Annotated in this window: 108 protein-coding genes, 1 tRNA gene and 1 pseudogene (1 of these 110 cut by a window edge); 53 read left to right on the top strand and 57 right to left on the bottom strand. The window is 57.6% G+C overall.

The annotated features are described in order from the left end of the window. The 8 genes from mdtH to HMPREF1144_RS31670 all read left to right on the top strand — a co-directional run. On the top strand, positions 1-473 hold the 3' portion of the coding sequence (gene mdtH, locus HMPREF1144_RS16675; protein WP_004849878.1) for a multidrug efflux MFS transporter MdtH. The gene continues 736 nt to the left of window position 1, outside the view; the window shows 473 of its 1209 coding nt (coding positions 737-1209); the start codon falls outside the window, past its left edge; the stop codon is at positions 471-473. A gap of 65 nt (positions 474-538) precedes the next feature. Further along, positions 539-1186 carry a glutaredoxin 2 gene (gene grxB, locus HMPREF1144_RS16670; protein WP_004849875.1) on the top strand — a complete coding sequence of 216 codons (648 nt, stop codon included), beginning with the start codon at positions 539-541 and terminating at the stop codon, positions 1184-1186. Between the two features lie 135 nt (positions 1187-1321). Then, on the top strand, positions 1322-1882 hold the full coding sequence (locus HMPREF1144_RS16665; protein WP_009653390.1) for a lipoprotein: 561 nt from the start codon (positions 1322-1324) through the stop codon (positions 1880-1882). Positions 1883-2004: 122 nt separating this feature from the next. Then, entirely contained in the window at positions 2005-3051 is a 1047-nt protein-coding gene (gene pyrC, locus HMPREF1144_RS16660) for a dihydroorotase (protein WP_009653538.1), read from the top strand. Positions 3052-3123: 72 nt separating this feature from the next. Beyond that, on the top strand, positions 3124-3369 hold the full coding sequence (gene dinI, locus HMPREF1144_RS16655; protein ID WP_004101040.1) for a DNA damage-inducible protein I: 246 nt from the start codon (positions 3124-3126) through the stop codon (positions 3367-3369). 285 nt (positions 3370-3654) lie between these two features. Then, the gene (gene bssS / locus HMPREF1144_RS16650; protein ID WP_004101039.1) at positions 3655-3909 is read left to right on the top strand and encodes a biofilm formation regulator BssS; all 255 of its coding nucleotides are present in this window, start codon (positions 3655-3657) and stop codon (positions 3907-3909) included. Between the two features lie 124 nt (positions 3910-4033). Next, complete coding sequence (gene solA, locus HMPREF1144_RS16645) at positions 4034-5152, top strand: N-methyl-L-tryptophan oxidase (protein WP_009653506.1); 1119 nt, start codon at positions 4034-4036, stop codon at positions 5150-5152. A 73-nt stretch (positions 5153-5225) separates the two neighbouring features. Then, positions 5226-5339: a YceO family protein gene (locus HMPREF1144_RS31670; protein WP_004101037.1), complete on the top strand. Its 114-nt coding sequence runs from the start codon at positions 5226-5228 to the stop codon at positions 5337-5339. On the opposite strand, the gene HMPREF1144_RS16640 is transcribed toward HMPREF1144_RS31670, so the two are convergent. After that, positions 5325-6389, bottom strand: coding sequence for a rhodanese-related sulfurtransferase (locus HMPREF1144_RS16640; protein WP_009653543.1), 1065 nt, complete (start codon positions 6387-6389; stop codon positions 5325-5327). The two genes, HMPREF1144_RS31670 and HMPREF1144_RS16640, sit on opposite strands and share 15 nt — an antisense overlap. A gap of 209 nt (positions 6390-6598) precedes the next feature. Here HMPREF1144_RS16640 and HMPREF1144_RS16635 point away from each other — a divergent pair, with 209 nt between their 5' ends. From HMPREF1144_RS16635 to HMPREF1144_RS16625, 3 genes are all read left to right on the top strand, one after another. Beyond that, complete coding sequence (locus HMPREF1144_RS16635; RefSeq protein ID WP_004849864.1) at positions 6599-7519, top strand: Kdo(2)-lipid IV(A) acyltransferase; 921 nt, start codon at positions 6599-6601, stop codon at positions 7517-7519. Positions 7520-7705: 186 nt separating this feature from the next. Further along, positions 7706-8947, top strand: coding sequence for a multidrug efflux MFS transporter MdtG (mdtG, locus tag HMPREF1144_RS16630; protein ID WP_009653471.1), 1242 nt, complete (start codon positions 7706-7708; stop codon positions 8945-8947). A 91-nt stretch (positions 8948-9038) separates the two neighbouring features. Next, positions 9039-9425 (top strand): MysB family protein, encoded by a 387-nt coding sequence (locus tag HMPREF1144_RS16625; protein ID WP_004137236.1) that lies wholly within the window; start codon positions 9039-9041, stop codon positions 9423-9425. Here the strand turns inward: HMPREF1144_RS16625 and HMPREF1144_RS16620 are convergent, their stop codons facing one another. From HMPREF1144_RS16620 to mdoG, 3 genes are all read right to left on the bottom strand, one after another. Further along, positions 9426-9653, bottom strand: a complete 228-nt coding sequence (locus HMPREF1144_RS16620) for a YceK/YidQ family lipoprotein (RefSeq protein ID WP_004849859.1) — start codon at positions 9651-9653, stop codon at positions 9426-9428. Between the two features lie 66 nt (positions 9654-9719). Beyond that, positions 9720-12248 carry a glucans biosynthesis glucosyltransferase MdoH gene (mdoH, locus tag HMPREF1144_RS16615; RefSeq protein WP_009653409.1) on the bottom strand — a complete coding sequence of 843 codons (2529 nt, stop codon included), beginning with the start codon at positions 12246-12248 and terminating at the stop codon, positions 9720-9722. Continuing rightward, complete coding sequence (gene mdoG / locus HMPREF1144_RS16610; RefSeq protein ID WP_004101027.1) at positions 12241-13794, bottom strand: glucans biosynthesis protein MdoG; 1554 nt, start codon at positions 13792-13794, stop codon at positions 12241-12243. The genes mdoH and mdoG overlap by 8 nt, the downstream gene beginning before the upstream one ends. A 251-nt stretch (positions 13795-14045) precedes the next feature. Between mdoG and mdoC the strand changes: the two genes are divergently transcribed. Next, positions 14046-15206 (top strand): glucans biosynthesis protein MdoC, encoded by a 1161-nt coding sequence (mdoC, locus tag HMPREF1144_RS16605; protein ID WP_004849851.1) that lies wholly within the window; start codon positions 14046-14048, stop codon positions 15204-15206. A gap of 36 nt (positions 15207-15242) precedes the next feature. Here mdoC and HMPREF1144_RS16600 read toward each other — a convergent pair whose 3' ends face one another. From HMPREF1144_RS16600 to ghrA, 7 genes are all read right to left on the bottom strand, one after another. Further along, positions 15243-15833, bottom strand: coding sequence for a TetR/AcrR family transcriptional regulator (locus HMPREF1144_RS16600; RefSeq protein ID WP_042927933.1), 591 nt, complete (start codon positions 15831-15833; stop codon positions 15243-15245). Between the two features lie 46 nt (positions 15834-15879). Further along, positions 15880-16434, bottom strand: coding sequence for an O-acetyl-ADP-ribose deacetylase (ymdB, locus tag HMPREF1144_RS16595; RefSeq protein ID WP_009653502.1), 555 nt, complete (start codon positions 16432-16434; stop codon positions 15880-15882). 89 nt (positions 16435-16523) lie between these two features. Next, entirely contained in the window at positions 16524-16829 is a 306-nt protein-coding gene (locus HMPREF1144_RS16590) for a hypothetical protein (RefSeq protein ID WP_004849844.1), read from the bottom strand. 289 nt (positions 16830-17118) lie between these two features. Next, positions 17119-17610 (bottom strand): DUF1097 domain-containing protein, encoded by a 492-nt coding sequence (locus tag HMPREF1144_RS16585; protein ID WP_032721786.1) that lies wholly within the window; start codon positions 17608-17610, stop codon positions 17119-17121. A gap of 103 nt (positions 17611-17713) precedes the next feature. Beyond that, complete coding sequence (locus HMPREF1144_RS16580; RefSeq protein ID WP_004849839.1) at positions 17714-18268, bottom strand: molecular chaperone; 555 nt, start codon at positions 18266-18268, stop codon at positions 17714-17716. Between the two features lie 22 nt (positions 18269-18290). Further along, positions 18291-19028, bottom strand: a complete 738-nt coding sequence (locus tag HMPREF1144_RS16575) for a phosphatase (protein ID WP_009653417.1) — start codon at positions 19026-19028, stop codon at positions 18291-18293. Positions 19029-19113: 85 nt separating this feature from the next. After that, positions 19114-20052, bottom strand: a complete 939-nt coding sequence (ghrA, locus tag HMPREF1144_RS16570) for a glyoxylate/hydroxypyruvate reductase GhrA (RefSeq protein ID WP_004849836.1) — start codon at positions 20050-20052, stop codon at positions 19114-19116. Positions 20053-20320: 268 nt separating this feature from the next. Here ghrA and HMPREF1144_RS16565 point away from each other — a divergent pair. After that, positions 20321-20408 (top strand) — tRNA-Ser (locus tag HMPREF1144_RS16565). Positions 20409-21342: 934 nt separating this feature from the next. Here the strand turns inward: HMPREF1144_RS16565 and HMPREF1144_RS16555 are convergent. From HMPREF1144_RS16555 to tssB, 7 genes are all read right to left on the bottom strand, one after another. Beyond that, entirely contained in the window at positions 21343-21831 is a 489-nt protein-coding gene (locus tag HMPREF1144_RS16555) for a hypothetical protein (RefSeq protein ID WP_042927931.1), read from the bottom strand. A gap of 55 nt (positions 21832-21886) precedes the next feature. Continuing rightward, a complete protein-coding gene (locus tag HMPREF1144_RS16550) occupies positions 21887-23251 on the bottom strand; it encodes a VasL domain-containing protein (RefSeq protein WP_009653413.1) in 1365 nt (454 codons plus the stop codon). Between the two features lie 29 nt (positions 23252-23280). Then, complete coding sequence (gene tssE, locus HMPREF1144_RS16545) at positions 23281-23709, bottom strand: type VI secretion system baseplate subunit TssE (protein WP_052544850.1); 429 nt, start codon at positions 23707-23709, stop codon at positions 23281-23283. A gap of 695 nt (positions 23710-24404) precedes the next feature. Beyond that, positions 24405-25073: a type VI secretion system protein TssL, short form gene (gene tssL, locus HMPREF1144_RS16535; RefSeq protein ID WP_009653499.1), complete on the bottom strand. Its 669-nt coding sequence runs from the start codon at positions 25071-25073 to the stop codon at positions 24405-24407. Next, a complete protein-coding gene (gene tssK / locus HMPREF1144_RS16530) occupies positions 25070-26407 on the bottom strand; it encodes a type VI secretion system baseplate subunit TssK (protein ID WP_042927929.1) in 1338 nt (445 codons plus the stop codon). Before tssK ends, tssL begins: the two co-directional genes overlap by 4 nt. Before the next feature lie 12 nt (positions 26408-26419). After that, complete coding sequence (gene tssC / locus HMPREF1144_RS16525) at positions 26420-27964, bottom strand: type VI secretion system contractile sheath large subunit (RefSeq protein WP_009653396.1); 1545 nt, start codon at positions 27962-27964, stop codon at positions 26420-26422. A 23-nt stretch (positions 27965-27987) separates the two neighbouring features. Further along, entirely contained in the window at positions 27988-28482 is a 495-nt protein-coding gene (gene tssB / locus HMPREF1144_RS16520; protein WP_042927926.1) for a type VI secretion system contractile sheath small subunit, read from the bottom strand. A 710-nt stretch (positions 28483-29192) separates the two neighbouring features. Here tssB and HMPREF1144_RS16515 point away from each other — a divergent pair. Further along, positions 29193-29876 (top strand): MipA/OmpV family protein, encoded by a 684-nt coding sequence (locus HMPREF1144_RS16515; RefSeq protein ID WP_009653494.1) that lies wholly within the window; start codon positions 29193-29195, stop codon positions 29874-29876. Positions 29877-30030: 154 nt separating this feature from the next. After that, positions 30031-30324 (top strand): YciI family protein, encoded by a 294-nt coding sequence (locus HMPREF1144_RS16510; RefSeq protein WP_009653462.1) that lies wholly within the window; start codon positions 30031-30033, stop codon positions 30322-30324. A 50-nt stretch (positions 30325-30374) separates the two neighbouring features. Here HMPREF1144_RS16510 and phoH read toward each other — a convergent pair whose 3' ends face one another. The 4 genes from phoH to efeU all read right to left on the bottom strand — a co-directional run bounded on the left by phoH (position 30375) and on the right by efeU (position 34971). Further along, positions 30375-31163 (bottom strand): phosphate starvation-inducible protein PhoH, encoded by a 789-nt coding sequence (gene phoH, locus HMPREF1144_RS16505; protein ID WP_004871266.1) that lies wholly within the window; start codon positions 31161-31163, stop codon positions 30375-30377. Positions 31164-31675: 512 nt separating this feature from the next. Then, positions 31676-32956, bottom strand: coding sequence for an iron uptake transporter deferrochelatase/peroxidase subunit (gene efeB, locus HMPREF1144_RS16500; RefSeq protein WP_009653523.1), 1281 nt, complete (start codon positions 32954-32956; stop codon positions 31676-31678). Positions 32957-32960: 4 nt separating this feature from the next. Beyond that, positions 32961-34088: an iron uptake system protein EfeO gene (gene efeO, locus HMPREF1144_RS16495; protein WP_004849821.1), complete on the bottom strand. Its 1128-nt coding sequence runs from the start codon at positions 34086-34088 to the stop codon at positions 32961-32963. A 52-nt stretch (positions 34089-34140) separates the two neighbouring features. Continuing rightward, entirely contained in the window at positions 34141-34971 is an 831-nt protein-coding gene (efeU, locus tag HMPREF1144_RS16490; protein ID WP_009653546.1) for an iron uptake transporter permease EfeU, read from the bottom strand. A gap of 273 nt (positions 34972-35244) precedes the next feature. Here efeU and HMPREF1144_RS16485 point away from each other — a divergent pair, with 273 nt between their 5' ends. After that, positions 35245-36429 (top strand): NupC/NupG family nucleoside CNT transporter, encoded by a 1185-nt coding sequence (locus HMPREF1144_RS16485; RefSeq protein ID WP_014228804.1) that lies wholly within the window; start codon positions 35245-35247, stop codon positions 36427-36429. Positions 36430-36530: 101 nt separating this feature from the next. On the opposite strand, the gene HMPREF1144_RS16480 is transcribed toward HMPREF1144_RS16485, so the two are convergent. Both HMPREF1144_RS16480 and putP read right to left on the bottom strand, forming a co-directional pair. Beyond that, a complete protein-coding gene (locus HMPREF1144_RS16480; protein WP_042927925.1) occupies positions 36531-36965 on the bottom strand; it encodes a DUF3574 domain-containing protein in 435 nt (144 codons plus the stop codon). Between the two features lie 112 nt (positions 36966-37077). After that, a complete protein-coding gene (gene putP / locus HMPREF1144_RS16475) occupies positions 37078-38586 on the bottom strand; it encodes a sodium/proline symporter PutP (RefSeq protein ID WP_009653486.1) in 1509 nt (502 codons plus the stop codon). 426 nt (positions 38587-39012) lie between these two features. Here putP and putA point away from each other — a divergent pair, with 426 nt between their 5' ends. Together putA and HMPREF1144_RS16465 are read left to right on the top strand one after the other, a co-directional pair. Further along, positions 39013-42975 carry a trifunctional transcriptional regulator/proline dehydrogenase/L-glutamate gamma-semialdehyde dehydrogenase gene (gene putA / locus HMPREF1144_RS16470; protein ID WP_004849816.1) on the top strand — a complete coding sequence of 1321 codons (3963 nt, stop codon included), beginning with the start codon at positions 39013-39015 and terminating at the stop codon, positions 42973-42975. Positions 42976-43167: 192 nt separating this feature from the next. Continuing rightward, positions 43168-43563: a lysozyme inhibitor LprI family protein gene (locus HMPREF1144_RS16465; RefSeq protein ID WP_004849815.1), complete on the top strand. Its 396-nt coding sequence runs from the start codon at positions 43168-43170 to the stop codon at positions 43561-43563. On the opposite strand, the gene rutR is transcribed toward HMPREF1144_RS16465, so the two are convergent. After that, positions 43560-44198, bottom strand: a complete 639-nt coding sequence (gene rutR, locus HMPREF1144_RS16460; RefSeq protein WP_004849813.1) for an HTH-type transcriptional regulator RutR — start codon at positions 44196-44198, stop codon at positions 43560-43562. The two genes, HMPREF1144_RS16465 and rutR, sit on opposite strands and share 4 nt — an antisense overlap. Positions 44199-44482: 284 nt before the next feature. Between rutR and rutA the strand changes: the two genes are divergently transcribed. Genes rutA through rutG form a run of 7 tightly spaced genes read left to right on the top strand, consistent with a single transcriptional unit; the run spans position 44483 to position 49904 of the window. After that, positions 44483-45574: a pyrimidine utilization protein A gene (rutA, locus tag HMPREF1144_RS16455; RefSeq protein ID WP_009653496.1), complete on the top strand. Its 1092-nt coding sequence runs from the start codon at positions 44483-44485 to the stop codon at positions 45572-45574. After that, positions 45574-46284, top strand: a complete 711-nt coding sequence (gene rutB, locus HMPREF1144_RS16450) for a pyrimidine utilization protein B (RefSeq protein ID WP_004849808.1) — start codon at positions 45574-45576, stop codon at positions 46282-46284. The genes rutA and rutB overlap by 1 nt, the downstream gene beginning before the upstream one ends. Next, positions 46277-46669 carry a pyrimidine utilization protein C gene (rutC, locus tag HMPREF1144_RS16445; protein ID WP_004131297.1) on the top strand — a complete coding sequence of 131 codons (393 nt, stop codon included), beginning with the start codon at positions 46277-46279 and terminating at the stop codon, positions 46667-46669. The genes rutB and rutC overlap by 8 nt, the downstream gene beginning before the upstream one ends. Then, entirely contained in the window at positions 46666-47469 is an 804-nt protein-coding gene (gene rutD / locus HMPREF1144_RS16440) for a pyrimidine utilization protein D (RefSeq protein WP_009653448.1), read from the top strand. The genes rutC and rutD overlap by 4 nt, the downstream gene beginning before the upstream one ends. Continuing rightward, on the top strand, positions 47466-48056 hold the full coding sequence (locus tag HMPREF1144_RS16435; protein ID WP_004849803.1) for a malonic semialdehyde reductase: 591 nt from the start codon (positions 47466-47468) through the stop codon (positions 48054-48056). Before rutD ends, HMPREF1144_RS16435 begins: the two co-directional genes overlap by 4 nt. Before the next feature lie 9 nt (positions 48057-48065). Continuing rightward, entirely contained in the window at positions 48066-48560 is a 495-nt protein-coding gene (gene rutF, locus HMPREF1144_RS16430; protein ID WP_004849801.1) for an NADH-dependent FMN reductase RutF, read from the top strand. A 21-nt stretch (positions 48561-48581) separates the two neighbouring features. After that, a complete protein-coding gene (rutG, locus tag HMPREF1144_RS16425; protein ID WP_009653397.1) occupies positions 48582-49904 on the top strand; it encodes a pyrimidine utilization transport protein G in 1323 nt (440 codons plus the stop codon). 235 nt (positions 49905-50139) lie between these two features. Here rutG and HMPREF1144_RS16420 read toward each other — a convergent pair whose 3' ends face one another. Continuing rightward, positions 50140-50313 (bottom strand): general stress protein, encoded by a 174-nt coding sequence (locus HMPREF1144_RS16420; protein ID WP_004131287.1) that lies wholly within the window; start codon positions 50311-50313, stop codon positions 50140-50142. 374 nt (positions 50314-50687) lie between these two features. Here HMPREF1144_RS16420 and wrbA point away from each other — a divergent pair, with 374 nt between their 5' ends. Together wrbA and HMPREF1144_RS16410 are read left to right on the top strand one after the other, a co-directional pair. After that, positions 50688-51284 carry an NAD(P)H:quinone oxidoreductase gene (wrbA, locus tag HMPREF1144_RS16415; protein ID WP_004100968.1) on the top strand — a complete coding sequence of 199 codons (597 nt, stop codon included), beginning with the start codon at positions 50688-50690 and terminating at the stop codon, positions 51282-51284. Positions 51285-51304: 20 nt separating this feature from the next. Further along, positions 51305-51532, top strand: a complete 228-nt coding sequence (locus tag HMPREF1144_RS16410; RefSeq protein WP_004849783.1) for a YccJ family protein — start codon at positions 51305-51307, stop codon at positions 51530-51532. A 139-nt stretch (positions 51533-51671) separates the two neighbouring features. Here HMPREF1144_RS16410 and agp read toward each other — a convergent pair whose 3' ends face one another. Both agp and HMPREF1144_RS16400 read right to left on the bottom strand, forming a co-directional pair. Continuing rightward, positions 51672-52919 carry a bifunctional glucose-1-phosphatase/inositol phosphatase gene (agp, locus tag HMPREF1144_RS16405; protein WP_009653412.1) on the bottom strand — a complete coding sequence of 416 codons (1248 nt, stop codon included), beginning with the start codon at positions 52917-52919 and terminating at the stop codon, positions 51672-51674. A 139-nt stretch (positions 52920-53058) separates the two neighbouring features. Then, positions 53059-53283, bottom strand: coding sequence for a hypothetical protein (locus HMPREF1144_RS16400; protein ID WP_009653459.1), 225 nt, complete (start codon positions 53281-53283; stop codon positions 53059-53061). A 271-nt stretch (positions 53284-53554) separates the two neighbouring features. On the opposite strand from HMPREF1144_RS16400, the gene HMPREF1144_RS32665 reads away from it, so the two are divergent. Then, positions 53555-53677: a small membrane protein gene (locus HMPREF1144_RS32665; protein ID WP_004849777.1), complete on the top strand. Its 123-nt coding sequence runs from the start codon at positions 53555-53557 to the stop codon at positions 53675-53677. 120 nt (positions 53678-53797) lie between these two features. On the opposite strand, the gene HMPREF1144_RS16390 is transcribed toward HMPREF1144_RS32665, so the two are convergent. Next, positions 53798-55189 carry an APC family permease gene (locus tag HMPREF1144_RS16390; protein ID WP_004849774.1) on the bottom strand — a complete coding sequence of 464 codons (1392 nt, stop codon included), beginning with the start codon at positions 55187-55189 and terminating at the stop codon, positions 53798-53800. A 352-nt stretch (positions 55190-55541) separates the two neighbouring features. Continuing rightward, positions 55542-56960, bottom strand: a complete 1419-nt coding sequence (puuA, locus tag HMPREF1144_RS16385) for a glutamate-putrescine ligase (protein ID WP_004849770.1) — start codon at positions 56958-56960, stop codon at positions 55542-55544. Between the two features lie 224 nt (positions 56961-57184). Between puuA and puuD the strand changes: the two genes are divergently transcribed. The 4 genes from puuD (at position 57185) to HMPREF1144_RS16365 (ending at position 61534) form a co-directional block, all read left to right on the top strand. Continuing rightward, complete coding sequence (gene puuD, locus HMPREF1144_RS16380) at positions 57185-57937, top strand: gamma-glutamyl-gamma-aminobutyrate hydrolase (protein WP_009653405.1); 753 nt, start codon at positions 57185-57187, stop codon at positions 57935-57937. A 25-nt stretch (positions 57938-57962) separates the two neighbouring features. Next, on the top strand, positions 57963-58520 hold the full coding sequence (puuR, locus tag HMPREF1144_RS16375) for an HTH-type transcriptional regulator PuuR (protein ID WP_004849766.1): 558 nt from the start codon (positions 57963-57965) through the stop codon (positions 58518-58520). 243 nt (positions 58521-58763) lie between these two features. Further along, the gene (puuC, locus tag HMPREF1144_RS16370) at positions 58764-60251 is read left to right on the top strand and encodes an aldehyde dehydrogenase PuuC (protein ID WP_009653443.1); all 1488 of its coding nucleotides are present in this window, start codon (positions 58764-58766) and stop codon (positions 60249-60251) included. A gap of 2 nt (positions 60252-60253) precedes the next feature. Then, the gene (locus HMPREF1144_RS16365; protein WP_009653394.1) at positions 60254-61534 is read left to right on the top strand and encodes an NAD(P)/FAD-dependent oxidoreductase; all 1281 of its coding nucleotides are present in this window, start codon (positions 60254-60256) and stop codon (positions 61532-61534) included. 29 nt (positions 61535-61563) lie between these two features. Here HMPREF1144_RS16365 and HMPREF1144_RS16360 read toward each other — a convergent pair whose 3' ends face one another. Beyond that, positions 61564-62508, bottom strand: a complete 945-nt coding sequence (locus HMPREF1144_RS16360; RefSeq protein ID WP_161505705.1) for a LysR substrate-binding domain-containing protein — start codon at positions 62506-62508, stop codon at positions 61564-61566. 82 nt (positions 62509-62590) lie between these two features. On the opposite strand from HMPREF1144_RS16360, the gene HMPREF1144_RS16355 reads away from it, so the two are divergent. Continuing rightward, a complete protein-coding gene (locus tag HMPREF1144_RS16355) occupies positions 62591-63679 on the top strand; it encodes a tartrate dehydrogenase (RefSeq protein WP_009653512.1) in 1089 nt (362 codons plus the stop codon). A gap of 547 nt (positions 63680-64226) precedes the next feature. Here the strand turns inward: HMPREF1144_RS16355 and ptsP are convergent. After that, on the bottom strand, positions 64227-66731 hold the full coding sequence (gene ptsP, locus HMPREF1144_RS16350; protein ID WP_009653414.1) for a phosphoenolpyruvate--protein phosphotransferase: 2505 nt from the start codon (positions 66729-66731) through the stop codon (positions 64227-64229). Positions 66732-67040: 309 nt separating this feature from the next. Between ptsP and HMPREF1144_RS16345 the strand changes: the two genes are divergently transcribed. From HMPREF1144_RS16345 to HMPREF1144_RS16325, 5 genes are read left to right on the top strand one after another with little or no spacing between them, the layout of a single operon-like run. Then, entirely contained in the window at positions 67041-68117 is a 1077-nt protein-coding gene (locus tag HMPREF1144_RS16345; RefSeq protein WP_004849752.1) for a PTS fructose transporter subunit EIIC, read from the top strand. A 20-nt stretch (positions 68118-68137) separates the two neighbouring features. Then, a complete protein-coding gene (locus tag HMPREF1144_RS16340; RefSeq protein ID WP_004100938.1) occupies positions 68138-68458 on the top strand; it encodes a PTS fructose-like transporter subunit IIB in 321 nt (106 codons plus the stop codon). A 51-nt stretch (positions 68459-68509) separates the two neighbouring features. Next, positions 68510-70807, top strand: a complete 2298-nt coding sequence (locus HMPREF1144_RS16335; protein WP_009653503.1) for a formate C-acetyltransferase — start codon at positions 68510-68512, stop codon at positions 70805-70807. After that, entirely contained in the window at positions 70773-71648 is an 876-nt protein-coding gene (locus HMPREF1144_RS16330; protein WP_009653385.1) for a [formate-C-acetyltransferase]-activating enzyme, read from the top strand. Before HMPREF1144_RS16335 ends, HMPREF1144_RS16330 begins: the two co-directional genes overlap by 35 nt. A 15-nt stretch (positions 71649-71663) precedes the next feature. Beyond that, entirely contained in the window at positions 71664-72005 is a 342-nt protein-coding gene (locus HMPREF1144_RS16325; RefSeq protein WP_009653507.1) for a PTS fructose-like transporter subunit IIB, read from the top strand. A gap of 124 nt (positions 72006-72129) precedes the next feature. On the opposite strand, the gene HMPREF1144_RS16320 is transcribed toward HMPREF1144_RS16325, so the two are convergent. Next, positions 72130-72897, bottom strand: coding sequence for a phytanoyl-CoA dioxygenase family protein (locus HMPREF1144_RS16320; protein ID WP_004849740.1), 768 nt, complete (start codon positions 72895-72897; stop codon positions 72130-72132). 251 nt (positions 72898-73148) lie between these two features. Between HMPREF1144_RS16320 and HMPREF1144_RS16315 the strand changes: the two genes are divergently transcribed. Further along, the gene (locus HMPREF1144_RS16315; RefSeq protein ID WP_004849737.1) at positions 73149-73982 is read left to right on the top strand and encodes a helix-turn-helix transcriptional regulator; all 834 of its coding nucleotides are present in this window, start codon (positions 73149-73151) and stop codon (positions 73980-73982) included. Position 73983: 1 nt separating this feature from the next. Here HMPREF1144_RS16315 and HMPREF1144_RS16310 read toward each other — a convergent pair whose 3' ends face one another. The 3 genes from HMPREF1144_RS16310 to HMPREF1144_RS16300 all read right to left on the bottom strand — a co-directional run bounded on the left by HMPREF1144_RS16310 (position 73984) and on the right by HMPREF1144_RS16300 (position 76000). After that, a complete protein-coding gene (locus tag HMPREF1144_RS16310) occupies positions 73984-74886 on the bottom strand; it encodes a GGDEF domain-containing protein (RefSeq protein ID WP_009653388.1) in 903 nt (300 codons plus the stop codon). A gap of 367 nt (positions 74887-75253) precedes the next feature. Beyond that, on the bottom strand, positions 75254-75568 hold the full coding sequence (locus tag HMPREF1144_RS16305) for a hypothetical protein (RefSeq protein ID WP_042927921.1): 315 nt from the start codon (positions 75566-75568) through the stop codon (positions 75254-75256). 33 nt (positions 75569-75601) lie between these two features. Continuing rightward, a complete protein-coding gene (locus tag HMPREF1144_RS16300) occupies positions 75602-76000 on the bottom strand; it encodes a MerR family transcriptional regulator (protein WP_009653520.1) in 399 nt (132 codons plus the stop codon). An 83-nt stretch (positions 76001-76083) separates the two neighbouring features. On the opposite strand from HMPREF1144_RS16300, the gene HMPREF1144_RS16295 reads away from it, so the two are divergent. Then, a complete protein-coding gene (locus HMPREF1144_RS16295; protein WP_009653491.1) occupies positions 76084-76557 on the top strand; it encodes a DUF2938 family protein in 474 nt (157 codons plus the stop codon). Between the two features lie 19 nt (positions 76558-76576). Here HMPREF1144_RS16295 and HMPREF1144_RS16290 read toward each other — a convergent pair whose 3' ends face one another. Continuing rightward, on the bottom strand, positions 76577-77350 hold the full coding sequence (locus HMPREF1144_RS16290; RefSeq protein WP_009653378.1) for a nucleotidyltransferase domain-containing protein: 774 nt from the start codon (positions 77348-77350) through the stop codon (positions 76577-76579). A 119-nt stretch (positions 77351-77469) separates the two neighbouring features. Then, complete coding sequence (locus HMPREF1144_RS16285; protein ID WP_009653497.1) at positions 77470-78045, bottom strand: helix-turn-helix transcriptional regulator; 576 nt, start codon at positions 78043-78045, stop codon at positions 77470-77472. 690 nt (positions 78046-78735) lie between these two features. Between HMPREF1144_RS16285 and HMPREF1144_RS16280 the strand changes: the two genes are divergently transcribed. Both HMPREF1144_RS16280 and HMPREF1144_RS16275 read left to right on the top strand, forming a co-directional pair. Then, on the top strand, positions 78736-79437 hold the full coding sequence (locus HMPREF1144_RS16280) for an oligogalacturonate-specific porin KdgM family protein (protein WP_004849723.1): 702 nt from the start codon (positions 78736-78738) through the stop codon (positions 79435-79437). Between the two features lie 68 nt (positions 79438-79505). Next, positions 79506-81215, top strand: coding sequence for a pectate lyase (locus HMPREF1144_RS16275; RefSeq protein ID WP_009653381.1), 1710 nt, complete (start codon positions 79506-79508; stop codon positions 81213-81215). An 82-nt stretch (positions 81216-81297) separates the two neighbouring features. Here HMPREF1144_RS16275 and hpxK read toward each other — a convergent pair whose 3' ends face one another. From hpxK to hpxU, 7 genes are all read right to left on the bottom strand, one after another. Beyond that, a complete protein-coding gene (hpxK, locus tag HMPREF1144_RS16270; protein WP_042927919.1) occupies positions 81298-82560 on the bottom strand; it encodes an allantoate amidohydrolase in 1263 nt (420 codons plus the stop codon). Then, positions 82557-83798: a pyridoxal-phosphate-dependent aminotransferase family protein gene (locus tag HMPREF1144_RS16265; protein WP_009653535.1), complete on the bottom strand. Its 1242-nt coding sequence runs from the start codon at positions 83796-83798 to the stop codon at positions 82557-82559. The genes hpxK and HMPREF1144_RS16265 overlap by 4 nt, the downstream gene beginning before the upstream one ends. Positions 83799-83808: 10 nt before the next feature. After that, positions 83809-84549 carry an amino acid ABC transporter ATP-binding protein gene (locus HMPREF1144_RS16260; protein WP_004131222.1) on the bottom strand — a complete coding sequence of 247 codons (741 nt, stop codon included), beginning with the start codon at positions 84547-84549 and terminating at the stop codon, positions 83809-83811. Then, a complete protein-coding gene (locus HMPREF1144_RS16255; RefSeq protein ID WP_009653463.1) occupies positions 84530-85186 on the bottom strand; it encodes an amino acid ABC transporter permease in 657 nt (218 codons plus the stop codon). Before HMPREF1144_RS16255 ends, HMPREF1144_RS16260 begins: the two co-directional genes overlap by 20 nt. Continuing rightward, a complete protein-coding gene (locus tag HMPREF1144_RS16250) occupies positions 85186-85851 on the bottom strand; it encodes an amino acid ABC transporter permease (protein WP_004871413.1) in 666 nt (221 codons plus the stop codon). Before HMPREF1144_RS16250 ends, HMPREF1144_RS16255 begins: the two co-directional genes overlap by 1 nt. Before the next feature lie 9 nt (positions 85852-85860). Further along, positions 85861-86646: a transporter substrate-binding domain-containing protein gene (locus HMPREF1144_RS16245; RefSeq protein ID WP_004849710.1), complete on the bottom strand. Its 786-nt coding sequence runs from the start codon at positions 86644-86646 to the stop codon at positions 85861-85863. Between the two features lie 214 nt (positions 86647-86860). Next, entirely contained in the window at positions 86861-87700 is an 840-nt protein-coding gene (gene hpxU, locus HMPREF1144_RS16240) for a MurR/RpiR family transcriptional regulator HpxU (protein ID WP_004131213.1), read from the bottom strand. Between the two features lie 168 nt (positions 87701-87868). On the opposite strand from hpxU, the gene hpxW reads away from it, so the two are divergent. Genes hpxW through hpxZ form a run of 4 tightly spaced genes read left to right on the top strand, consistent with a single transcriptional unit; the run spans position 87869 to position 91427 of the window. Continuing rightward, on the top strand, positions 87869-89452 hold the full coding sequence (hpxW, locus tag HMPREF1144_RS16235; RefSeq protein WP_009653489.1) for an oxamate amidohydrolase: 1584 nt from the start codon (positions 87869-87871) through the stop codon (positions 89450-89452). Positions 89453-89461: 9 nt separating this feature from the next. Beyond that, entirely contained in the window at positions 89462-89650 is a 189-nt protein-coding gene (gene hpxX / locus HMPREF1144_RS16230) for an oxalurate catabolism protein HpxX (RefSeq protein WP_042927956.1), read from the top strand. Then, positions 89647-91044 carry an AtzE family amidohydrolase gene (locus HMPREF1144_RS16225; RefSeq protein ID WP_009653384.1) on the top strand — a complete coding sequence of 466 codons (1398 nt, stop codon included), beginning with the start codon at positions 89647-89649 and terminating at the stop codon, positions 91042-91044. The genes hpxX and HMPREF1144_RS16225 overlap by 4 nt, the downstream gene beginning before the upstream one ends. After that, positions 91041-91427, top strand: a complete 387-nt coding sequence (gene hpxZ, locus HMPREF1144_RS16220) for an oxalurate catabolism protein HpxZ (RefSeq protein ID WP_009653539.1) — start codon at positions 91041-91043, stop codon at positions 91425-91427. Before HMPREF1144_RS16225 ends, hpxZ begins: the two co-directional genes overlap by 4 nt. A 105-nt stretch (positions 91428-91532) precedes the next feature. Here hpxZ and puuE read toward each other — a convergent pair whose 3' ends face one another. From puuE to HMPREF1144_RS16205, 3 genes and pseudogenes are all read right to left on the bottom strand, one after another. Then, positions 91533-92432: an allantoinase PuuE gene (gene puuE, locus HMPREF1144_RS16215; RefSeq protein ID WP_227500445.1), complete on the bottom strand. Its 900-nt coding sequence runs from the start codon at positions 92430-92432 to the stop codon at positions 91533-91535. Next, a pseudogene (hpxA, locus tag HMPREF1144_RS16210) lies at positions 92317-93225 on the bottom strand (allantoin racemase). Before hpxA ends, puuE begins: the two are co-directional and overlap by 116 nt. Beyond that, entirely contained in the window at positions 93225-93941 is a 717-nt protein-coding gene (locus tag HMPREF1144_RS16205; RefSeq protein WP_009653425.1) for a GntR family transcriptional regulator, read from the bottom strand. Before HMPREF1144_RS16205 ends, hpxA begins: the two are co-directional and overlap by 1 nt. A 144-nt stretch (positions 93942-94085) precedes the next feature. Here HMPREF1144_RS16205 and HMPREF1144_RS16200 point away from each other — a divergent pair, with 144 nt between their 5' ends. After that, positions 94086-95573 (top strand): NCS1 family nucleobase:cation symporter-1, encoded by a 1488-nt coding sequence (locus HMPREF1144_RS16200; protein ID WP_009653427.1) that lies wholly within the window; start codon positions 94086-94088, stop codon positions 95571-95573. A 109-nt stretch (positions 95574-95682) separates the two neighbouring features. After that, entirely contained in the window at positions 95683-97002 is a 1320-nt protein-coding gene (gene guaD / locus HMPREF1144_RS16195) for a guanine deaminase (RefSeq protein WP_042927915.1), read from the top strand. 40 nt (positions 97003-97042) lie between these two features. Here the strand turns inward: guaD and uraH are convergent, their stop codons facing one another. Genes uraH through HMPREF1144_RS16180 form a run of 3 tightly spaced genes read right to left on the bottom strand, consistent with a single transcriptional unit; the run spans position 97043 to position 99226 of the window. After that, the gene (uraH, locus tag HMPREF1144_RS16190; protein WP_009653544.1) at positions 97043-97369 is read right to left on the bottom strand and encodes a hydroxyisourate hydrolase; all 327 of its coding nucleotides are present in this window, start codon (positions 97367-97369) and stop codon (positions 97043-97045) included. Continuing rightward, positions 97366-97866, bottom strand: coding sequence for a 2-oxo-4-hydroxy-4-carboxy-5-ureidoimidazoline decarboxylase (gene uraD, locus HMPREF1144_RS16185; RefSeq protein ID WP_009653527.1), 501 nt, complete (start codon positions 97864-97866; stop codon positions 97366-97368). The genes uraH and uraD overlap by 4 nt, the downstream gene beginning before the upstream one ends. Continuing rightward, positions 97844-99226: a nucleobase:cation symporter-2 family protein gene (locus HMPREF1144_RS16180; RefSeq protein ID WP_009653493.1), complete on the bottom strand. Its 1383-nt coding sequence runs from the start codon at positions 99224-99226 to the stop codon at positions 97844-97846. The genes uraD and HMPREF1144_RS16180 overlap by 23 nt, the downstream gene beginning before the upstream one ends. A 346-nt stretch (positions 99227-99572) precedes the next feature. Here HMPREF1144_RS16180 and hpxO point away from each other — a divergent pair, with 346 nt between their 5' ends. After that, positions 99573-100727: an FAD-dependent urate hydroxylase HpxO gene (gene hpxO / locus HMPREF1144_RS16175; RefSeq protein WP_009653455.1), complete on the top strand. Its 1155-nt coding sequence runs from the start codon at positions 99573-99575 to the stop codon at positions 100725-100727. 282 nt (positions 100728-101009) lie between these two features. Here hpxO and hpxR read toward each other — a convergent pair whose 3' ends face one another. Further along, positions 101010-101942, bottom strand: coding sequence for a LysR family hpxDE operon transcriptional regulator HpxR (gene hpxR / locus HMPREF1144_RS16170; protein WP_004849681.1), 933 nt, complete (start codon positions 101940-101942; stop codon positions 101010-101012). Between the two features lie 125 nt (positions 101943-102067). Here hpxR and hpxD point away from each other — a divergent pair, with 125 nt between their 5' ends. Together hpxD and HMPREF1144_RS16160 are read left to right on the top strand one after the other, a co-directional pair. Then, positions 102068-103105: a molybdenum cofactor-independent xanthine hydroxylase subunit HpxD gene (gene hpxD / locus HMPREF1144_RS16165; protein WP_004849679.1), complete on the top strand. Its 1038-nt coding sequence runs from the start codon at positions 102068-102070 to the stop codon at positions 103103-103105. Between the two features lie 13 nt (positions 103106-103118). Continuing rightward, on the top strand, positions 103119-104087 hold the full coding sequence (locus HMPREF1144_RS16160) for a PDR/VanB family oxidoreductase (RefSeq protein WP_004849678.1): 969 nt from the start codon (positions 103119-103121) through the stop codon (positions 104085-104087). Between the two features lie 10 nt (positions 104088-104097). Here the strand turns inward: HMPREF1144_RS16160 and HMPREF1144_RS16155 are convergent, their stop codons facing one another. The 5 genes from HMPREF1144_RS16155 to leuO form a co-directional block, all read right to left on the bottom strand. Then, entirely contained in the window at positions 104098-105126 is a 1029-nt protein-coding gene (locus HMPREF1144_RS16155) for an ABC transporter ATP-binding protein (protein ID WP_009653458.1), read from the bottom strand. After that, positions 105127-106701, bottom strand: coding sequence for an ABC transporter permease (locus HMPREF1144_RS16150; RefSeq protein WP_009653434.1), 1575 nt, complete (start codon positions 106699-106701; stop codon positions 105127-105129). Positions 106702-106724: 23 nt separating this feature from the next. Continuing rightward, entirely contained in the window at positions 106725-107741 is a 1017-nt protein-coding gene (locus HMPREF1144_RS16145) for an iron ABC transporter substrate-binding protein (RefSeq protein WP_009653521.1), read from the bottom strand. A gap of 261 nt (positions 107742-108002) precedes the next feature. After that, positions 108003-108482: a hypothetical protein gene (locus HMPREF1144_RS16140; protein ID WP_160743073.1), complete on the bottom strand. Its 480-nt coding sequence runs from the start codon at positions 108480-108482 to the stop codon at positions 108003-108005. Positions 108483-108993: 511 nt separating this feature from the next. Beyond that, the gene (gene leuO, locus HMPREF1144_RS16135) at positions 108994-109941 is read right to left on the bottom strand and encodes a transcriptional regulator LeuO (RefSeq protein ID WP_009653505.1); all 948 of its coding nucleotides are present in this window, start codon (positions 109939-109941) and stop codon (positions 108994-108996) included. A 908-nt stretch (positions 109942-110849) separates the two neighbouring features. Between leuO and HMPREF1144_RS16120 the strand changes: the two genes are divergently transcribed. Next, complete coding sequence (locus HMPREF1144_RS16120; protein WP_009653475.1) at positions 110850-111230, top strand: hypothetical protein; 381 nt, start codon at positions 110850-110852, stop codon at positions 111228-111230. Between the two features lie 46 nt (positions 111231-111276). Then, positions 111277-111799: protein-disulfide reductase DsbD domain-containing protein (locus tag HMPREF1144_RS16115; protein WP_009653441.1), on the top strand; the 523-nt coding region annotated here is incomplete at its 3' end.

Genomic DNA, 111799 nt, shown 5'->3' with positions numbered 1-111799 from the left:
AATGGATGTACGCCATTGAAGCGACCATTTCGCTAACGCTGCTATATCCGATTGCCCGCTGGAGCGAAAAGCGTTTTCGCCTGGAGCAGCGCCTGATGGCCGGCCTGCTGATCATGACGCTCGCGATGATGCCAATTGGCCTGAGCAGCAATTTGCAGCAGCTGTTTACGCTGATCTGCGTATTTTATATGGGGTCAATTATCGCTGAACCCGCGCGTGAAACGCTGGGGGCGTCGCTGGCGGATGCCAGAGCGCGCGGCAGCTATATGGGCTTTAGCCGGTTAGGCCTGGCCTTCGGCGGCGCTTTCGGCTACGCAGGCGGCGGCTGGTTGTTTGATGCCGGTAAGGCCGTCGGTCAGCCTGAGCTGCCGTGGCTGATGCTGGGCATTATCGGCCTCGCGACGTTTATTGCGCTGTGGTGGCAGTTCAGTCCAAAACGTTCGGCCTCCGGAATGCTGGAGCCGCGAACCTGATTTGCCGGGCCTTCGTTTCTCCTCCATACTGAATCGAGGATGTTCAGCAACAATGGAGGAGAAACGTGAAGTTATATATCTACGATCACTGCCCGTTCTGCCTTAAAGCCCGCATGATTTTCGGCCTGAAAAATATCCCCGTCGAACTGATTGTGCTCCTGAACGATGATGAATTAACCCCCACCCGAATGATCGGCCAGAAAATGGCGCCAATCCTGCAAAAAGATGATAGCCGCTATATGCCGGAAAGCATGGATATCGTGCACTATGTTGATAAGCTGGACGGCAAACCGCTGCTTACCGGCCCGCGTAATCCGGCGGTGGAAACCTGGCTGCGGAAGGTCAACGGCTACGCGAATCGCCTGTTGATCCCCCGCTTTGCCAAATCCGCGTTTGATGAATTCGCCACGCCAGAAGCGCGCGCCTATTTTGTGAAAAAGAAAGAGGCGGCTATCGGCAGCTTTGCCGACCATCTCGCCCATTCCCCCGGTCTGGTGAAGAACATCAGCGACGATCTGCGGGCGCTGGATAAACTGATTGTCCAGCCCAACGCCGTCAACGGAGAACTCTCTGAAGATGATATTCAGCTCTTTCCTCTGCTGAGGAATCTGACGCTGGTTGCCGGCGTGAACTGGCCGAGTCGGGTGGCCGCCTATCGTGACAACATGGCCAAACAGACGCAGATCAACCTGCTTTCCTCAATGGCTATTTAATCTCAAGGCAGCGGATGGTTTGACCCTTCGCTGCCGAACGCCTCTTTTTCAGTCTTTTCCGCTAGCACCTGCTGCGCTGGCGGGCCATGCTGCTTTGTGTCAGGATGAACCCATGGCATGACATTAAGGAATCCAATGAAAAAGATGTTTATCGCGGCCGCGCTTATCGTTAGCGGCCTGCTTAGCGCCTGTAATCAGCTCACGCAATATTCCGTGAGCGAGCAGGAAATCAATCAGGCGCTGCAGAAACGTAACCACTTCGCTAAGGATATTGGCCTGCCAGGCGTAGCGGATGCCCATATTGAACTGCAAAAGCTTACCAGCGCTATTGGCCGTGAAGAACCAAACAAAGTCACGTTAAGCGGCGTGGCCAATTTAGATCTGAATTCACTTTTCGGGAACCAGAAAGCGACCATCGATCTGAAGCTCAAAGCGCTGCCGGCTTTCAATAAAGAAAAGGGGGCCATTTTCCTGCAGGAGATGGAAGTCGTCGATGCTAAAGTTCAGCCGGAAAAGCTCCAGTCTGTCGTTCAGACGCTGATCCCTTACCTGAATCAGTCCCTGCGTAGCTACTTCAATCAGCAGCCTGCCTACGTCCTGCGCGAGGATGCCAGCACCGGTGAAGCGCTGGCGAAAAAGTATGCTAAAGGGATTGAAGTGAAGCCCGGCGAGATTATTATCCCGTTCACCAACTGATAGCTCGGGCGCTGAAGCGCCCGATTTTTTACGGAAGTTGATGCAAAGGAAAACGTTTACGCTTATCCTTAGTGCCCGGCAAAAACAGCCCTGATGACTGAACCTATTAGCCGGAGCCTTCCATGACAGCACAATCCCAGGTATTGAAAATCCGCCGCCCTGACGACTGGCATATCCATCTGCGCGATGACGATATGTTAAAAACCGTCGTGCCTTATACCAGTGAATTTTATGGCCGGGCGATCGTGATGCCGAACCTGGTACCACCTGTCACTACCGTCGAAGCCGCCCTCGCCTATCGCCAGCGTATCGTTGATGCGATCCCTGCGGGCCATGATTTTACGCCGCTGATGACCTGCTATCTGACGGATACGCTCGACCCGGCGGAGCTGGAGCGCGGATTTAACGAAGGCGTATTCACTGCCGCCAAGCTCTATCCGGCCAACGCCACCACCAACTCCAGCCACGGCGTTACCAGTACGGATGCCATTATGCCGGTGCTGGAACGCATGGAAAAGTTGGGGATGCCTCTGCTGGTTCACGGTGAGGTCACCCATCCTGATATCGATATTTTTGACCGGGAAGCACGCTTTATTGAAACGGTCATGGAGCCGCTGCGTCAGCGCCTGCCCGGCCTGAAGGTGGTCTTCGAACACATCACGACCAAAGATGCCGCTGAATACGTACGCGACGGTAACGAGCTGCTGGCGGCCACCATCACCCCGCAGCACCTGATGTTCAACCGCAACCATATGCTGGTTGGCGGCGTGCGTCCCCACCTTTATTGTCTGCCTATCCTGAAACGCAATATTCACCAGCAGGCGCTGCGCGAACTGGTTGCCAGCGGTTTTGACCGCGCTTTCCTCGGCACGGATTCCGCTCCCCATGCCCGCCATCGTAAGGAAGCCAGCTGCGGATGCGCAGGCTGTTTTAACGCGCCGACCGCGCTGGGCAGCTACGCCACGGTGTTTGAGGAGATGAACGCCCTGCAGCACTTCGAAGCTTTCTGCTCGCTTAACGGCCCCCGCTTCTATGGCTTGCCGGTCAATGAGGGCTACGTGGAGCTGGTGCGCGAAGAGAGCCAGGTGGTCGAGAGTATCGCCCTGCCAGGCGACGCGCTGGTGCCGTTCCTTGCCGGGGAAACCGTGCGCTGGACGATGAAAAAATAAATAGCCTGCCCCCTGTTGTAAATCTTCAGAGCGTACTGTATAAATAAACAGTACATTATCCAGGGGGCAATTATGCGTATTGAAGTCTCTATCGCCAAATCAACAGCCTTACCCAACGGCGCCTTAGATGCGCTGAACAATGAACTCTCGCGTCGTATCGAACAGCAGTTTCCCTCTACCTCAAGTCAGGTAACGGTTCGGTACGCGGCTAATAACAATCTGTCGGTTATTGGCGGCCTGAAAGAAGACAAAGACCGGATTAGCGAAATCCTGCAAGAAACCTGGGAAAGCGCTGACGACTGGTTTGTCCGCGACTAGTCAATTAAATTTGCTCCCTCATTGTGCAATTTTTGCCGGGTCGCCCCGGCTTTTTTATTTTTTTCATACTCAGACTCTCCCCTATTGCTTTTCCTTAGCACCTTCATAAATAACAAGTAACCCTCCCTGATTTGCCTAAAAAATCAGCGAATGGGCGCGTATGTATCTCTATTTCATTTAATTTCTCGAGTTTATTCTTGACTACTGATATAATTAACTTGCTTCAAAAAACACGCATTAAACCTCGAGAACTGTTGTCTTTTAACATATGAATAAGGGGTTATGATGGAAAAGAATAATGAAGTCATCCAGACCCATCCCCTCGTCGGATGGGACATCAGCACCGTTGATAGTTACGATGCGCTGATGTTGCGCCTGCACTACCAAAACCCCGCTCAAGAAAGCAGTAGAGACGCAGAGATTGGCCAGACGCTATGGCTAACGACGGACGTCGCACGTCAGTTTATTTCGATTCTGGAAGCAGGTATTGCGAAGATTGAATCTGGCGAATACCAGGAAAATGAGTATCGAAGGCATTAAAATTTAGCGCTAATGTCAGAATATTCACTTAACAGGCACCCTCGGGTGCCTGAATTATTTTCGGGCTTGTATAACAGCAGGTTGTTAATTACCCTGCTAATAAAGCAATAACCTGGAACTCACCATGCAATACGATCTTATCATTATCGGTAGCGGCTCGGTCGGCGCTGCCGCAGGCTATTATGCACGGCAGGCAGGGATCAACGTACTGATGATTGATGCCCATCAGCCGCCGCATCAGGAAGGCAGCCATCACGGCAGCACCCGCCTCATTCGTCACGCCTATGGCGAAGGCGAAAGATATGTCCCCCTGGTACTGCGCGCACAACAGCTATGGGATGAGTTTGCCGCCGCCAGCGGTGAAGCCGTCTTTGAACGTACAGGAGTGATTAACCTCGGGCCTGCCGGCTCCGGCTTTCTGCGCAATGTTGCCAGCAGCGCGCGCGAGTTCCAGCTCAATATCGAAGAAATGGATGCGCAGACGGTGATGACTCGCTGGCCGGAAATTCGTATTCCTGATGATTATCGGGCGATATTTGAACCCGCATCCGGCATACTGCGCTGCGAACTGGCCGTTGAAAGCTGGATCCGTCTGGCACGCGAAGCCGGCGCCGCACAGCTCTTCAACTGCCCGGTATCGGCCATTCACCACACGCCGAACGGCGTAACCGTCGAGACGATTGATGGTGAGTACAGCGGCAAAAAACTGCTGGTTAGCGCCGGTACCTGGGTTACCCGGCTGATGCCAGAACTCCCTGTCCAGCCGGTACGTAAAATTTTCGCCTGGTTTCAGGCGGATGGCCGCTACAGCAGCAAAAATAACTTCCCGGCGTTTACCGGTGAGTTAGCGAATGGCGATCAGTTTTACGGTTTCCCGGCAGAAGATAACGAATTGAAAATCGGCAAGCATAACGGCGGGCAGCCTATTTCCACGCCGGAAGAGCGTAAGCCGTTTGGTACCGTTGCAACGGACGGCTCTGAAGCTTTTAGCTTCTTGCGTAATGTGCTGCCCGGTATCGGCGGCTGCCTGCATGGCGCATCCTGTACCTATGACAACACCGCCGACGAGGACTTTATCATTGATACGCTGCCCGGCCAGCCGGATACGCTATTGATTACCGGCCTGAGCGGGCACGGCTTTAAGTTCGCACCGGTGCTCGGTGAACTGGCCACACGGTTCGCGCTTGAAGAACCCTTTGGGTTTGATCTATCCCCGTTTTCACTGGCGCGGTTTAAGAAATAATCGTCCGCCGTACAACCTGATAACCACGCTAAAGAAACGGCCTCGCTTGAGGCCGTGAATAATGAGAGAGATGATGCGTCGCCTGTTCGAATTACTGGTTAACAACGTCCGCGAACATTTTATGATTTATCTGGCGCTGTGGCTTCTGCTGGCGTTTATCGATCTTATCTGGCTATGGTTTTTCTGAAGGCTCAGGATCCGGGATCCCCAGCTTCGTATTCAACCGACCGCGAGATTTATTAAAGATCTTATTGCCATTCTCGCGGCCGGCGCGCAGTTTTCGCTGCTCCTCTTCCGGCAGCTTATGCTCTTCCATGCAGGCTTCGCTACAGCAGCCGGCAAATTTCTCCGCGCAGGCAGGACACTGAATAAACAGCAGATGGCAACCATCGTTCAGGCAGTTGGTATGGCTGTCGCAGGGAGCGCCACACTGATGGCAATGGGCGATAACATCATCTGAAATACGCTCGCCCATACGTTCATCGAATACAAAGTTCTTACCGACAAAGCGAACCGGCAGCCCCTGTTCGCGCGCGCGTCGCGCGTACTCGATAATCCCGCCCTCAATATGCGAGACCTTAGTGAATCCATTGTGCTTCATCCACGCGCTGGCTTTTTCGCAGCGGATACCGCCGGTGCAGTACATCACGATATTTTTATCTTTATGTTCCTGCATCATCTCAACGGCCTTCGGCATCTGGTCGCGAAACGTATCCGCCGGGATCTCCAGCGCGTTCTCGAAATGGCCGACCTCATACTCGTAATGGTTACGCATATCAATAAAGACTGCATCCGGGTCGTCCAGCATCGCGTTGACTTCCGCAGCCTTTAAATAATCGCCCACGTCCGATGCATCAAACGTCGGATCGTCAATCCCATCCGCGACGATCCGATCGCGTACCTTGAGACGCAGAACCCAGAAGGATTTACCGTCATCATCGAGGGCGATATTCAGGCGCAGACCATTCAGGGCGGGATCAAAAGCGTATAAGAATTCGCGGAGCGCATCGACCCGGCTTTGCGGAACGCTAATTTGCGCGTTAATACCTTCGTGAGCCAGATAAATTCGGCCAAAGACGTTCAGCTTAGTCAACGCAATCCACAGCGCATCGCGCGTGGCTTTTGGATCGATAATAGTGAAATATTTATAAAACGAGATCGTCGTGCGCGGCTCGGTCTCAGCCAACATTTGCGCCTTTAACGTCTCATTTGAAATGCGGTTATGTAACACTGGCATGGTGTACCTGCTCGGCATAGTCAATGAGTAAAATAAACGGCGGGCATCATATAGCAAACACGCTTAATTTACATCCCCACATTTTGCGCTACATTTTCCTCACCCATATTTGCTTGCGTTAACATTAAATGCCATCTGCGGCCGGTATTTTGGCTGAGGCATAAAAAAATGCGATAATAGAACACGTTGCTTAATTAAACAGGTATGAGATGACCCATTTACCTAAATTTTCCGCAGCGTTGCTGCACCCGCGTTACTGGTTGCTTTGGCTCGGGATCGGCCTGCTCTGGTTGGTTGTCCAGCTGCCTTATCCGCTGATTTATCGCCTCGGAACCGGTCTTGGCCGCCTCGCCATGCGACTAATGAAGCGCCGGGCCAAAATAGCCAACCGGAATCTGGAGCTCTGTTTTCCCGATAAGAGCGAGCAAGAGCGTCACCGCATGGTCGTGGCAAACTTTGAATCCGTCGGCATGGGGTTAATGGAAACCGGCATGGCCTGGTTCTGGCCGACGAAACGTATTGCGCGCTGGACTGACTCCATCGGCGTCGAGCATATCCGTGATGTACAGGCGCAAAAGCGCGGCATTTTGCTGATTGGCATTCATTTCCTCACGCTGGAGATGGGCGCGCGCATGTTCGGTATCAACGAGCCGGGCATTGGCGTTTATCGTCCAAACGATAACCCGGTTATCGACTGGCTGCAGACCTGGGGACGCCTGCGCTCCAACAAAGACATGATCGATCGTAAGGATCTGAAAGGCATGATCCGCGCGCTGAAAAAGGGTGAAGTGATCTGGTATGCGCCGGATCACGACTATGGCCCGGCCGCCAGCGTATTTGTGCCGTTTTTCGCCGTTGACCAGGCCGCGACCACCTCGGGCACCTGGATGCTGGCAAAGATGTCTAAAGCCTGCGTTGTGCCGTTCGTGCCGCGCCGTAAACCGGACGGTAAAGGCTATGAGTTGATTATCCTGCCGCCGGAGTGCGATCCGCCGCTGGACGATGCGGAGACTACCGCCGTCTGGATGAACAAAGTGGTAGAGAAGTGCATATTGATGGCGCCGGAACAGTATATGTGGATGCATCGCCGCTTTAAAACGCGTCCTGAAGGCGTTCCTTCTCGTTACTAGCGCCTCCCGGCGCGCGCTCGCGCAATGACTCCGCATCTGAATCCGGATGCGGGGTAAGCCCCACTCTTCAGGGCCCTCCTTTAGCTTTAAAAGCTCTCCTCCATTGCGGCAACCATTTCTCAGGCGCATAATTAGCAGGCTCATATTTTCAATTATTTGACCTGCGCGGCAGGCCAGTGGAATCCTATGCCCTCTGCTGATACCCCCATTAACTGGAAACGTAATCTCACCGTCACCTGGCTCGGCTGCTTTTTAACCGGCGCCGCCTTTAGCCTGGTGATGCCGTTCCTCCCCCTCTACGTCGAACAACTCGGCGTAACCGGCCATAGCGCCCTCAATATGTGGTCCGGGCTGGTTTTCAGCATTACCTTTTTATTTTCCGCCGTGGCCTCCCCCTTCTGGGGCGGTCTCGCGGACCGCAAAGGGCGCAAAATTATGCTGCTGCGCTCGGCCCTCGGTATGGCAATCGTTATGCTGCTGATGGGCCTGGCGCAGAATATCTGGCAGTTTCTGATCCTGCGCGCGCTGTTAGGTCTGCTCGGCGGATTTATTCCTAACGCCAATGCGCTGATAGCGACACAAATTCCCCGTCATAAGAGCGGCTGGGCGCTGGGGACCCTCTCCACCGGGGCGGTCAGCGGCGCGCTGCTGGGGCCGCTGGCCGGCGGTTTCCTGGCCGATCACTGGGGATTGCGTACCGTCTTCTTTATGACGGCAGGCGTGCTGTTTATTTGTTTCTTATTTACCCTTTTTCTCATCCGCGAAAATTTTGTCGCCGTCAGTAAAAAAGAGATGCTCAGCGCGAAAGACGTTTTCACGTCGCTTAAAAATCCGAAGCTGGTGCTGAGTCTGTTTGTGACCTCGCTGATTATCCAGGTGGCTACCGGTTCTATCGCGCCGATTTTGACGCTTTACGTGCGCGATCTCGCCGGCAACGTCAGTAATATTGCGTTTATCAGCGGCATGATAGCTTCAGTCCCCGGTATTGCCGCCCTGCTTAGCGCCCCTCGCCTCGGTAAACTCGGCGACCGTATCGGTCCGGAAAAGATCCTGATCGTTGCGCTGGTGATTTCTGTCCTGCTCCTGATTCCCATGTCGTTCGTCCAGACGCCGCTGCAGCTGGGGATCCTGCGCTTCCTGTTAGGCGCCGCCGACGGCGCGCTGCTGCCGGCAGTGCAAACGCTGCTGGTGTACAACTCCACCAGCCAAATCTCGGGCAGAATATTCAGCTATAACCAGTCGTTCCGCGATATCGGCAACGTCACGGGCCCGCTCATCGGCGCATCGGTTTCCGCCAACTACGGCTTCCGGGCGGTCTTTTTAGTCACCGCCGGTGTGGTGCTGTTCAATGCGGTCTACTCGACCCTGACCCTCGGCCGCTCCCGGGCAACGGACAATCCGGGTTCCGGCACGCATTCGGTAAATTAATGTCCGTGTGGCGTTCACCTCCTTGACGCATTGCCAACCGCCTTCTATAGATTGAATCGTGTTCATTTCTATTCATCTTAGGAGGTTAGCCATGCCAAAGGATTCGATGTTCTATGCCACGCTTGAAGAAGCAATCGATGCAGCCCGCGAGGAGTTTCTGGCTAATAATCCCGATAGCGACGAGGAAAGCGCCAGCATTGAGCAGCTAAATATCCAGAAGTACGTACTCCAGGACGGTGATATTGCCTGGCAGGCCGAATTTTTCGCCGATGAGGATGAACAGGGCGAATGTCTGCCGGTCCTCAGCGGTCAGGCTGCACAGAGCGTCTTTGACGGCGATTATGATGAGATTGAGCTTCGCCAGGAGTGGCTGGAAGAAAACACGCTGCATGAATGGGATGAAGGCGAGTTTCAGCTTGAACCCTCTCTTGATACCGAGGAGGGCCAGGCAGCCGCCGATGAATGGGATGAACGCTAATTAGTTATAGGGGCCATGGCTGGCGTCAAGCGGCAGCAGTAGCGTATCAAACACCAGCGAAAAGGGCAGATCGAGAATAGTGATATAGCGCCATGCTGAATCACGAACATCCCACTGAACGCCGGGATAGTACTGGTTTCCATGGCCCTGGCCTGGCACTGTGCGGCTGATAATACTCCCGCAGCCGCTGAGAAACAGCGTCATTGCGATAACCAGTAAAACTCTCATCAACAACCTCGATTTTCAGGTAAAAAAATACCGGCGCCATTGCCGGTATTTTCCTTAACGTACGGCTTACTTCGTTTTTAACGCCAGCGGATTCAACGTCAGCTGCTGATAGGCGCCGACCCACGAAGAGTATTTCTCCGGCGCGGCCCACACGCGATAGTGCAAGCGTGACATCGTGACCGGGTCGCTCAGCAATACCAGACGACGATCGCGGTTAAGTTTATCCGGCGTCTCATTCAGCGCCTGCTCAACGTGACGCTCGCGGGCGATATCCAGAATATGCCCGTGACGGTGGCGCGCGGTGGCCATCGCCGTTGCCAGCGCATTAAACGACGGGTTAAATACTGCATGCATAAAGCCGTCGTCCAGCGAACGCTGACGGTTGAGCGTCAGGTAAGCGTCAGTATCTTTGAGCACCTGCGGCGGGGAGTACTCTTCCGGGATCAGGAACAGCTTCCAGCGTTTAGTGCGCAGGCCGATGGTGGCGCGGCTGGAAATGGCCGACACGAACGGCGACAGAATCAGCGACACCACAATCGGCGCCAGCCAGAACAGGAAGCGCAGATCCAGCCATGCCATGCCCACCGCCCAGACCAGACCCAACAGCATCTGCGAGCCGTGACGCATAAACGCTTCGCCCCACGGGGTAGAGTCGTCATCACGCTGCGGCGAGTTCCACACCACTTCCCAGCCGAGGAACGCGCTGACCACAAACACGGTATGGAACAGCATACGCACCGGCGCCAGCAGCACCGAAAAGAGCACCTCCAGCAGCAGAGAAAGGGTCACGCGGATAAATCCGCCGTACTCTTTTGGCCCTTTACACCACACCAGGATAATACTCAGCAGCTTCGGCAGAAACAGCAGCACCATGGTGGAAGCAAACAGGGCAATGGCCAGCTCCGGACGCCACTGCGGCCAGACCGGGAACAGCTGCCGCGGCTGCAGAAAGTACTGCGGTTCGGTCAACGCATGCACCACCTGCAGGGCAGTTGAGAGCGCAAGGAACATAAACCACAGCGGCGCCGACAGGTACGACATCACGCCGGTCAGGAACACCGCGCGGTGAACCGGGTGCATCCCTTTAACCAGGAACAGGCGGAAGTTCATCAGGTTCCCCTGACACCAGCGGCGATCGCGCTTCAGCTCGTCCAGCAGGTTCGGCGGCAGCTCTTCATAAGATCCGGGGAGATCGTAAGCAATCCAGACCCCCCATCCGGCGCGACGCATCAATGCGGCTTCGACGAAGTCGTGCGACAGAATGGAACCCGCGAAGTTACCCTCACCCGGCAGCGGCGCGAGGGCACAGTGCTCAATAAACGGTTTCACCCGGATAATGGCATTGTGTCCCCAGTAGTGCGATTCGCCCAGCTGCCAGAAGTGCAGCCCGGCGGTAAACAGCGGGCCGTAGACGCGGGTGGCAAATTGCTGACAGCGAGCATACAGCGTATCCATGCCCGACGCGCGAGGCGATGACTGGATGATACCGGCATTCGGATTTGCTTCCATCAGGCGCACCAGGCCGCTCAGGCACTCACCGCTCATGACGGAGTCGGCATCCAGCACCACCATGTAGCTATACTGGCTACCCCAACGGCGGCAGAAGTCATCAATGTTACCGCTTTTGCGCTTCACGCGGCGGCGGCGGCGGCGATAGAAGATCTGCCCTTCGCCCTGCACTTCGGCAATGAGCTCCATCCACGCCTTTTGCTCTGCCACGCAGATATCCGGGTTGTAGCTATCGCTCAGGATATAGACATCAAAGTGCTCAGCGTTGCCGCTGGCCTTTACCGACTCCCAGGTCGCACGCAGGCCGGCGAATACGCGGTCAACGTCTTCGTTGCAGATCGGCATGATCAGCGCCGTGCGATGCTCCGGGTTCAACGGCTCATTCCCGACGGTCGAGGCGGAGATACTGTACTTATCACGCCCGATGAGCAGCTGCAGGAAGCCCATCAGCGCGGTCCAGAACCCCGCTGAGACCCAGCAAAAAAGCACGGCGAACAGGATCAGGATCCCCGACTGCAGCACATAGGGCAGCAGTTGCATAAAGGAGATCCACAGGTTCTGCCCCACCATATCCGCCGGGTTAATCAGCGCCCAGCCCTGGTAGGGCAAAATGGTTTTCATGTACCACGTCGCCACCACGGTCTGCGCCAGCGTCAGCAGCAGAAGAATGTAGCGGCGGATAGAGCCGACGGTACGCCATTTCTGCTCGCTCTCCTGCTCTTCCTGGCTCAGGCGAGAAAGATAGCGCGGCGTCACGTCGCGTCCGCGCAGCCGATCCCAGAAGCGCCCGACCGGGTTAGTCCGCCAGGGGTCCGGAAACATGGAGGAGCGTTTTGCTTTCGGCATGGCGTTGAGCTGAGTGCGCCCTTCGTCATCCTTAATCAACTGGTTACCAGCCAGTGAATCTGGCCAGCTGTGCTCCAGCCGCGATTTTACCGACCCCAGCGGGGAGTCGTCTTCGCGGTGGTAAACGTGATGTTCAGCGTCCAGTGCTTCATGTACGGCCTGCAGACTTGCGTCAGGTAACGCGCGTTTTTCTGCATCCGACAGCGGCAATGCGTCGATGTACTTCGTTATCTTATTCATTGGCAGGCAGCTGATAGCTCCAGGTTTCGCTCAGCGTCTGGTCGGTATTGACCAGGGCTGCGCGCATATCCGTGGTTTTCTTAGGATCTTTCACTTTGACGCGCAGGATCATACGCCAGCCTTTCGTTACTGGGTTGTAGCGCACGGTATTTTCGACGATTTCAGCGTTATCGCCGATGCTGGCCTGGGCAGTCACTGGCGTATCTGCGGGCAGCTTTTTCATCTCGGCGCCGGTGAAATCGACAATAAAGGCAATGGTGCCATCAGGCTGGCGGATCAGGTTCGATTGCTTGACGTCGCCGGTAGAACGGCGGGTCTGCATAACGTAAGCGTTATCCGGCGCATGCAGTTTGTCTTCGTCACGGCTGAAAGTGATGGTGTATTTGAAGTTCATCTCTTTGCCGGGTTCCGGCAGCTGATCCGGCGTCCAGTAGGTGACGATATTATCGTTGGTTTCATCGTTGGTCGGGATCTCGACCAGTTCGATTTTCCCTTTGCCCCAATCACCTTTCGGCGTAATCCACGCGCTTGGGCGCAGATCGTAGCGGTCGTCGAGGTCTTCAAAACGCGAGAACTGACGGCCGCGCTGCAGCAGGCCAAACCCCTGCGGGTTCTCCATTGCGTAGCTGCTGACGGCCAGGTGTTTCGGGTTATTGAGCGGACGCCAGATCCACTCACCGTTACCGGCAAGAATGGACAGCCCGTTGGAGTCGTGCAGCGCCGGGCGGTAGTTGGTAGTCGGAGACGGCTGATGCGGCCCGAACAGGAACATGCTGGTCAACGGCGCCACGCCCAGTTTACCGACTTTATCACGCAGATAGACCTTAGACTGCACGTCCACCACGGTATCGCGACCGGGCATGATTACAAAGCGATAGGCGCCGGTTGCGCGCGGGGAATCAAGCAGCGCATAAATCGTCAGGCGTTTATCGGTGGCTTTAGGACGCTCAATCCAGAACTCACGGAAGCGCGGGAACTCTTCTCCGGACGGCAGCGCGGTATCGATAGCCAGTCCGCGGGCAGAAAGCCCATATACCTGGCCCTGACCGAGCACGCGGAAATAGCTGGCTCCGAGCATGCTGACGATCTCATCGTTCTTGTCTTTGCTGTTGATCGGATACAGAACCTTAAAGCCCGCAAAACCGAGGTCTTTAACCGTGTCTTTATCGTGCTGAACGTTGCCAAAATTAAAATAGTCCGGACTATATTTAATTTTACGTACGCTGGTTGCCGTCACTTCATTAATGGTGACCGGCGTATCGAAATACATTCCCTGGTGATAAAACTCGAGCTTGAACGGGCTTTTCAGATTATTCCAATAGGCTTTGTCGTGATTAAACTGAATTTGCTGATAGTCCGCATACTTCATGTCGCGGAAGGCAGAGGGCAGGTTACTTTTAGGCGCTTCAAAGCCTTTGCCGGCTAACGTTTGTGCCTCTTTTGCGACGTCATCAATGCTGAATGCCCATGCAGATGAAGTACACAGGGACAACATTACGGCTGCGCTTAACCAACGCATTTTCATCATCTGTGGTTTATGTTTCATATAAGTAAGCACTTCCCCCTTTGTGTGCTTAAATCGATCCGATCTATTTTAATGGAAACTCAGGCATTCCGACAACATAATCCCTGCATTGTTCGGCATCGCGGCACAGGGAATACACAGTTACTGCCCCGTTTGCACTTTGCGTGCTTATCCTGGAGACAGTTAACCAGAGTTCATGTAGGGTTGCAGAGAATTTAAACGTTATCACGTTGAGTGATAAGACGAATTGTCTGAGAATGTAGTGATATTGTATGAATAATACTCCGGTACAGCGTGAATATTTTTTCGATAGCATCCGCGCCTGGCTGATGCTATTGGGCATCCCTTTTCACATTTCGCTCATTTACTCCAGCCACAGCTGGCATGTTAACAGCGCCGAGCCATCGTGGTGGCTGACGTTATTTAACGACTTCATCCATGCCTTTCGCATGCAGGTCTTCTTTGTGATTTCCGGCTATTTTTCCTACATGCTTTTTCTGCGCTATCCGCTTAAAAAATGGTGGAAAGTACGCGTTGAGCGCGTCGGCATTCCCATGTTAACGGCGATCCCGCTCCTGACCCTGCCGCAGTTTATTATGCTGCAGTACGTCAACGGTAAAGCGGATAACTGGCATACGCTGTCAGGCTATGACAAGTTCAACACCCTCGCCTGGGAGCTGATCTCTCATCTGTGGTTTTTGTTGGTGCTGGTGGTCCTGACGTCGCTGGGCGTGGTGATGTTCAAATGGCTGACGCGACCGCGTTCTGCCGCTGCGCCCACCTTTGGTGACACCGTCACATTAGGTCAGCTGTCGATGATTTTTCTCGCTCTTGGCGTACTGTACGCGGTCATCCGCCGCACTATTTTCATTCTCTATCCGCCTATTCTCAGCAACGGTCTGTTCAACTTTATCGTGATGCAGACGTTGTTCTATCTGCCTTTCTTTATCCTGGGTGCCCAGACGTTTATTAACGCGCGGCTGAAGACGATGTTCACGACCCCCTCGCCGTGGTGCTTTGTGGCGGCTTTACTGGGATTTATCGCCTACCGACTGAATCAGCAGTACGGCTCGGGCGATGGCTGGATGTACGAAACGGAGTACGTGATTACGATGGTGCTTGGGCTATGGATGGTCAACGTGGTCTTTTCGCTTGGCCACCGTTTGTTGAATTTCCAGTCCGCGCGGGTGACCTACTTCGTCAACGCATCGCTATTTATCTACCTGGTGCACCACCCTCTAACTCTGCTCTACGGGGCATGGATAACCCCGGTCATTCAATCAAATACCCTTGGATTTATCACCGGGCTGGTTTTTGTTGTCGGGATTGCACTGGTGCTGTATGAAATTCATCTGCGGATACCGCTGTTGCGCTTTCTTTTTTCCGGAAAATTCCAGCAAAAGACAGCTAAGCCGCAAATTTCCGCCAGTTAAAACAGGGCGCTGCTATGTGGAACGCACATAGCAGCGCTATTTTTGCGCAAACAACAGCTGAAAGACATCGCGGTACAGGCTCTCCATCGCCGCTTTATCTACCGTCGGAGCCGTCGCCAGGTCGCAACGGTATGCCGCCCCTTCCGTTAATATCGCGATAAATTCGCAGGCGACGCTAATTTGCTCCGCGGTCATCTCAGGATGGTAGTGGCGGGTAAGCCGTCCACCCTCCTCTTTCAGGCGACGATCGGCCTGGATCATAATTTCACGCAGGCGCGGATTTCGGGACGCCTCGGCGTTAATTTCCATCAGCAGATAATTATCGCTTTTCGTAGACTCGGTCGCGGGGAGCACGCCGGCTAAAACTGAAGCCATGCGGGCTAAATCATGATTCCCGGCAACCATTTCGCCCACTCTGGCATTCACGATCTCGCTGACGATAACTTCGATTATCTCTTCTTTGCTGGCGAAAACGCGATATAGCTGGCCTACGCTAAGGCCAGCCTGACGCGCAATATCCGCTACGGAGGCGCCATGCAGGCCCTTTTCCGCGAAACATTTTTGTGCCGCGGCAACAATTTCCATCCGGCGAAGCCGTTGTTTTTGTAGAACCTTCCCTTCAGTCACCGATGACTCTCCCGTTATGATAGTTTCCCGCCTTCGCAGGAAACTATCATATCTTATTCTGATGGCCGAGTTGCGCGCGACTCGCCTCGAGTAATTGGGTATAGATGCCGGCGGCTTCGCTATCAAAACAAACGAAATAAACGCGCTCCAGCGGATTGTAACGAGTGAGAAAGGCAGTTACCGTCCGCACGGCTATCTCCGCGGCAACCTGTTTAGGGTAACCATATACGCCGGTGCTGATAGCAGGAAATGCGATGGATCGGTAATTATTTGCCGAGGCCAGCAGCAGGCTATTTTTGTAAACGTCAGCCAGTAATTCCGCCTCCTGCCTGTCACCGCCGTGCCAGACCGGCCCTACGGCGTGAATCACCGCGCTGGCGGGCAGATTTCCTGCCGCCGTAATCACCGCATGGCCCGGCGGACACTCTCCCTGCTGTTGCCGCACAACTTTACAGGCAGCCAGCAGTTCCGGCCCTGCTGCGCGGTGAATCGCCCCGTCCACCCCGCCGCCGCCAAGCAGCGACGGGTTAGCCGCGTTGACGATAACATCGACCTCAAGCCTGGTAATATCGCCGAGAACCACTTCAGGTTGAACAGCCATTTCTCCTCCTGTCGGCATACGTCTTGAAAGGAATACAGGAGGATAATATGGCACGATAGCCCCCGGGGCGAAAGCCCGGGGGCAGAGGGTTACCGATAATCAACATCCAGAATGGCGAGGGTCCGTTGCGGATTAATATAACGTAATTGCGCAGAACGGATATTTTCGTTGCGTATTTTCCCTTTCTCAAGCTGCTGAGCGGAAATTTTAATTGTCTCCGCCCGCGGGCAATCCATAATAACCTGATTATTGATTGCATCGAGCTGGCAGGGTGCTTCCACCACCCATCCGTAGAAATGGACGATGCCAGCCACGGTCTGTTCGGCGATCGCAGGGCTAATAAACGAGGGTAATATAAACAGTGCTGCAAGCGAAGCATATCTAATTGTTTTCATTATAAAACTCCTCTGCATATCGGTATAGCTACTGAAGAGCGCCAACCATCCATGAGTACGACGAGTTATATTTTTTTACTTCACTTTAATTATATTAACAATTTAAAAACAAAAAATATCATTTGTTTAAATGTGCTAACAAAATCGATTCACTAACTACCGGTACAGTTAAAGTTGCGGATATATAAGGAAAAACAAAATGGCGGGAAGATTTATGATGAGGTAATACCTGGCAGCAAAAACAGCCAAAGAGCCCGACGGGCTCTTTGGTGATGAAAAGTGGGATAGGTTAAAAAGATTCGCGACTGTGATTAGCCAGAGATTTATTTTTCTCCGCCCGGGTCGCCAGCCACAGGCCGCTATTTTTCATGGCATAGCCAAATACCAGGCCCAGCGCGAGTGAAGGCACAACTAAACGCCAGTCGCCGCCGGCGGCAAACGTCGCACACGCGCCGATAAAAGTACCCGGCACAAAAGAGAGAATCAGCTGGCGCGCCTGGATACACATCAAAAACGCCACGACGCCGGTCATGATATAGCTAACCACTTCCAGCTGCGGCGCCAGCGCGCTACCGTGAATAATCACCAGCGCCCACACCACGCCGCTCATGACCGTACAGGTCGAAATAAGCAGCCCTTTTAACCCACCTTGCGGACAGGCAAAGTAAGCCGTACAGCCGAGGAAACCTGCCCAGCTCAGCAGACCCAATGCGACCGCCACCCATCCCCAGATACCGGAGAGAATGCCCGTCGTTAATGCGATTGCGAAGAGTATGTTCATGGCGCGTATCATAGCAGAAACGCGCCCGTCAAATGCGACACGGAACACACTAAATGAAATTAAGAATGCTTTGTTGCAACTAAAATGTGACTTTAATCACAACTTATTGCTCATTTTCTTCCTGCAGCTCATCCCACATAGCGGAGAGGGCTTCACGAGTCAGCGGAGCCATAGCGCGCCAGAACGGCGTGGTTGCATGGGCTTCAACTTTACCCAGGAACTCGCCGCACCACGGCAGAATATACTCAGCGAAAAGGGTTTCCAGAACGTCGCTTTCATCTTCCGGCGCGTGATCTTCCAGCCACGAAGCGGCCAGCAGCAAGGAGCCTAAATGATCCGCCGCGCCCTCACCCGTGGGGACACCATGCGCGCTGAAGAAAGTACGAACGTCAGCTTCCGTAGCGCCTTCTACCCATGCGCTACGGTATGGCGCCACGCGGCACTCTTCACCGACAAACAGCGCGTTGTATTCGGCGGACAGAGACGGCATATCGCAGCTTTTTTGCAGACGCTCCAGCAGTTCATCCTGCTCCAGCGGCCAGCTTGCTGCCAGCTTTCCTTCGCGAATAAGGGTAAACAACGGCACCAGCAGCGGGTCCTGCGGCTGACGATAATAGAGAGAGCCCAGCACGCGGCAGAGGATTGAAAACTCGTTCATTCATTTATTCCAGTTATTCAAATTAAAGTTCAGCAAACTCAGGAATCGCAGGCATCCCACGCGATTCAAGAAAATTAAGCAGACGCCGCGGCGTCACGTTAAGAATTCGCTCTTCCGGAAAATCAACAGCATCAAGGATTTTGCGACATTCGCTAAATTCACCAAGCGTGAATGCCGTATGGGAATCCGAGCCCAGCGCAACCCAGCCGCCGGCATCGCGTACGGCCGCGGCAACGGCGCGGCAGTTATCTTCGCTGCCAATGCGCGACGAAATAAAGGATGAGTTATTGATTTCCAGCGCCACGTGGTGCTTCGCCGCTGCCGCGGCAATGGCAGGGATATCAACGGGAAACTTAGGATTACCCGGATGGCTAATGATATGCACCGCGCCGCTCGCTATTGTGGCGATCATCGCTTCGGTATGCGTTGCTTTATCCTTTGGAGGGAACACCGGCTCGTGAAAACCGGCAATAATCAGGTCCAGCGAGTTGAGCATCGGGCCGGTACAGTCAATTTCGCCGTGGGTATTTTTGATATTGGCTTCGATACCGCGCAGGATACCAACGCCCTCCACCAGCCGCGGCCAGATACGCATATTAATAAAATGCCAGTAGTGAGGCGCATCGGCCATATCGGGCCCGTGGTCGGTAATGGCAAAGAGTTTGATCCCCTTGCGCTTTGCTTCTGCAATATAATCGTGCAGGGTACTGTAGGCGTGGGTGCTGGCGACGGTATGCATGTGCAGGTCAACAGGATACATCACAATCTCCTTCTCTGTTTGTGGCAAGAATAGCAGGAATCTGCGCCTGTGATCAGCAAAAACCCCGCTCACGCGGGGCTGTCGCTTAGTATCCCAGCTGGCGATCGACCTGCCCGCTGACCGTTTCACCTCGTTCTAACTGACCGATGGTTTTGGCGATATAAGCCATGGCTTCCAGAGGCCGGGTGACGGCGGCAACATGCGGCGTCATCGCCACTCGCGGATGCCGCCAAAGCGGGCTCGCTTCAGGCAGCGGTTCGCGGCTGTACACATCCAGCATCGCGCCTTTCAACTTGCCGCTATTCAGCGCGTCCAGCAGATCGTCTTCCACCACATGAACACCGCGAGCCAGATTCAGCACGTAGCTGTTATCCGGCAGCTGCGCCAGGCGCGCACTATTAATGATTCCAACGGTTTCCGCCGTGTTGGGGAGCAGGTTTATCAGCACTCGTGTTCCGTTGAGGAACGCATTCAGCTCCTCTTCTCCGGCAAAGCTGGTGACCTGCGGCCAGGATTTGCGGCTGCGGCTCCAGATGCGTAACGGAAAGCCCCAGCTTTGCAGGGCTTCGGCCACTTTCGCGCCAAGCACGCCCGCGCCCATAATGCCGATGGTGAAATCTTCACGCTGATACTCCTCCAGCGGCTGCCACCGCGCCTCTTGTTTTAATGCCTGATAGTCATCAAAACGACGGAACCAGTGCAACACCTGGCTCACCGCGTATTCTTGCATCTGCAGCCCCATGCCGGTGTCTTCCAGACGGAACAGCGGAGTCGACAGCGGCAGCATTTCCGGGTGTTCCCGCAGTTTGCTGAGGATTGAATCGACGCCGGCGCCAAGGGCAAAGACGGCTTTAAGCTGGCGGCCCTGGAGCATTTCTACCGGCGGATGCCAGACCAGCGCATAGTCAGCGGGTTGATTATCACCGCGTTTCCACTCGCGGACGCGCGAGCCGGGCAGCTGTTTTTCCAGTTCCGTAATCCAGAAAGGGGTGTCGAACGTGGGGTGGTAAAAGATGATATCCATAAAGGCTCCTGATAGCCGACGCTGCTGGCAGGTTAGGTTAGCGTCGCGTTTTACTCGTTGTTTTCTATTGGATTGCCAGCATAGCAAATTTCATTCGCCGAGCGTGCGAAAAAGGGAATGGCGATAAAAAAATCTATTTTCGCCCATTTAGGGAGCAAGTTGCTTGAAGTTTGGCTAAACGCGCGATTTTTTAAAAAAGTTGATTGACGGGAGATACGTATTTCCCTAAATTAGCGCCCGTTCCCGGCAACAACGGGAAAGACAATATGGTGAGGTGTCCGAGTGGCTGAAGGAGCACGCCTGGAAAGTGTGTATACGGCAACGTATCGGGGGTTCGAATCCCCCCCTCACCGCCATATTTTAAGAAGAGCTCGTACGCAAGTACGGGCTTTTTTTTCGCATATAGCACCCGCCGGGGGGGTGAGAAGCCCCGACCGGGGTTCGACAACTGGCGACAGCCAGTTGGACAGATGACGAGCCTGCGAGGAATCTGCCCCGACAAAATTGCCGGGAGCAATTTTGAACAGCGCTTGCGCTGGCCCCGCAGGGGCGAGGCCCAGGGACGGGCCGAGTAACGGCGAGCGCAGCGAGTCAATCCCCCCTCACCGCCATATTTTAAGAAGAGCTCGTATGAAAGTACGGGCTTTTTTTTGCCTGTTGCACCCCACCGGGGGGATGAGTTGCTAAGTTTGATAATGATGTGACAAATTGCGCGGCGTTTAATGTGTTTAGAGCAACGATAAAAATACGGAGAGATCTTTGTTGTCGGTACGGATATTATTTTTATGCGTATAGTAAAACAGATTCTTCATAAACTGCGGACTGTAATTGATTCCGTATGCCTGCATCTGGCTCTGAATCGAACACTCATCCAGAAATCCGCCGCTGCTCTTATGTAGCAGGGAAAATAGCCGAGTCTTGTCAGCAATGGATAGCCGACTAAAGATAGTAAAAAGCTGGAATTTAGGCAGATATTTAAGCAGATAGCTCAGAAAGGCTACGCACACTGAGATAATTATCTTCACTGTGGAATCGGAAAGTGTCTTAACTGTCACCTTTATAATTTGTTATTCGTCATTTCTCTGCATCGCAGGTCCAACAGCGCTAACCGAATCGCGTAAAAATTAGGCTCTGTGTTTCTACGCATCGAGGCAGCGCGACTGGCATGGTCCTGATACTGACCACGCCACCTTCAGCATCCGTTACCGGGACAAAGCTACCTGTCAATTCTGATCGTCACTGAATAGCAAAGGAACCGGACTCTGTGTCAGTCAGCGTGCAAGGTTACATTCAGGCCAGATTCTCAATGGCCCGGAAAAATACATCTTCGGTCAACAGAACGTTGCCCAGCGCCCCTTGATTTTCATTGCGGATCAACCAGCCACTATTCGGTGCCATGCACAAATAAAATGTCTGCCTTCCAGGAGCAGTGTCAGGCGCGTCAACGTTCATGGTGACACAACCTCTGTCCCCCGCCCGGCAAAGCTGCTCCGGAATAATACTGACGCTGCGGTTCCCGTTCTGTAATCTGATAGTAGTAATTTCATAGCGACATACGCCACTGTTAAGGCTAAGTCCTACGGTACTCAGGTCATGGAGATATTTTTTCGCTATGATGACCTCGATCCCCGAATCCTCAAACCACATATTAATCTGCTGTGCCAGCTCATCCATTCGCTGGCAGAATGCCTGTACTTCTGCCTCAGCCGATTTATTACTGCCCAGTGCGCGATTGTTCTTCTGCTGCACCTTCTTAAAAAAACGTTCTCTGACTGACACAATATTTCCCTTACTCACTGATAACCTGATTAACCATGGTTCACAAATTGCGGTATCACTCGGGTGTTTTCTGCTTAAGCAACGCATAGCGGGCCGTGAGTTGTTCCAGATGCATTTCGGTCAGACGTTGCAGATCCGGCGATGTTTGATCAGGTTGCGCCATCAGGCGTAGCTGCTCCTCCACCGGGACCGCGCTGCTGAACGCCTGCGTCATGGAAAAGACCACCGACTTGAGTTCACTCACTGTCATATACTTACCGCGCTTTTCGTCCAGCGCATTCAGCTGGTTCGCAAGGTGTTGTAGCTGTGCCATCCCCTGATGCCAGCCATTGAGATTATCAGCAGGTAGCGCGGCGGCGGAGACTCGCTGCTGCCACTGCGTCGCCAGCGGTCCGGCCTGTTCCGGCCATAGCGTGAGCGCCTGCTGAACAACCTGATTGCCATAATCAATATTCCAGTCCGGTGGAAGGCGGGCAAGTCTGGCGAGTTGCTGCTGTGTCTCGCTGATCCCCGCGTCAGGTGACATGGCTCTGCCTCGCAGAGACTGTAGCTGCATGTGAGTCACCGTCACCGGCAAGGGCATCAGTGAAGCCATCAACTGAACTTCCGCCGGATCGGGCTGATTCAGTGCCAGCCAGTCCCATACAGTGCTCCCGCCGACCAGCAACATGGTGAACATCCCCACTATAAACGGTTTCCAGCGTCTGGCTGGCGGGAGTGCCCTTACCACTTCCACGTTCTGCTGCGGCTCTGGTTGTGCCACATAGATCCACCGCACGTTCCCGGCAGGTTTACCCGACGGCTCCACAGACGGCATCCGTACCGGTTCCGCCTCCCCTACTTGCGACATCTTCCCAGTCAGGGTATCGCTGTCGCTGTTAAACGGCGCGACGCTGTCGGCGCTCTCCAGTCGCACGGCAGCGTTATGTATCAGCGTCTGCAACGGCTCAAACTGGCTGACCTGTTTTAATTCCAGCCGTTGCAGCACCTCACCCAGCGTCTTCAGATATTGTTCTGCCCGGTATAATGCACCGAGATCGGCACAGGCAAAGAGTTGTGTACGCATGGCCTGTTGCAGGCGTTTACTGAGGGTGCTGAGGATTTCCATCCGCACGGCGACCGGTTGCGGCCACAACGTGTTCCACTGGCAGGCTATCAGTGCTTCCAGCAACGCCAGCCCTTCGTTCAGCCCGTACACTCCGGCGATCTGCGTGCGGGCAAACGTATACCAGGCGGCGGTCTGTAGCTCCACGCCGTTGTGCTCAAACAACGACAGGCAGAGTTTTTCCACGTGCGGCCAGTTGACGTCCGGGCGCGCCGGGTGGATCAGCTTGTTCATTTCATCACGTAACGCGGTGTAGTCCGCTAACGTGCGCGGATCGCCACCTGTTTTAAGGTAACGTTCAGAGAATGTTGTCATGATAGTGGATTCGGTCAGAGGGAGAGAAGCTAGATTGCCGCGCGGGCGTCCAGGTAATGCTGCTGTTTCATGTGCCGGATTAAGATTTTACCCTCCGGCATAAACTCGGTGCCGTAGCGCACCAGCCCGACGCCTTTCAGCTCCGCGTCAATGGCGTAGCGCAATTCGCCCGGCTGCGTTTGTTCCAGTAATACCACCGTCAGACGTTGCAGGCGCGGCTCGTATTTCAGCAGCACCGTGGAGAGCTTCCCCATCAGTTCATGGGCGGTACCCGGCATTCCCTGAAGTATCTTCGTCATATCCGGCAGACCGTAGTCCGGCAGATGGGCTAGCGTTCCCGCCCGGCAGTTGAGGATACGCTGCATATTGTCCAGCACCGACAGAATCACCTGGTTTTCCTCGCTGACCTGATGCAGGTCGAGGCTATCCGGGTTATCGCCGGTCAGTACCGGCAGGATCTCTTCGCTGACGAAACGGGCATGGGCGCTGAACAGGATCTGCGTGCGCAGACGGGCCGGGGGGGCGTCCTGCAGGAGCCAGACACCGGCGCTTTGCGGAGCCTCGCCGTCCTGCCAGACCTGAATGGCCTCACCCGGCAGCGCAGACTGCCACACCGGTGCGGTCACCGCCCGTCCGGCAAGGGTGCCGGACAGCAGCAGAGGCACCTGACGCCGGGCATCACGCCGTACCCGCGTCAGTTGCCAGCGCAGTTCGTGCAACCGGGCAGTGAGTAAGGCCCCGTCGTCATGCTGCTGCGGACAGACGCAAACCATCACCGCCAGCTGTGACACCAGCTCCGGACGCCGCCAGAGCAGATGGCGTACCGTCTGTTGCAGTTGTACCGTGGAAACCTTCAGCCAGCACCCCTGCGCCGTGCGGTGAACCGTACTTTCTCCCGGCCAGTCTCCGGTATCGCCGCAGACCAGCACCACCGGCAGGCGGTACGGCGTGTCCGGCAGGTCGTTCAGCCCGTACTCTCCCTCCGCTGATTCGCCCGGACGGCGACCGGCAACAACCAGACCGGCAGTCACAGCGGCGGCGACCAGCAGAATGGCAAAACCGCGCTCACCACCGGTCAGTGGCAAAAACAGCAGGCACAGTAATGCCGCGAGCAACCCGCCCCACAGCCAGAGCAGCCGGTGATGCGCCGCACTCATTTTCCGGCTCCTGGCAGCAGCGTGGTCACCAGAACGTCAAGCCAGTGGTTCAGCCCCAGCCACAGCACTGCCATCACGATGGCGGACAGGCCGATGCATACCGGCCAGTGCCGCAGCCATTCACGCAACCCGCTGCCCGCCGGAACGTCTGCCAGCAGCGGATGGCTTTGTTCCACGTCAAATGCCGGGACACGCCCGGCCAGTTCCTGAAACAGCCGTTCGCGCACCGGGTCATTCAGGGAGGCGACACTGCCCTTAAAGCCCAGCATCAGCACCCGGTGAAAGCAGGTCAGTACCAGCGGATCCGGCGCAGGCTCACGCAGCACCTGGCGCATCCGCTCATACAGCATGTCCCCGGCGGTCATGGTGCCGAAGTATTTCACCTCCAGCGGACGGTCATACCAGACGATACAGGCGTCGTCCTCGCCGTCGCGCCCTTTGGCGGTTTCATCCAGCAGGGCGCAGACCGCATACAGAATATGCTGACGGCTGGCTTCGCTGACGTCCGCCTTTTCCAGGCGCGTCATCACCAGGTCCGTGGTGTCCACGCAGTGCTGCCAGAGCGCCTCCCCTTCACCGTCGGCAAGCCTTGCCCCCTGTCGCAGCGCTGTTACCGTCAGCCACAGATCCGCCAGCAGGGCGTCAGTATTGATATCCGTTTTCATGAGCGCAGCACCGCATACAGTTCAAGCTCCGGTTCGCCCAGCCCGCCCGGCACGTAGAACACGCAGTGTCCTTCCGCCAGCATCGCCTGCGCAGCCGGGTGGGTCATATCGAGGGTGAAATACTGGTTTTCCAGGCGCAGCGGGATGGCCGCCGGAACGTGGGTCATGGCCTTCAGCGGCACGCCGCGCTCTGAGCCGTTAACAATACGGTCAACCTCATCCGGACAACCGGTCCGGCACTGCGCCGGGAACTGCTCCAGCAGTTGTGCCGAAGGCAACGCGGAGCGTACCGACAGATAAAAATCGGCCTCCTCACGCAGTCTCGGGTCATGCAGACGGGCGTGCCAGCGCTTACGCCGGTCGTCGCGCTCAAGATCTATCGCCACCACCCTTGACGGCAGGCTGGCTTCCAGCAGCACTTCCACCAGGGCAAACAATGGCGGGAAGACTTCCGTCAGGCGCTCATGGCGGTAAGCCGGTATATCGGCGGTGGTATGTTCCAGCGAGAAGGTCAGCAGGCTCCCCGCCAGCCCCGCCAGCGCCTGGTACAGACGTTCCGGATGGACCTGCGGGTGGCGCTGAAAATGCCCCAGCACCGGCTCTGCGCTGTTCAGCGCATTCAGCAACCAGAACAGCGACACGTCGGCCACCGCAAAATCCGCCATCCGCTCGTTGCTCTCCCGGCGCATCGCCATCAGCCGTTGCAGACGGAGACGCAACTGGCTCAGTAACTGTTCCAGTTGTTCCGCCAGCCAGGGACTGGCCTGCACGTTCAGCAGCGGCGGGATAAAGCCAGCGTCCTGCGACCAGTTGCCCTGGCTGTCACGCGACAGGCGGGCGACCGACACCGTCTGGTAATTACCGTTATCCTCATCCGCCGATCGCAGGGTCAGCTCCGGCTGCATCACCGCCATCTGGCGGCTGTCATCACCATAACGGTTACGCACTTCCCGCCAGCCGAGACGCCAGCGCACCGGACGTTCCGCTTTTTCCTCCGGTTGCAGGCAGTTGCCGCCATTTTCATGTTCATGGGGCAGTGCCAGCACCACCGTCAGTTCACTAACCGGTGGCAGCGTCATCACCGACGGCAACGCATCGGTATTACCGGTATCAATGAACGTGCCGTCGACAAAACGCACGCACAGATGGCTGGCCTTCAGTTTCCCCTGTTTCAGCAGCGCAGTATCAAATTCCGCATTCTGTATTCCCCAGGGATTCATTGCCCCCATCCGCGCAATACTCTCGGCAGACCAGGCGGCAAGCGCCGCCTGTTGCTGAAAATGCTGTGGCGAGACCATCTGGCCCCGCCCCCACAGTGGTCGTACTGTCTTCATCGCGCCTCCGCCTTACGCTTTCGCCTTCGGCATCTGCGACACCAGTGACAGATTCACGTCCATCCCTTCCACCTGGAAGTGCGGCACTGCGTATAGTTTCACGCGGAAGAAGCCCGGGTTGTCCTCGATATCCTCAACCACCACTTTCGCATCGCGCAGCGGATGGGATGCCTGCAGCTCGTCGCCCGGATCGGTCATCTCGGTCACCAGACTGCGCACCCAGGTGTTGAGTTCCAGTTCCAGCAGACGACGGTCCTTGGTGGTACCGATGTTTTCGCGCTGAATAAGCTTCAGGTAGTGGGCAATACGCGACAGCAGGAAGATATACGGCAGACGCGCGTTAATACGGCTGTTGGCGGTCGCGTTCGCCGTGTCATAGAGCGCCGGTTTCTGGGTGGAGTTCGCCGAGAAGAAGCAGGCGTAGTCGCGGTTTTTGTAGTACGACAGCGGAATAAAGCCAAGATTAGCGAATTCAAACTCGCGGGTTTCCGGGATCATCACCTCAGAGGGGATTTTCACCTGATTGCCGGTGCCCAAATCGTAAAGATGGATCGGCAGATCCTTCACGGCACCACCGGCCTGCGGGCCACGGATTTGCACGCACCAGCCGTTATTAATAAAGCTCTTCACCATATTGGCGGCAAAGGCAAACGACGCGCTGGTCCACAGGTATTTCTCGTGATCCGGGCCTTTCACCTGTTCAATATAATTAAAGCTGCGTACCGGTACGGTATCCGGGCCATACGGCAGACGGCCCAGCACCCGCGGCATCACCAGGCCGATATAGCGGGAGTCATCGGTGTCGCGGAAGGACTTCCACTTGATGTACTCGGCACGGTCAAAGTAGTTGCCGATATCTTTGATGGCAGCCACTTCTTCCATTGAGGACTTCATAAAGAACGCCGGACCGGCAGAGCCGATAAACGGCATATGCGCTGCGGCGGACACTTTCGAAATGTTACGCAGTAACGCCACATCCTGCGGACTGGCATCAAACTCATATGCCGAAATCACCGCCGCAACCGGCTCACCGCCCGGAGTATCGTACTCAGAAATATACGTATGCCAGTATAATCCACTTTGAATCAGCTCTGGCGAATCTTCAAAATCCTGACGCAGGTCGTCTTTTGACACATCCAGAATTTCCGTTTTCACGTTCTGGCGATAGTCGGTGTTGTCCACCAGGTGCTTCAGACCTCGCCACTGGCGCTCTAACGCCTGGAAATCCGGATGATGAAGCACCTCATCAAGCTGGCGGCTTATCTGATAATCCAGTTCGGCAATATGGTGATCGATTAAGGTTTTGTCGAGCTTCTCAACCTGCTGGCCCGATTTGCGGATGCAGTCCATAAAAACCTGCACCCCGGCGGTGATACGCTCGTTCGCATCTGCTTCCGCCATCGCTGCTTCATCCTGCCAGGTATTGATATCACTCAGGTGAGAGGCCGGTTTCAGGTTGATTTTTTCAAATAAAGAAGCGTAAACGCCTCCTGCTTCCGGACGTTCCAGCACAACGGTTTCGCCTGCAGACGAGGCATTTTCATTCTGTACAGACATCAGCATCTTCCTTATTTTATCCGTCAGTCTTTTGGCGCAAGCGCGGCGATTTCGTCACGCAGTTCATTACTCAACGCCGGGTCACGTAGAATCGTCTGCAGCTCTTTGCGGAACGTGGAATTATCCAGGAGGTTAGATTTGAGATCGCGCAACAGGCTGCGCATGGCGAGAAGTGCCTTCATTTGTGGGATCTGTCTGGCTACCTGCTCCGGTTCAAAATCTTTTATATCTTTAAAAGTAAGCCGGATATTTTCTTCGCTGCTATCCCCGGCCAGGGTGTTCCGGACAGCGATATTGACCGACGGATTAAATTTCCCTAACACACTGTTGAAGTTATTCTTGTTAATATCTACCTTTTCCCGCTCAGACAACGGACGCTGTTCCAGGCCATTACTGAAATCCCCCGTAACCAGTAATTTCAGCGGCAGTTCCACTTTCTTCTGCCCATTACCTGTATGCAGGTCCAGTTTGATGTTAACGCGTGCTTTCGGTATCTCATTCTGAAACGAATTTGCCATATCCACCCTCTTCCTGTCAGATGTTCAGTTGTCATCACTGACACGCCTTTACAAATCGCATTGTGGAACAAATGACTATTAAAAATCGGTGATTCAGATCAATGATCTGAAAAAATATACTATACAGAATTTTAGTCCAAAAAAGGACAGTGACAGGCGCAACTAACAGAACAAGGCCAGGGATGCAGACAACATGCGATTTCAGCTAAAAGGCTGTCTGTGCACAGAACGGAAGCTGAACTTACGGAAGAGAATATTCCTCACAAGAAATATTTCAATGTCGAAAAAAGTAATAAAAGTGATCATACCTGAACAAATGTGACGCAAAGCCGCGCTATATCTGAATAGACACAGCACAGTCCAAAATAAGACAAACTAAATTTTAAGAATAAGCCCCGAAAATATTCACAATACAAATTAATTATTTGAATACAGCTCCCCTCTGCAACAAAACTCTTTCCCGGAAAATGAACCATTCCGAAAACACGATGAAAATGCATTTTTCATTCACACAATGAATTAAAATCACACCAGACGTTACCATGTCTTTCATTGCTGATTTTCAGCAATGAAAACATTCACCCAGAAAATACAAAATTAAATATGCAGCACCTCACTTTAATTCCCATACTGGAAATTCATTTATTTCTTTTTTCAACGCTGACTGACGAGTAATAAAGCTCTCCCATCCGACTGAACCGGAGAGACTGATGGCACCGTACCATTTACTGCGCATAAAACAGGTTGAGGCCAGAACCGGACTCCATCGCTCACAAATCTACGCATGGATGAAAGAAGACCATTTTCCGCAGTCAATTAAAAAAGGCATAGGCTATGACCTGGCTGGCGACAGCGGCCTCTACTTCGAGCACACGCTCGGTTATGACCTCGGGCGAGCGGAAAAAAACTCAGACTGGCGCGATGGGGCGAATACGCTGAAGGGGATGGGTAATATTAAAGCCACCATGAATACCGCCTTCGCCGTCGGCTGGTCGGTCACGCCGTGGCTCACCGTTGAAGGCAAGGCTACACTTCCGCTCACCGACGCCCAGGGCGTGCATTATCAGACGTCCGCAACCCTCCTGCTGCTCCAGAACTCGCAGGATATCGTTGCCCTACAGTCCGCCGCGCTGTTTGGCGACAGCCGGTACGCCAATACCTTTTACGGGGTCGATCAACGGCAGAGCGCCCGTTCCGGCTATCGTCTCTATCGCGCAGCCGGCGGATTTTACGGCATCGATAACGCGCTGACCTGGAGCCATCAATATGACGACCATTGGGGTTCCACGCTCAGCGCCGGCTATACCTGGCTCGGAGAACACGCCGCTGACAGCCCGCTCGTCTCACGGCGCAATGAAGGTACCGTGACGGCGGCAATCACCTGGACATTTTGAGCTACAGGTCAGCGACAATGATTCCCTTTATAGCAGTAAACTACCGTTATTTTCGTTTATAGCGGCCTGGATAAAGTGATGAAAAAAGCCAGAAACCCCCGCCACGCTAATGATAAACTTCTGCAGCGTTACCTTTAAATGTTAAGGAAGGAAAATGAGCACCATTGCCGTTGTTGTTCTGACTTACGTTAAACCGCTTGAGGAAGTAGACGCCCAGCTTGCTGCGCACGTGGAGTGGCTGAAGCAAGGGTACGCTGACGGAATATTTCTCGCTTCGGGGCGTAAAATCCCCAGGTCCGGCGGCGTGATTCTGGCTAAAGGCGATGATCTGGATGCGCTGCAAAACCTGCTGAGCCAGGATCCATTTCAGCAATCGGGCGTAGCAAAAGTCGAGATCGTTCCTTTTGAAGCAACGATGGCCAGCCCCTCACTGCAGGCTCTTCTGTAGTGCGCTAAAAACAAAGCCCGGTCGCCCGGGCTTTGCAGACTCAAAAGGACTCAATAGTAGGCTTTCAGCGCGCGCTGGCAAAGCGTTGAGCGCACGCAATCATCGGTCGTAAAGCGCACAATACCGACCATCTCATCCTCCTCAAAACGCGCCAGCGCATCGCTCAGGCCCGAGCGGACTCCAGAAGGCAGGTCGCACTGGGTAATGTCGCCGTTGACGATAACCGTCACGTTCTCCCCGAGGCGGGTCAAAAACATCTTCATTTGCGCAGCGGTCACGTTCTGGGCCTCGTCCAGAATCACCACCGCATTTTCAAATGTACGTCCGCGCATATAGGCGAACGGCGCGATTTCCACCTTGCCGATTTCCGGACGCAGGCAGTACTGCATAAAGGAAGCCCCTAGCCTTCTCACCAGCACGTCATAGACCGGTCGGAAATAGGGAGCAAACTTCTCGGCGATATCTCCCGGTAAGAAGCCGAGATCTTCGTCGGCCTGCAGAACGGGACGGGTAACAATAATTCTGTCCACATCCTTATGGATCAGGGCTTCAGCTGCTTTTGCCGCGCTAATCCAGGTCTTACCGCACCCGGCCTCGCCCGTGGCGAAGATCAGCTGTTTATTGTCGATGGCATTCAAATAATGCGCCTGAGCGTCATTGCGCGCTTCGATTGGCGATGCATCGCGGCTATCCCGCGCCATGCCAATGGCTTCTACGCCACTCATTTGCACAAGCGATGTGACCGATTCTTCTTCGCGCTGCTTATGGCTTCGCGAATCCTGTCTCAGCACACGTTTGGCCTCACGACGAGCTCTGGTCACTGCTTTTTGTCTTCCCATGGATAGCACCTTGCGTTGTTGGTTTACATCACACGCGCCACGATCGACGCGATTATGCGCACTAACGATTGAGGTTTGGCTTCCTTGTAAGCCATTGCTTGCCTGACGAATTGGCAGAGGGTCACGGCTACGCGCACCGGTAACCTTGCCTGGGTTCTGGTTTTCTTTGATAGAGGAGGAGGAGGATTTTGCGGTGTGAAAATCGCGGCCGGAAGTTGGGCTCCCGTGCTGATGAGTACGGTCTGGGGTTTGACATTTTCCGTTACAGCAATCGGGCATTCGCGATCTCCATAATGAAACGAGACTACTGCCGAGAACTACCGCGCTTGTAATAAGTACATCAGAAATAATTCTAAGCGCAACTTATTTTTCACATACAGACAACAAATAATTCTCATCGCAGCTGAGGAGAGTTTCCGACTATAAGATTACAGAAAAATGAAACAAGGCAGGAAATACAAAAAATGAATGGAAAAACAGCAGAAAACGCCCTGCCCTTGCGGGCAGGTACGTCAGGCTTCGAGCAGCGATTGCCCGAGATAATGCCGATCGTCGATAACCCCCGGCAGAACAAAGAAATAGCCGCCGCCAATGGGCTTCACGTACTCCTCCAGCGCTTCGCCATTCAGGCGCTTTTGCACCGTCAGGAAGCCTTTTTCCAGATCGTGCTGGTAGCAAACAAACAGCAGCCCCATGTCCAGCTGACCGGAATTGGTCACCCCCAGCGAATAGCTATAGCCCCGGCGCATCATCAGGCTGGATTGCGTTTCTGGGGTGCGCGGATTGGCCAGACGAATATGGCTATCGAGCGCAATGGTTTCGCCGTCAGGGTCTTTACTGTAATCCGGCACGTCGTGCTCGTGCTGCATTCCAAGCGGCGCGCCGCTCAGCTTATCGCGGCCAAAAATAGTCTGTTGCTCTTTCAGCGGCGTGCGATCCCAGAACTCAACGTGGAACTGAATAATCCTCGCCGCCTGATAGCTGCCGCCCGTCGCCCACGCGGGCTCTCCCTGGTCGGCGGTGACCCACACCACTTTATCCATTAGCGCCTTATCGGTGCTGACCGGATTCGCGGTGCCGTCTTTGAAGCCCAGCAGATTCACCGGCGTCTCTTTACCCTTGCTGCGCGCGGCGCTGTCGGAGATAAACCCTTCCCGCTTCCAGCGCACGCTGAGCAGATCCGGAGTGTGCTTAATCACGTCGCGCAGGGCGTGAATCACCGTATCCTGGGTGTTGGCGCAAATTTGCAGCAGCAGATCGCCGTGGCACAGCGCCGCATCCAGCGAATCGTTCGGAAAACGCGTCATCTTCTGCAGCGTCTTCGGCGCATGATTAGCCAGGCCGAAACGCTCGTCAAACAACGAATGCCCCACCGAGACGGTGATCGTCAGATTATCAGGGGCGATCCACGGCCCGAGAATGCCTGAGTCCATCGGCGGCAGCCGCGGGTTCGGCGTCTCCGGCGCGGGACCACCTTTGGTCAGAAAGGCAATACGCCGGGTCAGCAGGCGAAACAGCCGCTCAAGGTCCGCTTTATCGCTGGCCAGCACATCAAAGGCGACAAGCATCATCGACGCCTGCTGCGGCGTCAGCACGCCGGCCTGATGGGGACCATAAAACGGCTGCGCTTCCATACGCGCGTTTGGCGACAGCGTGCCCGGAGAGCTGTTGTCTTTTGCCGCGTGCGCCACCGGACAGCCGCCGGTTATCGCCAGCGCGCCGCCAAGCGCGCCGATCCCTTTTAACAACCGCCGCCGGGACGGTTCATTAACATCATATTTTTGCTCAGCCATCGACTTAGTCCAGACCCAGGATCCCGCGCAGCTGGGCCAAATCTTCCGCCAGCGTGGTGATCGGGCCTTTCAGCGCGTTACGATCGGCATCCGTCAGCTTGTCATAGGTCTCGAAGCCGTCTTTGGTGCGGTATTTGCTGAGAATGGTATCCACTTTTTTGAAGTTGGCGTCCACCTTCGCCAGCAGCGCGCTGTTCTCTTTCTGCAGCTGCGGACGCAGCAGGTCGACGATTTTCTGCGCGCCGTCAATGTTGGCCTGGAAATCCCACAGGTCGGTATGGCTGTAGCGATCTTCTTCGCCGCTGATTTTGCTGGCGGCCACTTCTTCAATCAGCCCGGCAGCGCCGCCGACCACTTTTGACGGCGGGAACGCCAGTTCGCTAATGCGTTTTTGCAGCTCGAGAACGTCGGCGTTCAATTGATCGGCATAGTTATCCATTCCCTTGACGCTGTTATCGCCAAACAGCGCTTTTTCCAGCCGGTGGAAACCGGTGAATTTCGGATCTTCGGCTTTTTTCTCGTAGTCATCCTCGCGGGCGTCAATGCTGCCATCGAGATCGGAGAACAGCTCGGCGATCGGTTCAATACGTTCATAGTGCTGGCGCGTCGGCGCGTACAGCGCTTTCGCCTTCTCGATATCGCCCGCTTTCACCGCATCGGTAAAGGCTTTGGTGCCGCTAACCAGCTCCGCGGTCTCGGCGGTAACCCAGGCTTTATAGGCGGTAATGGCTTCACCCAAGCTGAGCAGCGCATCGGCTTTGGCGGCATCTTTGGTCGCCTCGCCGGTCACCGTCAGTTTGCCTTTCGGGTTGGTCAGCAGACCGCAGGTCATATCATATTCGCCCGGCTGCAGGTTGGCCGTCAGCTTTTGCGTAAAGCCGGGAGCGATATTCTCCCGCTCCTCCACCACCATCACCCCTTTCAGAATTTCCCACTCCAGCGCTTTCTGGCTGTGATTCTGAATGATGAACTGGGTTTTACCCGCCTTCACGGTGACGTTCATCGGCTCGCACTGTTTGTCGGTGACGGTCACTTTGACCTGCGGAATATCGGCCGCCTGGGCGTAAAAAGCCGAGCTGAACAGCGCAGCGAGCGTAAGCTGCAGCGCATTACGACGAAAATGATTCATCATGACCATCCCTTTCGATAAGTATGTTGTCACTATTGCAATCCGCGATGCCCGACTACGCTGCCCGGGATGCGGTGGTTTTTTTACCCGGCGGCGAGACGTACAGCACCAGCGCCGGGATCAAATAGATAAAGTAGACCGCCACTTCGCTGACGGTCGGCGTTTCCTGATAGCCGAAGATCCCTTCCAGCAGCGTGCCGAATAGGGTGTGCGTCGAAATGACGTTGCTCAGGTCGAAGGCGACCGCCTGGAAATGGTTCCACAGTCCGGCCTCATGGAAGGCGCGGATAGCCCCCGCGGCGAGGCCTGCGGCCACCAGTAAAATAAACAGGCTGGTCCATTTGAAAAAGACGGCGAGATTCATACGGATGCCGCCCCAGTAGATCAGGAACCCTAAAACGATGGCCGTCGCCAGGCCGAGCATCGCGCCGATGGGCGGCCAGATTCCGACATCCTGCTGGAAAGCGGCGAGCAGGAAAAAGACCGATTCCAGGCCTTCACGCGCAACGGCGAAAAAGACCATCATCACCAGCGCCCAGCCGTGGTTATTTCCGCGCTGGAGGGCATTATCGACCGCCTGCTCAAGCTGCTGTTTGACGTTGCGCGACACTTTACGCATCCAGAACACCATCCAGGTCAGAATGCACACCGCCACCACCGCCACGATGCCTTCGAACAGCTCCTGCTCGCGCTGCGGAAACTCGCCGGTGGTTTCGTTGATAAAAATTCCGAGGCCCAGGCACAGCGCCGCCGCAAGCAGCACCCCAATCCACATGACGCCAATCCAGCTACCGCGCTGGGTGCGTTTCAGATAGCTGGCAATCAGGCTGACAATCAGCGCAGCTTCCAGGCCTTCACGTAACATGATGAGAAATGGGACAAACATGCCAACACCCTTAAATGTGAACCGCAGTCAACTGATGCAAAGATAGGTAAATATTTATGATAGTGATTATCATTACAATAATCAGAAACACAAGTGAAATGTGGAGTGAATGATGACGATTTGTAAATCAGTCGCGAACAAATAATGACTTGCGCGATTATCTCGCAGCCCAGGCTCCACTGGGCAGGAGGACAGGATTTTTTGCGCCAGATATTTACCCGGCTGCCCGGCTGTGGCTAAATGGCGGCCTTATTGACCTGCGAAATAAACGACATGACTCAATTCTTGCACTTCCTGCTGGCGCTGGTGGTTATACTCGCCCTTGCCTGGCTTGCCAGCTACGACCGTAAAAAAATCCGCATTCGCTATATTATCCAGTTAATTATTATTGAAGTTGCCCTGGCTTTCTTTTTTCTCCACGCCGAAAGCGGCCTGTGGCTAGTGAAAAATATCGCATCCTTTTTTGAATCACTGCTCGGCTTTGCCGCCGAAGGCACCAACTTTGTATTTGGCGGTATGAGTGAAAAAGGGCTGGCGTTTATTTTCCTTGGCGTGCTGTGCCCCATTGTTTTTATCTCCGCGCTCATCGGTATTCTTCAGCACTGGCGTATTCTGCCCATTTTCATTCGTCTGATTGGCACCCTGCTGTCAAAGGTCAACGGTATGGGTAAGCTGGAGTCCTTCAACGCGGTCAGTTCGCTGATCCTCGGTCAATCAGAGAACTTTATTGCCTATAAAGGCGTGCTCGGCGACCTCTCTTCACGCCGCCTGTTCACCATGTCGGCCACCGCGATGTCGACGGTGTCGCTCTCCATCGTCGGCGCTTATATGAGTATGCTCGACGCGAAATACGTCGTCGCCGCGCTGATCCTGAATATGTTCAGCACCTTTATTGTGCTGTCGATCATTAACCCGACGCGTCCGGGCAGCGAGGAGGAGATCAAGCTTGAAAAACTGCATGAGTCGCAGAGCTTCTTTGAAATGCTCGGTGAATATATTCTGGCCGGTTTTAAAGTCGCGATGATTATTCTGGCGATGCTGATTGGTTTTATCGCCTTAATTAGCGCCATAAATGCCCTGTTCGCCACGATATTTGGCCTGAGCTTCCAGCAGATCCTCGGCTACGTCTTTTATCCGCTGGCGTGGCTGATTGGCATTCCGCTTAGCGATGCGTTGAACGCCGGGAGTATTATGGCGACGAAACTGGTGGCCAATGAATTTGTCGCCATGATTGAGCTGCAAAAAATAGCCGCCAGCATGACGCCGCGCGGGCTGGGAATTTTATCCGTGTTCCTGGTTTCCTTCGCCAACTTTGCCTCTATCGGCATTATCGCCGGGGCGATTAAAGGCCTGAACGAGCAGCAGGGAAATATCGTTTCCCGCTTCGGCCTGCGCCTGGTGTATGGCGCAACGCTGGTCAGCCTGCTCTCCGCCAGCTTTGCGGGGCTGGTGCTGTAACCGAAGCGCGTTTGGCCTGTTATCCCGGGGTAACAGGCCCGCGTAGCTAAGTAGCCCGGGTAAGGCGTTAGCCGCAACCCGGGAATTTCACCTGATGCAAATTAAAAGTGCACGCAGACCGGCTGGTCAACGCGCATCACCGACTCCTGCGCAAAGCGTGATTTATAGGTCGTGCGCAGCGCCTCAATCCCCTCTTCGCTCTTCGCATCTTTGCCGTGAATCAGCATCAGCGCCTTGCTCTGCTCTCGCGCCACGGTACCGTCATTGCCAAGCCACTGCCCGCGCGCGTCAAAGACCGTCAGGCCATCGCGAAAGCGCGGCGTCACGTCGCGGTCAACGAACTGCTGCCACTCCTGCGCGGTAATATCCTTCCCGGCCGGACGGCTTAAGCCAAAATAAAGCGTGGTTTGCACCATGGCATTATCCGCCGGGCAGGCGTTAGCGTCCGCCGCCGGAGCCCTCTTCGCGGCGGGCGCTACGCAGCCGCTTAATATCCCTGCCAGTACCAGCGCCATTGCACCCTGTCTGAAACTCATTTCGCTACCCTCATTGTTATTTGTGCTGAGATATCAGCGTATTTTCAAACGATTAGCAAGAGGCATAAATAACAAAGCCCGCAGAGCGCGGGCTTGATGGGGTTGCAGAGGCTTACTCGGCGGTCGCGCGCACCGGCGGCGCGGAGTGATAATGGGCGTCCGCTTCGGCGAAGCGTCGCTGCATCTCGGCGGAAGGCGCTTTACCCAGCAGGCTGAAGACCACAATCCCCAGGCTACCAAAGATAAAGCCAGGGATGATTTCATACAGGCCCAGCCAGCCGAACTGCTTCCAGACGATGACCGTGACCGCGCCGATGACCATCCCGGCCAGCGCGCCGTTACGGGTCATTCGCGACCACATCACCGAGAACAGCACTACCGGGCCAAACGCCGCGCCAAAGCCTGCCCATGCGTAGCTTACCAGGCCCAGTACGCGGTTCTCCGGGTTGGCCGCCAGGGCGATCGCAATTAACGCGACGAGCAGCACCATAAAGCGTCCTACCCATACCAGCTCTTTCTGCCCGGCATTTTTACGCAAAAACGCTTTATACAGATCTTCAGTAATGGCGCTTGAGCACACCAGCAGCTGGCAGCTCAGGGTCGACATCACCGCCGCCAGAATCGCCGACAGCAGGATCCCGGCAATCCACGGGTTGAACAGAATCTGCGCCAGTTCGATAAAGACGCGTTCGGCGTTCTGATTAACCGCACCGGCAAGGGCCGGGTTGTTATTGAAGTACGCAATACCAAAAAAGCCGACGGAACAGGCACCCGCCAGGCAGAGGATCATCCAGGTCATGCTGATGCGACGGGCGTGAACGATGCTGTGGTGCGAATCCGCCGCCATAAAGCGCGCCAGAATATGCGGCTGACCAAAATAGCCCAGGCCCCAGCCCATCAGCGAAATAATCGCCACGAAGTTCAGGCCCTTGAGCATATCAACGTTCTCAATGCTCTTTTGCTTAATCACTTCCAGGGAATCGCCAAAACCGCCGACGGAAATCACCACCATCACCGGCGTCAGGATCAGGGCGAATATCATCAGGCTGGCCTGGACGGTATCGGTCCAGCTTACCGCGAGGAAGCCGCCGACAAAGGTATAAATAATGGTTGCCGCCGCCCCGGCCCACAGCGCGGTTTCGTAGCTCATGCCAAAGGTGCTTTCAAACAGACGCGCGCCGGCCACAATACCGGAAGCGCAATAGATGGTGAAAAATAACAAAATGACCAGCGCCGAGATAATTCGCAGCACGCGGCTTTTATCTTCAAAACGGCCGGTGAAATAATCCGGCAGCGTCAGGGCGTTATTATTCGCCTCGGTATGCACCCGCAAACGCCCCGCCACCAGCTTCCAGTTAATCCATGCGCCCAACGTCAGGCCAATGGCAATCCAGCTTTCGGAAATACCGGAAATAAATATCGCCCCCGGCAGCCCCATCAGCAACCAGCCGCTCATATCGGAGGCTCCGGCGGAGAGCGCGGTGACGAATGGGCCCAGGCTGCGGCCGCCGAGAATATAATCATCAAAGTTCTTTGTCGAGCGCCAGGCAATAAAGCCGATGAGTACCATGCCAAAAATATAAACAATAAAAGTCACCAACATGGGTGTGCTAATAGCCATGTAAAAATCTCCAGAATTTTGTCGACAGCGTCCAAATTTGTCGTTTTATCCACTACCGGAACGGGGCAATGGCCTATTGGTTGTATTGGGCGACCGTATCCTGACGGAAGCTTTGTTTTTTCACAAACGATTTAACACAGCATTTACACGAAATGCTTCCGGGACCAAACTTCATTTTGTTATAGGTTGCACTCTCTCACGTTTTTAGCGGTTGCACCACGCAAAAGTGTTAAGTGACGCATAGAAATACCTTATTAGACAGGGGATAAATACCTGCTATTTTCATCATCATTTTTAACATTCCCGGCGTTTTTCTACCTGCCACACAATTCTCAATTAACAAGGTTGCACAAAGTTGCAACATGGTAGATATTTCTACGCAACCTCATCTTGGCACGAAGACGTTCTATTACAGGAGTTCCTGACATGGGCACCACCACCATGGGTGTAAAACTTGACGACGCGACGCGTGAACGCATTAAATCCGCGGCGAGCCGTATTGACCGCACGCCGCACTGGCTGATTAAACAGGCCATTTTCAACTATCTGGAAAAGCTGGAAAACGACGAGACGCTGCCGGAGCTGCCGGCGCTGCTGTCCGGCGCGGCGAACGAAAGCGATGAGGCCGGTCATCCGGCTGACGAACCTTATCAGCCCTTCCTCGATTTCGCCGAGCAGATCCTGCCGCAGTCCGTTTCCCGCGCGTCGATCACCGCCGCCTGGCGCTGGGCCGAAACCGACGCCGTGCCGATGCTGCTGGAGCAGGCTCGCCTGCCGCAGACTCTCGGCGAACAGGCGCACAAGCTCGCCTATCAGCTGGCGGAGAAGCTGCGCAATCAGAAAACCGCCAGCGGCCGCGCCGGAATGGTGCAGAGCCTGCTGCAGGAGTTCTCGCTCTCCTCGCAGGAAGGCGTGGCCCTGATGTGCCTGGCAGAAGCGCTGCTGCGCATTCCCGACAAAGCCACCCGCGATGCCCTGATCCGCGACAAAATCAGCAACGGCAACTGGCAGTCGCATATCGGCCGCAGCCCGTCGCTGTTCGTCAACGCCGCCACCTGGGGGCTGCTGTTTACCGGCAAGCTGGTCTCGACCCACAACGAAACCAGCCTGTCGCGCTCGCTGAACCGTATTATCGGCAAAAGCGGCGAACCGCTGATTCGTAAAGGCGTCGATATGGCGATGCGCCTGATGGGCGAGCAGTTCGTCACCGGCGAAACCATCGCCGAAGCGCTGGCCAACGCCCGCAAGCTGGAAGACAAAGGCTTCCGCTACTCCTACGATATGCTGGGCGAAGCGGCGCTGACCGCCGACGATGCCCAGGCCTATATGGTCTCCTACCAGCAGGCGATCCACGCCATCGGCAAAGCCTCCAACGGACGGGGCATTTATGAAGGACCGGGCATTTCGATTAAGCTCTCCGCGCTGCACCCGCGCTACAGCCGCGCCCAGTACGACCGCGCGATGGAAGAGCTTTACCCGCGCCTGAAATCGCTGACCCTGCTGGCGCGCCAGTACGATATCGGTATCAACATTGACGCCGAAGAGGCCGATCGCCTGGAGATCTCTCTCGATCTGCTGGAAAAACTCTGCTTTGAACCGGAGCTGGCGGGCTGGAACGGGATTGGCTTTGTGATCCAGGCCTATCAAAAACGCTGCCCGTTCGTGATTGACTACCTGATCGACCTCGCGACCCGCAGCCGTCGTCGCCTGATGATTCGTCTGGTCAAAGGCGCCTACTGGGACAGCGAAATCAAACGCGCGCAGATGGACGGTCTCGAAGGCTATCCGGTCTATACCCGCAAGGTCTACACCGACGTCTCCTATCTGGCCTGTGCGAAAAAGCTGCTGGCGGTGCCGAGCCTGATCTATCCGCAGTTCGCGACCCATAACGCCCACACCCTGGCGGCAATTTATCAGCTGGCCGGGCAGAACTACTACCCGGGACAGTACGAATTCCAGTGCCTGCACGGTATGGGCGAGCCGCTGTACGAGCAGGTGACCGGTAAAGTCGCCGATGGCAAACTCAACCGCCCGTGCCGTATCTACGCGCCGGTCGGCACCCACGAAACGCTGCTGGCGTATCTTGTGCGTCGTCTGCTGGAAAACGGCGCCAACACCTCGTTTGTTAACCGGATCGCCGACAGCACCCTGCCGCTGGATGAGCTGGTTGCCGACCCGGTCGCCGCGGTGGAAAAACTGGCCCAGCAGGAGGGCCAGGTGGGTCTTCCGCACCCGAAAATCCCGCTGCCGCGCGACCTTTACGGCAAAGACCGCAGCAATTCAGCCGGTCTGGATCTCGCCAACGAGCATCGTCTGGCCTCCCTCTCCTCCTCGTTATTAAACAGCGCGCTGCATAAATGGCAGGCGCTGCCGATGCTGGAGCACCCGGTGGCCGAAGGCGAAATGCAGCCGGTCGTGAACCCGGCAGAGCCAAAAGATATCGTAGGCTACGTGCGCGAAGCCAGCGAGGACGAAGTTCAGCAGGCGCTGACCAGTGCGGTTAACAACGCGCCAATCTGGTTCGCCACCCCGCCGCAGGAGCGCGCGGCGATCCTCGAACGCGCCGCGGTGCTGATGGAAGGCCAGATGCCGACCCTGATAGGCATCCTGGTGCGCGAAGCGGGGAAAACCTTCAGCAACGCGATTGCCGAAGTGCGCGAAGCGGTGGACTTCCTCCACTACTACGCCGGTCAGGTGCGTAACGATTTTGACAACGAAACCCATCGCCCGCTGGGCCCGGTCGTCTGTATCAGCCCGTGGAACTTCCCGCTGGCAATCTTTAGCGGACAAATTGCCGCCGCGCTGGCGGCAGGCAATACCGTGCTGGCAAAACCGGCCGAGCAGACGCCGCTCATCGCCGCTCAGGGCGTGGCGATCCTGCTGGAAGCGGGCGTACCGCCGGGGGTTATTCAGCTGCTGCCGGGCCGCGGGGAAACCGTCGGCGCCGCGCTGACTTCCGACGAGCGCGTACGCGGCGTGATGTTTACCGGCTCAACCGAAGTCGCCACCCTGTTGCAGCGCAATATCGCCAGCCGGCTGGATGCTCAGGGTCGTCCGACGCCGCTGATCGCCGAAACCGGCGGCATGAACGCGATGATCGTCGACTCTTCAGCATTAACCGAGCAGGTGGTGATCGACGTGCTCGCCTCGGCGTTCGACAGCGCGGGGCAGCGCTGCTCCGCCCTGCGCGTACTCTGCCTGCAGGATGATATCGCCGATCATACGCTGACCATGCTGCGCGGCGCGATGGCCGAGTGCCGGATGGGCAATCCGGGCCGTCTGACCACCGATATCGGGCCGGTGATTGACGCCGAAGCCAAAGAGAATATCGAGCGCCACATCCAGACGCTGCGCGCTAAAGGGCGCAAAGTCTTCCAGGCGGTGCGCGAAACCGGCGAAGATTCCCGCGAGTGGACCAGCGGTACTTTCGTTCCGCCGACGCTGATTGAGCTCGACAGCTTCGATGAGCTGAAAAAAGAGGTCTTCGGCCCGGTGCTGCACGTAGTGCGCTATAACCGCAACGAGCTGGACGGGCTGGTCAAACAGATTAACGCCTCCGGCTACGGTCTGACCCTCGGCGTACATACCCGTATTGACGAAACCATCGCTCAGGTCACCGGCAGCGCCAACGTCGGCAACCTGTACGTCAACCGTAACATGGTCGGCGCCGTGGTCGGCGTGCAGCCGTTCGGCGGCGAGGGCCTGTCGGGTACGGGTCCAAAAGCCGGCGGCCCGCTGTATCTGTATCGACTGCTCTCCAGCCGCCCGCAGAACGCCGTCGGGATTACCCTCGCCCGCCAGGATGCGGAGTATCCGCTGGACGCGCAGCTGAAGACGCTGCTGGAAAAACCGCTGGTCGCTTTACAGCAGTGGGCGGCGGATCGCCCGGAGCTGCAGGCTTTGTGCCAGCAGTTCAGCGAACAGGCGCAGGCCGGAACCCAGCGTCTGCTGCCGGGGCCAACCGGCGAGCGCAACACCCTGACCTTTATGCCGCGCGACCGCGTGCTGTGCGTAGCCGATAATGAGCAGGACGCGCTCACCCAGCTGGCGGGCGTGACCGCCGTTGGCTGCGAAGTGCTGTGGCCGGACGCCCCTCTGCAGCGCGAGCTGGCGAAAAAGCTGCCGCGTGAGGTCAGCTCGCGGATCCACTTCGCCAAAGCGGAAACCCTGACGACCGAGCCTTTCGATGCGGTTATCTACCACGGCGATTCCGATCAGCTGCGGGAGCTGTGCGAACAGGTGGCGGCGCGCGATGGCGCGATCGTGTCGGTGCAGGGATTCGCCCGCGGCGAGAGCAATCTGCTGCTGGAGCGCCTCTATATTGAACGTTCGCTCAGCGTCAATACCGCCGCGGCCGGCGGCAACGCCAGCCTGATGACGATTGGCTAAGCCCGCTTCCCGGGTTGCGGCTGATGCCTTACCCGGGCTACCCAAATGCAGGTGCGCGTACCTGTAGCCCGGGCAAGGCGCTTTGCGCCGCCCCCGGGAAAGCAGACGGCACAACGTCAGCTAATGACACCAGACGCAGGCTGTGGTTAATTAAGGCTCCCGGACGGGAGCTTTTTTTATGGGAGTTGACCAATGAAACGCACTTTACTCGCTTTTGCCGCGCTGCTGGCAAGCACCCATGCGCTGGCGGACGAATGCAGCAACGCCAGCAATCAAACGGAAATGAACCAGTGCACCGCCGAGCAGTACCAGGCTGACGACAAAAAACTAAATGAAACGTATCAGGAAGCGCTGAAGCGCGCCTCCGGCAAGCAGCAGGAGTTGCTGAAAAAAGCGCAGCTGTCGTGGATAGCCCTGCGCGACGCCGACTGTCAATTCCTCGCCTCCGGCGCTGAAGGCGGCAGCGTACAGCCGATGCTGATCAACCAGTGCATGTCCGATAAAACCGTCGAACGCGAATCGTTCCTCGCCTCGCTGCTGCAGTGCGAGGATGGCGATCAGAGCTGCCCGCTGCCGCCCGCCAATTAACGCACACGAATCCCTTCGATAATCATCCGCTGGACGTTATCGACGGTTTGCTGAAAAAACGCCTCATCGCGCAGCGTCGCGCCGGTTACCGCCTCAACCTGAGTGGCGAAATCGGCGTAATGCTGTGTGGTCGCCCAGATCATAAAGATCAGATGCTGCGGGTCAACCGGCGCCAGCCTGCCGCTCTCGACCCAGCCGGAAATAATCGCCGACTTTTCATCCACCAGCGCTTTCAGATCGCCGGTCAGCTCGCCCATCAGCAGCGGCGCGCCCTGCAGCATCTCCAGGCAGAACAGCCTTGACGCCTGCGGGTGATCGCGGGAAACCTCCAGCTTAAGGCGGATATATTCGCCGATGGCCACCAGCGGGCTGATATCTTCGCGAAAGGCCTTTAGCGGCGCCAGCCAGATAGCCAGAATCTGCTGCAGAACGGCAATATACAGCGCCTCTTTCGACGGGTAGTAGTAGAGCAGGTTCGTTTTCGATACCCCGGCCAGTTCGGCGACCTGCTCAAGCCGGGTACCGTGGATACCAAACTGCGAGAACGCGTCCAGCGCGGCGGCCAGGATAGCCTCTTTTTTCGCGCTCACCGCCTGTGAGCGTTTGCCGATCTTTTTCACGCCGCCCTGTGCCATTCGTTATCTCCTTCTTTTCACGCCATCAGCATAGCAAAAGCCCAGCGCCGACACGACTCTCTGCACCCTGATTGCGCACGACTGCGGTTTTTTCGTGCACCGATTTTGACCATTCAGTCCACTTTTATTGCTGCTATTTTCGGCAACCATCCAGCAACACCTTAATAACATTAGCCTTTGCAAAACTGGCATCGCCTTTGCTTTATCTTTCAGGCGAGGTGATTGAGGGAGATGCAGGATGCAGCGCCGCGCCTTCTTGTTCAACGACATGCAGAGAGGTAGGTATGAAAATTGGTGTCTTCGTTCCGATTGGTAATAACGGCTGGCTGATTTCCACTCATGCTCCCCAGTACATGCCGACGTTTGAGCTCAATAAGGCCATCGTGCAAAAAGCTGAACACTACGGCTTCGATTTCGCGCTGTCGATGATTAAACTGCGCGGCTTCGGCGGCAAGACCGAATTCTGGGATCATAATCTGGAGTCCTTCACCCTGATGGCCGGACTGGCGGCCGTCACTTCGCGCATTCAGATCTACGCCACTGCCGCCACGCTGACGCTGCCCCCGGCGATCGTCGCGCGCATGGCCTCAACTATCGACTCTATATCCGGCGGCCGCTTTGGCGTCAATCTGGTGACCGGCTGGCAAAAGCCGGAATACGAGCAGATGGGCATGTGGCCGGGCGACGACTACTTCGGCAGCCGCTACGACTATCTCACCGAATATGTCCAGGTGCTGCGCGACCTGTGGGGAACCGGGCGCAGCGACTTTAAAGGCGACTACTTCACGATGAACGACTGCCGCGTCAGCCCGCAGCCGTCGCAGCCGATGAAAGTGATCTGCGCCGGGCAAAGCGACGCCGGTATGGCGTTCTCCGCCCGGCACGCTGACTACAACTTCTGCTTCGGCAAAGGGGTCAACACCCCTGCCGCCTTCGCCCCCACCGCCGCGCGGATGATGGAGGCGGCGGAAAAAACCGGCCGCGACGTCGGTTCCTACGTCCTGTTTATGGTGATTGCCGACGAAACCGACGAGGCCGCCCGCGCCAAATGGGAGCATTACAAAGCCGGCGCCGATGACGAAGCGCTGGCGTGGCTCACCGAACAGAGCCAGAAAGACACCCGCTCCGGCAGCGACACCAACGTGCGCCAGATGGCCGATCCCACCTCGGCGGTCAACATCAATATGGGCACCCTTGTCGGCTCTTACGCCAGCGTCGCCCGCATGCTCGACGAAGTGGCGGCGGTCCCCGGTACCGACGGCGTGCTGCTGACGTTTGATGATTTCCTTATCGGTATCGAAGCCTTTGGTCAGCGCATTCAGCCGCTGATGCGCTGCCGCGACCATATCGCCACCATGACTCAAGAGGTTGCCTGATGATTACCCTGCCCGCTCGCCCGGAATCCCTGACCTTTGCGCCGCAGCAGAGCGCGCTGATCGTTGTCGATATGCAGAACGCCTACGCCAGCCAGGGCGGCTATCTCGACCTCGCCGGATTTGATGTTTCCGCCACCCGCCCGGTTATCGACAATATCAACGTCGCCGTGGCCGCCGCGCGCGCCGCCGGGATGCTGATTATCTGGTTCCAGAACGGCTGGGACGACCAGTACGTGGAGGCCGGCGGCCCCGGTTCGCCGAATTTTCATAAATCCAACGCGCTGAAAACCATGCGAAAGAACCCGGAGCTGCAGGGTAAGCTGCTGGCGAAAGGCGGCTGGGACTATCAGCTGGTCGATCAGCTTAAGCCGCAGCCCGGCGATATCGTGCTGCCGAAACCGCGCTACAGCGGCTTCTTTAACACCGCGCTCGACAGCATTCTACGCAGCCGCGGCATCCGCCATCTGATCTTTACCGGTATAGCCACCAACGTCTGCGTGGAATCGACCCTGCGCGACGGCTTCTTCCTCGAGTATTTCGGTATCGTGCTGGAAGACGCCACCCATCAGGCCGGTCCGGCGTTCGCCCAGCAGGCGGCGCTGTTCAATATCGAAACCTTCTTTGGCTGGGTCAGCGATGTCGCCAGCTTCTGTACCGCCCTTGAGCCCGCCGCGCCGCGCGCCTTTTCCGAGGAGAAACGTTATGCCTAAACAGGTGATTATTCCGCCAGGCACCACCACGCCTATCGCCCCGTTTGTCCCGGGCACGCTGGCCGACGGCGTGGTTTACGTCTCCGGCACCCTGCCGTTCGATAAGCAAAACAACGTGGTTTATATCGGCGACCCAAAGGCGCAAACCCGCCACGTACTGGAAACCATCAAGAGCGTTATCGAGACGGCGGGGGGCAGTATGGCGGATGTGACCTTCAACAGCATCTTTATCACCGACTGGAAAAACTACGCCGCGATTAATGAGGTCTACGCGGAGTTCTTCCCCGGCGACAAACCGGCGCGTTTCTGCATTCAGTGCGGGCTGGTGAAGCCCGATGCGCTGGTGGAAATAGCCACCGTCGCGCATATCGGGAAGCCGGCATGATGAAGCTAAATGTCTCCCCGGCGCCTTATCCGGGCGCGCCGGTGGTGGTTCTGAGCGCCGGGCTCGGCGGCGCGGGCGGCTACTGGCTACCGCAGCGGGCGGCGCTCGAACCGCACTATCAGCTGGTGAGCTATGACCATAACGGCACCGGTGAAAACGGCGGCCCGCTGCCCGTCGGCTACAGCATGGCGGCCATGGCGCAGGAGCTTAACGCGGCGCTGCAGGCGGCGGGAATCGAACGTTTTGCGCTGGTCGGTCACGCCCTGGGCGCGCTGATTGGCCTACAGCTGGCGCTGGACCATCCCGCAGCGATAAGCGCCCTGGTGCTGGTGAACGGCTGGCTGACGCTCTCCCCGCATACCCGCCGCTGCTTTCTGGTGCGCGAACGCCTGCTGCACGCGGGCGGCGCGCAGGCGTGGGTAGAAGCGCAGCCGCTGTTCCTCTATCCGGCGGAGTGGATGGCTTCTCGCCTGCCGCGGCTGGAGGCCGAAGACGCGCTCGCCATCAGCCATTTCCAGGGCAAAGAGAATTTACTGAAAAGGCTGAACGCCCTCAAGCAGGCCGACTTTTCGCGGCGGGCGGCAGCGATAACCTGCCCGACGCTGATTATCAGCGCCGCTGACGATCTGCTGGTCCCGGCCTCCTGCTCCCGGGTGCTGCAGTCGGCAATCCCCGGCAGCCAGCTGGCGGAAATGGCCTGGGGCGGCCACGCCTGCAACGTCACCGATACCGCCACCTTTAACCCTATTTTATGCAACGGGCTGGCCGCGATGCTGCCCGCCCCCCAGGAGAATCTATGAGCGAAGCCATTAGCCCGGCCGCCTGCGCCGCGCTGTTTACCGAGGCCCGAACCCACAACGGCTGGCAGGCCAGGCCGGTCAGCGACGAGCAGCTGCGTGAAATCTACGCCTTGCTGAAAATGGGACCGACCTCCGCCAACTGCTCCCCGGCGCGCTTCGTTTTCATCCGCACACCGGAAGGCAAAGAGAAGCTGCGCCCGGCCCTGTCGAGCGGCAATGTCGAGAAAACCCTGCAGGCGCCGGTCACCGCTATCGTCGCCTGGGACCGCGCATTTTACGATCGGCTGCCGGAGCTGTTCCCCCACGGCGACGCCCGCAGCTGGTTTACCTCCAGCCCGCAGATGGCGGAGGAAACCGCCTTTCGCAATAGCTCACTGCAGGCGGCATACCTGATTTTCGCCTGCCGCGCGCTGGGCCTGGACACCGGCCCGATGTCTGGCTTTGACCGCGACAAAGTCGATGCGGCGTTTTTTGCCGACGGCGCCTGGAAAAGCAACCTGCTGATCAATATCGGCTACGGCGATCCCGGCAAGCTGTACGGCCGCCTGCCGCGTCTGTCGTTTGATGATGCCTGCCAGCTGGCATAAGGAGCCCGTATGTCTACTGCCGATAAACAAAGCTTTCGCGACGCCATGGCCCACGTCGGGGCGGCGGTCAACATTATCACCACCGATGGTCCCGCAGGCCGCGCCGGCTTTACCGCCAGCGCCGTCTGCAGCGTTACCGACGCGCCGCCCACGCTGCTGGTGTGTCTGAATCGTTCAGCCTCGGTGTGGCCGATCTTCAGCCAGCACCAGGCCCTGTGCGTCAACACCCTGGCGGCCGGCCAGGAAGAGCTCTCGAACGTTTTCGGCGGTAAAACGCCGATGGCGGAGCGCTTCGCCGCCGCCGACTGGCAAACCGGCGCGACCGGCTGTCCGCGTCTGGAAGCGGCGCTGGTCAGCTTCGACTGCCGCATCAGCCAGATCGTCAGCGTCGGAACTCACGACATCCTGTTTTGCGAAGTGGCGGCGATTGTACGCCATCCGGAACCGCGCGGACTGATGTGGTTCGACCGCGGCTACCACACGCTGATGCGTCCAGCCTGTTAACCCTAAACCCAGGATCTCATCATGGCTCTCTTCGATTTTCCTCGCTGGCAGTTAACCTCCCCCTCCGCCGCCTCCGGCGTCGTGGCCCCCGATGAACGGCTGTCGGTCGGGCAAACCGTGGTGATGGGCGTTCAGCACGCGGTGGCGATGTTTGGCGCGACCGTCCTGATGCCAATCCTGATGGGGCTGGATCCCAATCTGTCGATCCTGATGTCCGGCATCGGCACCCTGCTGTTCTTTTTGGTTACCGGCGGGCGCGTGCCGAGCTACCTTGGCTCCAGCGCCGCCTTTGTCGGCGTGGTCATTGCCGTTACCGGCTTTAACGGCCAAGGGCTTAACCCGCACCTTAGCGTCGCGCTGGGCGGCATTATCCTCTGCGGGCTGGTTTATACCCTGATTGGCCTGGTGGTGATGAAAATCGGCACCCGCTGGATTGAGCGGCTGATGCCGCCAGTGGTCACCGGCGCGGTGGTTATGGCGATCGGCCTTAACCTCGCGCCCATCGCGGTACGCAGCGTATCAGCAACGCCGTTCGACGGCTGGATGGCAGTGCTGACGGTGCTGTGCATCGGCCTGGTCGCGGTGTTTACCCGCGGGATGCTGCAGCGGCTGCTGATCCTCGTCGGGCTGATTATCGCCTGCGCGCTGTACGCGCTGCTGGCCAACGGCCTCGGGCTGGGCAAGCCGCTGGATTTTAGCCTGCTTGAGCAGGCGGCGTGGTTCGGTTTGCCGCAGATGACTGCCCCGACCTTTAACGGCCAGGCAATGATGCTGATCGCTCCCGTGGCGGTGATTCTGGTGGCGGAAAACCTCGGCCACCTGAAGGCGGTTGCCGGGATGACCGGGCGCAATATGGACCCGTATATGGGCCGCGCGTTCGTCGGCGACGGACTGGCAACGATGCTCTCCGGCTCGGTTGGCGGCAGCGGCGTGACCACCTACGCGGAGAATATCGGCGTGATGGCGGTCACCAAAGTGTACTCGACGCTGGTGTTCGTCGCGGCGGCGCTGATTGCGATGCTGCTTGGGTTTTCACCGAAATTCGGCGCGCTGATCCATACCATTCCGGGACCGGTGATCGGCGGCGCATCGATTGTGGTGTTCGGCCTGATTGCCGTCGCAGGCGCGCGAATTTGGGTGCAGAACCGCGTGGATTTGAGCCAGAACGCAAATCTGATTATGGTGGCGGTGACGCTGGTGCTGGGGGCGGGCGACTTCGCGCTTTCGCTCGGCGGCTTTACCCTCGGCGGCATCGGGACGGCCACCTTCGGCGCGATCCTGCTCCACGCTCTGCTTAACCGCCGTCCGCGTGAGGCCGGGCAAACCAACGTCACCCCGGTATAAAAGCGTGCAACGCCAGCAGACCCGTACCGGGAAATCCCCGGTCGCGCTGCGCTTACCGGGGCTACAAAACAGCGTCAACCCGTAGCCCGGTTAAGGCGTTTACGCCGTGAGCCGGGCGCTCCTCCCGCTCGGCGGAACCTGCAAAGTGGAAAAAAAACCGCCGACGTGACGTCGGCGGCGAGGGTGATGGGGTCGGGCCCGGGAGATTAACCCCCATCAGCAACAATCCGGCGCGCTAGCTTTCGCGGCTACCATGACTGTTTTTGCCCCCTTTCTTGCCCGCTTCGGAAGCGCGTTGAGGATCGTTTTTAAAGTTCCCCCCGCTATGCTGGCCACCTTTACGACCTGCTTCTGATGCTCTTTCACGGTCTTCGGCAAAGTTGCCGGCACCGCCACGATGGTTTGCCATTACTGACCTCCATTTAGGTTAGACATCATGCTGCATTAGGTGAAACACGAGGCTCTGGCCTCCGCGATACGGGTTGCGTATCACGTGCTTTTAAGGTTAGCGAAGGAAAGCCGCGCCGGGTGGATATCGTCACATTCTGAAATAGATTTTGTATAAGAACTGCCGCTATTGCGCCGGGCGCGCGCTAAGCGACTCTTATGACAGCCTAAAATGGCGCCACTGAAGATGTATCTTTTTGCAACAGCCCTGAATGTTAGCAATGTTGTTATAAATCAAATAAATGATTGTTGCATTTGCACTCTTCGCCAGAGGTCTTATCTTTAAAGGTAGCCAGTCGACTGGCTGGCTCATAACGCAACCGAGGAGTGATGCAAATGGCTAAGATTCTGGTGCTTTATTATTCCATGTACGGACACATTGAGACCATGGCGCATGCCGTCGCCGAAGGAGCAAACAAGGTAGATGGCGTTGAAGTGGTCGTGAAGCGCGTGCCGGAAACCATGCAGGCAGAGGTTTTTGCCAAAGCAGGCGGGAAAACGCAAAACGCGCCCGTCGCCACGCCGCAGGAGCTGGCTGAGTACGACGCCATCATCTTTGGTACCCCAACCCGTTTCGGCAATATGTCCGGACAGATGCGCACCTTTCTCGATCAGACCGGCGGCCTGTGGGCGTCCGGAGCGCTGTACGGCAAACTGGCCAGCGTATTCAGCTCAACCGGTACCGGCGGCGGTCAGGAGCAAACCATCACCTCGACCTGGACCACGCTTGCCCACCACGGGATGATTATTGTACCGATTGGCTACGGCGCCCAGGAGCTGTTTGATGTCTCGCAGGTTCGCGGCGGCACGCCTTACGGCGCCACCACCATTGCCGGCGGCGATGGTTCACGCCAGCCAAGTGAAGAAGAATTAGCCATTGCCCGCTATCAGGGGCAACACGTTGCGGGTCTGGCAGTGAAATTACACGGTTAATCTTCAGCAGGAGGACAAGCATGCCGAATCAAGAAGCAAAGGCCCACCGCGTGGGTGAATGGGCCAGTCTGCGCAATACGTCTCCCGAAATTGCCGAGGCGATTTTTGAATTAGCCAATTACGATGAAAAGCTGGCGGAGAAAATCTGGGAAGAAGGCAGCGATGAAGTCCTGCCCCTCGCCTTCGCCAAAACCGACAAAGACTCCCTGTTCTGGGGCGAACAAACTATCGAACGCAAGAACGTGTAGCCAGGACAGGTAAGCAGTACCGCCTCCGGGAGTTCTTGCATGAGCTTCCCGGAGGCGGCGCGTTGCGCCTGTCCGGGCTACAAGATCAGGCTAAACATCGGCAGCAAGACCCGGATTGCTCCGGGTTTTTTATACTCTGCTACTTCGTGGCCTCGGCCATCGCTTTTTTAAAGGTGTCCATCGGGCAGAAGCCGTTGTCATCGACCGGACAACCGTTCAGCGCCAGCGTCACCCGCTGCGGCGGCGATTGCAGGGTCAGCGCATCGGCATTGCGCAGCTGTTCGGTACTTTGATACACGTACTCAATCTTCATCAAGTCGCGATTGCCGCTCTTATCATGCCAGCGCTGGAACACCAGCTTGCCGCCGATGGGCGTACGTTCGTACTGGTTGTGCAGCTGATAAGGTTTAAAATCCAGCGCCGTCAGCAGCGAGGCGATATTGGAATCGTGCCCCACCAGCAGCGTGACTTTCGCCGCTTTCGCCGCGTCGCCCACCAGCGCGTTATCGATATATTTCACCAGCGGTTTAGCCACGTTGCGCGCCACTTCAGGGGAAGTAAACAGGCTATCCTGATAGCCGTTTTTCAGCTTCGACAGCACCTGCCACTGCTTATCGCTTTTGATTTCGCCCCACGCCACCTGGTCTTTCGGGAACCCCTCGTAATATTGCAGCGTAAAGGCGTCAACCAGCGAGTTGCCGACTTTAAGCGGCCCGGAAACGCCCGGCTCCTGCTGATATTTGGCGCTAAAGGTGTCTTTCGCGTCGCTCAGCGAGCACTGCTGCTTCTCTTTGCAGGACGGGGAGTTACGGTAGTCGGTCATCTCCTCCAGCAGCTTGTAGCTTTCGCTCAGCTGCATCCCCTGCCGCTCTTTCTCCATCGCCTGCACCGCCTTTTCGCTGAAGGTTGCGGAATCGTCGGTAATCACCGGATTAAACGTCGGGTCCATGGTGCCCATTTTTTCCTGATGGTGCACGGTCACGCCGCAGCCGGGAAACGCGCCGGTGATAAAGAACTGCGCGGTGGCGACGGTGCGCTGCAGGCTATTGGCATAGGCGTAGACCGCGTTTTCCGGCGGGCATTCGCCGCTGGTCACCAGCCCCTGCTGCGCCAGCCATTCGCGCATATAGTGCCCCATATACACTTCCAGCACCCCGCCCTTGGTGGTCAGCTGGCCGCCGGGGACATCCCACTCAGGCCAGGACTTCGGCGTTGATTGCTCCAGCACGCTGCCGTTGTTCGCCAGCGGCGCGCGCAGGTTATGGCGGCTCATGATCAGCACCTGCTGAAGCTGGTACCCTTCCGGTGCCGCCTGTTCCTGCGCCTGGACGCCGGCGGAGAGTAAAATAACGCCGGTCACGGCGGCAGCGAGTAGACTTTTTCTCATCCCTTAATCCTCAGTCAGTGATTATCATCGCCTTAATTGTGACAAATTTATGACATTTTTCCGGGCAATGGCTCGCAAAGTGCGGAAAGAAATACGTTTTCCGCCACAACGAAGGGAGGCTGAAATGAGAGGGAGAGCGTTACTCCGGTAGCGGTACCGCCGCCAGCGTGCAGATAGCCGCATGCTTGCCGCCGCGATGGTCGACGATCAGCACTTTATCGCCGGCTTTTTTTCCTTCGCAGGGTTTTAACACCTGCTCGACAATACGTTCACGAATTGACGGGTGCCCGGCGTCAGCCAGGCTATGGAATGAAGTCAGAATCAACAACGGCCCAATAAGACCGATGATATGCTTGTTAAACATTTATTACTCTCAACCCTATTTAAGCGGGCCAAGGGTAGCAGCCTGTGGGACTCTCGTCTGTAAATTCGCTTAAACGAGTGTAACCCGTTCATTTTTTCACCACACCTTTGCTTTACTCTTCACATTTATTCATGTAAATAATAATTTCAGTGTATTGCTGGCAGTCTATTCTCGTCTGATTCATCGGGTCATCTTTAAGAAATATCCCGATGCTATTATCTCGATATCACGGTATTTTTTCTTCATGTTAAACATAACATTAGGTTAATCTATGTCAGGTATCCTGCTCTTTATCGTCGCGGTGGTTTTGCTGGGAGTAGCCATCTTCAGCCTGGTCTCCTATGTGAAGGATCGGCGCTCTGCACAGCTGCCAACTCATAAGAAAAAGAAATAATACGTCCTCACTATTCTTACCTTCTGCCCCTGCTATCTCTTCCGAGCGCCTGATTTCAAACGAGAATGACAAAAAGAAGGCAGGCTCAATCGCCTGCCTTTGTGTCTGCGCAAAAAATCGTTACGATTCCCAGGCCTGTTCCGCTTTGGCGCCGTCAAACTGCGGCGGCGGCTTGCGGAAGCGGCGGGTCAGATAGGTCAGATACAGCAGCCCGAGGCCCGCCCATATCAGACCCAGCGTCAGCGAGGTCGCCTCCAGGTTAATCCACAGTACACCCACCGTTAGCGCGCCGACCATCGGCAGAAGCAGATAGTGAAAGCGATCTTTCCAGGTTTTGTTAAAACCTTTACGCCGCCAGAAGTGGTTAAATACCGACAGGTTAACGAAGGTAAACGCCACCAGCGCGCCAAAGTTAATCAGCGCCGTGGCGGTGACCAGGTCAAAGAACAGCGCCGACAGCGCGACAATCCCCACCATAATCACGTTCAGCGCCGGGGTACGCCATTTCGGATGGACGTAGCCGAAAATGCGCTCCGGGAAAACGTTATCGCGGCCCATAACGTACAGCAGCCGTGACACGCTGGCGTGCGAAGCCAGGCCTGAGGCCAGGGTATTCACAAACGTCGTGCACAGGAATATCGACTGGAACAGCTTGCCGCCAACGTAGAGGGCGATCTCCGGCAGCGCCGCGTCCGGGTCTTTAAAACGGCTAATATCGGGGAAAAAGAGCTGCATAAAGAACGAGGCGGCGATAAAAATCACCCCACCGTAGACCGCAGTAAGGAAGATGGCCTTTGGGATCACCCGCGCGGCGTCCGGCGTCTCTTCGGAAAGCGTGGTCACCGCATCGAAACCGAGGAACGAAAAGCAGACTATCGTCGCCCCGGTAATGATCGGGATCAGGTGCGCATTCTGGCTAATAAACGGCTGGAGCGACCAGACGGTGCCCACCCCTTCCCCTTTATGCAACCCTTGCACCACCAGCACGATAAAGACCACCATGATCGAGATCTGCACCAGCACGAACAGGGTGTTGAAGTTCGCCACCAGGTTGACGCTTTTCAGGTTCGCCGCGGTGAGAATAGCCACAAACGTCACCACCCACACCCAGGGCGGCACGTCCGGAAACAGCGCGGAAAGATAAATCTTCGCCAGCAGCACGTTGATCATCGGCAGGAATAGATAATCCAGCAGCGATGACCAGCCCACCATAAAACCGACGTGCGGGCTGATCGACTTCTGCGCATAGGTATAGGCCGAGCCCGCCTGCGGAAACTGGCGCACCAGCTTGCCGTAGCTGATGGCGGTAAACAGCACCCCAGCCAGCGCCAGCAGATAGGACGCCGGGACGTGGCCGTTGCTGATGCCGGAGACGATGCCGAAAGTATCGAAAACCGTCATCGGCGTCAGATAGGCGAGGCCCATCATCACCACCTGCCACAGCTTGAGAGACTTGCGCAGGCGCGGTTTTTCCGCCCCGGAGGCACTATCGAGAGAGGGATTAATAGCCATAGCCATTTCCCCCGCTGCACACCTGGGTTTGCGGTCGTAGAGACCGGGAAACCAACCTGCTTCGCAACGGGGTTAATGGCAAATCAAAAGGTAAAAAGAACCGACGAGCGGCGGTGGCGACGCATTCCATGCGGCCATGACGGCCCCCTTCTCCCTGCGGATATTTGAACATCTGCATCATTTCCTACCTCGTTACACACTGTGTCGTTAACTGAAGCCCCGTTGCCGCCTGCGCTCCTTAACGCGACATCCGGGAATGGCTGGGCTCCCAGCAAAAACGTCCGACCAGGCTCCGCTCAGGCCGTATGATGCTACTCGTGATAATGCTAAAGCGCCCCTCGCGGGGCGAAAATCAGGCGTTTTTCAACATCCACTCGATTTCAGTTTCTGTGATCAGACGCTCAAACTGCAGTAATTCGTCATTTTTACAGGCGTGATAAACGTGGCAGAAGCGTTCGCCAAGCCGCTCGCGCAGATGATCGTTTTGCATAAACTCCCACAGCGCGTCGCTCTGGCGAATCGGGAACGGCAGCCCCTCCTGCTCGAGGCCGTTGCCCTCCACCTCTTCCTGTAACGGCAGCGGATTATCCAGACCGTGGAGGATGCCGGCAAAAATCGCCGCCATCACCAGATACGGGTTGGCGTCCGCCCCGGCCACGCGATACTCGACGCGATGATTGTGCCGATCGCCGCACGGAATGCGCAGCGCCACCGTCCGGTTGTTGTGCCCCCACGACGCCTGGGTCGGCACGTACATTCCCGGCTGGAAACGACGATACGAGTTCACGTTCGGCGCCAGCAGCGCCATCGACGCCGGCATCAGGTCAATCATCCCGGCGAGCGCGCGTTTTAACATCGCCGAATCTTCGCCGTCCGCGTCCGCCAGCACGTTCTCGCCTTTGTTGTTCTGCATGCTGATATGGATATGCATCCCGCTACCGGCGTGCTCTTCATAGGGTTTCGCCATAAAAGTGGCGTGCATCTTATGCTTCTCCGCCATCAAACGCACGAGACGTTTTAACGCCAGCGCATCATCGCAGGCGTCGAGCACGTTATCGGTATGGTGGAGGTTGATTTCAAACTGGCCGGGAGAGGCTTCCGCCACCGCGCCGTCGGCGGGGATCAGCTGGAGCTGGGCGATCTCATCGATTTCGTTAAGTACGTCGGCAAAGTGGTTGAGGTTGTCGACGGAGTAAACCTGGCTTTGGGTATTGCGATCGCCGGTTCCCGGCGCGCACGGCGGCTGCAGGTAACCTTCCGCGTCGCGCTTGCGGTCAAGTAAATAGAACTCCAGCTCTACCGCTACCACGGGGAACAGCCCGCGCTGGCGCAGCTGCTGCCAGAGCCGGTTAAGCACGTTCCGCGGCTCAACGTCAAAGGGAGCGCCATCTTCATCAACCATGGTCAGCAGAACCTGACCAATGTATTCCGGGTCCGCCGCCGACGGGGTTAAGGTTCCCAGCACCGGCACGCAGGTACGGTCCGGTTCGCCCATCTCCTGGCCGAGCCCCGCCTCCTCCACCACGTTGCCGAGAATATCCATCGCAAACACCGAAGCCGGGAAATAACACCCCTTCTCCAGCTTGCTCAGGCTGGACACCGGGATCCGCTTACCGCGGAAGCAGCCGTTCAGGTCGGTTAGCAGCACATCAACGTATTGCGTATTGGGGTAACGCTCGAGGTAGCGCTTCACTTCCCAGGTGAATGCGCTGACCCGTCTCTCTTCCGACTGCTGAACAAAATTCTCAACTTCTACGATATTGGTTTCCATGATTCACCGCCGTTGTTTTAGTTTTGGACCCTGAATGGCACTGTTAAATATAATGTCCACCCTTCGAATGTGTATGCAAACAAATTGTTTGTCAAATGTTAAATTAAGTTTGCAAAGGGCTATATCCACTGCTAGATTGAGAAAATATTGAACGAAATGGCCGTTTTACCCGCTAATCCGGTCATAATTTAGTCCACTTTGTGAGGGCGATCATGGAAAATATAATGTACAAGCCAGTTATTGGCGTGGTGATGTGTCGAAACAGGCTTAAGGGTCACCAGACCCAGACTCTGCAAGAGAAGTACCTGAACGCGATTGTGAACGCCGGCGGCGTACCGATTGCCCTGCCGCACGCGCTGGCCGAGCCGGAACTGCTTTCTGCGCTACTGCCAAAACTGGACGGCATTTATCTGCCCGGCAGCCCAAGCAACGTACAGCCGCACCTATATGGTGAAAACGGCGATGAGCCTGACGCCGATCCCGGGCGTGATCTTCTGAGCATGGCGCTGATCGACGCCGCGCTCGAAAGGCGCATCCCCATTTTCGCCATCTGCCGTGGACTACAGGAACTGGTTGTCGCCACCGGCGGGACTCTGTATCGTCGTCTGTTCGAGCAGCCTGAGCTTCTTGAACACCGTGAAGACCCCGAACTTCCCGTCGAGCAGCAATATGCGCCCTCGCATGAAGTTCAGGTTCAGGAAGGAGGATTACTTTCTCAGTTAATACCGGGCTGCAACACGTTTTGGGTAAACTCGTTACACGGGCAGGGAGCAAAAACGACGGGTCCACGTCTGCGCGTGGAGGCGCGTTCTCCGGACGGGCTGGTGGAAGCGGTCAGCGTTAACGACCACCCTTTCGCCCTCGGCGTGCAGTGGCATCCTGAATGGAACAGTAGCGAATACGCCCTGTCGCGAATGTTGTTTGAAGGTTTTATCACCGCCTGTCAGAGCTATATTGCTGAAAAACAGCGACTCTGACCACTACCGTTAAGGAAATGCAAATATGAGCGATGACGGACTGGCGCCAGGGAAACGTCTGTCAGAGATCCGCCAACAGCTGGGTCTCTCACAGCGTCGTGCCGCCGAACTGTCTGGGTTAACACATAGTGCCATCAGCACCATAGAGCAGGACAAAGTCAGTCCTGCGATCAGTACGCTGCAAAAGCTGCTGAAAGTCTACGGGCTGTCGCTCTCGGAATTCTTTTCTGAACCAGAAAAACCGGCTGAACCGCAGGTGGTTATCAATCAGGACGATCTGATTGAAATCGGCAGTCAGGGGGTGTCGATGAAGCTGGTTCATAATGGCAATCCGAACCGCACGCTGGCGATGATTTTTGAAACGTACCAGCCTGGAACCACAACCGGGGAGAGGATCAAGCATCAGGGTGAGGAGATAGGCACCATACTGGAAGGTGAAGTCGTGTTGACCATTAACGGTCAGGCGTATCATCTGGTGGCTGGGCAAAGCTATGCCATTAACACCGGCATACCGCATAGCTTCAGCAACACCTCGGCGGGTATCTGCCGAATTATCAGCGCCCATACCCCCACCACCTTCTGATTTTTTAGCCTGGGGTTTTCTCAGGGTTTCTTCAGGCCTGCGCCGCCGGAGGCGAACTCCGGCGGCGCGAAGATAACGCAGTTCACCTTGCGCAATGCGGAAAGACTTATTCCGCTGGCCCCGGATAATTCACGCCTGTTAATGGGCAATTTAAACGGTACTCAACCCCGGGGACGCCCTGCGCCCTGAGGGTCTGAAATCACCACTTTTTTATTTTTCCGATTATGTCATTAAGGAGTCATGATGGATTTTCACAACCTGGCTTACTGGCAAGAAAAAGCAAACAATATCGCAATTGAAACGCGGCTATTTATTAACGGCGAATACAGCGCCGCCGCCGATAATAGCGTGTTCGCCACCGTCGACCCTACCGCCCAGCAGACGCTCGCCGAGGTCGCGCGCGGCAAAAAGGCCGACGTCGATCGCGCGGTCCAGGCCGCCCGCAGCGTCTTCGATCGCGGCGACTGGTCGCAGGCCTCCCCTGCCCAACGCAAAGCGGTGCTGCATAAATTCGCCGACCTGATGGAAGCCCATCGCGAAGAACTGGCGCTGCTGGAAACCCTCGACACCGGTAAACCGATTCGCCACAGCCTGCGCGATGATGTCCCCGGCGCCGCACGCGCGATCCGCTGGTACGCCGAAGCCATCGATAAAGTGTACGGCGAAGTCGCCCCCACTGGCGGCAACGAACTGGCCATGATCGTCCGCGAACCGATTGGCGTGATTGCGGCGGTGGTGCCGTGGAATTTTCCGCTGCTGCTGGCCTGCTGGAAGCTTGGCCCGGCGCTGGCGTCCGGCAACAGCGTGGTGCTTAAGCCGTCGGAAAAATCCCCGCTTACCGCTCTGCGCCTGGCGGGCCTGGCGAAACAGGCCGGGCTGCCGGACGGCGTATTCAACGTGGTTAGCGGTTTCGGCCATGAGGCCGGTCAGGCGCTGGCGCAGCATCATGATGTTGAAGTCATCACCTTTACCGGCTCCACCCGCACCGGTAAACAGCTGCTGAAAGACGCGGGCGACAGCAATATGAAGCGCGTCTGGCTGGAGGCGGGCGGTAAAAGCGCCAATATCGTCTTTGCCGACTGCCCGGACCTACAAAAAGCGGTTAACGCCACCGCCGGCGGTATTTTCTACAATCAGGGCCAGGTCTGTATCGCCGGTACCCGTCTGCTGCTTGAGGAGAGCATCGCCGATCGCTTTCTCGACCTGCTAAAAGAGCAGGCAAAGGGCTGGCAGCCTGGCAATCCGCTCGACCCGAATACCACCATGGGCATGCTGATCGACAACAGCCACGCCGATAGCGTCCACAGCTTTATTCGCGCCGGCGAAGCGCGCAGCACGCTGCTGCTGGATGGACGTAAAAATCCGTGGCCCGCGGCGGTCGGCCCGACCATCTTCGTCGACGTCGACCCCGCCTCCGCCCTCAGCCAGGAGGAGATCTTCGGCCCGGTGCTGGTGGTGACCCGCTTTAAAACCGAAGAGCAGGCGCTGGCGCTGGCCAACGACAGCCGCTACGGCCTCGGCGCGGCGGTCTGGACCCGCGATCTCTCCCGCGCTCACCGCGTCAGCCGCCGTCTGAAAGCCGGCTCCGTCTTTGTGAACAACTACAACGATGGCGATATGACCGTGCCCTTCGGCGGCTATAAGCAGAGCGGCAACGGACGCGATAAATCCCTGCACGCGCTGGAAAAATTCACTGAACTGAAAACTATCTGGATTGCCCTGGAGTCTTAATCATGAGCGAACATACCACCAGCTATTACGCCGCCAGCGCCAACCGCTATGAGCCGTTCCCGACGCTGGACGAATCGATCAGCTGCGACGTCTGCGTCGTCGGCGGCGGCTATACCGGCCTCTCTTCGGCGCTGCATCTGGCCGAAATGGGCTACGATGTGGTGCTGCTGGAAGGCGCGCGCATCGGCTTCGGCGCCAGCGGACGCAACGGCGGCCAACTGGTTAACTCCTATAGCCGCGATATCGACGTTATCGAAAAAACCTACGGCCCGGATGCCGCGAAAATGCTCGGCAGCATGATGTTTGAAGGCGGCGACATTATTCGCGAACGTATCCAGCGCTATCAGATTGCCTGCGACTATCGCCCCGGCGGGCTGTTTGTCGCGCTGAATCATAAACAGCTGGAGACACTGGAAGAGCAGAAAGCGAACTGGGAGCGCTACGGCAATACCCAGCTGGAGCTGCTGGATGCCAGCGCCATTCGTCGCGAAGTGGAAAGCGACCGCTACGCCGGCGCGCTGCTGGACCACAGCGGCGGTCATATCCATCCGCTCAATCTGGCGATCGGCGAAGCGGACGCCATTCGGCTCAACGGCGGCCGGGTTTACGAACAATCCCCGGTCACCCGTATTCAGCACAGCAGCCCGGCGGTGGTGACCACCGAACGCGGGCAGGTCACCGCCCGCTACGTGATCGTCGCCGGTAACGCCTATCTCGGCGATAAGCTCGAGCCGGAGCTGGCGAAACGCAGCATGCCGTGCGGCACCCAGGTGGTCACCACCGCGCCGCTGTCTGAGGAGCTGGCGCGCTCGCTGATCCCGAAAAACTACTGCGTAGAAGATTGTAACTATCTGCTGGATTACTACCGCCTGACCGCCGACAACCGTCTGCTGTACGGCGGCGGCGTGGTGTACGGCGCGCGGGATCCGGACGACGTTGAGCGGCTGATTATGCCGAAGCTGCTGAAAACCTTCCCGCAGCTGCAGGGGGTGAAAATCGACTACCGCTGGACCGGCAACTTCCTGCTGACCCTCTCGCGAATGCCGCAGTTTGGTCGCCTCGATAACAATATCTATTATATGCAGGGCTACAGCGGCCACGGGGTCACCTGTACCCACCTCGCCGGACGGCTGATTTCGGAGCTGCTGCGCGGGGACGCCGAACGTTTCGACGCCTTCGCCAGGCTGCCGCACTATCCTTTCCCCGGCGGGCGCAGCCTGCGCATTCCGTTTACCGCCATGGGCGCGGCTTACTACAGCCTGCGCGATCGGCTCGGCGTGTAATCCCCCCGGCCGACGGCGCCGGCCGTCGGCTATTTTTCCTCGCCGTTGCGCGGCGGAAATTGCTGCTGGAAGTAGTGGCGCAAAAACTCCACGGTGGTACGAATTTTGGCCGAGGTCGCCAGCCGCGACACGTATACCGCCCAGATATTGGCGGGCTGATAGTACTCCGGCAGCAGCTGTACCAGATTGCCGCTGGCGATATTTTCCCTGACGTCCCACCACGAGCGCAGCGCAATCCCCTGCCCCTCGAGGCACCACTGATGGACGATTTCACCGTGGTTAGACGACAGCGGTCCGGTCACCTTAATAGCGTGCTCACCCTCTTTATCGCGCAGCTGCCAGACGCCAAAGGGCCGGTCGCGCTCTTTGATCACCAGACACGGCAGCGCGGCGAGATCGCTGAGCTGTTTTGGCCGGGGATAGCGGGCGACAAACGCCGGCGAGGCGCAGAGGATGCGGTGATTGCTGGCAAGCTGGCGGGCAATCAGGTTGGGGGCGATATCGTCGCCAACGCGAATATCCAGATCGACCCCTTCATTGGCTAAATCCACCAGCCGGTCAGCGACGTCAAAACGGATCTCCAGCTGCGGGTAGCGACGGGCCAGCTCGGAGAGCGCCGGCGCGACTACCCGCCGGCCAAAGCCAAAGCTGCTGATAATCCGCAGCGTCCCCTGCGGCACCTGCCGCACATCGGAGAGCTCATCCATCATCTGGTCGACATCCTGCAAAATGCGCAGTCCCCATTCGTAGATGCGCTCGCCCTCTTCGGTGATAGCCACGCGCCGGGTGGTACGGTGCAGCAGCTGGACGTTGAGCGTTTGCTCCAGCAGCGACACGCGCTTGCTGACGAAAGCCGGCGAGACGCCGAGCTCTTCCGCGGCGGCGGCAAAACCGGCGCGGCGGGCAACCAGCATAAAGACGCGTAAATCGTTCAGCAGCGGCAGATTATTCATGATTCGTGTTTTATGTTTCACCAGTTCGCGGGATTAATTATGAATCAGTCAATTATAGGATAGAGATGAAGTCAATTTCCCTTACCTCAAACTGAGAATAACGATGAATAAAACCTTACGTATTGCCGCCATCCCCGGCGATGGCATCGGTAAAGAAGTGCTGCCGGAAGGCATCCGCGTACTGCAGGCCGCCGCCGAACGCTGGGGGCTGGCGTTAAGCTTCGAGCACTTTGAGTGGGCCAGCTGCGACTATTACGCGCAGCACGGCGCCATGATGCCCGACGACTGGCGCGCGCAGCTGCAAACGTTTGATGCGATCTACTTCGGCGCGGTCGGCTGGCCGGATATCGTGCCGGACCACATTTCACTGTGGGGCTCGCTGCTGAAGTTCCGCCGCGAGTTCGACCAGTACGTCAACCTGCGTCCGGTGCGCCTGTTCCCCGGCGTCCCCTGCCCGCTGGCGGGGAAAGCGCCCGGCGATATCGATTTTTACGTGGTGCGTGAGAATACCGAAGGGGAATACTCCGCCCTCGGCGGCCATGTGAATCCGGGGACTGAACATGAAGTGGTGATTCAGGAGTCGGTATTTACCCGTCGCGGCGTTGACCGGATCCTGCGCTACGCCTTCGAGCTGGCGCAGAGCCGCCCGCGCAAAACCCTGACCTCGGCGACCAAATCCAACGGTCTGGCCATCAGCATGCCCTTCTGGGATCAGCGCGTCGAAGCGATGGCGCAGGAATACCCTGAGGTGAAATGGGATAAGCAGCACATTGATATTCTATGCGCCCGCTTCGTGCTGCAGCCGGAGCGTTTTGACGTGGTGGTCGGCTCCAATCTGTTCGGCGATATCCTCTCCGATCTCGGCCCGGCCTGTACCGGCACCATCGGCATTGCCCCGTCGGCAAACCTCAATCCGGACCGCACCTTTCCGTCGCTGTTTGAAGCGGTACACGGTTCGGCGCCGGATATCTACGGAAAAAATATCGCCAACCCGATTGCCACCATCTGGGCCGGCGCGATGATGCTCGACTTCCTCGGCAACGGGGACGCACGCTACCAGGCCGCCCACGACGGTATTCTGGCGGCGATTGAGCAGACCATTGCCAGCGGACCGAAGACGCCGGATATGAAAGGCACCGCCTCCACCCAGCAGGTGGGCGAGGCGATTTGTCGGGCGATTGCCGGGCAGTAGATCGCCCAGACGGGCGCGGCAGTGCCGCCTCCGGGACGATGTTCGTGCAGCTACGATATGCCTCTGAAACAACGTGATATGCAGCGATGCCCTGGTGCCCGCTGAAATCGGCGAACCGGAGGTCGGAAGACAAGGGCTGGCCGCCAGGGATGGCGGCCAGAGGCGAATCGAGACAGCGATGTCGAGTTGAGCCGACCGCGGGCTGAGGACCGGGAGGTGAGCGCAGTGCGCAGCACCGATTTCTTTGCGGGACCGCGGGGATTGTAAAGGGGGAGACGGTTTTCTCCCCCTTTACCCGTTCACCTACCACGGTGAGACATTTTCTGCGGGATAGCGGTGAACGGAACCCCTGCACGCTTTCCCGGAGGCGGCGCTTAACGCGCCTGTCCGGGCTACCCAATCTGCCTCCCTCAGGCACCGGGCCCGGAAATCCCGGGTCGCGGCGTAAACGCCTTACCCGGGCTACTCCCCACTACCGTTTCGCAAACGGCTGGAAACCCGTAGCCCCGGTAAGCGCAGCGCCTCCGGGGAGATTCTGCGGACCGAATTACAGCTCCAGCTCGCGCTGCAGCAGCGCCGCAATCGCCTCGCTGCTCTGCGCCGTCACCAGCGATTGCCGGAACTCCGCATGCATAATGCGCCGCGCCAGCCGCGAAAAAATACGCATATGCTGATCCCCCGCCGAATGCTTATTGAGCGTCAGCATAATCACAAACTGCGCCTCGTCGTCGCCCCACGCCACCGGCTGCGCCAGACGGGCGACGCTGATGGTCGACTGCTCAATATGCTCCGATTTACTGTGCGGAATGGCGAAGCTAAACCCTAACCCGGTGGAGAACACCGCTTCGCGGGCCCACAGATCCGCTTCCAGCTTACGCGGATAGCGGCAGCGCCCGGCCAGCAGCAGATTGTCGGTCATGCCCTTAATCACCTCCTCTTTACTGCGCCAGTCGCTGTTCAGCGTAATGCACTGAGGGGTAATCAGCGGCGCGTCCTGCTGGGTCATACGGAACTGGGCCAGCAGGTGCTCGACCTCCAGCGAAGTACGGCACTGCATCGCCTGATTCAGTAGCTGACGGCAGGCGCGGCTGTCAAGCTGCGCCAGACGCGCCTTAGTCGCCGGGATCGACGGCGCGCTCATGCTCAGCTCATCCAGCCCCAGCCCCACCAGCAGCGGCAGCACGGAACCTTTGGCCCCCAGCTCGCCGCACAGGCCGATCCATTTACCCTGGCGATGCACCGCCTGAACCGCGTAATCCAGCGCCCGCAAAAAGGCCGGATTGAGGCTGTTGTAGTGGCGCGTCACCTTAGCGTTATCGCGATCCACCGCCAGCAGATACTGGGTCAAATCGTTGCTGCCGATACTAAAGAAATCAATCTCTTCGCAGCACTGGTCGATGATAAACATCACCGACGGCACCTCGAGCATAATGCCCAACGGGATCTTCTCATCAAAGGGAATATGCTCGCTGCGCAGCGACTGCTTAGCATCCGCCAACTGCTCCTTCACCCAAAGAATCTCCTCCATCGAGGAGATCATCGGGATCATGATTTTCAGCGCGCCGTGCGCGGAAGCGCGCAGAATCGCCCGCAGCTGGGTGCGGAACAGCGCCTGATACTCCTCATAAATACGCACCGCCCGGTAGCCGAGGAACGGGTTGTTCTCCGCCGGAATGTTGAGGTAGGCCACCGGCTTGTCGCCGCCAATATCCATGGTGCGGATAATAATACTGCGCCCGTTGGCCGGCTCCAGCGCCTGGCAAAATAGGTTATACAGCTCGTTTTCCGACGGCGCGCTGGGCCTGTCCATATAGAGCATTTCGGTGCGGAATAAGCCTACCGACTGCGCGCCGTTGTTGAAGGCTGCCGTCGCCTCTACCGAATGGGCGATGTTGGCCGCCACCTCCAGGCGAATACCGTCTTCCGTACGCCCAGCTTTATCCAGCCAGGCCTGCTGCTGGCGGCGGATCTGCGCCTGCACCCAGGCCTCCTGCTGATAGTAGCGCGCCACCGCTTCATCGGGATTCACCACCACCAGCCCGGCGTTACCGTCAATCTGCACTCGCCGATCGACCCACGGCAGCAGCGCCTCCATATCGACGCCCACCAGGGTGGGAATATTGAACGAACGCGCGAGTATCACCGTGTGTGAAGTGGTGCCCCCGCTGCGCAGCAGCAGGCCTTTAAGCAGGGTTTTATCCAGCTCAAGGAACTGGCTGGGAGTGAGCTCATCGGCGAGGCAGATGGCCTCTTCCGTCAGCTTACCCGGCGCCGGAAAGCGCGCTTCGCCGTAGATATGCTGCAGCAGCTGGAAGCAGACGTCGCGGACGTCCAGCACCCGCTCCTGCAAATAGCTATTGCCGGAAGCGCTGAACTGGGCGCAAAAATGTTCGCCGGTCGCGACCACCGCCTCAGCGCAGCTCAGACCGTTCAACAGCCCGTCCAGCAGATGCTGGCGCAGGGAGGCGTCGGTGGCCAAAGAGCGATGCGCCTCAAGGATCGCGCTGGCGGTACCGTCGTTATCCAGCAGGCGGAACTCAATATTTTTCACCAGCAGGGTCAGGCCCCTGTCCAGCGCCGCCTGTTCCTGTTCAATTGCGCCCGCTGCAGGCAGTGCGCCTGAATCGCGCAGGTCGAGGGACTTAAGATGGGTGAGCCTGCCGCCCGCGCTGCCGGCGCAGACCGGCAGCGCATGAAACAGGGTAGGATTAAGACGCGAGAGGGATTCAGGAACCGGCTGAACGGCCATTTGCTCCGCCGCCGCCGGCAGCGGCGCATCGCAGTGCGGGAACACCTCGCTGATGAACGCCGTCAGCGCGTCAAACGCCAGCTGTTCATCTTCACCGCTGACAACAAGCTGGCAGCGGTCCCCCTTCAAGGTATTGGTGCCGATAATCGCCAGCGCGCTTTTCGCGTTTCCGCGTCCTTCTGTCCGGGTATTTAACCATTCGACCGAAGACGAAAAAGTATTGCACAGGGTTTCTACCAGGCTTGCCGGACGCGCATGCACACCGTTGGGCAAATCACATATGAATTCAATTACCAGAGCCATCGCCTTCCTCCTGAATAATGCGTATTTAGCCAAAAGGTAAAGAAAGAACCGGCCCGCCACTACACGATAAAAGTGGCAATTACTGGATAATTGTATGCCCGACTCTTTTTTATGCTCGCGGTCACAAATCGCCTGACTAACGGCGCCAAAAACCCACCAGATCTAAGATTTGAGGTGGATCGCAATTTTCCTCTGGCCTTACAAATATCCAGTAAATGCACTTTTTCTCTACTATTTTATGCGCCGCCCTTTTTCTAAGGTTGAAGCATCAACTCAGTCACGGGCCACGCAGCGCTCAGGAGAAAAACAATGAATGAACTGGTGCAAATATTAAAAAATACCCGCCAGCACCTCATGACCGGGGTTTCACATATGATCCCGTTTGTCGTGTCCGGTGGGATCTTGCTGGCAGTCTCCGTCATGTTGTACGGCAAGGGCGCGGTACCCGATGCCGCCACCGACCCTAACCTGAAAAAACTGTTTGATATCGGCGTAGCCGGACTGACGCTGATGGTGCCGTTTCTGGCAGCCTATATCGGCTACTCCATTTCCGACCGCGCCGCGCTGGCTCCCTGCGCCATCGGCGCCTGGGTCGGCAACAGCTTCGGCGCCGGTTTCTTCGGCGCGCTGATTGCCGGGATCATTGGCGGGCTGGTGGTCTACTACCTGAAGAAAATCCCGGTGCACAAGGTGCTGCGCTCGGTGATGCCCATCTTCGTTATCCCGATTATCGGCACCTTTATTACCGCCGGGATCATGATGTGGGGCCTCGGCGAGCCGATTGGCGCGCTCACCGCCAGCCTGACCGGCTGGCTGCAGGGCATGCGCGAAGGCAGCATCGTGATTCTCGCCATCATCATGGGCCTGATGCTGGCCTTCGACATGGGCGGTCCGGTGAATAAGGTCGCCTACGCCTTCATGCTGATTTGCGTTTCCCAGGGCGTTTACAGCGTGGTGGCCATCGCCGCCGTCGGCATCGCCGTGCCGCCGCTGGGCATGGGCCTGGCAACGCTGATTGGACGTAAATACTTCTCCGCGGAAGAGCGCGAAACCGGTAAGGCCGCGCTGGTGATGGGCTGCGTTGGCGTGACCGAAGGCGCGATCCCCTTCGCCGCCGCCGATCCGCTGCGCGTTATCCCAGCCAACATGATTGGCGCCGCCGCTGGCTGCGTTACCGCCGCGCTGCTCGGCGCCCAGTGCTATGCCGGCTGGGGCGGGCTTATCGTTCTGCCGGTCGTTGAAGGTAAAGGCGGTTTTATTGCCGGCCTCGCGGTTGGCGCCATCGTCAGCGCCGCCTGCGTCATCCTGCTCAAGGCCCTGGCGAAAAAGAAAGCGTCAGACGCCAAAGCCGATGACGAGATGGATCTTGATTTCGAAATTAACTGAGACACTGGAAGGAATATTGTATGACTAAAATTATCGCCGTTACCGCTTGCCCGTCTGGCGTCGCCCACACCTATATGGCCGCCGAATCCCTGGAGAGCGCTGCTAAAGCCAAAGGCTGGCAGGTAAAAGTTGAGACTCAAGGCTCCATCGGCATCGAAAACGAACTGACCGCGGAAGACGTCGCCAGCGCCGATATGGTGATTCTGACCAAAGATATCGGCATCAAGTTTGAAGAGCGTTTTGCCGGTAAAACCATCGTGCGCGTCAACATCAGCGACGCCGTGAAGCGCGCCGAAGCCATTATGAACAAAATCGACAGCCACCTTTCGCAGAATGCCTGACTGAATGCACGGGGCGCGGCCTGCGCCCCGCAAAATAACATGGAGTTTGTCATGACCAATCGCACTCAACGCTTAAAAGATCGTCTGTTCGCCAACCCGCGCGAAATCTCCCTCGAGCGGGCCCTGCTCTACACCGCCAGCCATAAACAGACCGAGGGGGAGCCGGTGATGATCCGCCGGGCGAAAGCAACCGCATGGATCCTCGATCATGTGCAGATTTCGATTCGTGATGATGAACTGATTGCCGGCAACCGTACAATCAAGCCGCGCGCCGGGATTATGTCGCCGGAGATGGATCCCTACTGGCTGCTTAAGGAGCTGGACCAGTTCCCGACCCGCCCGCAGGATCGCTTCAACATCAGCGAAGAAGATAAGCGCATCTACCGCGAAGTGCTGTTCCCCTACTGGGAAAATCGCTCGATGAAGGACTTCATCAACGCCCAGATGACCGATGAAGTGAAGGCCGCCGTCAGCACGCAGATTTTTAGCGTCAACCAGACCGATAAAGGCCAGGGACATATCATCATCGACTACCCTCGCCTGCTGGAAAACGGCCTCGCCGCGCTGGTGGCGGAGATGAAAGCGGTAAGTCAGCGGCACCCGCAGAACAATTTTTATCAGGCGGTGCTGATCCTGCTGGAAGCCTCCCAGCGCCATATTCTGCGCTATGCGGCGCTTGCCGATGACATGGCCGCCGGCTGCGGCGACGGGCAGCGGCGCAAAGAGCTGGAGACCATCGCGGACATCTCCCGCCATAACGCGGTGCACCGGCCGGAAGATTTCTGGCAGGCCTGCCAGCTCTTCTGGTATATGAACATCATTTTGCAGTATGAATCCAACGCCAGCTCCATTTCGCTGGGCCGCTTTGACCAGTATATGCTGCCGTACTATCAGGCTTCGCTGAATCGCGGCCAGGATCCGCAGTTTCTTCAGGAGCTGCTGGAGTCGCTGTGGGTGAAGTGCAACGATATTGTCCTGCTGCGCTCCACCAGCAGCGCGCGCTACTTCGCGGGCTTCCCGACCGGCTATACCGCCCTGCTCGGCGGCCTGACCGAGACCGGACGCAGCGCGGTCAATATCCTGTCGTTTTTATCCCTCGACGCCTACCAGAATGTTCGCCTGCCGCAGCCGAACCTCGGCGTGCGGATCAACGAGCTGGTCGATCGCCCTTTCCTGCGCAAAACCGCCGAGACCATTCGCCTCGGCACCGGCATTCCGCAAATCTTCAATGATGAAGTGGTGATCCCGGCGTTTCTCAACCGCGGCGTCTCGCTGGATGACGCGCGGGATTACTCGGTGGTTGGCTGCGTTGAGCTGTCGATCCCTGGGCGCACCTACGGCCTGCACGATATCGCCATGTTCAACCTGCTAAAGGTGATGGAAATCGTGATGCTGGAAAACGAAAGCAATCCTGATATCACCTGGGATGGGCTGATTAACCAGATCCGCGACAAGATTCGCTATTACATTAAGCTGATGGTCGAAGGCAGCAATATTTGCGATATCGGCCACCGCGACTGGGCGCCGGTTCCCCTGCTCTCTTCCTTTATTGAAGACTGCGTGCAGCACGGCCAGGATATCACCGAAGGCGGCGCGCGCTATAACTTCTCCGGGGTCCAGGGCATCGGCATCGCCAATCTCAGCGACTCGCTGCACGCGCTCAAAGGGATGGTGTTTGAGCAAAAACGGCTCAGCTTCGCTGAACTGATCGCGGTGCTGAAAGCCAACTTCCAGACGCCGGAAGGGGAAAAAATCCGCGCGCGCCTGATCAACCGCTTCGAGAAATACGGCAACGATATTGACGAAGTGGACAACATCAGCGCCGATCTGCTGCGCTTCTACTGCAAAGAGGTAGAGCAGTACCACAACCCGCGCGGCGGTCGCTTTACGCCGGGCTCCTATACCGTCTCCGCCCACGTGCCGCTGGGGTCGGTCGTCGGCGCGACGCCGGACGGACGCCTGGCCGGGGAGCAGCTGGCGGACGGCGGGCTGTCGCCGATGCTTGGCCAGGACGTTCAGGGGCCGACCGCGGTGCTCAAGTCGGTCAGCAAGCTGGATAACTTTCTGCTCTCCAACGGGACGTTACTGAACGTCAAATTCACCCCGGCGACCCTTGCCGGCGACGGCGGCCTCAATAAGCTGGCCGACTTCCTGCAGGCATTCACCAGGCTGAAGCTACAGCATATTCAGTTCAACGTGGTCAACGCCGATACCCTGCGCGAAGCCCAGCAGCGGCCGCAGGATTTTGCCGGTCTGGTGGTGCGCGTCGCCGGCTATAGCGCCTTTTTCGTCGAGCTGTCGCAGGAGATTCAGGATGACATTATCCGCCGCACCGCGCATCAGCTGTGATGTCCTGGAAACGCGCGCCGATAAGGCGCGCATTTTTAATATCCAGCGCTACTCTTTGAATGACGGTCAGGGGATCCGCACCGTCGTTTTTTTTAAAGGCTGCCCGCACACCTGCCCGTGGTGCGCTAATCCGGAGTCGATCTCGCCGAAAATTCAGACCGTGCGCCGGGAGAGCAAGTGCCTGCGATGTTCGCGCTGCCAGCAGGACGTGGTCGAGTGCCCCTCCGGCGCGTGGGAGCAGATTGGCCGCGACGTCACCCTCGATAACCTGCTTAAAGAGGTGCTGAAGGATGAGGTCTTCTTCCGCGCCTCCGGCGGCGGCGTGACCCTGTCGGGCGGCGAAGTCCTGATGCAGGCCGAATTCGCCGCGCGCCTGCTGCGCCGCCTGCGCGAATGGGGGATCAGAACGGCGATTGAAACGGCGGGCGATACCGCCTACCGCCGCTTTTTTCCGCTGGCGCAGGCCTGCGATGAAGTGCTGTTCGATCTGAAAATCATGGATGAAACGCTGGCCCGCGAGCAGCTGCGGATGAATATACCGCGGGTGCTGGATAATTTCACCCGTCTGGTAGAAGCGCATATTCACGTGATCCCCCGGGTGCCGCTGATTCCGGGATTCACGCTTGATGAAGCGAATTTCCGCCGGATTCTGGCGTTTTTGGCTCCCTTTAAGCTGCCGGAAATTCATCTTCTGCCGTTCCATCAGTACGGCGAACCCAAATATCACTTACTGGGAAAAAAATGGTCGATGTCGATGATTAAAGCCCCTGCAGAATCTGAGATTCAACCATTCAGGACGCTGGCCGAACGGGCCGGTTTTAGCTTGACCGTCGGCGGATAACGCCTGGAGGATGCTATGGATTTCACTATCGTTGCCGTCACGGCATGCGTCAGCGGCGTCGCTCACACCTATATGGCTGCCGAGCGGCTGGAAAAAGTCGGCCACCAGGAGAAATGGAATATCAAAATAGAAACCCAGGGCGCGTTGGGGGTGGAGAACAAAATTATGGCCGACGATATCGCCCATGCCGATGTCGTTCTGCTGGTGACGGATATTGAAATTGACGATGCCGGACGCTTTAGCGGCATCCGCACCATTAAGACCAGCATCAAAACCTTTCTGCTGCAGCCGCAGCAGATTGTCGACGCGGTGAAATGCATTAAGAAAAAGCCGGTAGTGTATATTGAGATCCCGTGAGTACACCGGTGATTTTGTCGCCCGGGCAAGGCGCTTGCGCCGCGGCCCGGGGAAATAGCACTGCGCCCGCTCAGACTTCCCCCGGTCGCGCTGCGCTTACCGGGGCTACAATTCCATGCGATTTTTACGCCACGCCCAGCAGCCATTTCTGCGCGGGCGTCAGGCGGCTGGCGGTTTCCGGCGTCAGCCAGCGCTGCTGATCCTGCTGCGCGGTATCCGCCCTGTCGATATATAAACCGTGCAGCACGCGCCTTCTGCTGCCAACGCGGTTGCGCGTCCCGCCGTGCCAGGCGTGGGCGTTATAAATCATCACGCTGCCCGCCGGCGCGGCGAATACCACCTCATCAGGATGCGCCAGCTCCGGGTCATCCAGCACCGCTTCCGGCAGCTCCGGACGCAAATGGGTACCGGGAATAATGCGCGGCGCGCCGTTTTCCGCGCTAAGGTCATCGATAGCCCAGATGGTATTCACCAGATGCACTTTCGGAAAATCGTGACGCGGCTTTTTCCAGTCCGCATGCAGCGGCTGATGGCCGCCGTTGAACAACGCTTCCCGCGCGTTCAGGCTGGAAACTTTAAAATCCCCCTGAAAAACATGCCGACAGGCGGAGAGAATCAGCGGGTGGGACCAGACCTTTTCCCAAATCGCGCCTTTGTTAATCAGGTTGGCGATGCGGGTTGCCGTCGCCTCCTGGTGGTGCTCGATCGCCAGATTATCGCCCTCTCTCTCGACGATGGCGTCGATAAGCGCGCGCATCGCCGCCAGCCACTCCGCGTCCACCACGTTATGCACAACGGTGTAGCCCAGGGTATCCAGCTCCTGTTTCATTGCCGGGCTCAGCGCAACGTTCGCCCCCAGCGCATCCAGATAAACCGCAGATTGTTGTTCCATCTTTATATTCCTTAACTTATCGATAACACAAAATAAACTCTAATCGGCGGCGGGCGGGAATACATGAGGGCAAAACTACGAAAAACTGGACGAGCGTACGCGGCAGGGAAAAGTGTGATGGCCATCAAAATCCAGCTTTTCCCCCTTCCTGCAGGGCAATCATTAGCGAAGCCGCCTGATACAGAACAAACCTGTGCAGATAAAATAGATTATAATCAAGAGGATAATTGCTCTCTTCTAAGGCATACGGAATGATTGACGATCTGGCGGATATTTTAAATCGTTTAGTAAATCAGAAAGATAATCTGCACGTCAGGTTCCCCGACCCGGATATATCCGAGCCCGCGCTGGCGTTTAAGGTGCCCTTTCCACGGCTGGAAATTGTGCTTGAGGGTGAGCTTAAGGAGAGCGGGCTGCCGCTGTCGGAGACAATGCTCTCCGCCTCGCAGGTGCTCTACGTTCAGGCGGGTAAATGGACGCTGCCGGAATGGACCGCGCCGGCGTCGACGTTAAGCATTCTGTTTGGTCGCCAGAAGCTCGGGTTTTGCGTTCAGCACTGGGACGGCAGGCAGCTGCGCACGGAAAAGCAGAACGTCGCCCGCCTCGGACCGCGCGTGGGCTCCTACCTGCTGCTGTCGCTCAATGAAATCTGCCTGCAGCCGGACCCGGTAACCGCCAGGCTGGTGGTCGCGGCCCTGTTGAGCCACTGCCTTGAGCAGCTGGTCGGGCTGGAGATGCGCGTCAGCCGCAGCCGCGATCTGTTTCTGGCGGTACAGGATTATCTCGAAGAGCATCTCACCCAGCCGCTGACCCGCGAGTCGGTAGCGAAGCGTTTTCATATTACGCCCAACTACCTGTCGCATATATTCCAGAAATCCGGTTCCGTCGGTTTTAATGAGTTTCTCACCAGCGTCCGCCTGGAAAAGGCGAAAAAGCTGCTGCGCGGCTACGACCTCAAGGTCAAAGAGATCGCCCACAACTGCGGTTTTGTCGACAGCAACTATTTCTGCCGGGTGTTTAAACGCTACACCGAGCGCTCGCCTTCCGAATATCGTCGCCACTGCCGCAGCGCGCAGCAGGGATAGTTCACGCGGCCCATTCAACCCGTCCGCGGCCGTTATTTTTCGCCTTATAGAGCGCGTCATCGACCTTTTTAATAAACAGGTTCTGCGGCTCGTCTTGATGGCGCAGACCGACGCCAATGCTGATCGACAGCGGGTTATCGTGGTTGATCAGGATCGCGCGGGCATTTTGCAAAATCGACTGCGCCAGTTCATCCACTTCCTGCGCCGACAGGCCATCGACAATAATGGCAAATTCTTCTCCGCCAATCCTCGAAGGCAACACCTTATCGCTGGTGAGCTTCGCCAGCTGTTTGCCAAGGGCAAACAGCACTTCGTCCCCTACCAGATGACCCCAGGTGTCATTAATTTTCTTGAAGTAGTCGATATCCACAATCATCAGCGCCAGCCTGCGCCCCTCCTTCTCGCGAATGGTGTCGATAAAAAAGCGACGGTTGGGCAGCTGGGTCAGCTCATCCTTGAGCGATTGCGAACGCGCGTCGACGTACAGGAGATTGATGCGCTCAATAATTTTGTAGACCCCGACCGCGCTCAGCAGCATGCCGGACAGGCGCAGCAGATCTTCGCAGTAGTACCCCATCCAGCGCGGCTGGTGGAATATTTCGTCCATCAGATCGAAAGTGCCCCCGGCAATCCACAGCAGCAGGCCGTAGCGTACCCAGTTAACCGCCACGTGGTTCATCCGCACCTTGGTTGAGCTCCAGAGCATAAACAGCAGAAAGAGCAGCGCCAGCAGATCGATATACATCCCTGGATTCGTCAAAATTTCGCGCCACGGCCCCAGCGGCGGCGAGACGAACGCGCACAGGCTCGATACGGCGACGATCGCCAGCAGTGCCGGAAAGATATGGGTTCGGGAAATAGAAGACGAGGGTTGAATATGAATGTTTTTTTCGCGTTCGGGCATGGTCAGGTCTCATTACAGCGCGGCTTGCCAGGGTTTTTAGCATAACAGCGCAAAGCGTTTGCGCGAACTGTAAAGGTGCGATGTCGGGCGATGCGCAGCAGCGAGCAGAAGAGAGTGGACTGACCCCGCGGAATGTTCCAACCTACTACCAATCCATGGCGACGAAGTCAGTGGCGCGAATAATAAAGAGTTAACGCTACGAGGATGTGGCAATCGGTGCTGGGGGAAAGGTCTTTTCTGGACTCCGGGAGCGGTCTTCCATTTTTAGCCCGATGGCCGATGCAGAAGGGGCGGACTCCGCTATGCAAACAAGGCAGTGCTGACGCAGTTTATAACGCTCTGGTCCGCCGCAGACTCAGCCTCAAGGCTATCTCGAACTATCAGCTTCAACGTTAACGCTGACGTTCAGTCTCTTCGCCTCCATGGTTATTATCTTCCGGGCAAGGGCCCTGTCGCCGCCGTGCACCCGATCTATCAGCGCCTGGACGATTGTCATCATAAGAAAGTGCTGATTAGCCGGACAGAAATCGGTCATATCAATCCCGCAATCCGCCAGCTGCTGGTGCGCATCGCGCTCTGTCTGCGCAACAAGGTCAGTAACTTGCTCTTTCATTTGTTCGACGCGCGCAAAAACCACGCGATTAATGATTTCGATTTGCTCAGGTGTAAAATTTTTGTCCATTATTATGCTCTCATCACAGTCTGAAGTAATTAATCAGCCAACCAGCCTCAACCCTTTCGCCACCACTCTTTTAAACTCTTCACAATGCCTATGCTCCGGCTGCGTGCAGCGCGCAGCGTGCTTCAGCCCGCGGCTTAACAGCCGCAGCTTGCGAATGGTGGCGTCAATCTCTTTTGCGCGCTGGTGTAGCTGCGCCCGGTCTATCGCTAACGCTGATGCGGTACCAAACATCGCGGCAAGTTCATCCAACGTAAACCCTGCCGCCTGCCCCAGCGCAATGAGCTGCAGTTTATTGAGCACATTTTGGTGATATTGCCGTCGTAAACCGTTACGACCAACAGGCTGAATTAACCCTTTTTTTTCGTAATAACGCAGCGCAGAGGGATTTATGCCAGAAAGATCGGCAATTGCCCGGATATCGAGGGCTTTCATGGTTGACTTAAACCTCGCTTTAAGTTGCACACTGGCTACCAGCCTGACATGCATTGGAAAAGGAGTACACCCTGGAGACGATGATGGTAGTAAAAACGGTCATAACGGGTATTGGCGCGACGCTGATAATGGATCTCTGGTCATTCGGCCAAAAATACCTGCTCAAGCTGCCGCCGCTAAACTATGCGCTGGTGGGTCGCTGGATTGCATGGCTTTTCAGAGGAAAGCTTTGCCATAATACCATCGCTTCCACGCCGGCATTGCGTGGAGAGAGCGTTATCGGCTGGGTGTTTCACTACCTGACCGGGGCCATTTTTGCTTTTGTCCCGCTGGCATTGAACGGAACCGTCTGGTTAAACGAGCCGACGCTGACGGCAGGCCTGCTGGCAGTCGTGCTAACGTTATTTGCGCCGTTCTTGATTCTTCAACCCGCACTGGGCTTTGGTGTGGCGGCGTCGCGTACCTCGCGCCCGTGGCTGGCACGCTTGCTGAGCGTACTTACGCACCTGGCCTGGGGATGCGGGCTTTATATCGCGGCTATGGTTAGCAGAGCATAAGGCCAGGGCGCTTTTCCGCTCAGCTTTGACGACGATGAAACTCGACGTTAAGCCAGCTGGCAAAAGCCAGAATCCTTTTTTCAAAGTCGGCCAGCTCTCCCTGAGGTTCATGACTCACTGCCAGCAGGTAATCCATGTCATCAGCTTTTTCAGGATAGCGGGCAATGAGCTTACCATGGTGCTCAGCAAGGGTGTCCGGCCAGTCTTTGTCGTACTCACTACGCAGGATACTGGTTGCGCGGATGATTTTGCGTGCGGCAGCGCGCTGCAGCTGTAACCCTTCATTCTTATCCGCGGATGAGCGTATTTGTGCCATGAATTTTTCCAGTACCGGCAGGAAATCCCCATTTACGGCAACGGCGATAGCTTTTGCCGGTTTAAAGGGAGCAAACCGGCGGCTCAGATCTTCGCCGTACACGCAGACGCAATGATGTTTAAGCCAGTATCCCCAGCTCAGCGTATGATCCGGGTGCAGGACTTGCGGCAGCACACCGCAATCAAAATCGATTTTACTGACAACCGGATAGCTCTTTTCCAGTTCACGCTTAATCTCAGCGAGCCGCGCCGCTGTGGCCCGATCGGGGCGAACGTGGAATATCACGCTCATGTCGAGATCGGACTTGCCGGGCGTAGCTCGTCCTTGCGCCACGCTACCGTAAACATAAAGGCTATGCATCAGTTCAGGGAAGCACCGGGTTAGCGTTGCCACGACCCCGTCCACTACGCGGGCGAATTCGGGCTGCAATGCGTTCAATTTTGGCAGGGCAATGTCGCCATTACGATCGACGGCCATTCTTTCTCCTGTTTTCTGACGGTATGCCCGCAACAACCTGCGGTCGGTACGTTGGCGCCTGACGTGCAAACAATATTATCTCGCGTTCGCCTTTCGCGCTTACCAACGGGCTGTATTAATCAATAACCGCGATCCTCATTCAGCTTAGCCGGAGTGCGTGAGCGATCGCTGGTACGCATCGCCGCATAGAGGGAGCATAGCTCCTGCAGGCTGTTGGTCCCCATACGCTTCATCAGCCGGGTACGCTGGACGCTGACCGTGGACGGGCTGACCCCGCGAATACGGGCAATATCATCCAGAGAATGGCCGCGTAAACTGAGCCTCATGATCTGTTGCTCGGCGTGGGTAAAATTAAACGTATCGGGCAGATAAGCAACGCTTTGGTTCTGGGCCAATAACAGGCCCATCACTTTTAACGCCTGACGCAGCTCTTGGACCGTCAACCTCTCTGACAAACAGAGCTTTAGCAGGCCCGGAAACAGCCGGTTGATGGCCTCAAAATGGCGCTCAGAGGTGATGAAGATGGCGTAGTGCTCCGGCGGATGGCGAAAGAACAAAGCATATATCTCCTGGATATCCATCCCGCAGGTGACATACACGCAGTTGCTTAACCCCGCATCCGCGCCATCGCTCATCTCATGCAATAGAGTCTCTACGCCAGAAATAAATACACGATCCTTTCCATGAATAGTCATCTTGAAGTCCCGAGGTTACTGTCTTTTATTATCCTTCCATATGGATAGTTTTCTGAGAGTGTTATGTCGTCCGTCAGGCAGATCAATAGCGCAATCTTATCCGTTTAGCTTTCGTTTAGGTAAAGGAATCGGAAGCATTGACTTCGGTTTAACCATTGAAACTATCAGAGTATTTTTAAGTTTTAACAAAATGAGCGTCTAAAAATATAGGAATACGATTACCGCCAGTTCAAATAAAGCCTTAAATTCACGCAAAAAAAGCGTCAAAAAACCACAAAATAATATATAACACCATGATAAATATGGTAAATATATAATTAGGATTATCTTTATAAATAACATAAAAAAAATTTACTCTCTCTTTTTAATATTCAGATCTCGATCTCAAAACATAATTTCATTTTGTGTAAAAGTTATTTTCAATAAAATTACAGGTAGTGCGAGTTAGTCATCATCAGGGAATAAAGAATAATGTGTGGTGAATCCCCCTAAGCGGCGGGGTCATGCTGAATTGAGGAATACCCTCATCGACGTTTCGTTTTTATTGACGAATCAGGAGGTCAGCGCCTGATTCACCGGGAGGCACCCGGCACCACACCACCATCTAATAATTTAATGTGTATCGTTCTGCCTGCTTTACGGCAGGTAATTTCTTGTACCTTTGGAAAATAAAAAAAGTAGAGGCACCCTATGTTTCGTTCCTTATTATTAGTCACGATCCCTTTTATCAGTATTGCTGCCCACGCGGTGACGTTTGATTATCGTCATGAAACCAATGACAAAGCCGGCAATAATCATAAAGACAGACTGCTGATGTCGCACCGTTTTGCCAATGGCTTTGGCCTGTCGCTGGAAGGGAAATGGAAAGGTTCGCAGGATAAAAATAAAGCCTATGATGAAACCGTCAGTAACGGCACCGAAGTGGTGGCAAGCTATGTGCATAAAATAAATAAAACCTTTCAGATAGAGCCTGGTTTCTCTCTGGATACCAGTTCGTCTTCAAACAACTACCGCCCTTATCTGCGCGGTAAAGCCAACCTGACGGATGACCTCAGCGCCTCACTGCGCTACCGCCCTTACTACAAGCGCAATTCAGGCAATATCGGCACGTCTAAAGACACCTCAGAGAACGGCTATAATCTGACCAGCGTTCTTTCCTGGAAATTCCTCAAAGATTATCAGCTCGATTATGAACTGGACTATAAAAAAGCCAACTCCGCGGGGGTTATTTTAGCGGATAACGAAAGCTACGACTGGACCCATGATTTTAAGTTGACCTATAAATTTGATAAAAACTGGTCTCCTTATATGGCCATCGGCAACGTTTCCGGCAGTAAAACCACCGATGAACGCCAAACGCGTTATCGCGTTGGTGTGAAATACTCCTTCTGATAACTTCCTGTCAGCCAGATAATAAATAAGGGTTTTATTAAACCCTTATTTTCATTAAGAGGATAATAATGAAGATTGCAAAAATCACCCTTGCATTGGGCGCTCTGAGTCTCTTCTCACTGAGTGCTGGCGCCCAGGAGAACGCGCGGCTGAGCAGCGTAAAGCAGTTCGCTGACGTCGTGCTGGATAAAGCGGGAGATCGGTACGGCCATCACTCTCCTCTGCTGGCAAACGGCGTGGATCCTCGCACCGGCAAGCAAATGGAATGGGTCTTTCCGGACGGTAAAGTGACCGTGCTGTCGAACTTCTCGGCCCAGCAAAACTTGATGCGGGTGCTGGTAGGGTTAAGCAACCTGACCGGCGAAGCAAAATATAAGCAGCGGGTCGCGGAGAATATTCGCTACTACTTTGACCACTATCAGGACGCCAGCGGACTACTGCTGTGGGGAGGCCATCGCTTTGTTGATTTGAAAACGCTGCAGCCTCAAGGCCCGAGCGAAAAGGAAATGGTCCATGAACTTAAAAACGCGTACCCCTATTACGACATGATGTTTGCCGTCGATGACAAGGCCACCGCGCGCTTTATCAAGGCTTTCTGGAACGCTCATGTTTACGACTGGAAAACGCTGGAAACCAGCCGTCACGGGGAGTACGGCAAACCGATGGGCGCGCTCTGGCAAAGTGATTTTGTCCAACAGCCGCCCTTTTTCGCCACCAAAGGCCTGAGCTTTCTCAATGCCGGCAACGACCTTATCTACTCCGCATCGCTGCTCTATAAATACGATGGCGACGCAGGCGCGTTGACGTGGGCGAAGCGTCTGGCCGAACAGTATGTACTGCCGCGAGATAAGAAAACCGGACTGGGCGTCTACCAGTTTACCCAACCGCTAAAACGCGCCGACACCACCGATGATAGCGACACGCACTCGAAATACGGCGACCGTGCGCAGCGTCAGTTTGGTCCCGAACTGGGCCCGGACGCGCTGGAAGGCAATATGCTGCTGAAGGGCCGGACCAGCACGCTCTACTCAGAAAATGCGCTGATGCAGCTTGCCCTGGCCAAATCGCTCGGCAAAGACGGTGACGATCTCAAAAAATGGACCCTTGATGGCCTCAAGGCCTTCGCGACCTACGCTTACGATGAGCAGAACAATACCTTCCGCCCGATGCTGGCCAACGGCACGGATCTCTCCGGCTATGCGTTAAAACGCGATGGCTATTACGGGAAAAAAGGCACGGTGCTGAAAACCTATCCGGCAGGAAATGAATTTCTTCTCTCCTACGCCCGCGCCTGGACGCTTGAACCGGATCGTGCCATCTGGAAAGTCGCCCGCGGCATCGCGAAAGGCCAGGGTTTAGGCGATATCGGTGAACCCGGCGGCGCAAACCGCAGGCTGAATAGCCAAACGGAGAACCATCAGCCGTATGCGATTTTCGCCCTTATCGACCTGTGGCAGGCCACCGGGCAGCAGGACTATTTGACGCTGGCGGATCGCATCGGCGCAAACATCATCAACAACCAGCGCCTCAACGGCTTTTTTGTCGATGACCCTGAGGCCGAATATGCCAGTATCGATAGTATTGCCCCCTATGCGCTTCTCGCCCTGGAAGCCGCCTTCCGCAACACGCCGGACGCGGTGGCGCCGTTCCTGAACGGCGCGGGATTCACCGAGGGTGCTTATCGGCTGGCTGACGGAACGGTTCGCTACTCAACCCGAGATGACGAGCTGTTCAGGCTCAGACCCGGCGAACAGCTCAAACCGAACGGCAAAAAATAAAACGGTCCCCCCCACCGCCACCGGTGGGGGACCGTTCCGCGATGGGACAGCTCCACTTGCACAGCGCCGGACCGCCCGGCGCTTAATTTCCGGCATCCAGCGCCGACACCGCGCGCGAATAGGCCGCTATCGCCAGCGCCACATCATCGGCGGTGACCGACTCGGCGGGATGATGGCTGATGCCGCCTTTGCAGCGCACAAATAGCATCGCTGACGGCCAGCGTTCGGCCATGGCGATAGCGTCATGCCCGGCGCCGCTCGGCAGCGTCAGCGAACGCCCCTGCACTTCCTGCACCGCCTCGTTCAATACCTGCTGCAATCCGCTTTCGCAGGCGGTAGCGGCAATCCGGTAAAACTCTTCGGCGCTGAACCGCAGCTGGCGACAAGAAGCAATGGCCTGCGCCTCATTCAGCAACGTATCCAGCAGCGCATCCAGCGGCTGGTCTTTCGGCCCGCGAATGTCGAGGGTCAGCGTGACTTCGCCGGGAATGACGTTAACCGCGCCGGGCGCGCAGCGCAGCGTACCCACCGTGGCGACCCGGTTTCCGCCCTGCTCGCGGGTCAGCGTCTCTACCCGCACCATCCATTCGGCGGCGGCGGCCAGCGCATCTTTCCGATGACTCATCGGTACGGTCCCGGCGTGTCCCGCCTCGCCGGTAAAGCGGCAGTTCAGACGACGCGCGCCGTTAATCGCTTCCACTACGCCTAAAGCCAGTCCTTCCTGCTCCAGGCACGGCCCCTGCTCGATATGCAGTTCCAGATAAGCGGCGATCTCCTCCTGGCGGCGGGCGGCCAGGTGAATGCGCGCCGGATCCAGCCCGGCCAGCACCATCGCCTGCGCCACGCTGACGCCATCGGCATCGGTCTGCGCCAGCCAGCTCTCGGGCCAGGTACCGGTCAGCCCGCGGCTGCCGAGCAGCGTAATACCGAAACGCGTCCCTTCTTCATCGCAAAAGCCGACAATCTCGATCGCCTTTTTCAGCCTACGCCCCTGTCGATGCAGACTGTCCACCACCTCGATCGCCGTCAGGACGCCGAGCATACCGTCATAGCGCCCGGCGTTGCGCACCGTATCAAGGTGCGACCCCAGCAGGATGGCGGGCGCCCCCTCCTGCTCTCCCTCGTAGCGCCCGCAAATATTGCCGACGCTGTCCTGCCAGACGGTCATCCCGGCCTGGGTCATCCACAGCGCCGCCCGCTGGTTGGCCGCAAGATGCTGAGGAGAGAGATAAACCCGGGTCAGGACATCCGGCGTTTCGCTGATCGCGGCCAGCTCATCGGCGCGGGCCATCACCCGCGCCGCGGCCTGCTGCATTTCCGCCTGCTGGCGTTGTGCTGGACTCATTGGGCGCTCTCGCTGCGATAGTGATCCCACGCGGCCTGCATCGCGGCGCCCTGGGTGGTCGGGAATTTGAGATAGTTCAGCACTGACTCCAGGGCGCTGAGCGTGGTCATCACGCAGTCTTTACGCGCGTTGTAGCCCATGGTGCCGATCCGCCACACTTTGCCGTGCAGCGGGCCGAACGAGGTACCGATTTCAATACCGAAATCTTCCAGCATCAGCTTGCGCGCCTGGTCGCCGTTGATACCCTGCGGGATAACGACGCCAAGCACGTTGTTCATCTTATGTTTCAGGTCGCCGAAGGTCTCCAGCCCCATCGCCTGAATGCCTTTGACCAGCGCGTCGCCGTGCAGCTTATGGCGGGCAATGCCGTTATCCAGCCCCTCCTGGAGGATCAGCCGCGCGCATTCGCGGGCGCCGAACAGCGCGGTAGTGGCCTCGGTATGATGGTTAAGGCGCTCTGGCCCCCAGTAGTCCATCACCATGCCGAGATCGAAATAGTTGGAGTAGATCATCTCCTCGTCGCCGTCGCGGTGGGCATCGGTGCGGATCCCCTCTTCCACGCATTTGCGGCGGCGAATCGCCTCTTCCATGCGCGCGCTGAGGGTAATCGGCGAGGTGCCGGACGGGCCGCCGAGGCACTTCTGCATCCCGGCCGAGACCGCATCCAGCCCCCAGGCGTCGGTTTCCAGCGGGTTGCCGCCCAGCGAAGCGGTGGCGTCAGTGTAAAACAGGACGTCATAGCGGCGGCAGATATCCCCCAGCTCCGCCAGCGGCTGCAGCATCGTGGTGGAGGTGTCGCCCTGCACCGTCAGCAGCAGGCGCGGACGAATACGTTTGATGGCATCCTCCACCTGGTCCGGAGTGAACACCTCACCCCAGGGTACTTCAATGGTGTGCACTTCCGCCCGGCAGCGGCGGGCGATTTCGCACAGCAGATGGCCGAAGCGGCCAAACACCGGCACCAGCACCTTGTCCCCCGGCCGAATAGCCGAAACGAGTATCGCCTCAATCCCGGCCCTTGAGGTTCCGTCCGCCAGCATCGTCCAGCGGTTTTCGGTACGAAATACGCCGCGGTACAGCGCCATCACTTCGTTCATATAGTGGGTCATCGCCGGGTCGTACTGACCGATCAGCTGGCTCGACATGGCGCGCAGCACGCGCGGGTCGGCGTTAATCGGGCCTGGCCCCATCAGCAGGCGCGACGGCGGATTGAGTTGCGGAAACTGAGTGATATCCATCTTTAAGTCCTTATTGATTGAGGCCGCGCACGGAGGAAATAAACTGCTTCAGTTCGCTGGTCTGCGGGTTGGCGAACAGCGTTTTGCTGTCGCCCTGCTCCCAGACGCGTCCCTGATGCATAAACACCACGCGGTCGCCCACTTCGCGGGCAAAATTCATTTCATGGGTCACGAGAATCAGCGTCATTCCCTCCGCCGCCAGCTGCTCCAGCACCTTAAGCACTTCGCCAACCAGCTCCGGATCCAGCGCCGAGGTGATCTCGTCACAGAGTAAAACTTTTGGCGACATCGCCAGCGCGCGGGCAATCGCCACGCGCTGCTGCTGGCCGCCGGAGAGACTCGACGGGTAGTAATCGAGCCGGTCGCCCAATCCGACCTTTTCCAGCATCCGCTGGGCCAGTTCACGGCACTCGGCGGCGCTCTTCTTCAGTACCCGACGCGGCGCCAGCATCACGTTTTCCAGCGCCGTCATATGCGGGAACAAGTTAAAGTTCTGGAACACCATGCCGATAGAGCGGCTGATTTCCCGCGCCTGCGAGTCGCGGTCGGTAATGGTCATCCCGCCGAGCTTAATGCTGCCTTCCTGATAGCCTTCCAGGCCGTTGATGCAGCGCAGCAGCGTGCTTTTGCCCGACCCGCTGCGGCCGATAATCGAGATCACTTCGCCCATATCGATATCCAGATCGACGCCCTTGAGCACGTGGTTATCGCCGTAATACTTCTGCATCTGATTAATGGTGATGAGAGGCATTGAATTTGTTCTCCAGATAACGGCTGTAGCGGGACAGCGGATAACACAGAATGAAATAGCCCAGCGCCACCAGCGCAAAGACTTTAAACGGCTGATAGGTGACGTTGGTCAGCATGGTGCCCGCTTTGGTCAGCTCGACGAAGCCGATAATCGACGCCAGCGCCGTGCCCTTGATCACCTGCACGGCAAAGCCGACCGTCGGGGCGATGGCGATCCGCAGCGCCTGCGGCGCGACAACGCGATACAGCGTCTGGCCAAAGCTCAGCCCCAGACAGCGCGACGCTTCCCACTGCCCTTTTGGCAGGGCGCGAATGCTGCCGAACCAGATATCGAGCAAAAAGGCGCTGGTGTACAGCGTCAGTGCCAGCGACGCCGCGGTCCACGCAGAAACGTCGATGCCGAACAGCGCCACGCCGAAAAAGGCGAGGAACAGCTGCATCAACAGCGGCGTCCCCTGAAAAAGTTCGACATAGCCGCGGATCAGGCGTTTTACCTGGCGCCCGCCGGTCATGCGCAGCAGCAGGAGCGGCAGCGTCACCAGCGCGCCGCCGAGAAATGCCACCAGCGACAGAAGCACCGTCCAGCGCCCGGCCAGCAGCAGATTGCGGACAATGTCCCAATCGGTAAAGGTGGTCATCATGCCTGTACCCCCAGCCATTTACGTCCCGCCGCCAGCAGCAGCTGACGCATCGTTATCGATAGCGCTAAATAAATCCCCGTCGTCACCAGATAGACCTCAAAACTGAGGAAGGTGCGCGACTGAATCAGGTTGGCGGCAAAGGTCAACTCTTCATAAGAGACCTGCGACACCACCGACGAACCGAGCATGACGATGATGCACTGGCTCACCAGCGCCGGATAAATGCGCTGCAGCGCGGGCGGCAGAATGACCTGAATAAAGGTCTGCGTCCGGGTCAGCCCCAGTACGCGCCCCGCTTCCCACTGCCCTTTCGGCGTCACCTGAATCCCGGCGCGCACGATCTCGGTACTGTAGGCCCCGAGGTTCACCACCATCGCCAGCAGCGCGGCCTCGCCCGCCGTCATCTTCAGCCCCAGATTCGGTAAGCCGAAGACGATAAAAAACAGCTGTACCACAAACGGCGTGTTGCGAATCAGTTCGACATACCCGCCCCATATCCGGCTGAACCACGTCGGACGTCCGCTGCGAACGGCGGCGCCGAAAATGCCAATCGTCAGGCCGCCTATGGTCGCCAGCACCGTCAGCTGAATGGTCACCCACAGCCCCGCCAGCAGCTCCGGCCAGTGCGGCCAGAGCTCAGAGAAATGAAGTTGCTCCGTCATGCCCGAACCTTACGCGCCGAGGCTGGCAGGCAGCGGCGCTTTCATCCACTTCTCAGACAGCCCGTTGAGGGTACCGTCTTTCACGCCCTGCTCAATCAGCGCATCCACTTTCGCCTTCAGGGCCGGTTCATTTTTCTTCAGGCCGATAAAGCACGGCGAGTCTTTCAGCATAAAGCTCGGCACCGGGGCCTTGTCAGCGTTCTGCCGGGAGATGGCCGCCACCACCAGGTTGCCGGTGGCCACATACTGCACCTGGCCAGATAAATAGGCCGACAGCGTGGTGTTGTTATCTTCGTAGCGCTTAATCTGCGCCTCTTTCGGCGCCACGCTGGTCAGCACCATGTCCTCCACCGCGCCGCGGGTCACGCCCACGCTTTTACCGCTCAGCGCCGCCGGGTCTTTCAGCTCTGCGCCCTTCGGACCAAATACGCCGAGGAAGAACGGCGCATAGGCGCGACTAAAGTCGATCACCTTCTCGCGCTCGGCGTTTTTACCGAGGCTGGAAATCACCAGGTCCACCTTATCGGTTTGCAGATAAGGCACGCGGTTGGCGCTGGTGACCGGCACCAGCTGCAGCTTGAGCTTCATCTCTTTGGCGAGGTAGCGCGCCATATCGATGTCGTAGCCCTGCGGCTGAAGGTCGGTACCCACCGAGCCAAAAGGCGGAAAATCCTGCGGCACCGCAATGCGGATCGTGCCGCGCTTTTCAATATCCTGGAGCTGGTCAGCTTTCGCCGCCGGGAGGTTGGTTAACAGACAAGCGGCCCCGGCCAGTGCGATCAACAGTTTCTTCATGATGTTTACCCGTTACGTTAGCATGAAACAAAAGATTCTTTGAAGTCACTTTTGCAACTAATGTGCCAGATAAAGCGCCACGCATCGGGTCAGCCCGCCGTTTGGCTAAGCGAACGTAAAACAAGGGAAATTGAGGAGTTAAGAGGGAAAGACCGCGCGTTCCCCCATTATTTTATCGCACCAAAATCATGCAAAGCACCACGCTGGCGCCCCATTATCGTTGTTCCAGCTCGTCCAGCTGCTGATAGAGGGTGGCAATATCGTGAATCCGCGGGCGGCCTTTATCGAGAATTTCGTGCAGAAAGGCGTTCGACAGCAGATTGATCAGGCTATTGACCGACGCGTAGCTATCGTAGGCCGATACGCTATCCAGCGGCGCGCAAAGCTGCCAGCGCGCCAGCGGAAACAGGCCGTGGGCCTGCGGTTCGCACATCAGCAGCGCCGGAATACCGCTGCTCTGTAGCTGCTGCAGCAGCGGGCGAATAATTCGCGGACGGCGGCGAAACGCCATCACCACCACCACATCGTCGGCGGTTAAATCCACCAGCTCCTCGCTTAAGCTTTGTCCCGGCTGCGGCAGCACCAGCACCTGCCCGCGCGCCTGTAAAAGCTGCTGGCGCAAATGCAGCGCCGCCGGATAAGCATTGCGCATGCCGATAATCACGATACGCCGGGCGCTCACCAGCGCCTGAATCGCCTCGGCGAACTGCTGGACATCAAGGGCGTTAACCCACTGGGTCAGGTTGGCCATCTCCTGCTTATAGTGGCGCGCCAGCAGCGTGTTGCCCTGCACCGCATCGCGATTATCGGTCAGCGGCATTCCGCTCTGGCGCAGGGTGCGCAGCTCATCGCGCATATCTTTATATTTTTCATAGCCCAGGCGCTTGAACAGACGGCTGACCGTGGCTTTCGATACCCCGCTAAGCTGCGCCAGCTCGGCGCTGTTGTAGCTAATCAGGTCATCAAAATGATCGAAAATAAAATCCGCCACCCGCTGTTCCTGCGGCGATAAAGACGGGTACTGCTCTTTTAGTCGTTCATCAAGCTGTTGCATAAGACCTCTGTAACTTTCGTTTCACCGCACTATACCGTTAACGTCTTTCATAATGCATGCCAGTTCGACAAAAAACGCCCATCGCCAGCAGCAATTGAAACTTTACGTTCAGACATGGAACAGCTTTTGCAACCCTCTGCGGACGATTCGGTTAATTGAGGACACCCCATGCAAAGTCATGTTGCCGCCCACGGGATGGCGGTCGCGCCCCATCATCTGGCCAGCCAGAGCGCGCTGGCGGTTCTGCGCGAAGGCGGAAGCGCGATAGAAGCGATGGTCGCCGCCGCCGCGACCATCGCCGTGGTTTACCCGCATATGAACGGCCTCGGCGGCGATGGCTTCTGGCTTATCGTGCCCCCCGAGGGCGATCCCATCGCCATTGACGCCAGCGGCGCGGCGGGGTCGCTGGCGACGCCGCAGGCCTACGCCGGCCTCTCGCAGATCCCCCACCGCGGCCCGCAGGCGGCCCTGACCGTGGCGGGCACCGTCAGCGGCTGGGACGAAGCGCTGAAGGTTTCGCGGGAGTTAACCGGGAAATTCTTGCCGCTGACGCGTCTGCTGGAAGACGCCATCGGCTACGCCGCCGGCGGTATCCCGGTGACCGCCTCGCAGGCCAGCGCCACCGCCGGGAAATTCAGCGAACTGCGCGACCAGCCCGGCTTCGCCGAAACCTTTCTGGTGGACGGCCAGCCGCCGAAGGCCGGGAGCCGCTTTTTGCAGCCGGCGCTGGCGAACACCCTGCGCCGATTAACCGAAGACGGTTTAGACAGCTTCTATCGCGGGCCGCTGGCGGAGCATCTGGCCCGCGGCATGGAACAGTATGGACTGCCCGTCACCCTCAGCGATCTGCAGCAGCATCGCGCCCGCCGCCCGCTGCCGCTCAGGCTTGAGCATCAGCACGGGGAACTGTGGAACCTCGCGCCGCCGACCCAGGGGCTGGTTTCGCTGGCGATCCTCGGCATCACCGACCGGCTGGCGATGGCCGACGCCGACGATGCGATGACCGTCCACCGAATCGTTGAGGCGACCAAGCTGGCTTTCGGCCTGCGCGACGCGCATATCACCGATCCGCGCCACCTTGATGTCGATATCCAGAGCCTGCTGGCAGCGGCGGCGCTGCAGCCGCTGGCGGATAACATCGACGACCAGCAGGCCGCCCCGTGGGGCGCGGGCAAAGGCCCGGGCGATACCGTGTGGATGGGGGTTATCGATAACAGCGGACTGGCGGTCTCCTTTATTCAAAGCCTTTATCACGAATTCGGCAGCGGCGTGGTGCTGCCGGAGAGCGGAATTGTCTGGCAGAACCGCGGGGCCTCTTTCAGCCTCGACCCGAGCCACCTGCTGGCGCTGGCGCCCGGTAAACAGCCGTTTCACACCCTCAACCCCGCCGCCGCGAGGCTGAACGATGGCCGGGTGATGGTGTACGGCTCCATGGGCGGCGACGGCCAGCCGCAAACCCAGGCCGCGATTTTCACCCGCTACGTGCTGCAAAACGCGCCGCTGCAGGAGAGCATCACCCGACCGCGCTGGCTGCTGGGACGTACCTGGGGGCAAACCTCCGACTCGCTCAAGCTGGAAGGCCGCTTCAGCGCCGAATGCGTTGCCCGCCTGCGTCAGCTGGGGCACGACGTTGAAGTGCTGGCCGATTTCAGCGAAGCCATGGGCCACGCCGGGGCGATCGTTCGCCACCCCAACGGTCTGTTCGAGGGGGCCAGCGATCCGCGCAGCAACGGCTCCGCCGCCGGATATTAGGAGCTGATGATGAACACACCGCACAACGAATGGGACGCTTACCTCACGCAAATGGAACAGCTGCTGGCGCTGGAGCTGGACGATGCGCGGCGCGCAGAGCTCAAGGTGCAGTTTAGCCGCATTGCCGCCATGGCCGGGCCGCTGCTGGCCTTTCCCCTCGACGATCGCGTCGAAATCGCCGGAGTCTATAAAGCATGAAGCTGCCTGAAATGACGATTCACGAAATCCAGCGTGCGTTGGCCGCCGGCGAGCTCAGCGCCAAAGAGATCGCCCGCCACACCCTCGAGAACATCGCCCGCGTAAACCCGCAGATCAACGCCTGGACCCACGTCAGCGAAAAACGCATGCTCGCTGAGGCGGAGAATATCGATACTCTGCGACGGGAAAAAAAGCCTCTGCCCGCGCTGGCAGGCGTTCCCTATGCGGTGAAAAATCTTTTCGATGTCGCCGGACACACGACCCTTGCCGGGGCGCAGCTGCTGAGCAATCGCCCCGCCGCCGTTGCCGACAGCTGGGCGGTGCGCCAGCTGCATAGCGCGGGCGCGCTGCTCTCCGGGATGCTGAATATGGATGCCTACGCCTACGGGTTTACCACCGAAAACAGCCACTACGGGGCGACGCGTAATCCGCACGATCTCTCGCGGATCGCCGGGGGTTCCTCGGGCGGGTCGGCGGCAGCGGTGGCCGCCGGGCTGGTGCATTTTTCGCTGGGAAGCGACACCAACGGATCCATTCGCGTCCCGGCATCGCTGTGCGGGATCTTCGGCCTGAAGCCGACCTTTGGCCGCTTGTCGCGCTCCGGGAGCCATCCTTTCGTCGCCAGCCTCGACCATATCGGTCCGTTTGCCCGCTGCGTCAGCGACCTTTCCGCGGTTTACGATGCCCTGCAGGGTCGCGATCCGGGCGATGGTTTTCAGGCCGACAAGGCCAGCGAGCGCACGGCGAATCTGCTGTCGCGCGGGCGCGAAGGCCTGCGCTGCGCCACCCTCGGCGGTTATTTTACAACGTGGTGCGATAACGACGCCCGTGCGGCCGTCGCTCGCGTCGCCGGGGCGCTGGCGGCGCATGAGGAGCTGATCTTCCCGGAGGCGGAGCTGGCCCGCTCGGCGGCGTTTATTCTCAGCGCCGCCGAGGGCGGAAATCAGTACCTGCCCGCGCTGCGTAGCCAGCCCGAACGTTTTGAGCCGAACTCACGCGAGCGCCTGCTGGCGGGCGCGATGATCCCGTCGGCCTGGTATCTTCAGGCCCAGCGCTTCCGCCGCCACGCGCAGCAGGCGTTTAAAGCCCTGTTCGCCCATGCGGATGTGCTGATCGCCCCGGCCACGCCGTGCAGCGCGACGCCCATCGGCGCGCAGACCATGGAGATTAACGGCCAGCCGCTGCCGATTCGCGCCAGCATGGGGATGCTGACCCAGCCCATCTCCTTCCTTGGCCTGCCGGTGGTCACCGTGCCGCTGCGTACGGCGAACGGTCAGCCGATAGGCCTGCAGCTGATTGCCGCGCCTTTTAATGAACAAGCCTGTCTGCGCGCGGCGCGGGCGCTGGAGGAGATGGGCATTACCGACGCCCGCCCGGTGGAGATAGCAGCATGATGACGCAAGAGCAGATTAATCGCCCGTTGGTTCTCGCCGAGGTGACGGCGGCGTTTTACCGCTATGAGGAAGCGCTGGTGAGCAACGATATCGCGGTACTGGATGAGCTGTTCTGGCACGATAAGCGCACGGTGCGGCTGGGGGCCGGGGAAAATCTCTACGGTATCGACGAAATCCGCGCCTTTCGCGCCGCCCGCCCGGCAGCCGGCCTGCAGCGCGCGCTGCGGCACACCACCATCACCACCTTCGGCGAGGATTACGCGGTGTGCAGCACCGAATTCACCCGCGAAGGCAGCGAGCGCATTGGCCGGCAGCAGCAAACCTGGGTGCGCTTCCCCTGCGGCTGGCGCATCGTCGCCGCCCAGGTGAGTTTGATGAGTTAAGGGAATCCCCCGGGTTGCGCTGCGCTTACCCGGGCTACAGGTCCGCACACGTCTGCGATCCGGTAGCCCGGGTAAGCCGCTTGCGGCGCGACCCGGGGAACGCCTTTACCCCCTGAACGGATGAACGTCGCGCCAGTGGTCGGCAATCTGCTGACGAGTGCAGACCCAAACCTGGTCGTGCTGCTGCACATAATCGAGGAAACGCTGCAGCGCGCGGAAGCGGCCCGGGCGCCCCAGCAGGCGGCAGTGCATCCCGATGGACATCATCTTCGGCGCGCTGGCCCCCTCGGCGTACAGCACATCGAAGCTGTCTTTCAGATAGGTGTAAAACTGCTCGGCGGTATTGAACCCCTGGGCGGTGGCAAAGCGCATATCGTTGGCGTCGAGGGTATAAGGTACGATCAGGTGTGGCTTACGCGTCCCGTCGCCGCAGGCCACCTCGCTCCAGAACGGCAGATCGTCGCCATAATAGTCGCTGTCATAATCAAAACCGCCGTGCTCCACCACCAACTGGCGGGTATGGGGACTATCGCGCCCGGTATACCAGCCGGTGGGCGGTTTGCCAAACAGATCGGTTAACACCTGCACGGCTTTATGAAGATGCTCCCGCTCCTGCTCGATGGGCATATTCTGGTAGTGGATCCAGCGCCAGCCGTGGCTGACCACGTCATAGTTCGCCGACTTAATCGCCTCGACCACCTCAGGATGACGCGCCAGCGCCATGGCGACGCCGAACACGGTCAGCGGCAGTCCCCGCTGGCTGAACTCATTATGGATGCGCCAGAAACCGGCGCGGCTGCCGTACTCATACAGCGAATCCATCGACATATGCCGGTCAGGATAGCTGGCGGCGCCGATAATATCGGACAGAAACTGTTCAGAACCGGCATCACCGTGCAGCACGTGGTTTTCTGAGCCCTCTTCGTAGTTCAGAACAAACTGCACGGCGATGCGCGCGTTGTTCGGCCACCGGGCGTGCGGCGGCTGTCCGCCGTAGCCGCGCAGGTCGCGCGGGTAATCGTCTGCCAAAAATGCCATCTGCTACCTCTTCATTTTAAAAGGGATTTAATGCCTGAAATTTGCCGCTCAACGCCTTGGCTTCCGGAAACCCTAAATCGCCCTGCTTGCTGGTCGACAGGCCTAACGCCACCAGCGACTCAACCATTTTGACCGCCGCACTGACGCCATCGATCACCGGCACGCGCAGCTCGCGGGTCAGCTCCTGGGCCAGCGTCGCCATCCCGCCGCAGCCCAGCACGATAGCCCCGCAGCCGTCCTCTTTTAGCGCCTGAATACAGCGCGCGCGTACCTTCTCCTGCGCCACACCGCTGCCGTCCTCCAGCGCCAGCACCGGTAAATCAATGGCGTGCAGGGCCGCGCAGTGGTCATGAAAACCATACTGATGCAGCAGATGACGGGCGATGATCAGAGTGCGCGGCAGCGTGGTCACAATGGAGAAACGGGTGGCCACCAGCGTCGCCGTATGCATCGCCGCTTCGGCAATGCCCACCACCGGCCCCTGCGCCAGCTCGCGCGCCGCCAGCAGACCGGGGTCGCCAAAACAGGCGATCACGTGCCCGTCGACCCCCTGTTGGCGACCGGCGTTGATCTGCTCCAGCACGCCCACGGCAGCGATGGCTTCATCAAAGTGGCCCTCTATCGATGGGACGCCTTCGCGGGGGCAGACCGCCAGAATCTCGGTTCCCGGCGCGGCGACCGCCCGCGCGGCGGCGCCGATGGTTTCCGTCATGGCCAGGCTGGTGTTGGGGTTGATGACTTGTATACAAACAGCGGCCATTACGGCTCCTTATAACCGGCAAACAGCCGGGCAAAATCAGGTAGGGTCACGCCAGAACGCTCAAAGCAAAGGCTGGCGACGATATGTTCAAAATGGTGACTTAACGCATCGCTCAGCGGCTGCAGCGCCTTGTCGCGCAGCAGTTGGACAAGCCGTTCGTGATCGTCGCAGCGGCAGCCCTGACGCCACGGCGATCCCCACGCCGCGATAACCAGGGATGAGCGCTGGCTCAGGCGGGTCACCATCTCGGTGAGCACCTGATTGCCGGAGATCGCCTGCAGCTGAATATGAAACTCGGCGGAGTAGCGGATCGCCGCCGGGCCGTCATAGCGTTCATGGGCCTGCTGCTCCTCACGGATAATGGCCTCAAGCGCCGCGAGGTGCGGCGGCTGACAGCGGGCCAGCACATCCGGCAGGTTGGCCACCTCCAGCAGCGCGCGGGTGCGGAAGATCTCTTGCGCCTCTTCTACCGTCGGGCTGGCGACCTGTGCACCACGTTTGGGCGTCAGGGCGACCATTTGCACAGTCGCGAGTCGTTGCAGCACCTTTCTGATCCCGGTACGGCTTACGCCGAACGCTTCCGCCAGCGCCTCCTCCGGCAGTTTGCTCCCCGGCGGCAGCTGATGCTCGACGATCGCGGTCATCAGCGCCTGATAGATGGATTCGTCTTTATCCTGCAGTTCTGGCGAGGCCTGCAGACGATGTTGGTTGCTCATTCACCACTCCGGTTTTTACTTTTTGATATCGGATCGTATACATAAAATTTAATTCTTGCATACAAAAATAACCACTTTGGCCTAAATCCTGCAACAGCCTCAGCAATCCATTTAAACGGGTGTTCATTTACAGGAGCAGGTTTCATGCCAAATCAACAAAATACGCATCAGGTTAAGGCCGCTGATCCCCACGCTGGATACAGTCCGCGACTTTGCAATGAGGATCTGGCGCCGACGCGCGACCAGAACTGGAGCTGGTACAACATCTTTTCTTTTTGGATGTCGGACGTGCACAGCATGGGGGGCTACGTGGTGGCGGCGAGCTTCTTTACGCTCGGGCTGGCGAGCTGGCAGGTGCTGCTGTGCCTGCTGGTGGGGATTTGCATCGTTCAACTGTGCGCCAACCTGGTGGCGAAGCCCAGCCAGATGGCGGGCGTGCCCTACGCAGTCATTTGTCGTCAGGCGTTTGGCGTGTTTGGGGCCAATATCCCGGCGGTGATCCGCGGGCTTATCGCCTTCGCGTGGTACGGCATTCAGACCTATCTCGCCGCCAACGCGCTGATGCTGGTGCTGCTGAAGTTCTGGCCATCGCTATCGACGCTCACAGCATCCAGCGTCCTCGGCCTGTCGCATCTGGGCTGGCTCTGCTTCGCCACCATGTGGCTGCTGCAGGCGATGGTGTTCTGGCACGGAATGAACGCCATCAAGCGCTTTATCGATATCGCCGGCCCGGCGGTCTACGTGGTAATGCTGGCGCTGGCGGGATGGATTGTATACAGGACCGGTTTTGACGGGATCTCCTTTACCCTCGCCAGCAAATCGCTGAGCGCCGGGGAGCAGACCTGGCAGATGATCACCGCCACCGCGCTGGTGGTCTCCTACTTCTCCGGCCCGCTGCTCAACTTTGGCGATTTCTCGCGCTACGGCAAAAGCATGGGCGAGATCCGCCGCGGCAACCGCTGGGGCCTGCCGTTTAACTTCCTGCTGTTCTCCATCGTGACCGTGGTGATTGTCTCCGGCACGCAGTCGCTGTTTGGCCGCATGATCACCGACCCGATTGAGACTGTGAGCCGCGTGGGTAACGACCTGGCGGTCGCCATTGGCCTGCTGACCATGATCACTGCCACCATCGGGATTAATATCGTGGCCAACTTTGTCTCCCCGGCGTTCGATTTCTCTAACTGCTCGCCGCAGAAAATCAGCTTCCGCACCGGCGGCATGATTGCCGCCGTGGGATCGATTTTGCTGACGCCGTGGAACCTGTTTAACTCGCCGGAGCTGATCCACTACACCCTCGACGTGCTGGGGGCGTTTATCGGCCCGCTGTTCGGTATCCTGATCGTGGACTTTTACATCATTAAGCGCGGTAAGGTTTCCGTTAACGACCTGTTCGACGACACGCCAAAAGGCCAGTACTGGTACCGCAACGGCTTTAACCCGAAAGCGATCGCCGCCCTGGTGCCCTCCGTCGCGATTGGTCTGGTCATCAGCTTTATTCCGGCCCTGCACGAAGTGGCTAACTTTAGCTGGTTTATCGGCGTCTTCCTGAGCGGCGCGGCCTACCGCTGGATCGCCCGCGACGAGCGCGTCGGCGCCACCGCCGGTTTCAGCGCCCTCGCCCAGAAAGAGTAACCCGACCTTCCCGCCGCGGCGTCACGTCGCGGCGGCTCTCCGCCTGCGCAAACTGGCATTAATCTTGCTCAATCAACCTATCCTTTCGCTAACCCACAGGGCAGCTATGATGTTTGACTACCATGCCGCGGTTCGCGGCGCATTTTTCGATATCGCCGAGGTTGCCGAGAGCGCCGACGATATCGCCCGCCAGGCGCGCTATCTGGAGGATGGCGTGCTGTTTCTTCGCGACGGACGCATTCAGGCGCTGCTGCCGTGGCAGGAGGGCGAACGCTTTCTGCACCCGCAGAAGGGCTATCGCGACCTGCGCGGTAAGCTACTGCTGCCGGGGTTTGTCGATGCCCACGTCCACTATCCGCAAACCGAGATGATAGGCGCATTTGGCGAGCAGCTGCTGGAGTGGCTCACCACCTATACCTTTCCGGTGGAGAGCCAGTTTGCCGATGCCGACTACGCCGCCGAGATCGCGCAGTTTTTTGTCAACCAGCTGCTGAGCCACGGCACCACCACCGCGCTGGTTTTTTGTACGCTGCATCCGGAATCGGTGGATGCCCTGTTTAACGAAGCGCTGCGCCTGAATATGCGCCTGCTCGCCGGGAAAGTGATGATGGATCGCCACGCGCCCGATTATCTGAGCGAAAGCGCGGAGCAGAGCTACCGACAAACCCGCGCGCTGATTGAACGCTGGCACCGGCGCGGCCGCCTCGGCTACGCCATTACGCCGCGCTTCGCACCGACCTCAACGCCGGAGCTGCTGGCCGCGGTGCGGCAGCTGCGGGAAGAGTTTCCCGATACCTGGCTGCATACTCATCTGAGCGAAAACCTCAACGAAGTGGCGTGGGTAAAAAGCCTGTGGCCGGAGCATGAGCACTATCTTGACGTCTACCATCACTATCGGCTGACCGGCGAGCGCAGCGTGTTTGCCCACGGCATTCACCTGGCGGACGCCGAGTGGCAGTGCCTGCACGAGACCGGTTCAGCCCTGGCCTTCTGCCCGACGTCAAACCTGTTTCTCGGCAGCGGGCTGTTTCGTTTACCGGCCTGCTGGCAGAACAAAGTGCGCATGGGCATCGGTAGCGATGTTGGCGCGGGCACCACGTTCAGTATGCTGCGCACCCTCGGCGAGGCGTATAAGGTCAGCCAGCTGCAAAGCTATCGCCTGCGCGCCAGTGAAGCCTTCTACCATGCGACCCTTGGCGGCGCGCGCGCTCTGCGCCTTGACGAGAAGATTGGCAATTTCCAACCCGGCAAAGAGGCCGATTTTGTGGTTATCGACCCGGCGGTCACGCCGCTGCAGCGCTTACGCAGCGGACGCTGCAAGGATATCTATGAGCAGTTGTTCGTGCTGATGACCCTGGGCGATGAACGTAATATCAGCGAGACGTGGGTAAACGGCGAGCGCGTGTGGGGGGATGCGGCTGCGCAGTAGTCCCTTTCCCGGAGGCGGCGCTGCGCGCCTCCGGGAAAATTTAGCTGCCGCGATAGGTAGACCAGCCGCCGGGGGCAATTAAAAACGGTAAATGATAGTGCTCGCCAGCCGCCTCGCGGATGACGAAATCAATCTGCGCGCTCAGGTAGAGCGTCTCGCGCCCGCTGGCGGCAAACCACTCGCCAATTTCCGCGCACAACCGGTAACGCCCCGGCGCCAGCGTCCCGGCGCCGAGTTCGCCAATGCGGCCGTTATCATCGGTGACGCCGCGGGCAACCAGCTCGCCTTCGCGCTCCAGCGCAATCTTTACGCCCTGCGCCGGTCGGCCGGTGGAGATATCCAGAATATGGGTGCTTAAGGTACTCATTCGCCAATCGCTCCTTCCAGTCTTAATAGGGTGATTTCGCGCAGCTGCGCTAACGCGTCCTCGACTTCTGCGCGCTCGCTGTTTTGCAGGCGACGCGACAGCGCCGCCAGGATTTCACCCCCGCTGCGCCCTTTCGCGCGAATCAAAAAGACCCGGCCAAACCGCGCTTCATAGCGGGCGTTGCCCTCTTTCAGCGCCTGCGCCAGCGCAGCATCGCGGCCATCAACGCTTCCCTGTTCCTGACGCGAGAGCGCCGCGTGCGCCTGAGACCCGGCGGGCTTTTCGCCGATACGCGGATGGGCGCTTAGCGCCTCAGTCAGCTCCGCTTCGCCCCACGCCGCCATCAGCCGCCGGGCGGCGCTGAGTAAATCAGCGCGGCTGCGCCAGGGCCGGCCGGCGGCCAGCGCCGCCGCCCAGCCGGAGACGGCCACACAGGGTTCCAGCACGGCGACGGCATGTTCGCCGCTCAGCTGATTAAAGTGATTCAGCGCGATCATCGGTGCTCCTTGTGGCCGCCGCCGCGGCCGGTTTCTCTTCCGGAATAATCAGATTCAGGACAATCGCCACCAGCCCGCCGCTGGTCGCCGCAGAGCCGAACAGGTTACCCACGATCGACGGGAAGTGCGTCAGAAACGCCGGAACCGCTTCAATGCCGAGACCAAAACCGAAGGCCAGGCCAACGATCAGCATATCGCGACGGGCCAGCGGTTTCTGGGTGATAATGCGGATCCCCGCCGCCACAACGCAGCCAAACATCACCATCGTCGCGCCACCCAGTACCGGCGCCGGGATCTGGCGCAGTATCTCGCCGAACGGCGGAAACAGGCCCAGCAGAATCAAAATCACCCCGATGTAGCGGCCAACGTAGCGGCTGGCGACGCCGGTCATCTGAATCACGCCGTTGTTTTGCGCAAAGGTGGTATTGGGGAACGCGCACAGCATCGCCGCCACCATGCAGCTTATGCCATCGGCAAGAATGCCGCCTTTCAGCCGCGAACGAAAGGCCTCGTCATCTATCGACTGCTGAGAGATCAGGCAATTGGCCGTCAGATCGCCTACCGCCTCAAGAATGCAGACCAGAGACACCAGCGCAATCGGCAGAAAAATCGCGCTGTTAAACTGAAAACCAAACGGGAACAGCTGCGGTAAGCGGAACCAGACATCACCGACGCCTTTAAGCTGGAACGTTCCGCTCAGCGCCGCCGCCGCGCAGCCGACGCCAATCCCCACCACCACCGAAGAGAGACGCAGCCAGCGGTTTTTCGCGCAGCTCAGCAGGACGATGGTCCCCAGCGTGCCCGCGCCGAGGGCGATATTGCTCATGCTGGCAAACGCTTTCGCCTGCTCGCCGCCGCACCAGTTAATGACGCTGACTTTAATCAGGCTAATGCCGATCAGTGCTATCACGCTACCGGTAATCACCGGAGTAAAAATGCGCCTCAGCGGTTCAATAAAGCGGCTGACGAGACAGGGCACCAGCGCGGCGACGAAGTTGACGCCAAACAGCATGGCCATAATATCCTGCGGCGTACCGCCCTGCCCTTTTACCCACATACCGCCGGCAATGGCGACGCCGAGAAACGCAAAGCTGGTCCCCTGCATACAGATCATGCCCGCGCCGATCCCCCACAGGCGGTTGGATTGCAGGAAGGTCCCGATGCCGGAAGCCAGCAGGGACATGCTGATCAAATAGGGCAGCCACTCCCCCAGCCCCAGCGCCGCGCCGATAATCAGCGGCGGCGTAATAATGCCCACCAGCCCGGCGAGTACGTGCTGTAAGGCGCTAAAAAAAGCCGGGAGCGGCGGGATGCGCTGCTCAAGGCCGTACAGTAAGCCGCCGTTTTTTTCATCTGACATGGTCGTTTCATCCCGTTGCGAATAAGCGTGCGGGAACGAGTGCACAAAACAGGCCAAATTCGCTCACACTTGCGCAACATTTAATTTTTCCTCTGTTTTACAAAGAGATAAATCATCTATCGGGTTAACACCTGTGCGCCTGGGCTGGCCACCGTAATGAAACTTTAGATTCTACATTCCCGATATAGAAATTATTGATTCATAAAAAGGCAACAAAACCCCCATCACGCACCACGACTGTGCAACCGCACGATGGCGGGGAGGCCGAATCGGCGAAATCCGCGCCTGCGCCAAAGTGGTACGCAAATTGCTCAAGCCAATCACGACGTATGTAAAGGAGAAGCAAATGAAAGCATTAGTGATCGGCGGCGGAATCGGCGGCCTGAGCGCGGCGGTGGGGTTAAAAAATGCAGGTATCCATTGCGAAGTCTTTGAAGCGGTGAAAGAAATCAAACCGGTGGGCGCGGCCATCTCCATCTGGCCGAACGGCGTGAAGTGCATGAAGCATTTAGGTATGGGCAATATTATCGAGAGCTACGGCGGCCCGATGCATTTTCTCGCTTATAAGGATTATCTGCGCGGGGAGGATCTGACCCAGTTCAGCCTCGCTCCGCTGGTAGAGCGTACCGGCGGCCGCCCCTGTCCGGTTTCCCGCGCCGAGCTGCAGCGCGAAATGCTCACCTTCTGGGGACGCGACGCCGTGCAGTTTGGTAAACGCGTCACCCGCTGCGAAGAACACGCCGACGGCGTTCGCGTCTGGTTTACCGACGGATCGATGGCAGAGGGAGATTTTCTGATTGCCGCCGACGGTAGCCATTCCGCGCTGCGCCCGTACGTGCTCGGCTATACCCCTGAGCGCCGCTACGCGGGTTACGTTAACTGGAACGGTCTGGTGGAGATTGATGAGGCGATTGCGCCGGGCAACCAGTGGACCACTTTCGTCGGCGAGGGGAAACGGGTGTCGCTGATGCCGGTCTCCGATGGCCGGTTTTACTTTTTCTTTGATGTTCCGCTGCCGGCGGGGTTGGCCGAGGATCGCAGCACGCTACGGGCGGATCTCAGCCGCTACTTTAGCGGCTGGGCGCCGCAGGTGCAGAAGCTGATCGCCGCCCTCGATCCGCTGACCACCAACCGCATTGAAATCCATGATATCGAGCCGTTTGAACGGCTGGTTCGCGGCAAGGTGGCGTTGCTGGGCGATGCCGGGCACAGCACCACGCCGGATATCGGCCAGGGCGGCTGCGCGGCGCTGGAGGATGCGGTGGTGCTGGGAGACCTGTTCCGCGAGAGCCGCGACATCGCCGAGGTATTGTGCCAGTACGAAGCGCTGCGCTGCGATCGGGTCCGCGACCTGGTGCTGAAGGCGCGGAAACGCTGCGATGTGACCCATGGCAAAGATATGGCGCTGACGCAAGCCTGGTACCAGGAGCTGAAATCCGAAACCGGGGAGCGGATTATCAACGGCCTGTGCGAAACCATTCAGGGCGGCCCGCTGGGGTGAAGATGCTGGCATCAGCCCCCTTCCCGGCTCGCGGCGTAAACGCCTTAGCCGGGCTACCGAATCGCAGACGCAAGAGAACCCGTAGTCCCGGTCAGCTCGTAGCCCGGCTAAGCGCAGCGCGAGCCGGGAAGAAGCCACGCCGATGCATCACCCCGACACCGTCCCGGAGGCGGCGCTGCGCGCCTGTCCGGGCTACCGGATCGCAGACGTGGATGAACCCGTAGCCCGGTCAGCGCACCGCCACCGAGGAAGCAGGCCGCAGAGTATTTCAGGCCGGGTATATTACGCAGACGGGGGGGAAGCCGCTGTCCCGGCCTGTATCTCCTCCATCACGGCGGTCAGCTTCTGGATCGCCATCTGCGCCGGGCGGGAGAGCTGGCGCGACGGCGCGGTGCACAGGGCCAGGGTGAGCGGACGCAGCAGCTTGTTGCGCAGCGGGACAAACGCCAGCTGCCCGAGCTTCACCTCTTCCAGCACGTCCAGACGGCTGAGAATCGTCACGCCGCCACCTTTCAGGACCAGCGATTTGATCAACCGGATATCGTTACAGCTAATACTGTTGGCCGGAGAAAAATCATAATGGCGATAAAGCATCGCAACCCGATCATGGACGATCAGCGGCGCGCCGGGAACAATATGCCGCTCCTCGCTTAGCTCCCCTGGCGACAGCATCGCGGCCTGCGCCTGAGGATGATCCGGTCGCATTACCGCGCCCATCTCCAGCTCAGCAAAGGCCAGCACGCTCAGCCCCGCCTGACCTTCAGGATCCAGAATCAGGCCGAAATCGAGATCCGCCTGCCGCACCTTCTGGCTGATGGTATGGCTATCCGCCACCTGTAGATTCAGCTCCAGCCACTGCCAACTGGCGATAATGTCCGCCAGCGCGGCGGCAAAGCTCCCTTCCGCCAGCGCCTGCACCATGCCAAGGCTAACGGTGCCGCGCTTCAGCCCCTGCAGCTCATCAAACTTTTGCCGCGTCAGATGAAACTCCTTCTGCCAGCGCAGCAGATTGTCGTACAGCAGCTCCCCGGCGGTGGTCATACGCAACCCTTCCGGCAGGCGCTCAAACAGCGGCGTGCCGAAGGCCTCTTCCGCCTGCAAGATTTGCCGGTTGATGGCCGAGGCGGAAATATGCAGCTTTTCCGCCGCCCGCCGCAGGCTGCCGCTGCGGGCCACTTCGGCAAAATAGATAGCGAAACGTGAAAATGGGCTCATCGGTAACCTGTTCTCTTTTTTGCAACGGCTGGGTGAATTCTTGCTGATGGATGTCAACACCCTAATATGACAACAATAAACTCACAACAATTAAACAAATGTTTTTGTGAGCAGGAAGAGAAGCCATGAACAGACCACAACCCACCCCGCCCGCCCATTGCACCTTTGAGCCCGAGGACTGGCTGCGCCTGGCGAAATGCTGGCATCCGGTCGCCCGCGCCTGCGATATCGGCCCCGCGCCGGTAAAAGCTACCCTGCTTGATGAACAGCTGGTTATTTATCGTATCAAAGGCCAGGTGGTGGTCGCTCGCGACGTCTGCCCCCACCGCGGCGTGCCGCTAACGCTCGGTTTTCACGACGAAGAAGGGATCGTCTGCCCGTACCACGGCCTGCGCTTCGGCGAAGATGGCCGCTGTAACCGTATCCCGTCCAGCCCCGGCCAGCCGGTACCGGCGAAGCTCAACCTCACCAGCTTTGCGGTTGAAGAACGCTATGGCCTGATCTGGACCTGCCTGGCCTTCGACCCGGAGAACCCGATGCCGCTGCCTGTGATGCCGCACTGGCACGACGACGGCTTTCAGCAAATCAACTGCCCGGCTTTTGAGGTCAACGGCTTTGCTGGCCGCCAGGTCGAGGGCTTTCTGGACGTCGCCCATTTCGCCTGGATCCACACCGATACCTTCGCCGACCCGGATAACCAGGTGGTGCCAAACTACACACCGCAGGAGACGGCGTTTGGTTTTATCGCCGATTACTGGAGTTCAGTCGGCAACTATCCCGCCAGCTCCGATTTTCGCGCGCCGGAAGGCTTTCAGTGGCTGCGCCATTTCGAGATGCATCTGCCGTTTACCGCCACCCTGACGATTCATTTTCCCGGTGAGGCCAGGCTGGTGATTATGAACGCCGCCTCGCCGGTTTCCTCACGGATCACCCGCATGTTCGCGCCCATCGCGCGTAATTTCGATCTGCACGTGCCGGTAGAGGATGTTCACGCCTTTAACCTGCGCGTCTTTGAGGAAGATCGCCTGATGGTGGAGACCCAGCGCCCGGAGAGACTGCCGCTGGATTTAACGCTCGAAGCGCATATCCCCGCCGATCGCAGCTCCATCGCCTATCGCCGCGGACTGAAAAAAATGGGCTTCGGCGACTTTTTCCTCGTTTAAGTGGAGAGCCATCATGAGCGATGTAGTAGAGGTTATCGTTGACGGCATCTGGCGCCAGGGCAGCCAGAGCCTCGCCGTCAGGCTGGTGGCTCAGGACGGCCGACCGCTCCCCGCCTGGCAGCCCGGCGCGCATATTGATGTGCATCTGCCGTGCGGCATTATCCGCCAGTATTCGCTGACCGGCCCGGACGGCCCTGACGACGGCTACCTGATCTGCGTGGCGCTGGAGAAAGCGTCACGCGGCGGCTCGCGCTATATTCACCAGCAGCTGCGCCCCGGCCAGACGCTGTTGATTTCTCCCCCGCGCAATCTGTTTCCTTTACGTACGGCGGAGCGGGTGACGCTGCTGGCGGCCGGGATCGGCATTACGCCGCTGTACGCGATGGCGCTTAGGCTTAAGGCGGAAGGCGTGCCTTTTACTCTGCACTATTACCTGAAAAACCGCGCGCAGGGGGCGTTTGTCCGCGAACTGCAGCGGCGGTTCAGCGCCGAAAGCGTGGTGATTCACTGCTCTTGCGAAGGAGACAGCGCCCGACAGCATTTAGCCGCCGCGCTGAACAAGACGCATACCGGATATCCGATTTATCTCTGCGGGCCAGAGGGATTTATGGCCGCCGCGCGCCGGGTCGCCATGGAACAGGGCTGGGCGGAAACGCTGATCCATAGCGAAGCCTTTCAGCCTGTCGCGATGCCCGCCGGCGCTGAGGAGGGAGAAACCTTTAGCGTGACGCTTGCGTCCTCGGGAGAGCGGTGGCCGGTGCCCCCGCATAAAACCATCGCCCAGGTTCTGCAGGAAAACGGCGTCGCCGTCCCCCTCTCCTGCGAGATGGGGATTTGCGGCGCCTGCCTGACGCCGGTTATCGAAGGGGTTGTCGACCATCGCGACACCGTACAGTCGGAGGCGGAGAAATCCGCCAGCGCGCAGCAGATAGCCCTGTGCTGCTCGCGCAGCCGGTCGGCGAATCTGTGCATTGATTTATAGCCCGGCGCCGCTAGCGGGCGAAAACCCGCGCCTCGCCCACCACCTCAATGCGTACCGCCGCCCCCGGCCGCCATAACTGCCGGCTGACGGTTTTGACGAGCAGCGGCTCACTCTGGCCGGGCAGCGCCAGGGTTAACGTTGACAGGTGGCCGCTAAAGTCCACATCGCGTACGGTGAGCGATTGTCCATCCGCCGGACAGGGAGAGATAACCAGCTGCTCGGGGCGCAGCATCACCCTTCCCTGGCCGACGGCATGCGGATCATCGGTTGACATTTCGCCAATCGCACAGCGCGCCCGTCCGCCGCGAAGCTCGGCGGGCAGCACCAGCGCATCGCCGAGAAATAGCGCGGTCTCTTCATCGACGGGACGGCTGTAGACTTCATACGGCGTGCCGACCTGGGCAAAACGTCCCTGGCGCATCACCGCGACCTGGCTGGCAAAGGAGAGCGCTTCATTCTGATCGTGGGTCACCAGAATCGACGCGATGCCGGCCTGCGCCAGTAAATCAGCGGTGGCTTTACGCGTGGCCGCGCGCAGCCCGGTATCGAGGGCGGAAAAAGGCTCATCCAGCAGCATCAGCGCGGGCCGCTGCGCCAGCGCGCGCGCCAGGGCCACGCGCTGCTGCTGACCGCCGGAAATTTCGTGCGGCCAGTGGTTCGCCAGTTGACGATCCAGCGACACCCTCTCCATCAGCGCCGCCACCTGCTGGTATTTCTCCTGCCGGCTGCCGTCAAGGCCCCAGGCGATATTGTCCGCGACGTTCAGATGGGGGAACAGCGCGCCTTCCTGCGGCACGTAGCCCACCCCGCGCAGGTGGGCGGGAATAAATGTCCCCTGCGCAAACAGCGTGCGCCCCTGCATAACAATGCGTCCGCTATCCGGCGTTTCGAACCCCGCGAGGATCCGCAGCAGCGTGGTTTTACCGGAGCCGGAGGGGCCAACGATCGCCGTCCGGCTGCCTGCGGCCACCGTCAGATTGAGGTTTTCGAGCACCCGCGTACCGGCAAAAGATTTTGAGATTGAGGAGAGTTCAAGCATTTACAGGCCTGCGATTTTTTTCGACTGGATATAGAGAATGCCGGTCAGCGGCAGCGAAAGCAGAATCATCAGCATCGCGTAAGGCGCGGCGGCGACGTAATCAATTTCGCTGGTTAGCGCCCAGAAGCCGGTCGACAACGTGCGGGTGCCGAGCGGAGAGAGCAGCAGCGTGGCGGTCAACTCATTGGTGATGCCGAGAAACACCAGCGCCGCCGCTGCCGCCGCGCCCGGCGCCGCCAGCCGCATGGTCACGCTCCACAGCGCCCGTCCGGGGCTGCGGCCCAAACTGCGGGCGACATTTTCCAGCTCCACGGGGGCCTGCGCGATGCCGGCGCGCAGGTTGACCAGCGCCCGGGGCATAAACATCAGCAGCCAGGCGAGCAGCAGCGTGACCTCGGTCTGATAGATGGGGCGCGCGTAGTGAATGGTGACCGTCACCAGCGCCAGCGCCGTCACGATGCCGGGTAGAGAGCTGGTCATGTAGTTACACCCCTCCAGCAGTCGAAAAAGAGGCTGCGGATAGCGAACGCCCAGCCAGGCAATGGGAATAGCGCAGGCGGTGGTGAGGAGTGCGCCCACCGCGCCGAGCAGCAGCGTTTGCCGCAGGGAGAGCCAGAGGTCGGCGTTTAACCAGTTCTCCACGCCGCCCAGCCATAGCCAGCGGCAGAGCACCATCAGCGGAACGCCCAGCGCCAGCATCACCAGCGTCAGCAGCGCGAGCTGGAGAGGGATCGCAGCCAGCCGGCCCAGCGGCTGCCGCTGCTGTTCGCGCGCGGCGCCCGAACCGATGCGCGCATAGCGCGCTTTCCCCCGCGACGCCCCTTCCAGCAGCAAAATAGCCAGACAGCAGAGCGCCAGCACCCCGGCCAGCATGTTCGCCGCCGGGCCGCTGAAGGTTGACTGGAACTGGTCATAGATAGCGGTGGTAAAGGTATCAAAACGCACCATCGCGAAGAGCCCAAACTCCGCCAGCAGATGCAGCGCCACCAGCAGCGCGCCGCCGCATATCGCCAGCCTGAGCTGGGGCAAAACCACGCGGAAAAAGATCCGCCACGGCGGCGTACCTAATGAAGCGGCAACATCTTCCAGCGTCGGGTCCAGCCGCCGCAGAACGGCGGCAACCGGCATATAGATAAACGGGTAATAGGCCAACAGCGAGAGAAAAACCCCGGCAGACAGGCCGTGCATTGCCGGCACCGCGCTGACCCAGGCGTAACTTTGTACAAAGGCCGGGATCGCCAGCGGCGCAACCGCCAGCGCCGACCAGACTCGCCGCCCCGCCAGCAGCGTACGCTCCGTCAGCCAGGCCAGGCCAACGCCCAGAACAATGCACAGCGGTACCGTCAGCGCGATAAGCCACAGGGTGTTGCTCAACAGCTCAGCGACGCGGGGGCGAAAGACCAGCGCCTGGATTGTCTCCCAGCCGGTATCCACCCCCACGGCAATAACAAAACCCGGCGGCAAGAGCGCCAGCAGAGAAAACAGAACGGCTAACGCGATCATCGGAAAAGCAGGACGCCTGCGCTCGGGCAGGCGTTGGGCTTTTTTTCCGAGCGCGAAACTCAGAGAAGACATAGCGTATTCACTTTAACGGACGATTACAGCAGGCCAGCCTGGGTCATCAAATCGACCACTTTTTTGCTGTTCAGCGAAGACGGCTCAACTTTCGGCGCCTCTAACGCCTGCAGCGGCGTCAGCTTCGGGTTGGACGCGGCGTTAACGCCAACGGCATATTCAAAGGCGTTGTTGGTGCGCAGCTCATCCTGCCCCTGCTTGCCGGTGATCCACTTGATAAAGGCCTGAGCCTGTTCCTGATGTTTGCTGGAGGCCAGTACGCCGCCGCCGGAAATGCTGACAAAGGCGCCAGGATCCTGGTTTTTAAAGTAGTGGAGACGAGTATTTTTGCTGTTCTCGCCGGTTTTCGCCTGATCGACAAAGCGGTAGTAATGATAGATAACGCCGCCATCAATCTGACCGGCATTCACCGCTTTCATCACCGTGCTGTTGCCCTTGTAGGCCACAAAATTGGTTTTCATCGCTTTAAGCCATGCCAGGGTGGCCTGCTCGCCTTTCAGCGCCAGCATCGCGCTGACGATGGCCTGAAAATCTGCGCCTGATGGCGAAGCGGCCCAGCGCCCTTTCCACTGCGGCTGCGCCAGATCCATCAGCGACTTCGGCAGCTGCGCTTCGCTGATTTTCGCCGGGTTATAGACGAATACGGTGCTGCGAGCGGCAATGCCTATCCAGCGGCCGTGCTCAGGGCGGTACTGCGGGGCGACCTGCTGAAGGGTCTCGGCAGCCAGCGGCGCAAACAGCTTCGCGTTATCCACCAGCACCATCGCCGGAGAGTTTTCGGTCAGAAAGACATCCGCCGGGGATGCCGTCCCCTCCTGCACCAGCTGATTACCCAGCTCGCTGTCGCCGCCGTTACGCAGCGTCACTTTAATTCCCGTCTCTTTGGTAAAGCCGTCAACCCAGGACTTCACCAGATTTTCATGCTGCGCGTTGTAGACCACAATCCCGTCGCTGCTGGCCGCCGCCAGCGCCTGCGGGGCAATAAATGCGGAAGAAGCCATCAATGCAGCGAAGCAATAAGACACCAGACGAAAACGCATAAACTAATCCTTAATAGAGGTGGGCGAAGAGTCACTGGCCGCCGGCCGGCAAGGATTAAATCACAGAGGAATGTGAATGATAATGCAAACAATTACCATCTAATGAAAAAAGTGAAATGTACTGAGCACGGGCGGATAAGGGCGAGAAAAATGCTATAAAAAAATAACCGCCGCGGTGAAGATTAAAATAACCTTAAGATGGCTTCATTTTTTATCACGGTTCTTTCAAAGCCCCACAGCGGGCGGATTTTCGCAACAGTATTAGCGGAAACTCCACTGTATGCTCACCACAAAGACGGCGGGAAGAATAATTCCGCTTTCAACGCCGAAATAATCGGTAAAGTTGTACTGAAAACCATGATAAATATAGGGAGAAAACCCAATACCTGTGGCGTCTTTAAAATCCTTATAAGAACCATGATCGCCGCAGTGCTCGAAGGCCGAGAAAAAAAACTCGCCAACGTAGCCATAAATTCCCTTAAACACCCAGCCGTTGCCCAACGAGACCCAGTCGCGGCGAACCCCCAGCGCAATGCAGCGATCGTCAAAGCTGTTTTTCATCGTTCCGGCCAGCAGGCTATACGGAGAATCTTCGGAGAACTTGCGCTCAACGGAAGCAAACTGGTTGTCAAAACCTTCGGTGTACTGGCCGTGGTTGTTCGACAGATGGTAAATCCAGGAGCCGGTATTAACCGAATACAGGTTGATTTCATCCGCCTGTAGGGCCGTCGATGACATCATCAGGGCGGCGGCGGCCACCGCAGGCTTCATCATTTTTCTGCGCATCAACATCATCCCCTGGTTCAGGCGTCGGCCCGGCTGGATAATAAGAGTATATACCCGTCGTCTTTCAAGTTGCTTTTTTGTTGGCTACGTTCGTTCACCCCAGTCACTTACTTGAGTAAATTCCTGGGGATTAATGAGAGGCTCCTGCCTCTCACCGGAGGCCAGCCTTCGGGTGGTCAAATTCGTTCCCGACGAATTTGTCTCTCTCTTGCCGCCTCAAAGCAACTCGTAATCCATTGGGTACAGACACCGCCGGTTGGCTCTGCCAGAGAAATGCGCGATTTTCGGTAAATAGATTTTTTAATGAAATTCTGGTGGGTTAATTTTATTAATACAGCGTATTTTATCCGGTCATCAGTGCCTGATGAACAAAAATAAAGCGGGGGTCTTAATTAATTTTCAGGGCGAGAGTTGAGCGTGAATAATAAAATACCTGGCGTCTTACCAGGCATTTTTTCAGGTCTATTTAGCGCTGGCAAATTTTTATTAGCAGCTCCGCCATCCAGCGATGGCTTCTCTCCTGGCCCGCCGTTTCATGCCACGAAAGATAGCAGGTACGGCTGTCCATTTCTAAAGGCAGCGGCAGCAGCTGTAGCGCAAACTGCTCTTCAAACTCTTTCGCCAGCCATTCCGGCGCGATAGCCACCATATTGGTTTGCGATACGACGCTCAACACGCTGACCATCGCGTTACCGTGAAAAGCGACGCAGGCCCGCTGCTCTTCAGAGCTATACCAGGGATAGCTGAAGGAGGCGTAGCGATCCAGCGCGACGGTTGCGTGCTGCTCGCGATAAATATCCTCCTCGCTCAGCGGCGATGCGATACGCGGATGGTTGCGCCTGGCCACCAGCACCATTCGGTCATGGAACAGCGGGATGCTGGTAAATTCCGGATGATTGAATTTGTTGTAATCGAGTACAAATTCCACCTCCTGATAGCGCAGCTGATTTGTCACCTGCTGACTTAGCGAAGATTTAAAGGAAAGAGTGACCCTGGGAGCAATCTCGCTGATTTTGTTAAAAATAAGCGGAGTCAGGTAGTTATCCAGCGGGCTACAGACGCAAAGGTTGTAATTACGTTCGCAGTCCAGCGGGTCGAAAAGCGTATCCGGTAGCTCATTTTGCACCAGCGACAGCGCGCGACGAACCGAGCTAAACAGCTGAAAGGCGCGCTCCGTCGGTTTTATCCCGCGGCCGTTGCGGACGAACAGTTCATCCTTAAACAGCACCTTCAGGCGAGAGACCGCGCTGCTGACCGCCGGCTGAGACATGCCCAGCGTGTGCGCCGCTTTGGTTAAGCTTTGCTCCTGCATAACGGTATCAAAAATGGTTAACAGGTTAAGATCGACTTTCCGCAAGACGGGCTGCCGGACTTTCGGTTCAGAGGTTGCTTTAGATGTTGTATTTTCACTCATGTAGGGAACTCCACCAGCACATTAATCAGCAATTCTGCTTCGTAACACTGAGACCTTTCGCCAAAGGAAAAAAATGGGCAGATAAATCACCATCGGCCCCAGCAGCCATGTGTTATCGGTTTCCAGCAGCACGCTCAAATGTATGAAACTTATTATCAAAATGGTAAACAGTAAAAGAATATGAAACGTATTATGTTTTCTGGAGAAAACGGCATAGCGGTAAAGCATTCTTTTTTCCTTCGTTCACTCCTTGAACAAGGGAGAATACCATATAAAAAGTGATGAAATTTCTGAAAAATACGCGACTAAATCCTAATAAGTAGATTCACATTAAAATTATCCAGACTTGCTTAGGTAAATCTTAAGCACTCCAAATGCAGGTATTCCTTTGCCAGGGTAGTCGCGATAAAACCAGGCAATCACATTCCGTCGCGAGTAATAGCGAGAGAAGAGAAATTATTTCACAGGCAATAATAACGGCTATGTAGCAATAGCAGGAAAGAGATCTAAAAGGAGTGATTAAAGATGTTCAGAGGCGTGTTCAACAGAAGCGGGAGGCTTTATTACCGATACCGTGCGAATCCGCTAAGCAAGTGTTGGGCCGCCATCGAGGCCTCGAACCCCGTTCCCTACAACGTACGTCGTTCGCTCTTCCAGATGAGCTAATGGCGGTCAGGCGCTAAGCAGTCACGTCCGGCAGCGGCGTGCCGGTACCGCTTAGCGACGCGAATAGTAGCCGGATGCATCAACGCTGTAAATAATATAAATGTACGAAATCCCTGAACGCCCGCCTTTCCGCCGCATACGCCGGCTACGTTATCCATCCAGACAAAACCTTACACGCCAGCCTCTTGTACATTGATAAGGATTGTTTATGATCCTCGGGTTCTGTCTTGTCCTGGTACCCTATGCACAATCGTCGGCTTCCTGGTAAATGGTTTTTGATACTGACCTGCCTGGTCATGGCATTCTGCCTTGTTCAGCGGGCGGTCTATCTGCACCATTTTTTGGCCGATGTTGGCGCCCGCACGCAGGCGATACCCTTTAGCACGCAGGCCCAGCAGCCGTCTTCTGAGGAGGCTGAACAAGGCCCCTCGCCCTGTCAGCTGAGTGCCAAATCCCTGCTCTGCGCGCAGCCGCTATTCTTTGATGGCGCCTTACCTGCCGTCATACTCTTCCTCGCCCTGCTTCAGCTGCTCACCGCAGGGCGTCCGGTGGTTTTCCGGGACGATCCCGTCCGGCCGCCCACGCTGCGAATACACCTTAAAAACTGCGTTTTCCGTGAATGAAAAATCGTTCTTAGACGATTAATTTTTTTAATTCACGGAGAAAAAAATGCTGAATATCTTCAGGGGTTTCATCTTCCTGTTGCTGGCCTGCGCGGGCGTTGCCCACGGGGCGGACACCGGATGGCTGACATCCCCGCAAAACGACCATGCCCGGATCCGCTTCCAGGCGGAAAAAGAAAACGATCGGATCGACGGACTGCTCTCAATTGAGCTGGCTTCCGGCTGGAAAACCTACTGGCGCTCGCCGGGCGAAGGCGGCGTCGCCCCGCAAATCATCTGGAACAACGGGGAACAGGCGCGGTGGTACTGGCCTGCCCCGTCAAGATTCAAGATTTCCGGCCTGACGACCCAGGGCTACCATGACCGGGTCGCGATCCCGATGACGATCGCCGCCGCCCCCGGCGACGTGCTGGAAGGCACGCTTACGCTATCGACCTGCAGCAACGTCTGTCTGCTGACCGACTACCGGCTGCGTCTCGATTTCAATCAGCCCGCGGACGGCGATTTCCGGGACGCCTTTGCCCGGGCCATGCGCACTATCCCGGCAGATACCGGCATAACCAACGATC

This window comes from Klebsiella sp. OBRC7, from assembly GCF_000293135.1.
Lineage (GTDB): Bacteria > Pseudomonadota > Gammaproteobacteria > Enterobacterales > Enterobacteriaceae > Klebsiella > Klebsiella michiganensis.
The sequence above is the reverse complement of the archived record's forward strand: the minus strand, read 5'-3'. Positions and strand labels throughout refer to the sequence as shown.

What these genes read in the sequence shown, in the direction of transcription:
- HMPREF1144_RS16325 (WP_009653507.1), top strand. Translation starts at nt 71,664, where the DNA reads ATGGATTTCACTATCGTTGCCGTCACGGCATGCGTCAGCGGCGTCGCT.
- dinI (WP_004101040.1), top strand. Translation starts at nt 3,124, where the DNA reads ATGCGTATTGAAGTCTCTATCGCCAAATCAACAGCCTTACCCAACGGC.
- tssC (WP_009653396.1), bottom strand. Translation starts at nt 27,964, where the DNA reads ATGTCTGTACAGAATGAAAATGCCTCGTCTGCAGGCGAAACCGTTGTG.
- hpxX (WP_042927956.1), top strand. Translation starts at nt 89,462, where the DNA reads ATGAACACACCGCACAACGAATGGGACGCTTACCTCACGCAAATGGAA.
- HMPREF1144_RS32665 (WP_004849777.1), top strand. Translation starts at nt 53,555, where the DNA reads ATGTCAGGTATCCTGCTCTTTATCGTCGCGGTGGTTTTGCTGGGAGTA.
- HMPREF1144_RS16320 (WP_004849740.1), bottom strand. Translation starts at nt 72,897, where the DNA reads ATGGAACAACAATCTGCGGTTTATCTGGATGCGCTGGGGGCGAACGTT.
- HMPREF1144_RS16345 (WP_004849752.1), top strand. Translation starts at nt 67,041, where the DNA reads ATGAATGAACTGGTGCAAATATTAAAAAATACCCGCCAGCACCTCATG.
- HMPREF1144_RS16640 (WP_009653543.1), bottom strand. Translation starts at nt 6,389, where the DNA reads ATGCCAGTGTTACATAACCGCATTTCAAATGAGACGTTAAAGGCGCAA.
- HMPREF1144_RS16635 (WP_004849864.1), top strand. Translation starts at nt 6,599, where the DNA reads ATGACCCATTTACCTAAATTTTCCGCAGCGTTGCTGCACCCGCGTTAC.
- rutG (WP_009653397.1), top strand. Translation starts at nt 48,582, where the DNA reads ATGGCTCTCTTCGATTTTCCTCGCTGGCAGTTAACCTCCCCCTCCGCC.
- HMPREF1144_RS16250 (WP_004871413.1), bottom strand. Translation starts at nt 85,851, where the DNA reads ATGACGGAGCAACTTCATTTCTCTGAGCTCTGGCCGCACTGGCCGGAG.
- hpxZ (WP_009653539.1), top strand. Translation starts at nt 91,041, where the DNA reads ATGATGACGCAAGAGCAGATTAATCGCCCGTTGGTTCTCGCCGAGGTG.
- HMPREF1144_RS16480 (WP_042927925.1), bottom strand. Translation starts at nt 36,965, where the DNA reads ATGAGTTTCAGACAGGGTGCAATGGCGCTGGTACTGGCAGGGATATTA.
- HMPREF1144_RS16485 (WP_014228804.1), top strand. Translation starts at nt 35,245, where the DNA reads ATGACTCAATTCTTGCACTTCCTGCTGGCGCTGGTGGTTATACTCGCC.
- mdtG (WP_009653471.1), top strand. Translation starts at nt 7,706, where the DNA reads ATGCCCTCTGCTGATACCCCCATTAACTGGAAACGTAATCTCACCGTC.
- HMPREF1144_RS16400 (WP_009653459.1), bottom strand. Translation starts at nt 53,283, where the DNA reads ATGTTTAACAAGCATATCATCGGTCTTATTGGGCCGTTGTTGATTCTG.
- puuC (WP_009653443.1), top strand. Translation starts at nt 58,764, where the DNA reads ATGGATTTTCACAACCTGGCTTACTGGCAAGAAAAAGCAAACAATATC.
- HMPREF1144_RS16290 (WP_009653378.1), bottom strand. Translation starts at nt 77,350, where the DNA reads ATGGCCGTCGATCGTAATGGCGACATTGCCCTGCCAAAATTGAACGCA.
- HMPREF1144_RS16295 (WP_009653491.1), top strand. Translation starts at nt 76,084, where the DNA reads ATGGTAGTAAAAACGGTCATAACGGGTATTGGCGCGACGCTGATAATG.
- hpxO (WP_009653455.1), top strand. Translation starts at nt 99,573, where the DNA reads ATGAAAGCATTAGTGATCGGCGGCGGAATCGGCGGCCTGAGCGCGGCG.
- HMPREF1144_RS16155 (WP_009653458.1), bottom strand. Translation starts at nt 105,126, where the DNA reads ATGCTTGAACTCTCCTCAATCTCAAAATCTTTTGCCGGTACGCGGGTG.
- HMPREF1144_RS16365 (WP_009653394.1), top strand. Translation starts at nt 60,254, where the DNA reads ATGAGCGAACATACCACCAGCTATTACGCCGCCAGCGCCAACCGCTAT.
- efeB (WP_009653523.1), bottom strand. Translation starts at nt 32,956, where the DNA reads ATGGCTGAGCAAAAATATGATGTTAATGAACCGTCCCGGCGGCGGTTG.
- HMPREF1144_RS16255 (WP_009653463.1), bottom strand. Translation starts at nt 85,186, where the DNA reads ATGACCACCTTTACCGATTGGGACATTGTCCGCAATCTGCTGCTGGCC.
- puuD (WP_009653405.1), top strand. Translation starts at nt 57,185, where the DNA reads ATGTACAAGCCAGTTATTGGCGTGGTGATGTGTCGAAACAGGCTTAAG.
- HMPREF1144_RS16200 (WP_009653427.1), top strand. Translation starts at nt 94,086, where the DNA reads ATGCCAAATCAACAAAATACGCATCAGGTTAAGGCCGCTGATCCCCAC.
- mdoC (WP_004849851.1), top strand. Translation starts at nt 14,046, where the DNA reads ATGAATAATACTCCGGTACAGCGTGAATATTTTTTCGATAGCATCCGC.
- puuR (WP_004849766.1), top strand. Translation starts at nt 57,963, where the DNA reads ATGAGCGATGACGGACTGGCGCCAGGGAAACGTCTGTCAGAGATCCGC.
- uraH (WP_009653544.1), bottom strand. Translation starts at nt 97,369, where the DNA reads ATGAGTACCTTAAGCACCCATATTCTGGATATCTCCACCGGCCGACCG.
- pyrC (WP_009653538.1), top strand. Translation starts at nt 2,005, where the DNA reads ATGACAGCACAATCCCAGGTATTGAAAATCCGCCGCCCTGACGACTGG.
- HMPREF1144_RS16355 (WP_009653512.1), top strand. Translation starts at nt 62,591, where the DNA reads ATGAATAAAACCTTACGTATTGCCGCCATCCCCGGCGATGGCATCGGT.
- HMPREF1144_RS16340 (WP_004100938.1), top strand. Translation starts at nt 68,138, where the DNA reads ATGACTAAAATTATCGCCGTTACCGCTTGCCCGTCTGGCGTCGCCCAC.
- HMPREF1144_RS16150 (WP_009653434.1), bottom strand. Translation starts at nt 106,701, where the DNA reads ATGTCTTCTCTGAGTTTCGCGCTCGGAAAAAAAGCCCAACGCCTGCCC.
- phoH (WP_004871266.1), bottom strand. Translation starts at nt 31,163, where the DNA reads ATGGGAAGACAAAAAGCAGTGACCAGAGCTCGTCGTGAGGCCAAACGT.
- HMPREF1144_RS16260 (WP_004131222.1), bottom strand. Translation starts at nt 84,549, where the DNA reads ATGCCTCTCATCACCATTAATCAGATGCAGAAGTATTACGGCGATAAC.
- HMPREF1144_RS16265 (WP_009653535.1), bottom strand. Translation starts at nt 83,798, where the DNA reads ATGGATATCACTCAGTTTCCGCAACTCAATCCGCCGTCGCGCCTGCTG.
- wrbA (WP_004100968.1), top strand. Translation starts at nt 50,688, where the DNA reads ATGGCTAAGATTCTGGTGCTTTATTATTCCATGTACGGACACATTGAG.
- hpxR (WP_004849681.1), bottom strand. Translation starts at nt 101,942, where the DNA reads ATGAGCCCATTTTCACGTTTCGCTATCTATTTTGCCGAAGTGGCCCGC.
- HMPREF1144_RS16285 (WP_009653497.1), bottom strand. Translation starts at nt 78,045, where the DNA reads ATGACTATTCATGGAAAGGATCGTGTATTTATTTCTGGCGTAGAGACT.
- rutA (WP_009653496.1), top strand. Translation starts at nt 44,483, where the DNA reads ATGAAAATTGGTGTCTTCGTTCCGATTGGTAATAACGGCTGGCTGATT.
- HMPREF1144_RS16410 (WP_004849783.1), top strand. Translation starts at nt 51,305, where the DNA reads ATGCCGAATCAAGAAGCAAAGGCCCACCGCGTGGGTGAATGGGCCAGT.
- hpxW (WP_009653489.1), top strand. Translation starts at nt 87,869, where the DNA reads ATGCAAAGTCATGTTGCCGCCCACGGGATGGCGGTCGCGCCCCATCAT.
- efeO (WP_004849821.1), bottom strand. Translation starts at nt 34,088, where the DNA reads ATGATGAATCATTTTCGTCGTAATGCGCTGCAGCTTACGCTCGCTGCG.
- rutC (WP_004131297.1), top strand. Translation starts at nt 46,277, where the DNA reads ATGCCTAAACAGGTGATTATTCCGCCAGGCACCACCACGCCTATCGCC.
- HMPREF1144_RS31670 (WP_004101037.1), top strand. Translation starts at nt 5,226, where the DNA reads ATGCGTCGCCTGTTCGAATTACTGGTTAACAACGTCCGCGAACATTTT.
- hpxK (WP_042927919.1), bottom strand. Translation starts at nt 82,560, where the DNA reads ATGAGTCCAGCACAACGCCAGCAGGCGGAAATGCAGCAGGCCGCGGCG.
- mdoG (WP_004101027.1), bottom strand. Translation starts at nt 13,794, where the DNA reads ATGAAACATAAACCACAGATGATGAAAATGCGTTGGTTAAGCGCAGCC.
- solA (WP_009653506.1), top strand. Translation starts at nt 4,034, where the DNA reads ATGCAATACGATCTTATCATTATCGGTAGCGGCTCGGTCGGCGCTGCC.
- HMPREF1144_RS16420 (WP_004131287.1), bottom strand. Translation starts at nt 50,313, where the DNA reads ATGGCAAACCATCGTGGCGGTGCCGGCAACTTTGCCGAAGACCGTGAA.
- HMPREF1144_RS16585 (WP_032721786.1), bottom strand. Translation starts at nt 17,610, where the DNA reads ATGAACATACTCTTCGCAATCGCATTAACGACGGGCATTCTCTCCGGT.
- hpxU (WP_004131213.1), bottom strand. Translation starts at nt 87,700, where the DNA reads ATGCAACAGCTTGATGAACGACTAAAAGAGCAGTACCCGTCTTTATCG.
- HMPREF1144_RS16145 (WP_009653521.1), bottom strand. Translation starts at nt 107,741, where the DNA reads ATGCGTTTTCGTCTGGTGTCTTATTGCTTCGCTGCATTGATGGCTTCT.
- HMPREF1144_RS16510 (WP_009653462.1), top strand. Translation starts at nt 30,031, where the DNA reads ATGAGCACCATTGCCGTTGTTGTTCTGACTTACGTTAAACCGCTTGAG.
- rutR (WP_004849813.1), bottom strand. Translation starts at nt 44,198, where the DNA reads ATGGCACAGGGCGGCGTGAAAAAGATCGGCAAACGCTCACAGGCGGTG.
- HMPREF1144_RS16590 (WP_004849844.1), bottom strand. Translation starts at nt 16,829, where the DNA reads ATGAAAACAATTAGATATGCTTCGCTTGCAGCACTGTTTATATTACCC.
- hpxD (WP_004849679.1), top strand. Translation starts at nt 102,068, where the DNA reads ATGAACAGACCACAACCCACCCCGCCCGCCCATTGCACCTTTGAGCCC.
- putP (WP_009653486.1), bottom strand. Translation starts at nt 38,586, where the DNA reads ATGGCTATTAGCACACCCATGTTGGTGACTTTTATTGTTTATATTTTT.
- HMPREF1144_RS16330 (WP_009653385.1), top strand. Translation starts at nt 70,773, where the DNA reads ATGACATTATCCGCCGCACCGCGCATCAGCTGTGATGTCCTGGAAACG.
- HMPREF1144_RS16550 (WP_009653413.1), bottom strand. Translation starts at nt 23,251, where the DNA reads ATGACAACATTCTCTGAACGTTACCTTAAAACAGGTGGCGATCCGCGC.
- tssK (WP_042927929.1), bottom strand. Translation starts at nt 26,407, where the DNA reads ATGAAGACAGTACGACCACTGTGGGGGCGGGGCCAGATGGTCTCGCCA.
- puuA (WP_004849770.1), bottom strand. Translation starts at nt 56,960, where the DNA reads ATGGAAACCAATATCGTAGAAGTTGAGAATTTTGTTCAGCAGTCGGAA.
- HMPREF1144_RS16625 (WP_004137236.1), top strand. Translation starts at nt 9,039, where the DNA reads ATGCCAAAGGATTCGATGTTCTATGCCACGCTTGAAGAAGCAATCGAT.
- ghrA (WP_004849836.1), bottom strand. Translation starts at nt 20,052, where the DNA reads ATGGATATCATCTTTTACCACCCCACGTTCGACACCCCTTTCTGGATT.
- HMPREF1144_RS16120 (WP_009653475.1), top strand. Translation starts at nt 110,850, where the DNA reads ATGCACAATCGTCGGCTTCCTGGTAAATGGTTTTTGATACTGACCTGC.
- HMPREF1144_RS16225 (WP_009653384.1), top strand. Translation starts at nt 89,647, where the DNA reads ATGAAGCTGCCTGAAATGACGATTCACGAAATCCAGCGTGCGTTGGCC.
- HMPREF1144_RS16280 (WP_004849723.1), top strand. Translation starts at nt 78,736, where the DNA reads ATGTTTCGTTCCTTATTATTAGTCACGATCCCTTTTATCAGTATTGCT.
- HMPREF1144_RS16300 (WP_009653520.1), bottom strand. Translation starts at nt 76,000, where the DNA reads ATGAAAGCCCTCGATATCCGGGCAATTGCCGATCTTTCTGGCATAAAT.
- rutD (WP_009653448.1), top strand. Translation starts at nt 46,666, where the DNA reads ATGATGAAGCTAAATGTCTCCCCGGCGCCTTATCCGGGCGCGCCGGTG.
- HMPREF1144_RS16160 (WP_004849678.1), top strand. Translation starts at nt 103,119, where the DNA reads ATGAGCGATGTAGTAGAGGTTATCGTTGACGGCATCTGGCGCCAGGGC.
- putA (WP_004849816.1), top strand. Translation starts at nt 39,013, where the DNA reads ATGGGCACCACCACCATGGGTGTAAAACTTGACGACGCGACGCGTGAA.
- HMPREF1144_RS16465 (WP_004849815.1), top strand. Translation starts at nt 43,168, where the DNA reads ATGAAACGCACTTTACTCGCTTTTGCCGCGCTGCTGGCAAGCACCCAT.
- HMPREF1144_RS16275 (WP_009653381.1), top strand. Translation starts at nt 79,506, where the DNA reads ATGAAGATTGCAAAAATCACCCTTGCATTGGGCGCTCTGAGTCTCTTC.
- HMPREF1144_RS16390 (WP_004849774.1), bottom strand. Translation starts at nt 55,189, where the DNA reads ATGGCTATTAATCCCTCTCTCGATAGTGCCTCCGGGGCGGAAAAACCG.
- ymdB (WP_009653502.1), bottom strand. Translation starts at nt 16,434, where the DNA reads ATGGCTGTTCAACCTGAAGTGGTTCTCGGCGATATTACCAGGCTTGAG.
- ptsP (WP_009653414.1), bottom strand. Translation starts at nt 66,731, where the DNA reads ATGGCTCTGGTAATTGAATTCATATGTGATTTGCCCAACGGTGTGCAT.
- HMPREF1144_RS16335 (WP_009653503.1), top strand. Translation starts at nt 68,510, where the DNA reads ATGACCAATCGCACTCAACGCTTAAAAGATCGTCTGTTCGCCAACCCG.
- HMPREF1144_RS16305 (WP_042927921.1), bottom strand. Translation starts at nt 75,568, where the DNA reads ATGGACAAAAATTTTACACCTGAGCAAATCGAAATCATTAATCGCGTG.
- HMPREF1144_RS16315 (WP_004849737.1), top strand. Translation starts at nt 73,149, where the DNA reads ATGATTGACGATCTGGCGGATATTTTAAATCGTTTAGTAAATCAGAAA.
- HMPREF1144_RS16245 (WP_004849710.1), bottom strand. Translation starts at nt 86,646, where the DNA reads ATGAAGAAACTGTTGATCGCACTGGCCGGGGCCGCTTGTCTGTTAACC.
- HMPREF1144_RS16435 (WP_004849803.1), top strand. Translation starts at nt 47,466, where the DNA reads ATGAGCGAAGCCATTAGCCCGGCCGCCTGCGCCGCGCTGTTTACCGAG.
- HMPREF1144_RS16580 (WP_004849839.1), bottom strand. Translation starts at nt 18,268, where the DNA reads ATGAACGAGTTTTCAATCCTCTGCCGCGTGCTGGGCTCTCTCTATTAT.
- uraD (WP_009653527.1), bottom strand. Translation starts at nt 97,866, where the DNA reads ATGATCGCGCTGAATCACTTTAATCAGCTGAGCGGCGAACATGCCGTC.
- efeU (WP_009653546.1), bottom strand. Translation starts at nt 34,971, where the DNA reads ATGTTTGTCCCATTTCTCATCATGTTACGTGAAGGCCTGGAAGCTGCG.
- HMPREF1144_RS16310 (WP_009653388.1), bottom strand. Translation starts at nt 74,886, where the DNA reads ATGCCCGAACGCGAAAAAAACATTCATATTCAACCCTCGTCTTCTATT.
- leuO (WP_009653505.1), bottom strand. Translation starts at nt 109,941, where the DNA reads ATGAGTGAAAATACAACATCTAAAGCAACCTCTGAACCGAAAGTCCGG.
- rutB (WP_004849808.1), top strand. Translation starts at nt 45,574, where the DNA reads ATGATTACCCTGCCCGCTCGCCCGGAATCCCTGACCTTTGCGCCGCAG.
- HMPREF1144_RS16140 (WP_160743073.1), bottom strand. Translation starts at nt 108,482, where the DNA reads ATGATGTCATCGACGGCCCTACAGGCGGATGAAATCAACCTGTATTCG.
- HMPREF1144_RS16180 (WP_009653493.1), bottom strand. Translation starts at nt 99,226, where the DNA reads ATGTCAGATGAAAAAAACGGCGGCTTACTGTACGGCCTTGAGCAGCGC.
- rutF (WP_004849801.1), top strand. Translation starts at nt 48,066, where the DNA reads ATGTCTACTGCCGATAAACAAAGCTTTCGCGACGCCATGGCCCACGTC.
- mdoH (WP_009653409.1), bottom strand. Translation starts at nt 12,248, where the DNA reads ATGAATAAGATAACGAAGTACATCGACGCATTGCCGCTGTCGGATGCA.
- HMPREF1144_RS16575 (WP_009653417.1), bottom strand. Translation starts at nt 19,028, where the DNA reads ATGTATCCTGTTGACCTGCACATGCATACCGTCGCCAGCACCCACGCC.
- agp (WP_009653412.1), bottom strand. Translation starts at nt 52,919, where the DNA reads ATGAGAAAAAGTCTACTCGCTGCCGCCGTGACCGGCGTTATTTTACTC.
- HMPREF1144_RS16205 (WP_009653425.1), bottom strand. Translation starts at nt 93,941, where the DNA reads ATGAGCAACCAACATCGTCTGCAGGCCTCGCCAGAACTGCAGGATAAA.
- bssS (WP_004101039.1), top strand. Translation starts at nt 3,655, where the DNA reads ATGGAAAAGAATAATGAAGTCATCCAGACCCATCCCCTCGTCGGATGG.
- HMPREF1144_RS16515 (WP_009653494.1), top strand. Translation starts at nt 29,193, where the DNA reads ATGGCACCGTACCATTTACTGCGCATAAAACAGGTTGAGGCCAGAACC.
- HMPREF1144_RS16665 (WP_009653390.1), top strand. Translation starts at nt 1,322, where the DNA reads ATGAAAAAGATGTTTATCGCGGCCGCGCTTATCGTTAGCGGCCTGCTT.
- tssL (WP_009653499.1), bottom strand. Translation starts at nt 25,073, where the DNA reads ATGAAAACGGATATCAATACTGACGCCCTGCTGGCGGATCTGTGGCTG.
- guaD (WP_042927915.1), top strand. Translation starts at nt 95,683, where the DNA reads ATGTTTGACTACCATGCCGCGGTTCGCGGCGCATTTTTCGATATCGCC.
- HMPREF1144_RS16620 (WP_004849859.1), bottom strand. Translation starts at nt 9,653, where the DNA reads ATGAGAGTTTTACTGGTTATCGCAATGACGCTGTTTCTCAGCGGCTGC.
- tssB (WP_042927926.1), bottom strand. Translation starts at nt 28,482, where the DNA reads ATGGCAAATTCGTTTCAGAATGAGATACCGAAAGCACGCGTTAACATC.